The 112686-nt window shown below is 64.3% G+C and carries 109 protein-coding genes (2 of these 109 running past the window's edge); 46 read left to right on the forward strand and 63 right to left on the reverse strand.

Annotated features, from left to right (window positions below; translation table 11 throughout):
- Together GDR53_RS18715 and lexA are read right to left on the reverse strand one after the other, a co-directional pair.
- A protein-coding gene (locus GDR53_RS18715; protein WP_193335926.1) for a YybH family protein crosses the window boundary here: on the reverse strand, positions 1-213 show its 5' portion. Its footprint begins 165 nt before the window's first position; only the first 213 of its 378 coding nucleotides appear in the window; its start codon is at positions 211-213; the stop codon falls past the left edge of the window.
- Complete coding sequence (gene lexA / locus GDR53_RS18720; RefSeq protein WP_193335927.1) at positions 213-926, reverse strand: transcriptional repressor LexA; 714 nt, start codon at positions 924-926, stop codon at positions 213-215. Before lexA ends, GDR53_RS18715 begins: the two co-directional genes overlap by 1 nt.
- 250 nt (positions 927-1176) lie before the next feature.
- Between lexA and GDR53_RS18725 the strand changes: the two genes are divergently transcribed.
- Positions 1177-3300 carry an FG-GAP-like repeat-containing protein gene (locus tag GDR53_RS18725; protein WP_193335928.1) on the forward strand — a complete coding sequence of 708 codons (2124 nt, stop codon included), beginning with the start codon at positions 1177-1179 and terminating at the stop codon, positions 3298-3300.
- Positions 3301-3302: 2 nt separating this feature from the next.
- Here the strand turns inward: GDR53_RS18725 and GDR53_RS18730 are convergent, their stop codons facing one another.
- The 7 genes from GDR53_RS18730 to GDR53_RS18760 all read right to left on the reverse strand — a co-directional run bounded on the left by GDR53_RS18730 (position 3303) and on the right by GDR53_RS18760 (position 10897).
- Positions 3303-4505: a molybdopterin molybdotransferase MoeA gene (locus GDR53_RS18730; protein WP_193335929.1), complete on the reverse strand. Its 1203-nt coding sequence runs from the start codon at positions 4503-4505 to the stop codon at positions 3303-3305.
- Entirely contained in the window at positions 4502-4978 is a 477-nt protein-coding gene (gene moaC, locus GDR53_RS18735; protein ID WP_193335930.1) for a cyclic pyranopterin monophosphate synthase MoaC, read from the reverse strand. The genes GDR53_RS18730 and moaC overlap by 4 nt, the downstream gene beginning before the upstream one ends.
- Positions 4978-5790 (reverse strand): indole-3-glycerol phosphate synthase TrpC, encoded by an 813-nt coding sequence (gene trpC, locus GDR53_RS18740; protein WP_193335931.1) that lies wholly within the window; start codon positions 5788-5790, stop codon positions 4978-4980. Before trpC ends, moaC begins: the two co-directional genes overlap by 1 nt.
- Positions 5787-6809, reverse strand: coding sequence for an anthranilate phosphoribosyltransferase (gene trpD, locus GDR53_RS18745; RefSeq protein ID WP_408639772.1), 1023 nt, complete (start codon positions 6807-6809; stop codon positions 5787-5789). Before trpD ends, trpC begins: the two co-directional genes overlap by 4 nt.
- On the reverse strand, positions 6806-7405 hold the full coding sequence (locus GDR53_RS18750) for an anthranilate synthase component II (protein ID WP_193335933.1): 600 nt from the start codon (positions 7403-7405) through the stop codon (positions 6806-6808). Before GDR53_RS18750 ends, trpD begins: the two co-directional genes overlap by 4 nt.
- A gap of 81 nt (positions 7406-7486) precedes the next feature.
- On the reverse strand, positions 7487-8992 hold the full coding sequence (gene trpE / locus GDR53_RS18755; protein ID WP_193335934.1) for an anthranilate synthase component I: 1506 nt from the start codon (positions 8990-8992) through the stop codon (positions 7487-7489).
- A 39-nt stretch (positions 8993-9031) separates the two neighbouring features.
- Complete coding sequence (locus tag GDR53_RS18760) at positions 9032-10897, reverse strand: peptidylprolyl isomerase (RefSeq protein ID WP_193335935.1); 1866 nt, start codon at positions 10895-10897, stop codon at positions 9032-9034.
- Positions 10898-11019: 122 nt separating this feature from the next.
- On the opposite strand from GDR53_RS18760, the gene tpiA reads away from it, so the two are divergent.
- The 6 genes from tpiA to GDR53_RS18790 all read left to right on the forward strand — a co-directional run bounded on the left by tpiA (position 11020) and on the right by GDR53_RS18790 (position 15839).
- Positions 11020-11775 (forward strand): triose-phosphate isomerase, encoded by a 756-nt coding sequence (tpiA, locus tag GDR53_RS18765; RefSeq protein ID WP_193335936.1) that lies wholly within the window; start codon positions 11020-11022, stop codon positions 11773-11775.
- Between the two features lie 109 nt (positions 11776-11884).
- The gene (secG, locus tag GDR53_RS18770; protein ID WP_193335937.1) at positions 11885-12382 is read left to right on the forward strand and encodes a preprotein translocase subunit SecG; all 498 of its coding nucleotides are present in this window, start codon (positions 11885-11887) and stop codon (positions 12380-12382) included.
- Positions 12383-12492: 110 nt separating this feature from the next.
- Positions 12493-14121 carry a CTP synthase gene (locus GDR53_RS18775; protein ID WP_193335938.1) on the forward strand — a complete coding sequence of 543 codons (1629 nt, stop codon included), beginning with the start codon at positions 12493-12495 and terminating at the stop codon, positions 14119-14121.
- Positions 14121-14615 carry a GNAT family N-acetyltransferase gene (locus GDR53_RS18780; protein WP_210321364.1) on the forward strand — a complete coding sequence of 165 codons (495 nt, stop codon included), beginning with the start codon at positions 14121-14123 and terminating at the stop codon, positions 14613-14615. Before GDR53_RS18775 ends, GDR53_RS18780 begins: the two co-directional genes overlap by 1 nt.
- Positions 14616-14676: 61 nt before the next feature.
- Entirely contained in the window at positions 14677-14871 is a 195-nt protein-coding gene (locus GDR53_RS18785) for a DUF4169 family protein (RefSeq protein WP_193335939.1), read from the forward strand.
- Positions 14868-15839 (forward strand): NAD-dependent epimerase/dehydratase family protein, encoded by a 972-nt coding sequence (locus GDR53_RS18790; protein ID WP_193335940.1) that lies wholly within the window; start codon positions 14868-14870, stop codon positions 15837-15839. The genes GDR53_RS18785 and GDR53_RS18790 overlap by 4 nt, the downstream gene beginning before the upstream one ends.
- Here the strand turns inward: GDR53_RS18790 and GDR53_RS18795 are convergent.
- Positions 15787-16887, reverse strand: coding sequence for a serine hydrolase domain-containing protein (locus GDR53_RS18795; RefSeq protein ID WP_193335941.1), 1101 nt, complete (start codon positions 16885-16887; stop codon positions 15787-15789). The genes GDR53_RS18790 and GDR53_RS18795 overlap by 53 nt on opposite strands.
- A gap of 223 nt (positions 16888-17110) precedes the next feature.
- On the opposite strand from GDR53_RS18795, the gene eno reads away from it, so the two are divergent.
- A complete protein-coding gene (gene eno, locus GDR53_RS18800; protein WP_193335942.1) occupies positions 17111-18388 on the forward strand; it encodes a phosphopyruvate hydratase in 1278 nt (425 codons plus the stop codon).
- A 58-nt stretch (positions 18389-18446) separates the two neighbouring features.
- On the opposite strand, the gene arr is transcribed toward eno, so the two are convergent.
- Positions 18447-18860 carry an NAD(+)--rifampin ADP-ribosyltransferase gene (gene arr / locus GDR53_RS18805; RefSeq protein ID WP_193335943.1) on the reverse strand — a complete coding sequence of 138 codons (414 nt, stop codon included), beginning with the start codon at positions 18858-18860 and terminating at the stop codon, positions 18447-18449.
- A gap of 236 nt (positions 18861-19096) precedes the next feature.
- Entirely contained in the window at positions 19097-20572 is a 1476-nt protein-coding gene (locus GDR53_RS18810) for an AMP nucleosidase (RefSeq protein ID WP_193335944.1), read from the reverse strand.
- A gap of 453 nt (positions 20573-21025) precedes the next feature.
- Between GDR53_RS18810 and folD the strand changes: the two genes are divergently transcribed.
- Positions 21026-21940 (forward strand): bifunctional methylenetetrahydrofolate dehydrogenase/methenyltetrahydrofolate cyclohydrolase FolD, encoded by a 915-nt coding sequence (folD, locus tag GDR53_RS18815; RefSeq protein WP_193335945.1) that lies wholly within the window; start codon positions 21026-21028, stop codon positions 21938-21940.
- The gene (locus GDR53_RS18820; RefSeq protein WP_193335946.1) at positions 21937-22485 is read left to right on the forward strand and encodes a DUF1643 domain-containing protein; all 549 of its coding nucleotides are present in this window, start codon (positions 21937-21939) and stop codon (positions 22483-22485) included. Before folD ends, GDR53_RS18820 begins: the two co-directional genes overlap by 4 nt.
- Positions 22486-22494: 9 nt before the next feature.
- On the opposite strand, the gene GDR53_RS18825 is transcribed toward GDR53_RS18820, so the two are convergent.
- Genes GDR53_RS18825 through metH form a run of 3 tightly spaced genes read right to left on the reverse strand, consistent with a single transcriptional unit; the run spans position 22495 to position 27584 of the window.
- Positions 22495-23418: a patatin-like phospholipase family protein gene (locus GDR53_RS18825; protein WP_193335947.1), complete on the reverse strand. Its 924-nt coding sequence runs from the start codon at positions 23416-23418 to the stop codon at positions 22495-22497.
- A gap of 50 nt (positions 23419-23468) precedes the next feature.
- Positions 23469-23819, reverse strand: a complete 351-nt coding sequence (locus tag GDR53_RS18830; RefSeq protein ID WP_193335948.1) for a hypothetical protein — start codon at positions 23817-23819, stop codon at positions 23469-23471.
- 3 nt (positions 23820-23822) lie between these two features.
- Complete coding sequence (gene metH, locus GDR53_RS18835) at positions 23823-27584, reverse strand: methionine synthase (RefSeq protein ID WP_193335949.1); 3762 nt, start codon at positions 27582-27584, stop codon at positions 23823-23825.
- 239 nt (positions 27585-27823) lie between these two features.
- Here metH and GDR53_RS19895 point away from each other — a divergent pair, with 239 nt between their 5' ends.
- From GDR53_RS19895 to GDR53_RS18870, 7 genes are all read left to right on the forward strand, one after another.
- Positions 27824-28888 carry a septal ring lytic transglycosylase RlpA family protein gene (locus tag GDR53_RS19895; RefSeq protein WP_269802199.1) on the forward strand — a complete coding sequence of 355 codons (1065 nt, stop codon included), beginning with the start codon at positions 27824-27826 and terminating at the stop codon, positions 28886-28888.
- A 44-nt stretch (positions 28889-28932) separates the two neighbouring features.
- Entirely contained in the window at positions 28933-30078 is a 1146-nt protein-coding gene (locus GDR53_RS18845) for a D-alanyl-D-alanine carboxypeptidase family protein (protein WP_232846673.1), read from the forward strand.
- A gap of 123 nt (positions 30079-30201) precedes the next feature.
- Positions 30202-30888: a dTMP kinase gene (gene tmk / locus GDR53_RS18850; protein ID WP_193335951.1), complete on the forward strand. Its 687-nt coding sequence runs from the start codon at positions 30202-30204 to the stop codon at positions 30886-30888.
- A complete protein-coding gene (locus GDR53_RS18855; protein WP_193335952.1) occupies positions 30885-31913 on the forward strand; it encodes an AAA family ATPase in 1029 nt (342 codons plus the stop codon). Before tmk ends, GDR53_RS18855 begins: the two co-directional genes overlap by 4 nt.
- A complete protein-coding gene (gene metG / locus GDR53_RS18860) occupies positions 31910-33460 on the forward strand; it encodes a methionine--tRNA ligase (protein WP_193335953.1) in 1551 nt (516 codons plus the stop codon). Before GDR53_RS18855 ends, metG begins: the two co-directional genes overlap by 4 nt.
- Positions 33461-34240: a TatD family hydrolase gene (locus tag GDR53_RS18865; RefSeq protein WP_193335954.1), complete on the forward strand. Its 780-nt coding sequence runs from the start codon at positions 33461-33463 to the stop codon at positions 34238-34240.
- A 2-nt stretch (positions 34241-34242) separates the two neighbouring features.
- Positions 34243-35079, forward strand: a complete 837-nt coding sequence (locus tag GDR53_RS18870) for an MBL fold metallo-hydrolase (protein ID WP_193335955.1) — start codon at positions 34243-34245, stop codon at positions 35077-35079.
- 8 nt (positions 35080-35087) lie between these two features.
- On the opposite strand, the gene GDR53_RS18875 is transcribed toward GDR53_RS18870, so the two are convergent.
- The 6 genes from GDR53_RS18875 to fgd form a co-directional block, all read right to left on the reverse strand.
- Positions 35088-36089 (reverse strand): TIGR03842 family LLM class F420-dependent oxidoreductase, encoded by a 1002-nt coding sequence (locus tag GDR53_RS18875; RefSeq protein WP_193335956.1) that lies wholly within the window; start codon positions 36087-36089, stop codon positions 35088-35090.
- A 97-nt stretch (positions 36090-36186) separates the two neighbouring features.
- Positions 36187-36975, reverse strand: coding sequence for an ABC transporter ATP-binding protein (locus GDR53_RS18880; RefSeq protein WP_193335957.1), 789 nt, complete (start codon positions 36973-36975; stop codon positions 36187-36189).
- Entirely contained in the window at positions 36972-37988 is a 1017-nt protein-coding gene (locus GDR53_RS18885; protein WP_232846674.1) for a putative F420-0 ABC transporter permease subunit, read from the reverse strand. Before GDR53_RS18885 ends, GDR53_RS18880 begins: the two co-directional genes overlap by 4 nt.
- Positions 37988-38935 (reverse strand): putative F420-0 ABC transporter substrate-binding protein, encoded by a 948-nt coding sequence (locus tag GDR53_RS18890; protein ID WP_193335959.1) that lies wholly within the window; start codon positions 38933-38935, stop codon positions 37988-37990. Before GDR53_RS18890 ends, GDR53_RS18885 begins: the two co-directional genes overlap by 1 nt.
- A 3-nt stretch (positions 38936-38938) precedes the next feature.
- Positions 38939-39775 (reverse strand): coenzyme F420-0:L-glutamate ligase, encoded by an 837-nt coding sequence (cofE, locus tag GDR53_RS18895; RefSeq protein WP_193335960.1) that lies wholly within the window; start codon positions 39773-39775, stop codon positions 38939-38941.
- A 27-nt stretch (positions 39776-39802) separates the two neighbouring features.
- Positions 39803-40873, reverse strand: a complete 1071-nt coding sequence (gene fgd, locus GDR53_RS18900; protein ID WP_232846675.1) for a glucose-6-phosphate dehydrogenase (coenzyme-F420) — start codon at positions 40871-40873, stop codon at positions 39803-39805.
- Positions 40874-41008: 135 nt separating this feature from the next.
- Between fgd and GDR53_RS18905 the strand changes: the two genes are divergently transcribed.
- Complete coding sequence (locus GDR53_RS18905; RefSeq protein ID WP_193338171.1) at positions 41009-41758, forward strand: phosphotransferase enzyme family protein; 750 nt, start codon at positions 41009-41011, stop codon at positions 41756-41758.
- A gap of 125 nt (positions 41759-41883) precedes the next feature.
- Here GDR53_RS18905 and GDR53_RS18910 read toward each other — a convergent pair whose 3' ends face one another.
- Positions 41884-42654, reverse strand: coding sequence for a hypothetical protein (locus tag GDR53_RS18910; RefSeq protein ID WP_193335961.1), 771 nt, complete (start codon positions 42652-42654; stop codon positions 41884-41886).
- A 213-nt stretch (positions 42655-42867) separates the two neighbouring features.
- On the opposite strand from GDR53_RS18910, the gene mazG reads away from it, so the two are divergent.
- Positions 42868-43677, forward strand: coding sequence for a nucleoside triphosphate pyrophosphohydrolase (gene mazG / locus GDR53_RS18915; RefSeq protein ID WP_193335962.1), 810 nt, complete (start codon positions 42868-42870; stop codon positions 43675-43677).
- A 31-nt stretch (positions 43678-43708) separates the two neighbouring features.
- Here mazG and hflX read toward each other — a convergent pair whose 3' ends face one another.
- From hflX to GDR53_RS18935, 4 genes are all read right to left on the reverse strand, one after another.
- Positions 43709-45085: a GTPase HflX gene (gene hflX / locus GDR53_RS18920; protein ID WP_193335963.1), complete on the reverse strand. Its 1377-nt coding sequence runs from the start codon at positions 45083-45085 to the stop codon at positions 43709-43711.
- A 9-nt stretch (positions 45086-45094) separates the two neighbouring features.
- Complete coding sequence (gene hfq, locus GDR53_RS18925) at positions 45095-45346, reverse strand: RNA chaperone Hfq (protein WP_193335964.1); 252 nt, start codon at positions 45344-45346, stop codon at positions 45095-45097.
- A 177-nt stretch (positions 45347-45523) separates the two neighbouring features.
- Complete coding sequence (gene ntrX / locus GDR53_RS18930; protein ID WP_193335965.1) at positions 45524-46906, reverse strand: nitrogen assimilation response regulator NtrX; 1383 nt, start codon at positions 46904-46906, stop codon at positions 45524-45526.
- On the reverse strand, positions 46906-49239 hold the full coding sequence (locus GDR53_RS18935; protein WP_193335966.1) for a sensor histidine kinase NtrY-like: 2334 nt from the start codon (positions 49237-49239) through the stop codon (positions 46906-46908). The genes ntrX and GDR53_RS18935 overlap by 1 nt, the downstream gene beginning before the upstream one ends.
- Before the next feature lie 324 nt (positions 49240-49563).
- Between GDR53_RS18935 and GDR53_RS18940 the strand changes: the two genes are divergently transcribed.
- Positions 49564-50466 (forward strand): DMT family transporter, encoded by a 903-nt coding sequence (locus GDR53_RS18940; RefSeq protein WP_193335967.1) that lies wholly within the window; start codon positions 49564-49566, stop codon positions 50464-50466.
- A gap of 113 nt (positions 50467-50579) precedes the next feature.
- Here the strand turns inward: GDR53_RS18940 and ntrC are convergent, their stop codons facing one another.
- Genes ntrC through dusB form a run of 3 tightly spaced genes read right to left on the reverse strand, consistent with a single transcriptional unit; the run spans position 50580 to position 54156 of the window.
- Positions 50580-52025: a nitrogen regulation protein NR(I) gene (ntrC, locus tag GDR53_RS18945; protein ID WP_193335968.1), complete on the reverse strand. Its 1446-nt coding sequence runs from the start codon at positions 52023-52025 to the stop codon at positions 50580-50582.
- The gene (locus GDR53_RS18950; RefSeq protein WP_193335969.1) at positions 52022-53158 is read right to left on the reverse strand and encodes a two-component system sensor histidine kinase NtrB; all 1137 of its coding nucleotides are present in this window, start codon (positions 53156-53158) and stop codon (positions 52022-52024) included. The genes ntrC and GDR53_RS18950 overlap by 4 nt, the downstream gene beginning before the upstream one ends.
- Complete coding sequence (dusB, locus tag GDR53_RS18955; protein ID WP_210321365.1) at positions 53155-54156, reverse strand: tRNA dihydrouridine synthase DusB; 1002 nt, start codon at positions 54154-54156, stop codon at positions 53155-53157. Before dusB ends, GDR53_RS18950 begins: the two co-directional genes overlap by 4 nt.
- A 177-nt stretch (positions 54157-54333) precedes the next feature.
- Between dusB and GDR53_RS18960 the strand changes: the two genes are divergently transcribed.
- Positions 54334-55524 carry a bifunctional 2-C-methyl-D-erythritol 4-phosphate cytidylyltransferase/2-C-methyl-D-erythritol 2,4-cyclodiphosphate synthase gene (locus GDR53_RS18960; RefSeq protein WP_193335970.1) on the forward strand — a complete coding sequence of 397 codons (1191 nt, stop codon included), beginning with the start codon at positions 54334-54336 and terminating at the stop codon, positions 55522-55524.
- A complete protein-coding gene (locus tag GDR53_RS18965) occupies positions 55524-56030 on the forward strand; it encodes a CinA family protein (protein WP_193335971.1) in 507 nt (168 codons plus the stop codon). Before GDR53_RS18960 ends, GDR53_RS18965 begins: the two co-directional genes overlap by 1 nt.
- Here the strand turns inward: GDR53_RS18965 and GDR53_RS18970 are convergent.
- From GDR53_RS18970 to aspS, 14 genes are all read right to left on the reverse strand, one after another.
- Positions 56027-56464, reverse strand: a complete 438-nt coding sequence (locus tag GDR53_RS18970; RefSeq protein ID WP_193335972.1) for a type II toxin-antitoxin system RatA family toxin — start codon at positions 56462-56464, stop codon at positions 56027-56029. The two genes, GDR53_RS18965 and GDR53_RS18970, sit on opposite strands and share 4 nt — an antisense overlap.
- Positions 56464-57417, reverse strand: coding sequence for a lipoyl synthase (lipA, locus tag GDR53_RS18975; protein ID WP_193335973.1), 954 nt, complete (start codon positions 57415-57417; stop codon positions 56464-56466). The genes GDR53_RS18970 and lipA overlap by 1 nt, the downstream gene beginning before the upstream one ends.
- Before the next feature lie 87 nt (positions 57418-57504).
- Positions 57505-58545 carry a Gfo/Idh/MocA family protein gene (locus GDR53_RS18980; RefSeq protein ID WP_193335974.1) on the reverse strand — a complete coding sequence of 347 codons (1041 nt, stop codon included), beginning with the start codon at positions 58543-58545 and terminating at the stop codon, positions 57505-57507.
- A 49-nt stretch (positions 58546-58594) separates the two neighbouring features.
- Positions 58595-60034 (reverse strand): dihydrolipoyl dehydrogenase, encoded by a 1440-nt coding sequence (gene lpdA / locus GDR53_RS18985; protein ID WP_193335975.1) that lies wholly within the window; start codon positions 60032-60034, stop codon positions 58595-58597.
- A gap of 42 nt (positions 60035-60076) precedes the next feature.
- On the reverse strand, positions 60077-60724 hold the full coding sequence (locus tag GDR53_RS18990; protein WP_193335976.1) for an SGNH/GDSL hydrolase family protein: 648 nt from the start codon (positions 60722-60724) through the stop codon (positions 60077-60079).
- Positions 60725-60738: 14 nt separating this feature from the next.
- The gene (locus GDR53_RS18995; RefSeq protein WP_193335977.1) at positions 60739-62121 is read right to left on the reverse strand and encodes a pyruvate dehydrogenase complex dihydrolipoamide acetyltransferase; all 1383 of its coding nucleotides are present in this window, start codon (positions 62119-62121) and stop codon (positions 60739-60741) included.
- 11 nt (positions 62122-62132) lie between these two features.
- Positions 62133-63524, reverse strand: a complete 1392-nt coding sequence (locus tag GDR53_RS19000; protein ID WP_193335978.1) for a pyruvate dehydrogenase complex E1 component subunit beta — start codon at positions 63522-63524, stop codon at positions 62133-62135.
- 1 nt (position 63525) lies between these two features.
- A complete protein-coding gene (locus tag GDR53_RS19005) occupies positions 63526-63921 on the reverse strand; it encodes a hypothetical protein (RefSeq protein WP_193335979.1) in 396 nt (131 codons plus the stop codon).
- Positions 63922-63932: 11 nt separating this feature from the next.
- Positions 63933-64952 carry a pyruvate dehydrogenase (acetyl-transferring) E1 component subunit alpha gene (gene pdhA / locus GDR53_RS19010; protein WP_193335980.1) on the reverse strand — a complete coding sequence of 340 codons (1020 nt, stop codon included), beginning with the start codon at positions 64950-64952 and terminating at the stop codon, positions 63933-63935.
- A gap of 114 nt (positions 64953-65066) precedes the next feature.
- On the reverse strand, positions 65067-65420 hold the full coding sequence (locus GDR53_RS19015; protein WP_193335981.1) for an FtsB family cell division protein: 354 nt from the start codon (positions 65418-65420) through the stop codon (positions 65067-65069).
- A 900-nt stretch (positions 65421-66320) separates the two neighbouring features.
- Positions 66321-66611 carry a Dabb family protein gene (locus tag GDR53_RS19020; protein WP_193335982.1) on the reverse strand — a complete coding sequence of 97 codons (291 nt, stop codon included), beginning with the start codon at positions 66609-66611 and terminating at the stop codon, positions 66321-66323.
- A complete protein-coding gene (locus tag GDR53_RS19025; RefSeq protein ID WP_193335983.1) occupies positions 66608-68893 on the reverse strand; it encodes an NADP-dependent malic enzyme in 2286 nt (761 codons plus the stop codon). Before GDR53_RS19025 ends, GDR53_RS19020 begins: the two co-directional genes overlap by 4 nt.
- A 127-nt stretch (positions 68894-69020) precedes the next feature.
- Positions 69021-70622, reverse strand: a complete 1602-nt coding sequence (locus GDR53_RS19030) for an EAL domain-containing protein (RefSeq protein ID WP_193335984.1) — start codon at positions 70620-70622, stop codon at positions 69021-69023.
- A gap of 157 nt (positions 70623-70779) precedes the next feature.
- A complete protein-coding gene (gene aspS, locus GDR53_RS19035; RefSeq protein WP_193335985.1) occupies positions 70780-72576 on the reverse strand; it encodes an aspartate--tRNA ligase in 1797 nt (598 codons plus the stop codon).
- 200 nt (positions 72577-72776) lie between these two features.
- Here aspS and rnd point away from each other — a divergent pair, with 200 nt between their 5' ends.
- On the forward strand, positions 72777-73955 hold the full coding sequence (rnd, locus tag GDR53_RS19040) for a ribonuclease D (RefSeq protein ID WP_193335986.1): 1179 nt from the start codon (positions 72777-72779) through the stop codon (positions 73953-73955).
- A 25-nt stretch (positions 73956-73980) separates the two neighbouring features.
- Here the strand turns inward: rnd and GDR53_RS19045 are convergent, their stop codons facing one another.
- The 4 genes from GDR53_RS19045 to GDR53_RS19060 are packed head-to-tail and all read right to left on the reverse strand — an operon-like array spanning position 73981 to position 79525.
- Positions 73981-75516 (reverse strand): Ppx/GppA phosphatase family protein, encoded by a 1536-nt coding sequence (locus tag GDR53_RS19045; RefSeq protein WP_193335987.1) that lies wholly within the window; start codon positions 75514-75516, stop codon positions 73981-73983.
- A gap of 2 nt (positions 75517-75518) precedes the next feature.
- Positions 75519-77690, reverse strand: coding sequence for an RNA degradosome polyphosphate kinase (locus GDR53_RS19050; RefSeq protein ID WP_193335988.1), 2172 nt, complete (start codon positions 77688-77690; stop codon positions 75519-75521).
- Positions 77683-78417: a P-loop NTPase family protein gene (locus GDR53_RS19055; protein WP_193335989.1), complete on the reverse strand. Its 735-nt coding sequence runs from the start codon at positions 78415-78417 to the stop codon at positions 77683-77685. Before GDR53_RS19055 ends, GDR53_RS19050 begins: the two co-directional genes overlap by 8 nt.
- Positions 78407-79525: an AI-2E family transporter gene (locus GDR53_RS19060; RefSeq protein WP_193335990.1), complete on the reverse strand. Its 1119-nt coding sequence runs from the start codon at positions 79523-79525 to the stop codon at positions 78407-78409. Before GDR53_RS19060 ends, GDR53_RS19055 begins: the two co-directional genes overlap by 11 nt.
- Positions 79526-79659: 134 nt before the next feature.
- Between GDR53_RS19060 and purM the strand changes: the two genes are divergently transcribed.
- Positions 79660-80736, forward strand: a complete 1077-nt coding sequence (purM, locus tag GDR53_RS19065) for a phosphoribosylformylglycinamidine cyclo-ligase (RefSeq protein ID WP_193335991.1) — start codon at positions 79660-79662, stop codon at positions 80734-80736.
- A gap of 44 nt (positions 80737-80780) precedes the next feature.
- A complete protein-coding gene (gene purN / locus GDR53_RS19070; protein WP_193338173.1) occupies positions 80781-81323 on the forward strand; it encodes a phosphoribosylglycinamide formyltransferase in 543 nt (180 codons plus the stop codon).
- Here the strand turns inward: purN and GDR53_RS19075 are convergent, their stop codons facing one another.
- Both GDR53_RS19075 and GDR53_RS19080 read right to left on the reverse strand, forming a co-directional pair.
- On the reverse strand, positions 81324-81716 hold the full coding sequence (locus GDR53_RS19075) for a DUF1801 domain-containing protein (RefSeq protein WP_193335992.1): 393 nt from the start codon (positions 81714-81716) through the stop codon (positions 81324-81326).
- 10 nt (positions 81717-81726) lie between these two features.
- Positions 81727-82161 carry a DUF1801 domain-containing protein gene (locus GDR53_RS19080; RefSeq protein WP_193335993.1) on the reverse strand — a complete coding sequence of 145 codons (435 nt, stop codon included), beginning with the start codon at positions 82159-82161 and terminating at the stop codon, positions 81727-81729.
- Positions 82162-82325: 164 nt separating this feature from the next.
- Here GDR53_RS19080 and GDR53_RS19085 point away from each other — a divergent pair, with 164 nt between their 5' ends.
- Genes GDR53_RS19085 through GDR53_RS19095 form a run of 3 tightly spaced genes read left to right on the forward strand, consistent with a single transcriptional unit; the run spans position 82326 to position 83904 of the window.
- Positions 82326-83216 (forward strand): DMT family transporter, encoded by an 891-nt coding sequence (locus GDR53_RS19085; protein WP_193335994.1) that lies wholly within the window; start codon positions 82326-82328, stop codon positions 83214-83216.
- Between the two features lie 47 nt (positions 83217-83263).
- Positions 83264-83494, forward strand: a complete 231-nt coding sequence (locus GDR53_RS19090; RefSeq protein WP_193335995.1) for a hypothetical protein — start codon at positions 83264-83266, stop codon at positions 83492-83494.
- 56 nt (positions 83495-83550) lie between these two features.
- Positions 83551-83904 (forward strand): ester cyclase, encoded by a 354-nt coding sequence (locus tag GDR53_RS19095; RefSeq protein WP_232846850.1) that lies wholly within the window; start codon positions 83551-83553, stop codon positions 83902-83904.
- Positions 83905-83919: 15 nt separating this feature from the next.
- On the opposite strand, the gene gatB is transcribed toward GDR53_RS19095, so the two are convergent.
- The 3 genes from gatB to GDR53_RS19110 all read right to left on the reverse strand — a co-directional run bounded on the left by gatB (position 83920) and on the right by GDR53_RS19110 (position 86411).
- Complete coding sequence (gene gatB / locus GDR53_RS19100; protein WP_193335996.1) at positions 83920-85419, reverse strand: Asp-tRNA(Asn)/Glu-tRNA(Gln) amidotransferase subunit GatB; 1500 nt, start codon at positions 85417-85419, stop codon at positions 83920-83922.
- 156 nt (positions 85420-85575) lie between these two features.
- The gene (locus GDR53_RS19105) at positions 85576-86088 is read right to left on the reverse strand and encodes a GNAT family N-acetyltransferase (RefSeq protein ID WP_193335997.1); all 513 of its coding nucleotides are present in this window, start codon (positions 86086-86088) and stop codon (positions 85576-85578) included.
- Positions 86089-86099: 11 nt separating this feature from the next.
- Entirely contained in the window at positions 86100-86411 is a 312-nt protein-coding gene (locus GDR53_RS19110) for a chorismate mutase (RefSeq protein WP_193335998.1), read from the reverse strand.
- Between the two features lie 246 nt (positions 86412-86657).
- On the opposite strand from GDR53_RS19110, the gene GDR53_RS19115 reads away from it, so the two are divergent.
- From GDR53_RS19115 to GDR53_RS19125, 3 genes are all read left to right on the forward strand, one after another.
- Positions 86658-86915 carry a YjhX family toxin gene (locus GDR53_RS19115; RefSeq protein WP_193338174.1) on the forward strand — a complete coding sequence of 86 codons (258 nt, stop codon included), beginning with the start codon at positions 86658-86660 and terminating at the stop codon, positions 86913-86915.
- 138 nt (positions 86916-87053) lie between these two features.
- Positions 87054-87731, forward strand: coding sequence for a DUF998 domain-containing protein (locus GDR53_RS19120; protein WP_193335999.1), 678 nt, complete (start codon positions 87054-87056; stop codon positions 87729-87731).
- A gap of 31 nt (positions 87732-87762) precedes the next feature.
- The gene (locus GDR53_RS19125; RefSeq protein ID WP_193336000.1) at positions 87763-87981 is read left to right on the forward strand and encodes a hypothetical protein; all 219 of its coding nucleotides are present in this window, start codon (positions 87763-87765) and stop codon (positions 87979-87981) included.
- A gap of 3 nt (positions 87982-87984) precedes the next feature.
- On the opposite strand, the gene GDR53_RS19130 is transcribed toward GDR53_RS19125, so the two are convergent.
- The 7 genes from GDR53_RS19130 to GDR53_RS19160 form a co-directional block, all read right to left on the reverse strand.
- Positions 87985-88302, reverse strand: a complete 318-nt coding sequence (locus GDR53_RS19130) for a hypothetical protein (RefSeq protein WP_193336001.1) — start codon at positions 88300-88302, stop codon at positions 87985-87987.
- A gap of 120 nt (positions 88303-88422) precedes the next feature.
- Complete coding sequence (gatA, locus tag GDR53_RS19135) at positions 88423-89907, reverse strand: Asp-tRNA(Asn)/Glu-tRNA(Gln) amidotransferase subunit GatA (protein WP_193336002.1); 1485 nt, start codon at positions 89905-89907, stop codon at positions 88423-88425.
- Complete coding sequence (locus GDR53_RS19140) at positions 89900-90352, reverse strand: hypothetical protein (protein ID WP_193336003.1); 453 nt, start codon at positions 90350-90352, stop codon at positions 89900-89902. Before GDR53_RS19140 ends, gatA begins: the two co-directional genes overlap by 8 nt.
- Positions 90349-90852 carry a hypothetical protein gene (locus GDR53_RS19145; protein ID WP_193336004.1) on the reverse strand — a complete coding sequence of 168 codons (504 nt, stop codon included), beginning with the start codon at positions 90850-90852 and terminating at the stop codon, positions 90349-90351. The genes GDR53_RS19140 and GDR53_RS19145 overlap by 4 nt, the downstream gene beginning before the upstream one ends.
- Positions 90849-91331: a GNAT family N-acetyltransferase gene (locus tag GDR53_RS19150; RefSeq protein WP_193336005.1), complete on the reverse strand. Its 483-nt coding sequence runs from the start codon at positions 91329-91331 to the stop codon at positions 90849-90851. Before GDR53_RS19150 ends, GDR53_RS19145 begins: the two co-directional genes overlap by 4 nt.
- Positions 91332-91619 carry an Asp-tRNA(Asn)/Glu-tRNA(Gln) amidotransferase subunit GatC gene (gene gatC / locus GDR53_RS19155; RefSeq protein WP_193336006.1) on the reverse strand — a complete coding sequence of 96 codons (288 nt, stop codon included), beginning with the start codon at positions 91617-91619 and terminating at the stop codon, positions 91332-91334.
- Between the two features lie 97 nt (positions 91620-91716).
- Entirely contained in the window at positions 91717-92250 is a 534-nt protein-coding gene (locus tag GDR53_RS19160; RefSeq protein WP_193336007.1) for a hypothetical protein, read from the reverse strand.
- Between the two features lie 70 nt (positions 92251-92320).
- On the opposite strand from GDR53_RS19160, the gene ruvX reads away from it, so the two are divergent.
- From ruvX to dprA, 5 genes are all read left to right on the forward strand, one after another.
- On the forward strand, positions 92321-92791 hold the full coding sequence (ruvX, locus tag GDR53_RS19165) for a Holliday junction resolvase RuvX (protein WP_193336008.1): 471 nt from the start codon (positions 92321-92323) through the stop codon (positions 92789-92791).
- A 95-nt stretch (positions 92792-92886) separates the two neighbouring features.
- A complete protein-coding gene (locus tag GDR53_RS19170) occupies positions 92887-93876 on the forward strand; it encodes an aspartate carbamoyltransferase catalytic subunit (RefSeq protein WP_193336009.1) in 990 nt (329 codons plus the stop codon).
- Entirely contained in the window at positions 93873-95165 is a 1293-nt protein-coding gene (pyrC, locus tag GDR53_RS19175) for a dihydroorotase (RefSeq protein WP_193336010.1), read from the forward strand. Before GDR53_RS19170 ends, pyrC begins: the two co-directional genes overlap by 4 nt.
- Before the next feature lie 335 nt (positions 95166-95500).
- The gene (plsY, locus tag GDR53_RS19180) at positions 95501-96109 is read left to right on the forward strand and encodes a glycerol-3-phosphate 1-O-acyltransferase PlsY (protein ID WP_193336011.1); all 609 of its coding nucleotides are present in this window, start codon (positions 95501-95503) and stop codon (positions 96107-96109) included.
- A gap of 3 nt (positions 96110-96112) precedes the next feature.
- Positions 96113-97237 (forward strand): DNA-processing protein DprA, encoded by a 1125-nt coding sequence (dprA, locus tag GDR53_RS19185; RefSeq protein WP_193336012.1) that lies wholly within the window; start codon positions 96113-96115, stop codon positions 97235-97237.
- 120 nt (positions 97238-97357) lie between these two features.
- Here dprA and GDR53_RS19190 read toward each other — a convergent pair whose 3' ends face one another.
- Positions 97358-98389: an aldo/keto reductase gene (locus tag GDR53_RS19190; RefSeq protein WP_193336013.1), complete on the reverse strand. Its 1032-nt coding sequence runs from the start codon at positions 98387-98389 to the stop codon at positions 97358-97360.
- A 254-nt stretch (positions 98390-98643) separates the two neighbouring features.
- Here GDR53_RS19190 and topA point away from each other — a divergent pair, with 254 nt between their 5' ends.
- A complete protein-coding gene (topA, locus tag GDR53_RS19195) occupies positions 98644-101304 on the forward strand; it encodes a type I DNA topoisomerase (RefSeq protein ID WP_193336014.1) in 2661 nt (886 codons plus the stop codon).
- A gap of 137 nt (positions 101305-101441) precedes the next feature.
- Here the strand turns inward: topA and GDR53_RS19200 are convergent, their stop codons facing one another.
- The gene (locus tag GDR53_RS19200; protein ID WP_193336015.1) at positions 101442-102485 is read right to left on the reverse strand and encodes a dipeptidase; all 1044 of its coding nucleotides are present in this window, start codon (positions 102483-102485) and stop codon (positions 101442-101444) included.
- A gap of 144 nt (positions 102486-102629) precedes the next feature.
- Between GDR53_RS19200 and rnr the strand changes: the two genes are divergently transcribed.
- From rnr to rpmG, 3 genes are all read left to right on the forward strand, one after another.
- Positions 102630-104915, forward strand: coding sequence for a ribonuclease R (gene rnr, locus GDR53_RS19205; protein WP_193336016.1), 2286 nt, complete (start codon positions 102630-102632; stop codon positions 104913-104915).
- Positions 104916-104919: 4 nt separating this feature from the next.
- A complete protein-coding gene (locus GDR53_RS19210; RefSeq protein WP_193336017.1) occupies positions 104920-105315 on the forward strand; it encodes a DUF983 domain-containing protein in 396 nt (131 codons plus the stop codon).
- A gap of 96 nt (positions 105316-105411) precedes the next feature.
- Entirely contained in the window at positions 105412-105579 is a 168-nt protein-coding gene (rpmG, locus tag GDR53_RS19215) for a 50S ribosomal protein L33 (RefSeq protein WP_193336018.1), read from the forward strand.
- Positions 105580-105992: 413 nt separating this feature from the next.
- Here the strand turns inward: rpmG and GDR53_RS19220 are convergent, their stop codons facing one another.
- Together GDR53_RS19220 and GDR53_RS19225 are read right to left on the reverse strand one after the other, a co-directional pair.
- On the reverse strand, positions 105993-107363 hold the full coding sequence (locus GDR53_RS19220; protein ID WP_193336019.1) for a PleD family two-component system response regulator: 1371 nt from the start codon (positions 107361-107363) through the stop codon (positions 105993-105995).
- A gap of 88 nt (positions 107364-107451) precedes the next feature.
- On the reverse strand, positions 107452-107823 hold the full coding sequence (locus GDR53_RS19225) for a response regulator (RefSeq protein ID WP_193336020.1): 372 nt from the start codon (positions 107821-107823) through the stop codon (positions 107452-107454).
- A 99-nt stretch (positions 107824-107922) separates the two neighbouring features.
- Here GDR53_RS19225 and GDR53_RS19230 point away from each other — a divergent pair, with 99 nt between their 5' ends.
- The 6 genes from GDR53_RS19230 to GDR53_RS19255 form a co-directional block, all read left to right on the forward strand.
- Positions 107923-108204, forward strand: coding sequence for a DUF3572 family protein (locus GDR53_RS19230; RefSeq protein WP_193336021.1), 282 nt, complete (start codon positions 107923-107925; stop codon positions 108202-108204).
- Positions 108205-109527: a DNA polymerase IV gene (locus tag GDR53_RS19235; RefSeq protein ID WP_193336022.1), complete on the forward strand. Its 1323-nt coding sequence runs from the start codon at positions 108205-108207 to the stop codon at positions 109525-109527.
- Positions 109524-109982 carry a RidA family protein gene (locus GDR53_RS19240; RefSeq protein WP_193336023.1) on the forward strand — a complete coding sequence of 153 codons (459 nt, stop codon included), beginning with the start codon at positions 109524-109526 and terminating at the stop codon, positions 109980-109982. The genes GDR53_RS19235 and GDR53_RS19240 overlap by 4 nt, the downstream gene beginning before the upstream one ends.
- A gap of 62 nt (positions 109983-110044) precedes the next feature.
- Positions 110045-110797: a glycerophosphodiester phosphodiesterase family protein gene (locus GDR53_RS19245; protein WP_193336024.1), complete on the forward strand. Its 753-nt coding sequence runs from the start codon at positions 110045-110047 to the stop codon at positions 110795-110797.
- Between the two features lie 4 nt (positions 110798-110801).
- Positions 110802-111578, forward strand: coding sequence for an endo alpha-1,4 polygalactosaminidase (locus GDR53_RS19250; RefSeq protein ID WP_210321366.1), 777 nt, complete (start codon positions 110802-110804; stop codon positions 111576-111578).
- A gap of 18 nt (positions 111579-111596) precedes the next feature.
- A protein-coding gene (locus GDR53_RS19255) for a GNAT family N-acetyltransferase (RefSeq protein WP_232846676.1) crosses the window boundary here: on the forward strand, positions 111597-112686 show its 5' portion. It continues 89 nt past the right edge of the window; only the first 1090 of its 1179 coding nucleotides appear in the window; the start codon lies at positions 111597-111599; its stop codon lies beyond the right edge, outside the window.

Genomic DNA, 112686 nt, shown 5'->3' on the forward strand with positions numbered 1-112686 from the left:
CCAATGCAGATCTTCCAGCCAATAGCTTTCGTCACGCAGAACCGCCCAAACCGATTCAAAGGCCTGGGCAATCGCCGTTATGCCGGCATGCGATCCGTCGTTGAACCAGAACACCGCGTCCGGGGCAATCAACGGCAGCAAGACCTCGAACCGGTGCTCGTTGATCAGCGACCCGTAGCGTTCCATGACGCCTTCGGGGCCGATCGCTGCCATCAGTACTTGCGCAACAAGCCGACCAGGCGACCCTGGATCTTGACCCGGTCGGGCGGGAAGATGCGGGTCTCATAGGCCGGGTTGGCGGCTTCGAGCGCCACGGTATTACCCTTGCGACGCAAGCGCTTGAGGGTGGCTTCTTCATCATCCACGAGAGCCACGATGATCTCGCCGGTGCTGGCCGCGTCCTGCTTCTTAATCAAGACGGTGTCGCCATCGAAAATACCGGCATCGATCATCGAATCGCCGCGCACTTCGAGCGCGTAATGCTCGCCGCTGCCCAACATTTCGGGCGGGACCATGATGGTGTGAGAATGGTTCTGGATCGCTTCGATGGGCGTACCGGCCGCGATACGGCCCATGACCGGAATGGCGATCGGCCTGGCATAGTCCTCGGCCGCTGATATGCGCGAAGGGGGGCTGGCTACCTTGCCCAGATTGCCCTCGATCACCGAAGGCTCGAAGCGCGCCTTGCGGCCGCCCAGCGAGGGGTTCATGGAATCGGGGAGCTTGAGCACTTCGAGCGCCCGGGCCCGGTTGGGCAGGCGACGGATAAAGCCGCGCTCCTCGAGGGCGGTGATCAGGCGATGGATGCCCGATTTGGAGGCCAGATCCAGCGCATCCTTCATCTCGTCGAAGGAGGGCGGAATGCCGCTTTCCTTCATCCGTTCGTGGATGAACATCAACAGCTCGTGTTGTTTGCGCGTGAGCATGGGCCCCTCGGGATTAGAATCGGAACATAGACAGAACGACTATAGGTGTTCCGGTTGTGTTCTGCAAGTCATCCGTTCCACGCCTGTATTGCAGGGATATCCGGGCGGCAGTTGTGAGGTGTGACTGCGCATTGCTTCGCGGCAGGGCGCCGATCCAGCGGCCAGTATTGTATTAACAGAGCATTGACAGACTGTGTTCTGTTGTCGGCATATGGGAGGTGAATACGGCAAGTCTATCGCGGGGGCGAGATTGAACTTTGGCATTGTAAACTTTGGTCGGGCCGTGGTCTTTGCGCCGCCAGTCGAGACGGGCTGGCACTTCGACAATGCGGGGACCATTGCCGGAACTGGCAACGCAGCTGACATCGCCGTTGCCGACATGGACGGCGATGGCGATCTGGACGCTGTCGTCGCCACAGGTGGCGCGGTAGTACTGACCAATGACGGCACGGGCGCGTTCACTGCTGGCGCCTCCCTGTACGCCAATTCGATCAGTGTGGCGCTTGCCGATCTGGACGGCGATGGCGACATGGATGCGGTGTTCAGCAGCCCCCACAATCCCGGCACGATCTGGCTCAATGACGGCATGGGCAATCTCACCCAAGGTGCGCTGCTGATTGAGGAGGACAGCGGCTACAGCGTCGAGGTCGGCGATTTCGACGGCGATGGCGATGTCGATATCCTATCGGTGGGCGATAGTCATACGCGGCTGTTCAGCAATGATGGAACTGGTGCCTTTATTCAGGGCTGGGAGGCGCCGATTTCCGGTGCGCGCCACGCCGTCGTGGCCGACTTCGACGGGGACGGAGACCTCGATTTCGTGACGAGCCACTCGTCCAACAGCAAACTCATTTATGTCAACGACGGCTCCGGCTCATTTGTGAGCCAGATTGCCTTTGCTGACGCGGAGGACATGACAAACCTCTTTGATGCTGGGGCCGCAGGCGACGTCGATGGTGACGGGGATATCGATATCGCCACGCGCGTACGCAACGGCAGTGGCGACCGGATATTTCTAAATGATGGATCGGGCAGCTTTACCGATAGCGGGCAGCGCCTGGCGCAAGGCCCCGGCCGCCTTGAACTCGCCGACTTTGATGCAGACGGTGATCTCGACCTTATTTCAGCGGCCTGGGCGGCGTATCCCACCGTGGTCCTTGAAAATAGCGGTAACGGTGTCTTCGTGGAGGTGCAGCGTTTTGCCGGGGCGACTTTTGGCACTGGCGTTGCCAGTGGCGATTTCGACGGCGATGGCGATATCGATGTACTGGTCGGCTCGCTGGCGCAGGGCGAAAGCCATGTTCCTCCAGTGACCCTATTACGCAACGAGCCCGGCGACCCGTCCACAGTCGACCTGACGCGGCCGGTGCCGGCGTTTTCGGCGCAGGGCATGAGCCTGGTCCTGCCGGCCAGCCTGTTCGCCGCTTTGCCGGACGCGACGGTGTTCACCGCCGACATCTATGGCAATCCGCTGCCGGAATGGCTGAATTTTGATCCGGCGACACTGACGCTGTCCTTCGACGGGGGCGCGGCCGACCCCGGCACCTTGCTGCTGCAGGTGACCGTGACGGCGCAGGCGCCCGGCGGCGGCAGCATCGCGGTCGATGTGCCGCTGATCATTCTGGACGGCGTGGAGATTGCCGGCGGCGGTCCGCTTGATGACGTGCTGTCGGGCGCGTTCTTCGGCGACTTCCTCGATGGACAAGGCGGCAATGACACGCTGTCGGGCCGCAATGGCGGCGACCTCATCGAAGGTGGTGATGGCGATGACCTCATCTTCGGTGGCAATGGTGACGACGTCCTGCTGGGCGAAAATGGCAATGACACGATCCGCGGCGGCAACGGCTTCAACCTGATGGCCGGCGAGGCCGGCGACGACATGATCTATGGAGGCCGCGACCTGGACCGGCTGGCCGGCGGCGCCGGCAATGACCTGGTGGTCGGGGGGCAGGGCGACGACCTGCTGACGGGCGATGACGGCGCCGATCTGCTGCGCGGCGGGGCCGGCTATGACCTGCTTTGGGGTGATGCCGGTAACGACATTCTCAATGGCGGGGAAGGCGATGACCAGCTCGTCGGCGGCACCGGCAATGACATCATCCGCGGCGGGGCGGGCGATGATCTATGCTTTGGCGAAACGGGAGACGACGTCTTCGTCTTTGCCGCGGGTTGCGGCAATGACGTGATTATCGATTTTGCCACCGGCGAGGACCGGTTGCGCTTCGCCGCGGGCCTGACGCTGGAATCGATGGCGGATTTCGACTTCGACTTCGACATGGTTGCCGATTCCACCGTGCTGGCGCTGTCCGATGGCGGCTCGATCCTGCTCTATGGCATTTCCGGCCTGTCCGATCCGGGCGTGCTGTTCGCCTGAGGCTAGAAGGCGTCGATCACCAGGGCCTCGGCCATGGCGCCGACCGGCTGACCGGGATCGTTTTCCGGCTGGATGATCAGCAGGTCGGCATGGGCCAGCGAGGCGGTGTGGCCGCTATCGGTCTGGGCGATCGGCATGAGGACGGGCCCGGTAGCGGTGTGGACCAGCTGCGCCCGCATGAAGTGGCGGCGCGCCGTGTTGGCCGGGGTCGGCGCAGCCAGAGGCAGGCGCCATTGGGCCGGTTCGGCATGGTCCAGCCAGGCGCGCAGAGCCGGCTTGATGAAGACGATGGCGGTGACCATGGCCGAAACTGGATTACCCGGCAGGCCGAAGACCAGCGTCTTGCCGCGGGTGCCGAACATCAGCGGCTTGCCGGGGCGCATGTTGATCTTCCAGAAATCGAGCGTCACGCCCAGCTCGAGCAGGATTTCCTGGACGATGTCATGATCGCCGACGCTGGCGCCGCCGGTGGTGATCAGGATGTCGGGCTCATCGGCAAAGATAGCAACGAGCTTTGCCCGCAGCTGATCCCGGTCGTCGCGGGCAATGCCATGGTCGGTGACGGTATCGGCGTAAGGCGCCAGCAGCGGGGCCAGACCAAAACTATTGGAGGCGACGATCTGGTCGGGCCCCAGCTCTGTGCCGGGCAATTCGAGTTCGTCGCCGGTGGCCAGCAGCGCAATGCGGGGACGTTTGGCGACGGTGAGGGCAGCTGCATTGGCCGCGGCGGCGACGGCCAGCTGCATGGGCGTTAACCGCGTGCCCGACTCGACGAGGATCTGGCCGGTGGCGAAGTCATTGCCCCTAGCCCTGACGCTGCGCCCCGGCTGCGGGGTGCTGGAGAAGCGCACCAGGGGGCCATCAACAGTGGCGTCTTCCTGCATGATCACGGCATCGGCGCCGGCCGGCACCGGCGCGCCGGTGAAGATGCGCACGGTCTCGCCGGGACTGACCGCTCCGGCAAAGCCGGCGCCGGCCTGGGACATGCCGATCAGGGTGAGGGCATGGTCTGGCACGATATCGGCCGAACGGACGGCATAGCCGTCCATGGCGCTGGCATCAAAGGGCGGCTGGTCATGCGTTGCCACGATGGGCGCGAACAGCACCCGGCCGGCGGCCTCGGCCAGCGGGACGCTTTCGCCGGTCGGGGCCGGCACACGGGCCAGGATGGCGGCAATGGCGTCCTCGACCGGGAGCAGGCTCATGCGCGCACGAAGTCGCCGGAGGCGCCGCCGGATTTTTCCAGCAGGCAGAGATCGGTGATCACCATGGCGCGATCAATGGCCTTGGCCATGTCGTAGAGCGTCAGCGCGGCGGTCGAGGCGGCGACCAGCGCCTCCATTTCCACCCCGGTGGGGCCGGTGGTTTCGGCGCTGGCCAGAATCAGGATGGCGTCTTCACCGAATTCGGAAATCTCGATGGCGACCTTGGTCAGGGCGATCGGGTGGCAGAGCGGGATCAGCTCGCTGGTCTTCTTGGCGGCCATGATGCCGGCAATGCGCGCCACGGCCAGGGCGTCGCCCTTGCTCAGCCCGCCACCCATGATGGTGGCAATGGTGTGGGGCTGGCCGACCAGACGAGCCTGCGCCACGGCGCGGCGGCGCGTCGCCGGCTTGTGGCTGATATCAACGATATGGGCCTCGCCCCTGTCGTTGAGATGGGTGAGTTCGCTCGCCATCAGGCGGGGGCCCCGACGGCGCCGTGCAGCAGCGCGCGGGTGGCGGCGGCGACATCGTCCTGCCGCATCAGGCTTTCGCCGACGAGGAAGGTGCCGATGCCGGCTTCGGTATTGAGTTTGAGCAGATGGGCATGATCGAGGATGCCGCTCTCGCTGACGAGGAAGGTGCCCTTGGGCACGCCCACGGCCAGGTTGACCGAGGTGTCCAACGTCGTCTCGAAGGTGCGCAGGTTGCGGTTGTTGATGCCGATGAACGTGGCGCCCAGGGCCAGAGCGCGATCGAGCTCGAGCTGGTCATGCACTTCCACCAGCGCGTCCATCTTCCACTCCTCGGCAGCGTCGAGCAGGTAGCGGGCCACGTCGTCGCCGACGGCGGCCAGGATGATCAGGATACAGTCGGCGCCCCAGGCGCGGGCTTCGGCGACCTGGTAGGTTTCGAACAGGAAATCCTTGCGCAGCACCGGCAGACTGACGGCGGCGCGGGCCTCAATGAGGAAGCGGGGCGAACCCTGAAAGCTCGGCCGGTCGGTCAGCACCGAGAGGCAGGCGGCGCCGCCCAGCTCATAGGCGCGGGCAATGGCGGCCGGATCGAAATCGGCCCGGATCAGGCCCTTGGACGGGCTGGCCTTCTTGACCTCGGCGATGAGGGCGAATTCGTCATTGGCGCGCTTGGCCTTGAGCGCCTTGAGGAAGCCGCGGGTCGGCGTCTGGTCATGCGCCTGCGCCACCACTTCGGCCCAGGGGCGCATGGCTTTGGCGGCGGCGATTTCCTCGCGCTTATAGATTTCGATCTGCTTGAGAATGTCGCTCATTGCTGCTGTCCGTTCGATACCGCCACGAGGCGGGCGAGTGTGTCTTTGGCCTTGCCGCTGTCGATGGCGTCGCGCGCCAGGGCAATGCCGTCTTCGATGCTGCCCACCCTGTCGGCCACCAGCAGGGCCGCGCCGGCATTGAGCAGCACGGTGTCGCGATAGGCGCCCGGGGCGCCGTCAAACAGCGCCAGCATGGCGGCCGCATTGTCGGCCGGCTCGCCACCCAGCAGATCCCTGGGATCGGTCAGCGACAGGCCCACCTGTTCGGGATGCAGTTCGAAGCTGCGCAGGTCGCCATTGGCGATCTGGGCCACAAAATTGGGGCCGGAGGTCGAGAGTTCATCCAGCCCTTCGCTTGAATGCACCACCCAGGCCTTGATGGCCCGGTTGGCCAGCAGCGCCGCCGCAACGGGCTCGACCCATTGCTCGGCATAGACGCCCAGCAGGTAGCGCCGTACGCCGGCCGGGTTGGATTGCGGCCCGAGCAGGTTGAACAGCGTGCGCACGCCGAGCTCGGCGCGCGCCGGGCCGACATGGCGCATGGCGGGATGGTGGCTGGGGGCAAACATGAAGCCGATGCCAGCCTCAGCAATGGTGGTGCCGATCTGCTCGGGCGTCAGGTCGAGCTTGACGCCCAGCGCTTCGAGCACCTGCGAGGCGCCCGAACGCGAGGAGAGGGCCTTGTTGCCATGCTTGGCCACCGGCACGCCGGCGGCTGCGACGACCAGGGCGGTGCTGGTGGAGATATTGAGGCTGCCCAGCCCGTCGCCACCGGTACCGACAATGTCGATCGCGCCGTCAGGGGCGATGACCGGGACCATTTGCTCGCGCAGGATGGAGACGGCAGCGGCGATTTCGCCGACTGTCTCGCCCTTGATGCGCATGCCCATCAGAAAGGCGCCGATCTGGCTCGGTGTCGCCTCGCCGGCCATGATGATGCGCATGACGCCGCGCATTTCCTCGCCGGTCAGGTCCTTGCGGTCGGCAATCTTGTGGAGGGCTTGCTTGATATCCATCACGCGGCTCGCTTGAGGTTGAAGTCGCGGGCGAGGTTGAGGAAATTCTGCAGCAAAGCATGGCCGTTTTCGCTGGCAATGCTTTCGGGGTGGAACTGCACGCCATGGAGGGGCAGGGTCTTGTGCTGCATGCCCATGATCAGGCCGTCGTCGGTGGTGGCGGTGACTTCGAGCGTGGCGGGCAGGGTGTCCTGCTTGACGATGAGCGAGTGGTAGCGCGTGGCCTCGAAGTCGTTGTTCAGGCCGCGGAACAGGCCCTTGCCGGTGTGGTGGATCTTGGAGGTCTTGCCATGCACCAGATGGGGCGCGCGGATGACGTCGCCGCCCATGGCCTGGCCGATAGCCTGATGGCCCAGGCAGACGCCCAGGATGGGGATGTCGGCCTGGAAGCGCTCGATCAGCGCCAGGCAAATGCCGGCCTCATTGGGCGTACAGGGACCGGGCGAGAGCACGATGGCCTGCGGCGCCATGGCGGCGATTTCATCAAGAGTAATCTTGTCGTTACGCACCACAGTGATGTCGGCGCCCAGTTCGCCCAGGAAATGGACGAGATTGTAGGTAAAGCTGTCGTAGTTATCGATGACGAGGGTCTTGGTCATTGGGCCTGTCCCTGAAAGCTGGTTCTGGTGAAGCGGTTCAGAACCAGCCCCGCCATCGCGTTCCCACTGTGCCTATGCGTGTCATTGCCCGATCCTCGCCTCGCCAGCATAGCGTAGCGCTTCCTCGGCGGCGCTGAAAAGGGCACGCGCCTTGTTTTCGCATTCCATCTGCTCGAGCTCGGGCACGCTGTCGGCGACAATGCCGGCGCCGGCCTGCACATGGAGCTTGCCATCCTTGATGATGGCGGTGCGCAGCACGATGCAGGTATCCATGGTGCCGTCGGCGCCGAAATAGCCGACGCAGCCGCCATAGATGCCGCGCCGCGAGCTTTCCAGCTCGTCGATGATCTCCATGGCCCGCACTTTTGGAGCGCCCGAGACGGTGCCGGCGGGGAAGCCGGCCGAGAGGGCGTCGACAAAGTCATATTGCGGATCGAGCACGCCCACCACATTGGAGACGATGTGCATCACGTGCGAATAGTATTCGAGGAAGAACTTGTCTGTGACCTTGACCGTGCCGATCTTGGCGACACGGCCGACATCGTTGCGGCCCAGGTCGAGCAGCATCAGGTGCTCGGCCAGTTCCTTGGGGTCGCTCATCAGCTCGGCCGCCATTTCGGCGTCCTTGGTCGGCGTAGCGCCGCGCTTGCGGGTGCCGGCAATGGGGCGGATGGTGACCTCGCCATCCTGCACCCGCACCAGGATTTCCGGGCTCGATCCGGCAATGGCAAAGCCACCGAAATCGAGGAAATACATGTAGGGGCTGGGATTGGTGCGGCGCAGTGCCCGATAAAGCGCGGTCGGGGGCAGGCTGAAATCGGCCGAGAAGCGCTGGCTCAGCACGACCTGGAAGATGTCGCCGGCAGTGATGTAGTCCTTGGCCTTGGCGACCATGGCGAAGTAGGCGTCCTTGGACGTATTGCTGGTGACGGCAATGTTTTCCAGATCCGGCAGAGCCGGCGTGGTCGGCATGGCTCTGCCGAGGCGGGCAATGGCGTCGTCGATGCGGCTGCGCGCGGCCTCATAGGCTTGGCGGGCCGAGACGCCGTCACGCACATAGACTGGCGCGGTGAGATAGAGTTCGTCCTTGAGCGTGTCGAAGATGGCCAGCAGCGAGGGGCGCATCAGCACTGCCTCGGGGGTCTGCAGATGGTCCGGATTGCTGTTGGGCAGCACTTCCATATAGCGGACCATGTCATAGCCGAGATAGCCATAGACGCCGGCCGACTGGGGCGGCAGCCCGGCGGGCACCTCGATCTTGCTGTCGGCCACCAGCGCCCGCAGGGCATCGAGCGGCAGCGCCGTGACCGGCTCGAAGCCATGCTCATCAAGCTGGGCCGAGCGGTTGATGGCGGCGGCGCCGGCCTCGACCTTGAGGATCACGTCCGGCTGGGTGCCGATGATCGAATAGCGCCCGCGCACCGTGGCGTCCTGCACCGATTCGAGCAGGAAGGTGTTGCGACGGCCCTCGGCCAGCTTGAGATAGGTGCCGATCGGCGTTTCCAGATCGGCCACGATGCGCCGCCAGACGATCTGCGATTTCCCGGCCTCATAGTGGTCAGAGAAGCGCTGAAAATCGTCGTCCATCGGGATCGTGTCCAGTTAGGTCTTTGTTACGGAGCGGCTCTAGAGGCCGGTATCGAGGGTCTGCTGCAGGGCCTGCTGGTTGATGCGCAGGCCGGCATCGTCGCGGATGGCGGTGACGAATTCGCCATAGAGCCCGACGCGGGCCTCGTTTTCGAGGCTGGCCTGGGCATCGGTGGCGAGCGGCGCATCGGCGGGCAGGATATCGACCACCTGGAAGACGATATGCTCGCCCGCCTGGTTCTGTACGGCGTCATGGTGCGTCTCGTCGCCGGCGAAGGCGGCACCGGCCACGACATCGTCGATGCTGGAATCGGGCGCACCGAAGCGGGTGAACGGCGCACTGAGCTGGGGGAACACATTGTAGCTGGCCGCCACATCGGCAATCGGCGTGCCGGCGTCTAGGTTCGCCACGGCCTCGGCGCTGGCCGCCAGCAGGGCATCATTGATGCGCTGGGCAGTCAGGTCCGCGGCAACCGTGTCTCGGACTTCCTCGAGCGTCTGGTCGCGGGCCGGGGAGATGGCGGTGAGGTCGAAATAGAGGTTACCGCTGCCGGCCAGCGGGAGCGCTGCGGTCAGCTGGCCCTGTTCGGCGCGGAAGATGGCCTGGCTGATGCGGCCGCTGTCTTCGGGGGCCAGATCGGGCAGCACGCTCAGCTCGGCGCCGCTGGCGCTGACATCGGCCTCGTAGAGATCAAGACCGAAACGCTCAGCGATTTCGCTGAGCGGCCGGAAGGCGGCGCGCAGCTCTTCGACCTGGTCCTGGACCTCGGCAATTTCGTTGCGGGCTTCGGTGCGGGCCAGGCTGTCGCTGATCTGGGCGCGGGCTTCCTCGAGGCTGGGCTCGCCGCCGGCCTCGATGGCTGAAATGTGAACGGCACGTTTGCCGGCGACGCCGTCGATGATGGCGAAGTCACCATTGGCGAGGGCAAAGGCGGCGGTCGCCAGATTGGCATCATTGATGTCGCTCTGGGCCAGATTGCCTAAATCAGTCGGGGTCAGCGCGTTGTCGGTGAGTAGCGTCTCGAACGGGGTGCCGGCGGCCTTGCCGGCTTCGAAGGCGGCGACCTGGGCGTCGTTGAGCACGACCTGCTGGATGGTGCGGCGCTCCGGCTTGTTCAGGCTGGCCTTGGTGCGCTCATATTCGGCCGCAATGGCGGCGTCGTCGATGGTCTTGGTGGCGGCCAGATCGGCGGGCGACAGGCGCAGCATCTGGACGGTGCGGGTTTCGACGGTGCGGAACTCGGCCTGGTGTTCGGCCAGATAGGCGACCAGCTCGGCCTCGGTGGGTTCGGCCGGGGTCTCGATATTGGTCTCGCCCAGCACGAAATAATCGATGGTGCGCTGATCGGCGACATAGCGATTGATCAGCTCGGCGGCCGTGGCGGGCAGGGCGGTATCGGCAAAAAGGCTCAGGATCAGCTGCTCGCGGCGCGCGGCATTGCCCTGGTCCTCGAAATATTCGGCTTCGGTCAGGCCGCTCTGGCGCAGGACCTGGGTGAAGGTCGATGGATCAAAACTGCCCAGCGTGCCCTGGAAGGACGGATCGGCGCGCAGCATCTCGCTCAGCTTCTGCTCGGATACGCCCAGGCCAAAGCGGTCGGCCAGCTGATCAAGCGCGGCATCCTGGGCCAGATTCTGCAGCACCATGGAGGGAATGCCCAGATTGACGGCCTGCTCGGCGGTCGGCCGCGAGCCCAGTTGCTGGGCCACCTGGTTGATCTGACCCTGATAGGCGCGCAGGAAAGTCCGGGAGCTGATCTCCGCATCGCCGACGCGGGCCACCGTGCTGGAGCCCAAATCGGTAATGACATTGTTGATGCCGAATCCGGCTACACCAACCAGCAGGAACGCCCCCAGGATCTTGCCGGGCCAGGATTTCGCGAAAAGACGCAAACTATCGAGCATTTCAGACGTTCCGTTCAGAGACTTGAGCTTTACCGCACGTGCGGCCGGGCATTAGTAATCCATATCGACAGCCGGGGTTAGGGCAAAGCCCGTCCCGGTGCAAGAGGCAGGAGTAGCATAGAGTGACCACGACAATCTCGCCGCTGATCGCGGGCAACTGGAAAATGAACGGCACACGGTCGTCGCTCGATGAACTGGCGGCCCTGGCCAGCCTGCTCACCACCGGCGAGGCGCCGCGCGCCATTGTCGTGGTCTGCCCCCCTGCCACCATGCTGGCCGCCGTGGCCCGCCACGGCGCCACCGCCGGCATTCAGGCCGGCGGCCAGGACTGCCACGCCGAAAGCCACGGCGCGCATACCGGCGATATTTCGGCCGGCATGCTGGCCGATGCCGGGGCACAATATGTCATTGTCGGGCACTCGGAACGCCGGGCTGACCATGGCGAGACCGACGAGCTGGTGCGGGCCAAGGCCGAGGCCGCCATTGGCGCCGGGCTCAAGCCGATCATCTGCGTGGGCGAAACCGAATCCCAGCGCGACAGCGGGGCGGCGGAGACTGTCGTTTCCGCGCAACTGGCCGCCTCGATCCCTGATGCTGCCGAACAGCACGAGGTCATCGTCGCCTATGAGCCGATCTGGGCCATCGGTACCGGCCGTACCCCGACCGTGCAGGAAATCACCGCGATGCATGCCAGCATCCGCGCCCAGCTGGTCGCGCGCTTCGCCGACAGGGGCCCGAGCATCCGCATCCTTTATGGCGGCTCGCTCAAACCACAGAATGCGCGCGAGATTCTTGAGGTGGAAAACGTCAATGGCGGGCTGGTTGGCGGCGCCAGCCTCTTGGCAAGGGACTTCTACACCATTATCTCGGCGGTATAGCCAAGCGGATGACCAAAGGCAGGACGGAAATTCCGCCCGGCCTCTGGCATTTGCGGAGCGGGGCGTGTATGACGCGCCATCTTTTGACAGACCAATAGACTGAGACACGATGGCGAACGTCCTGATTGTGGCCTATCTGCTGATCGTCCTCGCGCTGATTGCGGTGATCCTGCTGCAGCGCTCCGAGGGCGGCGCGCTGGGCATTGGTGGTGGCGGCGGCGGTGGCGGCCTGATGACGGCCCGCGGCTCGGCAAACCTGCTGACCCGTACCACGGCCATCCTGGCGACCCTGTTCTTTGCCACGGCCATTGGCCTGACGGTGCTAAGCGAACTCGATCGCGGCACCTCGAGCATTCTTGATCGTGCCGTGACGACGGATGGTGAAGCGGCGCCGACCAGCGTGCTCGATGCGCTCAACTCGCTGCAGGGCGATACGCCAAGCGATCTGCCGGTGCCGGTCCAGGCGCCTGCCAGCGACTCCGCGCCGGCTGCCGACGCCGCTCCGGCTACGACGGATGCGCCAGCCGCCGAGGCTGCGCCCGCCAATGACAATCTGCCGGTGCCCGATGCACCCGCGGCAACGCCGGCCGCTCCGGCGAGCAACTAAGCGCCGCAAGGCACGACGATGGAGGGGGATGGCAACATCCCCTTCTTCTTTTGTGTAGAGCCTCAAGCGGGCTCTGCGAATCGATGCTGAAATGATTAAGGTGAGCGCCCATGGCTCGGTACGTATTCATCACCGGAGGCGTGGTCTCCTCATTGGGTAAAGGTCTTGCATCGGCAGCGCTCGGCGCTGTCCTGCAGGCGCGCGGCTACAAGGTCCGCCTGCGCAAGCTCGACCCCTATCTCAATGTCGATCCGGGGACGATGTCACCCACCCAGCACGGCGAGGTCTTCGTCACCGACGACGGGGCCGAGACCGATCTCGACCTGGGTCACTATGAGCGCTTTACCGGCCGCGCCGCCAACAAGCGCGACAACATCACCACCGGCCGCATCTATTCCGATATCCTGGCCAAGGAGCGCAAGGGCGAGTATCTGGGCGCCACCGTCCAGGTCATTCCCCACGTCACCGACGCCATCAAGAACTTCGTGCGCGAAGGCAATGACGACTTCGATTTCGTGCTGGTCGAGATCGGCGGCACCGTCGGCGATATCGAGGGCCTGCCGTTCTTCGAGGCCATCCGCCAGCTGGGCAATGACCTGCCGCGCGGGGATACCTGCTACCTGCACCTGACGCTGATGCCCTATATTTCCTCGGCCGGCGAACTCAAGACCAAGCCGACCCAGCATTCGGTCAAGGAGCTGCGCTCCATCGGCATCGCGCCGGACGTGCTGCTGGTGCGCTGCGACCGGCCGATTCCGGAAGGCGAGAAGAAGAAGCTCAGCCTGTTCTGCAATGTGCGCGAAAGCGCCGTCATCCAGGGCCTCGACGTCAGCTCGATCTATGACGTGCCGCTGGCCTATCACCATGAGGGCCTCGACCGCGAAGTGCTCGCCACGTTCGGCATTACCGATGCGCCGGCGCCCGATCTGGCGGCCTGGCAGGAAGTGTCCAACCGGCTGCACAGCCCCGAGGGCGAGGTCAATATCGCCATTGTCGGCAAATATACCGGCCTCAAGGACGCCTATAAATCGCTCAGCGAAGCGCTGACCCATGGCGGCATCGCCAACAAGGTCAAGGTCAACCTGCAGTGGATCGATTCGGAGGTGTTCGAGCGCGACGATCCGGCGCCCTATCTCGAGCATGTGCACGGCATCCTGGTGCCCGGCGGCTTCGGCGAGCGCGGCTCTGCCGGCAAGATCGAGGCGGCCCGCTTTGCCCGCGTCAAGGACGTGCCCTATTTCGGCATCTGCTTTGGCATGCAGATGGCCTGCGTCGAGGCGGCCCGCAACACGGCGGGCATCAAGAACGCCTCCTCGACAGAATTCGGCCCGACCAAGGAACCGATCGTTGGCATGATGACCGAGTGGGTCAAGGACAACGATACCGAAAAGCGGGCCAATGACGGCGATCTGGGCGGCACGATGCGCCTGGGCGCCTATCCGGCCCAGCTCACCCGCGGCAGCCGCGTGGCCGACATCTATGGCACCACCCGCATCTCCGAGCGCCATCGTCACCGCTATGAGGTGAACATGGATTACCGCAAGCTGCTGGAAAAGAACGGCCTGCTGTTCTCGGGCGTCTCGCCCGATGGCAAGCTGCCCGAGATCGTTGAGCGCACCGATCACCCCTGGTTCATCGGCGTGCAGTTCCATCCCGAGCTCAAGTCCAAGCCTTTCGAGCCGCATCCGCTGTTTGCCAGCTTCATCGCGGCGGCCATGGATCAGAGCCGGCTGGTCTGATGCAGCTGCGCACGGCGCGCCTGCTGCTGCGCCGCCCGACACTGGATGATCTCGAGGCGTTCTTCGGGATCATGTCGCACCCGTCAGCCATGCGTTACTGGTCGACGCTGCCGCATGCCGAACTCGACGTTACTCGCGTGTGGCTGGAGCGGATGGTGGCGCGCGAGGCGACTGGCGGCGAGCACTTTGCCATTGAGCTGGATGGCGTGGTGATCGGCGAGGTCGGGGCAGGGCGCCTGCCCGAATTCGGCTTCATCCTGCATCCGGACCACTGGGGCCATGGCTTTGCCACCGAGGCCTCGCGCACCGCGATCGATCATATTTTCGCGGCGACCGATGCGGCCGAGCTCAAGGCCGATGTCGATCCGCGCAATGCCGGCTCGCTGAGAACCTTGCGCAAGCTGGGTTTTGTCGAGACCGGAGGGGCGGAACGCACCTTCCTGCTCGGCGACGAATGGTGCGACAGCATCTACCTGGCCCTGAAGCGGCCGTGATCGACTTGGCCGGCTGATGCCCGCCATGTTAGCCATGGGGCAGAAACCGCCGGAGCCCGCCATGGCCGAGATCATCAACCTGCGCAAAGTCCGCAAGCAGAAGGCCCGCTCGGCCAAGGACGCCCAGGCCGAGCAGAACCGCATCAGCTTTGGCCGCACCAAGGCGGAAAAGCAGCTGTCGGCCGCCGAAAAGGCACTGGCCGACAAACGCATCGACGGCCATCGTCGCGACGACAAGGACCAGGAAACCCCATGAGCAGAATCGTCGTCATCGGCGCCACCGGCCATATCGGCACCTATCTCGTGCCCCGGCTGGTCATGGCCGGACATGAGGTTGTCGCGGTCAGCCGCGGCAAGGCGCAGCCCTATCAGCAGAGCCCGGTCTGGAACCACGTGCAGAGGCTGACGCTGGATCGCGAGGCCGAGGAGGCCGCGGGCACCTTTGGCAGCGCCATTGCCGCGCTCGGGGCCGATATCGTGGTCGACTGCATCTGCTTTACCCAGGCCAGCAACAAGCAGCTGATCGAGGCGCTGGCCGGCAGGGTCAGCCACTTCATCCATATCGGCACGATCTGGACCCATGGCACATCGGCTGTGGTGCCGACGCTGGAATCGGCCGCCAAATACCCCTTTGGCGACTATGGCGTGCAAAAGGCTGATATCGAGGCTGACCTTTTGGCACGCGCCAGGGGCGAGAACTTTCCGGTCACCATCCTGCATCCGGGCCATATCGTCGGTCCGGGCTGGGCGCCGCTCAACCCGGCCGGGCATTTCAATCCGGCGGTGTTCAGCGTCATTGCCCGAAATGAAACCCTGCTGCTGCCCAATTTCGGCATGGAAACCGTGCACCACGTCCATGCCGACGACATCGCCCAGCTGGTCATGCGCGCCATAGACAACCGACAGGCGGCGCTTGGAGAGGCATTCCATGCGGTGTCGGACGCGGCGCTGACGCTGCGCGGCTATGCGGAGGCGATGTATCGCTGGTTCGGGCATCAGCCCAACCTGGCCTTTGCCGACTATGCCGACTGGGCCAAGGCGCAGGTGCCTGAAGAGGCGCAGGCGACCTGGGAACATGTCGCGCGCTCGCCCAACTGCTCTATCGAGAAGGGTCGGCGCCTGCTGGGCTATGCGCCGCGGTACAGCTCGCTGGAGGCGGTTCAGGAATCGGTCAGCTGGCTGGTGGCACAGGGTCAGGTGGAAGCGCCGCGTCCGCGGGGCTAGGCGCGTCGTTCTGGCCGGCTGGTGGCGCGGCCGGCCGATCTGCCGGCGGGGCATCTGCATCCCGCACCGCGGTGATGATCTCGGCCAGCAGGTCATTGAGGTCGTCGCGATAGCCATTGCCGGCGGAGGGTGAATTCTCGTCGGAGGTCATCACCACGCTGAGATCGAGTTCGGGCACGATGTAGAGCATCTGCCCGCCATAGCCCCAGGCATAGTGCACGTCCTGGCCGCCGATCTGGCTGAGAAACCAGCCATAGCCATAGCCGTCGCCGGTATGGCGCGAGCTGGTGCGGCGGGTCCAGGACTGGTCGATCCAGTCCTGCGACAGGATGCGGCTGCCATCGGGGGCGAGGCCACCGCTGCGGAATACCTCGCCAAAGGCGAGCAGCGCGCGCGGGCTCATCGCCATCTGGTTGCCACCGAGATAGATGCCCTGCGGGTCGCGCTCCCAGCCGCCAATGCCGAAATCGTCCACGCTGGCGAACCACTCCCGGGCATTGGCCAGGGTCGAGGCGCCGGTGGCCTTGGTCAGTATGGCCGAGAGCAGATGCGTCGAGCCGGTGGAATAGAGCATGGGGCCGCCCGGGTCGGCGGTAAAAGGCTGCTCCAGTGCCGTGCGCACCCAGTTGCGGCTAGCCACCCAGCGCCCGTAATTGGGGCCTGAGGTGGGCTGCAGGCCGGCCTGCATCGACAGCAGGTTGCCGATCGTGACCTCAGCCAGGCGCGGATCGGGATCGGCCGGCAGGTCATCGGGCAAGAGGTCCACCACCTTCTGGTCCACCCCCTCCAGCAGGCCGCGTTCGATGGCGATGCCGACCAGCGCCGATACCACGGTCTTGGAGGCCGATTTGATATTGGTCGGATCGGTCAGCTTGTGGCCGTCATAGCCGCGCTCGGCGAGGACGTCGCCAGCGCGCGCCACGATCACCGTTTCCAGCGCGGCCAGCCTGGCAGCGTCGTCAAGTATGGTGGCAAGAGCCGCTTCCTGGGCGAGGCTGGGGACCGGAAAGGCGAGGAGGGCGGCGAGCAGGAGCGGGCGAATGATCATGCCCGATGCCTCGGCAAAACTTGCGGCTAAATCAAGGGCATGGAAGGCGATTTCAACCACAAGCGCGTGAGGAACGCCGATGGAGACTTGTGGCGACAGTACGCCCGCCGCCGCCGGGTCGCGCCGAAAGTCGCATTTTTTGCTGGTGCCCTCTTTTCCTTGTCATGCCCTGCGTCTAACAGAGAGCCAGCAATCGCGAGAACCGATATCGGAAGGGCTTTCCATGTCTTCAATCATCCATGTCACCGGCCGCCAGATCTATGACAGCCGCGGCAATCCCACGGTCGAAGTTGATGTGGTGCTCGACGACGGCAGTTTCGGCCGCGCGGCGGTGCCATCGGGCGCCTCGACCGGCGCGCATGAAGCTGTCGAACTGCGCGATGGCGGCAAGAAGTACAATGGCAAGGGCGTGACCCAGGCCGTCGAGAACGTCAATTCGGTGATCTTCGACGAGATCCAGGGCATGGACGCGCTCGACCAGCTCGGCGTCGACCAGGCGATGATCGAGCTCGACGGCACCCCCAACAAGAGCCGTCTCGGCGCCAATGCCATCCTGGGCGTGTCGCTGGCCGTGGCCAAGGCCGCTGCCGAGTCGAGCGAACTGCCGTTCTACCGCTATATCGGCGGCCCCAATGCGCATGTGCTGCCCGTGCCGATGATGAACATCATCAATGGCGGCGAGCATGCCGACAACCCGATCGACATGCAGGAGTTCATGATCCTGCCGGCCGGCGCGGAAAACCTGGCCGATGCCGTCCGCATCGGTTCGGAAATCTTCCATACGCTCAAGAAGAACCTGTCGGCCGAAGGCCACAATACCAATGTCGGTGACGAAGGTGGCTTCGCGCCCAATCTGGGCTCGGCCGACGACGCCCTGGGCTTCATCATGCGCTCGATCGAAAAGGCCGGCTACAAGCCCGGCGAGGACGTGTTCCTCGGCCTCGACTGCGCCGCCACCGAATACTTCAAGAACGGCAAATACGAGATGGTCGGCGAGGGCAAGTCGCTGTCCTCGGACGAAAACGTCGCCTTCCTCGCCGATCTGGCTGCCCGCTACCCGATCATCACCATCGAAGACGGCATGGGCGAAGACGACTGGGAGGGCTGGAAGGCGCTGACCGAGGCCATTGGCGACAAGGTGCAGCTGGTAGGCGACGATCTGTTCGTCACCAATACGGCGCGCCTGGTCTCGGGCATCAAGATGGGTGTCGCCAACTCCATCCTGGTCAAGGTCAACCAGATCGGCTCGCTCAGCGAGACCCTCAATGCCGTCGATACCGCGCACCGCGCCGGCTATACCTCGGTGATGTCGCATCGCTCGGGCGAAACCGAAGATTCCACCATTGCCGACCTGGCCGTGGCGCTCAACTGCGGGCAGATCAAGACCGGCTCGCTGTCGCGTTCGGATCGCCTGGCCAAGTACAACCAGCTGATCCGCATCGAAGAGCAGCTGGGTTCGTCGGCCAAGTATGCCGGCTATTCGGTGGTCAAGGGCCGCTAAGCGGTTCATCAGAAATGCGAAAGCCCGGCAGTGATGCCGGGCTTTTTTGTTTGCCTATTCAGTCGATGGCGTGGATGCCTTCGCGGCGCATCCGTTCCACGCTGTCCTTCATCTTCTGGAGCAGGTCGGGCGGATGTCCTTCCCAGCGCTCCACCTCGCCCACGACCTCGAGCGGCATCTGGCTGCGATAGGACTGTGTCGGATTGCCCGCGAATTTGGTGTCAGTGAGATTGGGATCGTCTACGAATTGTCCCGTCGGCCGCACGACATAGATGCGCTCCGGGCCATCACCCTGCGCCAGTTCTGCCCCCCATATCGCAGCTTCCAGCGTAGCGCTGAAATAGATCCATGACGACGGCTTGCCAGTTCCGAAGTTGGACCTGAACCCAGGCACCATGAGCTCACCGACCTTCAGGTCGGCCCGGGTGCCATGATAGAAGACTGCATTTTCAGGTTGTTCAGACGCGTACATGAACGGCTCCCATGACTTTGGAGCCGTTCTTTTACATCCTTGGCCAGGGCTTGAAGCAAGCCCCAAGCCGCCCATATCTAAGTCATGGCGATCGGGAAAACGCTTTATGGCGCACGGCGCGTCAGCGAACCGAACCTGGCATCCGGTGGTCAAGCGCCGATAGTTATCGGTTGATTGAACGAAAAAGCCCGGTGGTTACACCGGGCTTTTTGTTTTCTGAACCGAAATGGCGAGCCTTACTGAAACGCCGTCTCGGCAAAGCTGCGCAGCTTGCGCGAGTGCAGGCGCTCAGGGGGCTGGTCGCGCAGGATTTCCATGGCGCGCAGGCCGATCAGCAGGTGCCGGTTGATCTGGGTGCGGTAGAAGTCCGAGGCCATGCCCGGCAGCTTGAGTTCGCCATGCAGCGGCTTGTCGGAGACGCAGAGCAAGGTGCCGTAAGGAACGCGGAAGCGGAAGCCATTGGCGGCAATGGTCGCGCTTTCCATGTCGAGCGCGACGGCGCGCGACTGGCTCAGCCGCTGGGTGATCTCGGTCTGGTCGCGCAGCTCCCAGTTGCGATTGTCGAAGGTGGCGACCGTGCCGGTGCGCATGATCTTCTTGGTTTCGAGGCCCTCGGTCTGGGTGATTTCGTGCACGGCCTGCTCCAGCGCCACCTGCACCTCGGCCAGAGCCGGGATCGGCACCGAAAGCGGCAGATCGGCGTCGAGCACGTGATCCTCGCGCACATAGGCGTGGGCCAGCACGTAGTCGCCCAGCTCCTGGGAATTGCGCAGGCCGGCGCAGTGGCCCAGCATGATCCAGGCATGCGGGCGCAGCACGGCGATGTGGTCGGTAATGGTCTTGGCGTTGGACGGGCCGACGCCGATATTGACCATGGTGATGCCCCGGCCATTGGCACCGGTCAGGTGATAGGCCGGCATCTGCGGCGCCCGGGCCGGCGAAGTACCCGCCACCTTGCCACCGGCCAGCGCATTGTCGGTCACGACATTGCCCGGCTCGATGAAGCTTTCGTAATGGGCATGGCCATCGGCCAAGTACTGCTTGGCGACGCGGCAGAACTCGTCGATGTAGAAGGCGTAATTGGTGAAGATCACGAAATTCTGGAAATGCGCCGCATCCGTGCCGGTATAGTGGCTGAGGCGGAACAGCGAATAGTCGACGCGCGGCGCGGTGAAGGCCGCCAGCGGGTAGGGGCCACCGCGCGGCGGCACGAAGGTGCCGTTGGCGATCTCGTCATCAGTATTGCCCAGGTCGGGCGCATCGAAGACGTCGCGCAGCGGGATGTTGAGGGCGTTGAGCGCCTCGCCATCGATGCGCTCATTGGCGGGGACCGCGAAGTGCAGCGGGATCGGGGTATCGGATTCGCCGATGTCGATGGTGCCGCCATGGTTCTTGAGGATGACGGTGAACTGCTCGATAAAGTAAGTGCGGAACAGGTCGGGCGCGGTCACCGTGGTGCGATAGATGCCCGGGGTGTGCAGGAAACCGTAGGGCAGGGTGCTTTCGCTGCGGCTGTAGCTGGTGGAGCGCACTTCAATCTGCGGATAGCAGGCGCGCACCTGGCCGGCCGGGACAATGCCCTTGGTCAGCGCCGCCAGATGACCGCGGATGAAGCCGGTATTTCGGTGATAGATTTCGGCCAGATAGGCCCATGCCTTCTCGGGATCGGTGAAGGATTGCGTCTCGGCGCGCGGCGGGCTGATCGGGGTCATTTTCTTGTTCTTTCATGTCGCGGATTCCGGATTGAACCCGCCCTCGGCTGAATCACGTTGCATATCCGGCAACGTCTAGCCCTTCCTGATGACAGCTTCTGTGCGGCGCTTCAACTGCGGGCCGATTTTGCCGGCTTTTCACATCGGAGTGATGGGCACTTTTATCGCCGCAATTGCCCACCATCTTCCTAGCCAGTTCACTGGCGACGCAAACGACCCCATGCAACCGGTGAGCGAGGAACGTCGTGCTGGCCGCTTGTCCCCCAAGCCCTCAACAGTGCGGTAGGCCGATGGTCCCGAGGGCTGCCAGGACAGAGATGTTCTGGTGGCCCTTTTTCTTTGAGCCGCCGTGAGTTTGCTTTTGCTCCAACGGGGCAGGCTGGGCTATGGGAGGCCATCAATCGCGGTCCTGCCCGCAGCGCAGGTCCGCCAGCAATCCGCCCGGAGCCTGCCATGACCGTTACGACAACCGCCCGCATCATCGATGGCAAGGGTTTTGCCGAAGGCCTGCGCGGTCGCATTGCCGACCATGTGGCGCGGCTCAAGGCCGAGCATGGCATTACGCCGGGCCTGGCCGTGGTCATTGTCGGCCATGATCCGGGCAGCCAGGTTTATGTGGCGCAAAAGGCCAAGCAGACCGTCGCGATGGGCATGCATTCGGAAAAGTACGAGCTGCCGGAAACCGTCAGCGAGGCCGAGGTGCTGGCCCTGGTGCAAAAGCTCAATGCCGATCCGGCCATTCACGGCATTCTGGTGCAGCTGCCGGTGCCCGACCATATCGATTCCAGGAAGATCATCGAGACCATCGACCCGGCCAAGGATGTCGACTGCTTCACCCCGGCCAGCGTCGGCAAACTGGTGATCGGCCTGCCGGGCCCGGTCTCCTGCACGCCGCTGGGCTGCCTGATGCTGCTGCGCGACACGCTGGGGGACCTTTCGGGCCTGCATGCCGTGGTCGTCGGGCGCTCCAACCTCGTCGGCAAGCCGATGGCCCAGCTGCTGCTGCGCGAGAACTGCACTGTCACCATGGCGCATTCGCGCACCAAGGACCTGCCCGCCATGGTGCGTCAGGCCGATATCGTCATCGCCGCGGTCGGCCGGCCGGAAATGATCAAGGGCGACTGGATCAAGCCGGGCGCCACGGTCATCGATGTGGGCATCAATCGCATCGACGCGCCCGAGCGGGGCGAGGGCAAGACGCGGCTGCTGGGCGATGTCGACTTCGCCTCGGCCAGCCTGGTTGCCGGCGCGATTACCCCGGTGCCGGGTGGCGTCGGGCCGATGACCATTGCGTGCCTTTTGGCCAATACCGTCACCACGGCGAGCCTGATCAACGGCCTCGTGCCGCCGAGCGACCTGACGGCATGAGCGTTGACGCCCATGACCCCGGCGGCAAGGTGCGCCTGGCCCTGATGCCGGGCGTCAATGGTGACGCGACCTTCAGCGCGGATGGTCGCTATCGCCAGCTGATGCGGCGCTGGATGGGCGAGGCCTTTCCGACCCGCTATATCCTGTTCATCGGCATGAATCCGAGCACGGCCGATGGGACGGTCAACGATCCGACCTGCGCCCGCGAATGGACCTTTGCCTGCCGGGAAGGGTTCTCGGCCATGGTCAAGGCCAATGTCGGCGACTATCGCGCCACCGATCCGAAAATGCTGCTGGCGCCGGGCGTCGAGGCGGTGTCACCGGCCAATCTGCCAGCGATCCGGGCGGCCGCTGCGGGAGCCGGGATGGTGGTACTGTGCCATGGCAAGCTCAACAAGGCGCTGGCGCCGGCCGGGCGGGAGCTGGTCATGGCGCTGCGGGACGACGGCGTGGCGCTGTGGTGCTTTGGCACGAATGGGGATGGCTCACCCAAGCATCCACTCTATCTGCGCGGTGATACGCCATTGCAGACCTTTGCGGGCTGAGGCCGGCGTTCAGCCTGGCCTGATGCCCCGCAGGCGGGCTTCGATCACCGGCAGGGCCTGTTCGGCGGCGGCGCGGCCGGCGGCGATGGCCTCGGCGGCGCGGTGAAAATCCAGCAGGCCGAGGCCGCTGACGGCAGGCAGGATCATGGCATGGGGCGGCTCGCCGGCCAGGCGCGAGCGGGTGATGTGGTTCTGCATGATGTCGACCGAATTGGCCAGCACGTCGAAATAGCCCGGCGTCTGGCTGGCGCCAAAGAAGCTGAGCGAAGACATCTGCGCCTGGACCGATGCCGGGATCGAGCGGATCAGGTCGAAGAGGCTTTCCGGCCGGGGTGGCGCGGCGGGGGCGGGCTCGACAGGGCTGACCAGCGGCCGCCCGGACAGCTCATCGTTGAGATTGATGGCGATGGTGAAGTCCGCGCCCATGGCGCGGCAGAGCGAAACCGGTACCGGATTGACCAGACCGCCATCGGCGAGCCAGCGCCCGTCAATGCTGGTGGGGCTGAACAGGCCCGGCATGCCGATCGAGGCCCGGACTGCCGCTGCCAGCGGGCCGGACCGCAGCCAGATCTCGCGGCCGCTGGTAATGTCGGTGGCGACGGCGGCGAAGGGCAAAGGCAAGTCGGCCATGGTGGCGGGCAGGCCCAGGCCATTCAGCCAGTTGACGATATTGGTGCCATCGACGAGGCCCCCGGCCAGCACATTGACGTCGACCATCGCCGCCACGGCACGCCAGTCGGCCCCCATGGCCCAGTCGCGCAGCGCCTCGAGCCGGCCGCTGGCATGGACGGCGCCCACCAGCGCCCCCATGGAGGTGCCGCAGATGATGTCGGGCTTGATGCCGGCCTCGGTCAGCACGTCGATGACGCCGATATGGGACCAGCCACGCGCGGCGCCGCTGCCCAGGGCCAGGGCAATCGATGTCTTGGCCATGCTCAGTCTCCCGCTGATAACCGTAACCTGCTGGCTAGGCGGGGAGAAGTTTACGCCGCATCGGCCAGATAGAACAGCCGTGCCACGCTGTGGTCGCGCAGCGCCTGGGCCGGCAGCTTGCCGGTCAGGGCTGCGACGACCACCGATGGATCGGGCAGGGCACTGGCATCGACGATCACCCGGGTGAAGGCCGGGCGCATGCCGCGCTTGACCTCTTCGAGCAGGTCATAGAGCAAGGCCCGCACATCGGTGCGGGTCGCGCAGGCGAGGCAATGCTGGCCATCGGGGTGACCGTGGCCGCTATTAGCCGGCAGCCGCAGCAGCACGGTGCCGGCGTCGAGGGCCAGCAGTTGTCCCGGCTCGGTCACCAAAACGACGGGGATGGGTTCCACCTTGGCCATGGCTCACTCCGCCGCCGCGATAGCCGGACCCGGAATGTAGTTCAGGATCGGGCCGAGCCAGCGTTCCACCTCGGTCACGCTCATGCCCTTGCGCGCCGCATAATCGAGCACCTGATCGCGTTCCACCTTGGCCACGCCGAAATAATAGGCCTCCGGATGGGCATAGTAGAAGCCAGACACCGACGAGCCCGGCCACATGGCATAGCTCTCGGTCAGCGTGACGCCGGCATTCTTCTCCGCATCGAGCAGGCGGAACAGGGTGGTTTTTTCGGTGTGATCGGGCTGGGCCGGATAGCCCGGCGCCGGGCGGATGCCGCGATAGGTTTCGAGCGACAGCTCGGCCGGGGTTTGCGTCTCGTCGGCTCCATAGCCCCAGAATTCACGACGCACCCGGGCATGCATCATCTCGGCCAGGGCCTCGGCAAAGCGGTCGGCCAGCGCCTTGACCAGGATGGACGAGTAGTCGTCATTCTGCTTTTCGAAGCGTTCGGCAATGGCCACTTCCTCCAGTCCGGCGGTGACCACAAAGGCGCCGAGATAATCCGGCTTGCCGCTGTCGATCGGCGCGACGAAATCGCTCAGGGCCATGTTGGGTTTGCCGTCGCGCTTGCTGAGCTGCTGGCGCAGGGTGAAGAGCGTCGCCAGTTCCTCGGCGCGGCCCTCATCGGTATAAAGCTTGATATCGTCGCCTGTCGCATTGGCCGGCCAGAAGCCGACCACGGCACGTGGCTTGAACCAGGTTTCGTCGATGATCAGCTTGAGCATGGCTTGGGCATCGGCCCAGAGCTGGCGCGCCGCCTCGCCCTGGCGCTCATCCTCGAGGATGGCCGGATAGCGGCCCTTGAGCTCCCAGGTCTGGAAGAACGGGGTCCAGTCAATGTACTCGGCCAAAGCCGCCAGGTCGAAATCCTCGAACACTTTGGTGCCGGTAAAGCTCGGCTTGGGGGGCGCATAGGCGCTCCAGTCCGGCTTGAAGGCATTGGCACGCGCCGTGGTCAGCGGCAGACGCTTCTTGTCTTCTTCGGCCCGCAGATGGGCATTGGCCGCCTTGGCATATTCGGCCTTGATGTCGGCGATGAAACTGACCTTGGTATCGGCGGACAGCAGATTGCCCACCACGCCGACGGCGCGGCTGGCGTCGTTGACATAGACGGTCTGGCCGCGTTCGTAGCGCGGGTGGATCTTGACGGCCGTATGCACGCGGCTGGTGGTCGCGCCGCCGATCAGCAGGGGTATGTCGAAGCCCTCGCGCTCCATTTCGGCAGCCACATGCACCATCTCGTCGAGCGATGGCGTGATCAGGCCGGAGAGGCCGATGATATCGACATTCTGTTCCCGAGCGGTCTGCAGGATCTTGGCCGTCGGCACCATGACGCCCAGGTCGATGATCTCGTAATTATTGCAGCTCAGCACCACGCCGACGATGTTCTTGCCGATATCGTGCACGTCGCCCTTGACCGTCGCCATCAGCACCTTGCCGGCGCTCTTGCGGCCGGTAGCATTGCCGTCGGCATTCTTCTCGGCTTCCATATAGGGCAGCAGCAAGGCCACGGCCTGCTTCATCACCCGGGCTGATTTGACCACCTGGGGCAGGAACATCTTGCCCGAGCCGAACAGGTCGCCGACAATGCTCATGCCGGCCATCAGCGGGCCCTCGATGACATGCAGCGGCCGGGCGGCCTTGAGGCGGGCCTCTTCGGTATCGGCGTCGATATATTCGGTAATGCCGTTGACCAGCGCATGGGCGATGCGGTCCTCGACGGACTTCTCGCGCCAACTCAGGTCCTTGGCGGCGGCTTCCTTGCCGCCCTTGCCGCGATAGCGCTCGGCCAGTTCGAGCAGGCGATCGGTGCCGTCGTCGCGCCGGTTGAGGATCACGTCCTCGCAGGCGTCGCGCAGCTCGGGATCGATGCTCTCATAGACCGCCAGCTGACCGGCATTGACGATGCCCATGTCCATGCCGTTCTGGATGGCATAGTACAAAAACACCGCATGCATGGCCTCGCGCACCGGCTCATTGCCGCGGAACGAGAAGCTGAGATTGGATATGCCGCCCGAAATATGCACATGGGGCAGGGTCTCGGTGATGATCCTGGTCGCCTCGATGAAGGCTACCCCGTAACCATTATGTTCCTCGATGCCGGTGGCGACGGCGAAGACATTGGGATCGAAAACAATGTCTTCGGGCGGAAAGCCGACTTCCTCGGTGAGGAGCTTATAGGCGCGGCTGCAGATTTCCACCTTGCGCTCGAGCGTGTCGGCCTGGCCCTGCTCGTCAAAGGCCATGACCACCACGGCGGCGCCATAGGCGCGCACCAGGCGGGCATATTTGAGGAAGGACTCCTCGCCTTCCTTCATCGAGATGGAATTGACCAGCGCCTTGCCCTGCACGCATTTGAGGCCTGCCTCGATCACGTCCCACTTGGACGAGTCGATCATCAGCGGCACCTTGGCGATATCGGGCTCGGCGGCGAGGAGGTTGAGATAGTCGATCATCACCTGCTGGCTGTCGATCAGGCCCTCATCCATGTTGATATCGATGATCTGGGCGCCATTGGCCACCTGGTCGCGCGCCACGTCGAGCGCGGCATGGTAATCGCCGGCGGTGATCAGCTTGCGGAAGCGGGCCGAGCCGGTGACATTGGTGCGCTCTCCGATATTGACGAAGGGGATTTCCGCGGTCAGGGTGAAGGCCTCGAGCCCGGCAAGGCGCAGCTTGCGCTCGATCTCGGGCACGATGCGGGGCTGGTATTTGCTGACCGTCTCGGCGATGGCGCGGATATGGTCGGGCGTTGAGCCACAGCAGCCGCCCACGATGTTGAGCAGGCCGTCGCTGGCGAACTGCTCGAGCTGGCTGGCCATCTGCTCGGGCGTCTCGTCATAGCCGCCGAACTCGTTGGGCAGGCCGGCATTGGGATAGGCGCAGATCAGCGTATCGGCGACCGATGACAGCTCGGCAATGTGCTCGCGCATCAGGTCGGCGCCCAGCGCGCAGTTGAGCCCGATGGTGAAGGGATTGCCGTGGCGCAGCGAATACCAGAAGGCCGTCGGCGTCTGGCCGGAGAGGGTGCGGCCGCTGAGATCGGTAATGGTGCCCGAAATCATGATCGGTACGTCGATGCCGCGCTCTTCGAACAGGCGCTGGGCGGCAAAGATGCCGGCCTTGGTGTTGAGCGTGTCGGTGATGGTCTCGAACAGCAGCAGGTCGGCGCCGGCATCGACCAGGCCGCGAATAGCCTCGCCATAGGCGATGACCAGAGCGTCAAAGGTGATGGCGCGGTGACCGGGGCTGTTGACGTCCGTCGACATGGACGAGGTCTTGTTGGTCGGCCCCAGCGCCCCGGCGACGAAGCGCCGGCGACCGTCCTCGGCCTGGGCGAGCAAGGCGGCGCGGCGCGCCACGACCACGCCCTGGAAATTGATGTCATAGACCGCGTCTTCGCAGCCATAGTCGGCCTGGGCCACCGAGGTGGCCGAAAAGGTATTGGTCTCGGCAATGTCGGCGCCGGCCATGTAATATTCGAAATGGATGTCCTCGACGGCCTTGGGCTCGGTCAGCACCAGCAGGTCATTGTTGCCCTGCAGCGGCAGCGTCCAGTCCTTGAAACGCTCACCGCGGAAATTCTCCTCGGTGAACTTGAGCCGCTGCAGCATGGTGCCCATGGCGCCGTCCAGGATCAGGATACGCTCCTGCGCGGCCTCGGCCAGCGCGGCGCGCACTTCGGTCCAGTCAGGGATAGCGGGCAGCTGCTCGGAAAGGCTCATTGCCGTTCACCTCGGTTCGTCGGTCATCACAATTGACATAAAGATATCTTTATATCCGCTTCGGCGCAAGCTTTGCCGGGCGCGGGATGCTGCACTGACAAATGGCGTGCATTCGATCCAAATGCCACGGGCGGCGATAACAATCTGTTCGCCTTAACCTCCCCTAAACCAGAAATCTGTTCTTAGCGGGCGTCGGCCGGCCAAAGCGTTACAATGGGCAGTCGCAGTTAGGTAAGCGTATGAGTATGAGTATCGTGACGACACCCTGGCGCCGTGCCCTCAATTTCGTCGCCCTGGCGGCCCTGATCGCGCCGATGATCGCTGCCTGCGGCGGCGGCGGCCTGGGTGCCACGGTCAAGCGGTCGGCGTTCAGTTCCAAGGAATATGGCGTCACCTCATCGCCGCGCGTTACCAGCAATCCCAATCCGCCCAAGGGCGGTGGCCGCTATCAGGTCGGCAAGCCCTATACCGTGCGCGGCAATGTCTACGTGCCCAAGGAAGATCCCAATTATGTCGCCAGCGGCGACGCCTCCTGGTACGGCTCGGATTTCCATGGCCGCCGCACGGCCAACGGCGAGATCTTCTCGGCCAATGCCATCACCGGCGCGCATCCGACGCTGCCGCTGCCCAGCTATGTGCGCGTGACCAATCAGGCCAATGGCCGCTCGGTGGTCGTCCGCGTCAATGACCGCGGTCCCTATATGCCCGGCCGCATCATGGACCTGTCGCATCGCGCCGCCGAAATGCTGGGCTATGTGAACAATGGCCATACCCAGATCCAGGCTGAATATGTCGGACCGGCGCCTCTCGAAGGCGACGATACCCGCATGCTGCTGGCCAGCTATTCCGGTCCCGCCGATTTCGGTGGCACGGGCAACAGCAATACCCGCTATGCCTCCAATGACGGCACCAACAGCATGGTCGACATGGCCGGCAATTTCTTTGGCAGCCTGTTCTCCTATGCCGACACGACACCCGAAGAGCAGGACCTGGCCATTGGCAGCGCCCATGCGGCGGTGACGGCCATGGCCACCCGCTCGAGCGCGCTGGACACCTGGGTGCAGTCGATGGATGCCGACGCCCGCTCGATCAAGCTGGGCCTGGGCGTGTTCTCGAACCAGGACAATGCCATTGCCCTGGCCGAGGAGTTTGCCCTGCTCGGCGCCGTCGACGAGGAACCGGTGACCGTCAACGGCAAGGCGGCCACCCGCCTGACCCTGACGCAGCTCAAGCCGGGCGTGTCGCGGGTCGATGCGCTTGATCTGGCCCGCCAACTTGGCCTGAACGACATAATTCTCTATTAGTCATGTTTGCCGGCTGTCGTGTCGGCAAACGGGGAGAACAGCGCGTGAAACGGCTCGGCACTATTCTGGCATTCCTCGTGGCGCTGACGTTTCCGGCCTGGGCGCAGGCCGAGTTCGATACCCAGGCCAAATTCGCCATTCTGATGGATCAGGAGACTGGCACGGTCATCTTCCAGAAGGATGCCGACCTGCCCATGGAACCGGCCAGCATGGCCAAGCTGATGACCATTGCCGTGGTCTTCAACGAGATCCGCACCGGCCGGGTCAGCTTTGCCGACGAGTTCTTCGTCTCCGAACATGCCTGGCGCACCGGCGGCGCGGCCTCGGGCGGCTCGACCATGTTCGCCGACCTCAACTCCAAGATCTCGGTCGAAAACCTCATCCGCTCGGTGATCATCCAGTCGGGCAATGACGCTGCCATCATCCTGGCCGAGGGCATTGCTGGCTCGGAAGGCAGCTTTGCCGCGATGATGAATGAGCTGGGGGAGGAGATCGGGCTGACCGATTCCCACTTCACCAATCCGACCGGCCTGCCGGACCCGGACATGCATGTGACCGCGCGCGATCTGGCCGATCTGGCGCGCTATCTGATCGGCGAGTTTCCGCAATATTACCACTACTTCTCCGAGCCCGAGATGGAGTGGAACGGCATCAAGCAGCCGAACCGCAATTCGCTGATCGAAATGGGCATCGGCGTCGACGGGCTCAAGACCGGTCACACCGAGGCGGCCGGCTATGGCTCGGTGATCTCGACCGAGGAGGGCGGGCGGCGCCTGATCGCCGTGGTGCATGGCCTCACCTCCATGTCGCAGCGTGCCGAAGAGGGCCGCAAGCTGATCACCTGGGGCGCCCGCGCCTTCGAACGCGTGGCGGCCTATGCCGACAATGCCGTTGTCGCCTATGCCGATGTCTATGGTGGCGAGAGCGGCAATGTCGGGCTGATCGGTAACGGCGAGATTGCGCTTTACCTGCCGCGCGGCTCGCGCAAATGCCTCAGCGCCGAGGTGCACTATACCGGGCCGCTGCTGCCACCAGTGGTGGAGGGGGAACAGGTCGCCGAATTGCAGGTCTTCTGCGATGATCGTCTGGTACAGGTGGCGCCGCTCTATGCTGCCGAAAGCGTCGAAAAGGGCGGTATCGTCCGGCAGGCCACGGACGCGCTGCGGCAACTGGCCCTTGGCTGGCTCTAGGGCGTCTCACCGTTTCACCGAAACGATGAAGACACCTTGGTTCTTTGAATTGTCGCGTTCTCGCAGCGCATCAGTGGCGACACTCTTGCTGAAAACGCTCCAGGACTCGGATACAACGCTCCCATGCTCGATGCGTCCAAAACCACCCGCGCCCGCTTCATCACCTTCGAAGGTGGCGAAGGTGTCGGCAAATCCACCCAGGTCAAGCGCCTGCTGCAGAACCTGCAGCGGCACGACATTGCGGCCGTGCGCACGCGCGAGCCGGGCGGCACGCCCAAGGCCGAGGCGATCCGCTCCTTCATCCTGCAGGGGCGCTCGGAAAGCTGGGGGGCAGGGGCCGAGGCGGTGCTGTTCGCCGCCGCGCGGCTCGATCACGTCAACCAGCTGATCGCCCCCAACCTGGCCAACGGCACCTGGGTGCTGTCCGACCGCTTCCATGATTCCACCCGCGCCTATCAGGGGCTGACTGGCGGCGTCGATGGCAAGCTGATCGACGCGCTCGAGAGCCTGGCGCTGGACGGCCATGCGCCGGACCTGACCATCATGCTCGACATGGATCCGGTGGCCGCCTTCAAGCGCGTGGCCGACCGGGCTGTCGAGGATGGCCTGGCCGTCACGGGCGACCGCTTCGAAAAGGAAGAGCTCGACTGGCATATCCGCCTGCGGGACGGGTTCCTGGCCATTGCCCGGGACAATCCGGATCGCTGCGTCGTCATTTCAGCCGCCCAGGACGAGGATGCGCTGGAAAAGGCGATCTGGACCGTGGTCAGCCAACGCTTTCCCGAACTGCTGGCAGGATCGCAGGCGTGATCGACCCCAATGCACTTGACGGCGTGATGACGCCCGAGCGGCGCCAGCGCGCTTTGGGTCACGCCGCCGCCCGTGCTGCCATTGCCAGCCAGATTGCCGACCGCCGCCTGCCCGGCGCCATCCTGCTGCATGGGCCGATGGGCATCGGCAAGGCCACCTTTGCCTTTGAACTGGCCGCCGCCATGCTGACCGCCACGGGTGACGAGGATGGGCACCGGGTCGAGGAGCAGGTCGCGGCGCTGTCGCATCCCAATATAGCCCTGCTGCGTCGCCGGCCCAAGGACGCCAAGGGCTATTACACCGTCATCCGCGTCGAGGATGTGCGCCAGCTGCGCGACAGCCTGCACCATACGCGCGGCCGGGCAGGGCACCGCGTCGCCATCATCGACAGCATTGACGACTGCAATCCGGCCGCCGCCAATGCCCTGCTCAAGACGCTCGAAGAGCCGCCGGCCGACACCACCTTCCTGCTGGTCTCGCACCGGCCGGGACAATTGCTGCCCACCATCAAGTCGCGCTGCCACAACCTGGCCCTGCGGCCGATTGCGGGTGAGCATGTCCGCGCCATCCTGCTCGAGCACGATGCGGGGCTGGCCCCGGCCGAGCTCGACCGCGCCATTGCCCTGTCCGGTGGCCGACCGCGCCGCGCTTTTGAGACGCTGGCGCTGGAGGCGGATTCGGCCCTTGGCGCGCTGCAGAGCTGGCTCGCCGATCCCGGCCATCATCCCGCTGGGGTCTCGCTGAAGCTGGCGGAAGTGCTCGGGGCGGACAGCCAGAGTCCGGAACTGTCCTTTGCCCGCGAAATGCTCGATGACTGGATGGCCGATGAGGCGCGCAGTGCCGCCATGCAGCCGGGCGCGCGGATGCGTCTTGCCTCCGCCAACGAGCTATGGGACAAGGCGCACAGCCTTTTTGCCGATGCAGACGCTATCAATCTGGACATGAAACAGACCCTCGTCGCCATCTTCGACGCGATCAGGAAGCACGTATCGACAACCATCCCCGTTTCCGCCGAGACCCTATGACCGACAAGCCCTTTTACGTCACGACCGCGATTTCCTATCCCAATGGCGTTCCCCATATCGGCCACGCCTATGAGATGATTGCGACGGACGCGATCGCCCGCTTCAAGCGGCTCGAAGGGCGCGAGGTGTATTTCCTCACCGGCACCGACGAGCATGGCATCAAGATGGTGCAGACGGCCGCCGCGCAGGGCGTGACGCCGCGCGAACTGGCCGACCGGAATGCTGCTGCCTTCAAGGCGCTGGCGGGCGCGCTCAACGTCTCCAATGACGATTTCATCCGCACCACCGAAGAGCGCCATTTCGAGTCCAGCCAGGCGATCTGGAAGAAGATGGCCGCCAACCATAATGGCGATATCTTCCAGTCGACCTACAAGGGCTGGTATTCGGTGCGCGACGAGGCCTATTTCGACGAGGAAGAGCTCAGCGAAAAGGACGGCAAGCGCTTTGCCCCGTCCGGCGCCGAGGTCGAATGGGTGGAGGAACCGACTTATTTCTTCCGCCTCTCGGCCTATCAGGACAAGCTGCTGGCGCTCTACGAGGCCAATCCCGATTTCATCGCCCCTCGGGAACGCCGCAACGAGGTCATTTCCTTCGTCAAGGGCGGCCTCAAGGACCTGTCGATCTCGCGCACCACCTTTGACTGGGGCATTCCGGTGCCGGATGCGCCGGGCCACGTGATGTATGTCTGGGTCGATGCGCTGACCAATTACATTTCGGGCCTGGGCTTTCCCGACGAGACGGCCGAGCTGTTCCGCAAATTCTGGCCAGCGGACCTGCATGTCATCGGCAAGGACATCATCCGTTTCCACACCGTCTACTGGCCCGCCTTCCTGATGAGCGCCGGCATTGAGGTGCCGCATCGCGTCTTCGCGCATGGTTTTCTCACCGTCGACGGCCAGAAGATGAGCAAGTCGCTGGGCAATGTCATCGACCCGTTTGCGCTGATCGAGGAATTCGGCGCCGATGCGCTGCGCTATTTCCTGCTGCGCGAAGTCTCCTTCGGCAATGACGGCGACTATAGCCGCGACAAGCTGGTCAACCGCGTCAATGCCGACCTTGCCAATAATCTGGGCAACCTGGCGCAGCGTTCGCTGTCGATGATCAACAAGAACTGCGACGCCAAGGTACCGGTCCTGGGCGCGCTGACCGAGGCCGATGAGGCGATCATCGCCGAAGTGGGCGCGGCCATCGACGCGGCGCAGCAGGCCATGGACGAGCAGATGGTGCATGACGCCAGCGGCGCCATTGTCGCGGCGCTGAGCTCGGCCAACAACTACTTTGCCGGCCAGGAGCCCTGGGCGCTCAAGAAGACCGATCCGGAACGTATGGCCACGGTGCTCTATGTGACGGCCGATACGGTGCGCCGCCTGACCATTCCCATGCTGGCCTTCGTGCCCGCCTCGGCGGCGCGTCTGCTTGACCAGCTGGTGGTGCCAGAGGGCGAGCGCCTGCTGGCCGATGCCAAGATAGCCAATCGCCTGGTATCCGGCACCGAATTGCCGGTGCCGCAGGGCGTGTTTGCCCGTATCGAGCGCAAGGCGGAATAGATGCTGATCGACAGCCATTGCCACCTCGATTTCGAGGCCCTGGCCAATGACATCGACGGGGTGATGGCCCGCGCCGCTGCCGCCGGGGTGACCGGCATGGTGACGATATCCACACATGTGGAAAAGTTTTCCACATACACGGCGCTGGCCGAGCGCTTCGACAATGTGTGGTGTTCGGTGGGCACGCATCCGCACCATGCGGACGAAGAGCTGCATATCACCACGGATGAACTTGTCCGGCTAAGTGCCCATCCCCGTTGCGTTGCCATCGGCGAGGCGGGCCTGGATTATTTCTATGACAATGCGCCGCGCGAGGCTCAGGCGACCGGGTTGCGCCGCCATATCGCGGCCGCGCGGATCACCGGTCTTCCACTGGTTATCCACAGCCGCAAGTGTGATGACGACATGGCGGCGATCCTGACCGAGGAAACCGGGCAGGGGGCTTTCCCCTTCCTGCTGCACTGCTTTACCGCGACGCCCGAGCTGGCGCGGACGGCGCTCGATCTGGGCGGCTATATCTCGTTTTCCGGCATCATTACCTTCAAGAATGCCGAGGAGATCCGCGAGGTCGCGCGCTTTGTGCCGGCCGACCGTTACCTGGTCGAGACCGACGCGCCTTATCTGGCGCCGATCCCGCATCGCGGGCAGTCCAATGAGCCCAGCTTTGTGCGTCATACGGCCGAGAAGGTCGCCGAGGTGCGCGGCATCAGCCTCGAACAGCTCGGCGCCGAAACCACGGGTAATTTTGCGCGCCTCTTCGCCAAGACCGGGCTGGCCTGACCATGCCGGCGGCGCAAAAGATCATCGCCACCATTCTGGGCTGCGGCTCGTCAGGCGGGGTGCCGCGCATCGGCAATGACTGGGGCATTTGCGATCCCGGCGAGCCGCGCAATCGCCGCCGCCGCTGCGCGCTGCTGATCGAGGGCTGGCGCGAGGGCAGCGACCAGCCGACCCGGGTGCTGATCGATACTGGCGTCGACCTGCGCGAGCAGTTGCTCGACGCCCAAGTCGATCGTGTCGATGCTGTGCTGTACACCCACGAACATGCCGACCATACGCATGGCATTGACGACCTGCGCGTGCTGGCGCTGCACAATCGCAGGCGCGTGGACGTCTATTTTGGCGTGGCAACGGAAACCCGGCTGCGCGAGGCTTTCGGCTATTGCTTCGAGAGCCCGCCGGGCAGCGACTATCCGCCCATCCTCAATGGCCACAGGATTGCCGCCGGCGATACCCTCGATATTGTCGGGCCGGGCGGCTCGCTGCTGATTTCGGTGTTCGAGCAGGAACACGGCAACATTACCTCGCTGGGCTTTCGCCTGGGCGGGTTCGCCTATAGCTGCGACCTGTCGGGTTTTCCGCCAGCGTCGCATGCCGCCATTTCGGGGCTAGACCTCTGGGTCATCGATGCCCTGCGGATCACTCCGCATCCGAGCCATCTCAGCCTTGCCGAAACGCTGGACTGGATCGAGCGCTTTGCGCCCCGCCAGGCGGTGCTCACCGACATGCATGTCGACCTGGACTATGCCCGGGTGGAGGCGACAACGCCGGCGCATGTGACGCCGGCGTTCGATGGCATGCGGATCGATGTGCTGACCGGGACGATCCTCAACAGGTAGCGGCAGGCTTACCGGAAGGCCGGGATCACGTGGCGGCCATAGCCGGCAATGATCTCTTCCTCGTCGCCACTGTCGAGATAGATGTTGAACTGGGTCACGCCGGCCGCCTTGAGCGCGTGCATCTTCGCGATGTGCTCCTCCGGCTCGCCCAGCACGCAGAAATTTTCCACCACATCGGGCGTGATGAAATCGAGGAACGGGTTATCCGCCTGGCCGTGTTTGGAATAGTCGTAACCGCGGCGTTTCTCGATATAGCTGGTCAGGCTTGCCGGCACCTTGTCGCTGTCGGCGCCGTATTTCTCGACGATATCGGCGACGTGATTGCCCACCATGGCGGGGAACCACTTGGTGGCCTCGATGGCGCGGGCCTTGTCGCCAAAATAGGCCGGCGCCGCCGCCATGACGCGGAAATTGGACATGTCCTTGCCGGAAGCCTTGCCGGCGTCGAGGCACTGGTCGGTGAACCATTTGCAGAGGCCCGGATCGGCCAGCTGCAGCACCACACCATCGGCATGTTCGCCGGCGGTCTTGAGGGCCAGCGGGCCATAGGCGGCAATCCAGCTGGGCATGTCATGCCCGACGGCCCAAGGAAATTTCACCGGGGCGGGGATCTCGCCATAGGAAACTTCCTCGCCGCGCACCATGGCCTGGGTCTTGGCGATGAAGTCGGCGACGCGGGCCAGGGTCGCCGGCTTCTTGCCCATGACGCGCATCGAGCTGTCGCCGCGGCCGACGGCCAGATCGAAGCGCCCGCCGCTCTGCTTGGACAGGGAGCCGAAGATGGAGGCAGCTACCGACCAGTCGCGGACGTCGGGATTGGTCACCAGCGGGCCGAAGCGCATGTGCTCGGTGTGCTCCATGCACATGGCAATGGCAGCATAGCAATCGCGCCAGAGAATGTGGGAATCATAGAACCAGCAATAGGTGAAGCCGGCATATTCTGCGGCGCGCACCAGATAGCGCGCGCGTTCGGGTTCGATGAAACCCTTGAAGGTAATGCCGAATTCCATGGAGCCCTCCGCCTGTCACTCGGTCATAAATTTGACCAGTCGATCAAAATTCTGGTTCCGCGCCGCGCCATTGTCAATTGCCTTTCGGCACCGCGCCTCATTCGGACGGCATGTCATAGGCAATCATCGGCCGGCCCGTGCCGGGATGACGCAGCAGACTGGCCTGCACACCATAGACATCATGCAGCAGAGAAGGGGTCAGCACGGCCTCCGGCGCGCCTTGCGCCACCACGCGGCCATGCTGCAGCACCACCAGTTCATCGCAGAAGGCGGCCGCCAGGTTGAGGTCATGCAGCGCCAGCAGCACTGTCGCCCCGGCGCGGGCCCGCTGTCGCAGCAGGGTCAGTATGCTGAGTTGCGCCTGCACATCGAGATGATTGGTCGGTTCATCCAGGATCAGCAGTTGCGGCTGCTGCGCCAGGGCACGGGCCACCTGCAGCCGCTGCTGTTCGCCACCGGAGAGCGTGTGATAGTGCCGCTCGGCAAAGCTGGCCATGCCCACGGCCGCCAGCGCTGCCCCAACGGCCAGATCATCGGCGGGGGAGGGGGATGCCTGCCAGATCGACTGGAAGGGGATACGACCCAAGGCGACGACCTCGCGGGCGGTCAACTGCACCTCTGCCGCGCCGCTCTGTTCGACAAAGGCGGTCAGCTGGGCCCGGACCCGTCGGTTCATCCTCGGCAGATCGGCCCCAGCAAAGGTGATGCGGCCACTTTGCAATGGCAGCAGGCCCAAAGCGGCCCGCATCAGGGTGGACTTGCCGGCGCCATTGGGGCCGATCAGTCCGGTCAGCCGGCCAGCATCGGCCCGGCAGGTGACGGCGTCCAGCAGCACCGCCGGCCCGGCGCGCACAGTGACCGCGTCGACGTCCAGCCCCACGCTCATGTCGCCCGCCGATAGCGCAGCAGGACCAGCAGAAAGATCGGCGCGCCCAGCAGCGCCGTGATGATGCCCACCGGCAGTTCGCGCGGCGCGAACAGGCTGCGCGCCGCGGTATCGGTCCAGATCATGAAGCTGGCGCCCAGCAGCATGGCCACTGGCAGCAGCAGCCGGTGGCGCGAACCGGTGCCCAGCCGCACCACATGGGGAATGATCAGGCCGACAAAGCCGATCGCCCCGCCGACGGCGACCAGCGCGCCGGTCAGCAGCGCCGTAGCGCCCAACAGCACCCAGCGTAGCCGCACGACGTCGATGCCCAGCGTCGCCGCCGCATTGTCGCCAAAGGCAAAGGCGTCGAGAGCCCGCCCGGCCAGCAGCATGGGCAGGCCGAGCAGCACCACCGTGGTGATGACGACGCCGGCATCGCCCCAGGTGGTGCCGCTCAGCGAGCCCATCAACCAGCTCAGGATTTCCCGGTAGGAATCGCCGGTGGCCGACCAGAAGATCAGGAAGGATGTTGCCGCCGCCGCCAGGGCCGACACGGCAATGCCCGCTAGGATGGCGCGCGACGGCGTGGCGCCGCCCAGCAGCCGCGTCATCAGCAGGGTCAGCGCCATGGCCGCACCGGCGCCCAAGAACGCTCCCACCGGCATCAGCAGGGCCGCGCCGGCCAGCAGGAAGGTCACGGCGCCGAAGGAGGCGCCAGACGAGAGGCCCAGCAGATAGGGATCAGCCAGCGGATTGCGGGTCAGCGCCTGCATGATGGCGCCACAGAGCGCCAGGCCTGCGCCTATGCCGGCGGCGACCAGGACGCGCGGCAGGCGCAGCTCCCAGACAATGGCATCGCGCAGCCGGGTGACGCCGGATTCCAGCGGCAGACCCAGATGCCGGGCAATGGTCTGCCAGACTTCATGCGGGGCAATGTCGGCTGGGCCGAAGGTCACGGCCAGCACAATGCTCGCCAGCAGCAGCGCCCACAGGCCAGCGCCAAGCGCGATCTGTGGGCGCGGCAGCCGCATCATTTATCGAAGGTCAGCGCCGCCAGTTGCGCCGCCATGTCCGCCGTGGCGCCGACATTGCGCACGCCGGCTTCGGAGGCGGGGAACGGCACGACCAGATAGCGCTCATGCTGCACTGCATCGAGCTGACTGGTGATCGGGTTTTCCGCCAGCAGGGTCTTTTTCTGTGCTGCCGAATTCCAGGCAGCATCGACCAGCACGATCACGTCCGGATTGGCGTCGACAATGGCTTCCCAGCTGGCCGAGATCCAGCCGTCATCGACGTCGCCCATGATATTGTCCAGGCCGAGCGCCGTCATCATCATGGCCGGGGCATTGCTGGCGGCGCCGACATAGGGCGCCTTGGTGCCCGAAGAATACCAGACCGCCGTGAGGCCGCGGCTGTCGGGTACTATGGCGTCCAGTTCTGCCTGCTGTTCGGCGATCAGTGCCTCGGCTGCCGGGGCGACGTCAAAGATCGTGCCCATTTCGACAATGTCGGCGAAGAGACCGTCAAAGCTCAGTTTCACCGGCTTGATGGACCGGCAGGCTGCCGGCGAGACATAGCTGGCAATGCCGAGTTCGGTGAGGCTGGGCCGCTCGCCGACGCCATCGGCGGCGAAATTACTCTCCCAGCCGCCATAGACGAAGTCCGGCTCGGCCTCGAGCACCACTTCCTGCGATGGCAGCTTTTCGGCCAGGACCGGAAGTGCCGCGCCCGCCGTGGCCCAGGGCTCGGGCACCGGGCCGTCCTGGAAGCCGACGCCGACAATGCGGTCGCCCAAGCCCAAAGCCAGCAGCATTTCGGTGGCGGTCGATTTGATCGTGACGACCCGTTCGGGCGCTGCGGCCAGCGTTACGGCGACGCCGCAATTATCGAGGGTGAGCGGATAGCTGGTCTGGGCCCAGGCCGGGGCCACCGACAGGGCCAGGCCGGCAAGGGCGACAAGATGGAAAGAGACACGCATGGATCAATCCTGCTGTTGTTTGACGCGTTTGGGTAAAATGTGGTCGCCGTCGCGCAGCTCGGCCAGCGCGGCGTCATAGCCAAGGCGATAGGCCTCGGCCGAGCCGAAGCGGAACATGTCTTCGTCGACCGAGCGCACCAGCGAGCGGGCGCCGGGCGTGGGCTTGTCGGTGACGAGGCGCGCCAGGCCGCGCACCACGGCCACCGGGATGCCGCTGACCTTGCCCTTGACCAGGTCGGCAGCCCCGGCCAGTTCATCGGCCAGTACGGTGATGGTCACCTGCAGCGGCCTGCCATTGGCGTCGACGCCGCCGCGCATGTCGTCGGTGACGACGACGCCGGCCGCGCCGATCGCGACATCGGTCTGGCCGACGCGCCAGGGCCGCCCCAGCGTATCGGTGATGATGATACCCAGGCGCAGGCCAAGCCGCGCCTGCAGGCCATCACACAGCGCCTGCGCCGAGGCATCGGGATCGACCGGCAGCCGCAGCGCCACGCCTTCAGGCACATTGGAGGTATCGATGCCGGCAGCCGCCATGATCAGGCCGTGCCGGGTCTCGACGATCTGCGTCACGCCACCCGGATGCACCCGCTCGGCCACGACACGCACGGTTTCCTGGGCAATCATCTGCTCGCGCTGGCTGGCGGGAAACTGCTGACCTTCGGCCTTGGAGACGATCTTGCTGGTGACGACGAGAATGTCGCCATTCCGCAGCGCCGCTTCGGGGTCATCGACAGCCTGTGCCGTAACCGCGTCGATGATCAGCGCCACCAGATCGTCGCCGGCGGCGACTTCGGGCAGTCCCGGAATACCCCACACACTATATCGCGGTACATGCATGGCTTACGTCCGTATCAGGGGAGGGGGCTAGTGCCCGGTCGGCGCCAGGGCCCGCAGGCGCGGCAGGATTTCCTGGGCATAAAGCGCGAGGAAGCGGCTCTGGTCATCGCCCGGGGCGTGGAACACCAGGTGGTCAAAGCCATAATCCATGTAAGTCTTGATCGCGGCGACATGCTCCTCGGGATCGCTTGAGACGATCCAGCGCTTGGCGATGCGCTCGATCGGCAGCTGCGCCGCCAGCCGTTCCATTTCGGCCGGATCCTCGATGGAGTGCTTTTCCTCGGCGCTCAACGACAAAGCGGCCCAGCCGCGGGTATTGTTCAGCGCGGCTTCCGGGTCGGTATCGAACGAGACTTTCACCTCGATCATGCGCTCGAACGGCTTGTCCTTGAGCGCGGATTCTTCGCGGCCGAGCGCCACATTGGGCAGCAATTGGTCGACATAAAGCTCGGCGCCTTTGCCCGACGTGCAGATGAAGCCATCGCCGGCGCGGCCGGCATATTTGGCGTTGAGCGGTCCGCCGGCGGCCAGATAGATCGGCACCATGTCGTCGGGCTTGTCATAGATGGTGGCGTTCTGCGTCTTGTAGAATTCGCCGTCAAAGCTGACGCGATCCTCGCTCCAGAGCTGACGGATGAGCGCCACGGCCTCGCGCAGCCGCGCCGAGCGTTCCTTGAGTTCGGGCCAGACCATGCCGGTGGATGGCACTTCGTTGAGCGATTCCCCGGTGCCGACACCCAGGATAACGCGACCGGGAAACATCGATCCCAGCGTACCAAAGGCATGCGCCACCACCGATGGATGCAGGCGGAAAGTCGGTGTCAGCACGGACGTGCCCAGCACGACGCGGTCGGTCTTGGCCAGCACAGCGGCCATCCAGGCCGGCGCGAAGGGCGCATGGCCGTCGGTATGCTTCCAAGGCTGGAAATGATCGCTGACAAAGACCGAGTCGAAACCGGCCTGCTCGGCCTCGATGGCAAATTTGAGCAGATTATTGGGTGAAAACTGTTCGGCCGAAGCCTTGTAGCCAAAGCGCACGTCTTCCTCCAAAGTCAGTGACAGGCTGGTCAGTGCGGTGAGTTTTGACCAAACGGTCAAATCTGTCCATCGGAATCGTATCGACGTCGCAAAGTGCCTGAAAGTCGATGTGGCGTCAGGCTTTGTCGGGCTTGAGAGCGACGGCACTGTCCGGTTCCGGCATGGAGTTCAGCCAGCGTGGTCAAGGATGTCGCCATGGGATGGGAAGCGTTGCAGCACTGGGGGCATGACGCGGTGCGTGTGGCCCGACTCACGGGTGGCGTGGCCAATGACGTCTGGACTGTGCGCGTAAATGGCCAGCTGGCTGTGGGTCGGCTTGGCAGCCGCGATGCTGCCGATCTGGCTTGGGAGGTGGCGCTGCTGCAGCATCTGGACCGCGCTGGTCTAAGCGTGCCCGTGCCGATCCCGACTCGGGATGGACATCTGTTCGTGGATGGTCTGGTGGTGATGAGCTTTGTCGAAGGTGGACCGCCAGAGACGGCAAGTGACTGGGGCCGGGTAGCCGAAACGCTGCGCCAATTGCACGCGTTGACCCAAGGCTGGCCGCAACGACCGGGCTGGCGCTCATCGATTGATCTCCTCGAGACCGATACCGGGACAAGGATCGATCTGGGCGCGATGCCGACAGACGGCGTGGCACGATGCCGAGCCGCCTGGTCACGGCTGGCCGGTCATCCGACCAGCGTCGTGCATGGCGATCCCAACCCGCGCAATATCCTGATGACCAGGAACCGGGTCGCGTTGATCGACTGGGATGAGGCGCATGTCGATATTTCCGACCTGGACCTGGTGCTGCCGCAAAATGCGGCGGGCCTGGAGGAAGACGCGCATGACCGCGCGGCCCAGGCCTCGGCTGCATGGGAGGCTGCCGTGTGCTGGAAAGACGACTATGCCGTGCAGCGGCTCGCTGAAGTTCGTGCTGTCGGCGCTGATGGCGACCTGTGACAAGGCGGAGCAGCCAAAACCCAGCTTTTCCGCCTGTTTCACATGTCCGATAGTTCCATAATATATATTATGCGAAATACGGATGTGGTGATAATGGCGCTGGGGAACGCCCGTTTCCGCCTGCATCAGGCCGAGATGTCGGCCGCTGCCCCCACTGCACTGTGAGACGTGAACTGGGCGATCAGCCGCATGATCAGAGAATGCGACAGGTTGGCCGTGCTCACCTTCTCTGCCTGCGCCTCTGCCGTTTGCGGTTCGCCCGCATCCGGTGCTGTACCGTCGTCGGCATCCGCATTTTTGGCGATCGCCGCCATCCGGTCGCGCATGGCGGCAAATTCGGTCTTCTGCGCATCGGTGAGCTCAACGGCTTTGAGGCCTGACATGTCGATACGCTGGGCGATAGCGATGTCGTCCATGGTCAGCGCGTTGCGATCGGCACCGGCCCGGATCATCACCGCGGTGTTGGGCGGCGCGCCACTATCGAGCGTTTTGGCCAGGTTCAGCACGCGGTCAGCTTCGACCTCATCACCGCTCAGCACGCCATTGCCATCGGCATCGACGCGGGTGAAATAGGCCTGCTTGAGCGTGTCGGACTTCTCCTTGCGCTGCTCGGCGCTGAGATTGCGCAGGTCGCGTACATCCTGCAGGCTCAGCAGCTGTCCAATAGTGTTGTCCGATACCAGCTTGTTGGGCCATTCCGTGGTCGATAGCGCGCCGTCGGCATCGGTGTCATTGGCCGCCAGAATGGCGCCGATCTTGGCTCCCTGTCCGACACTGTCCAGCAGCGCCGACAGTTCGGCGCCGGAAACCGCGCTGTCCTTGTCCTTGTCCACCAGTGCAAACAGCCGGTTCAGCAGCCCTGCCCCGGCGCCACTGCTCGATCCCACATTTGTCATGCCCATCGCTCCCATGGCCAGCACTGCGCGTCACCATGCAAGAGCCGGGCCAAATCGAAACGGCGGAAAATCGGGCATTTATCCATGCAGGTGAGACGGTTAGCGCCGCCCATCGGCAGGTCTTGCCGCCTGTGGCCGGCAAGATTGTCTTCATCGCCGTCGCAAACCGGCTAGATTGGCGGGCGACGAATCCCTTTGTGCGAAAGTCAGTCCATGCAGCCCTCCCGCGAGATTTCCCGCCTCATCGAGATCATGGCCGCCTTGCGCAATCCCGATGGCGGCTGCCCCTGGGATCTGGAGCAGGACTTTGCCTCCATCCGCCACTATACGATCGAGGAGGCCTATGAGGTTGCCGACGCCATCGAGCGCAATGATATGGGCGACCTGCGCGAGGAACTGGGCGATCTGCTGCTGCAGCCGATTTACCACGCGCAGATGGCCAGCGAGGCCGGCCATTTCGACATTGGCGACGTGATCTTCGGCATTACCCAGAAGCTGATCCGCCGGCATCCGCATGTCTTTGGCGAAGATGCGGCCCAGAATGCAGAGATGGCCAAGGGCCGTTGGGAGGCCATCAAGGTCGAGGAACGCGCCGCCAAGGCCGCCCGCAAGGGTGACACCACCCCGTCCCTGCTCGACGATGTGCCCCAAGTGCTGCCGGCGCTGGCCCGGGCAGAAAAGCTGACCAAGCGCGCCGCCAAGGTCGGCTTCGACTGGCCCGATCTTGCCTCGGTAGCAGCCAAAGTGGAGGAAGAACTGGCCGAGGTGGCCGAGGCCCATGCCAGCGGCGACAAGGCCGCCGTGCATGAGGAAATCGGCGATCTGCTGTTTGCCGTGGCCAATCTGGCGCGCAAGGCCGGTGTCGATGCCGAAGGCGCGTTGCGCGACGCCAACCTCAAGTTTACCCGCCGCTTCCACCATGTCGAGGCGCGTTGCCGCGAAGACGGCATTGCGGCGGCCGAGGCTGGCCTCGACCGGCTGGATGGCTACTGGAACGAGATCCGTGCTGCCGACAAGGCCTGACCGCCGTTAGCATCAACGGCCAAGCGCCCGCTCAGGCGTCGGAGCTGTCGATGCGGCCGTTGAAGCGTTCGAGGAAGGCTGTCTTGTGGCGCGGTTCGACCCGCACCTCAAAACCAGTGCCCTGCTCGGTCGGTTCGTCGCGCGAGATTACCTCGGTATGGGAATGCAGCCAGCCGATGTCACCGCCGGCCGAATGCGGCACATGCACATGATAGGTGCGGCTTTTCTCGCCCAGGGCCGTCTCCATGGCCAGCAGCAGCTCGTCCATGCCCTGCCCGGTCACTGCCGAAACCGGCACGACCTTGGCGACCTTGCCGGCCGGGGTAATGCCGGCCAGCGCGTCTTCGAGCGCCAGCGGCCCCTGCCCCAGCAGATCGATCTTGTTCCAGACCTCGATGATCGGCGTGGTCTCGGGTGAGACGCCAAGATCGGCCAGCACGCCGATCACGTCATGCGCCTGGGCAAGATGGTCGGGATTGGCGACGTCGCGGGCATGCAGGATCACGTCAGCGTCGAGCACCTCTTCGAGCGTGGCGCGGAACGCCGCCACCAGGTCGGTGGGCAGGTCGGCGACGAAGCCCACCGTGTCGCTGAGCATGATCTCGCGGCCATGCGGCAAAGCCAGCTTGCGCACCGTGGTGTCGAGCGTGGCAAACAGCAGGTCCTTGGCGAACACTTCGGCATGCGTCAAGGCATTGAAAATGCTCGATTTACCGGCATTGGTATAGCCAACCAGCGCCACGATCGGCGTGCCGCTGCGCTGCGCCCGCTGCTGCACACGGGTCTTCTTGACCTTGTCCAGCCGGTCTTCGAGCAGCACGATGCGGTCCATGATCTGGCGCCGATCGCTTTCGATCTGGGTTTCGCCGGGGCCGCCCATGAAGCCGCTGCCGCCACTGCCGCGCTGGCGTTCAAGGTGGGTCCAGGACCGGACGAGGCGGCCCTTCTGATAGTTGAGGTGGGCCAGCTCGACCTGCAGCACGCCTTCGCGGGTGGCGGCGCGGTCGCCGAAGATTTCAAGGATCAACCCAGTGCGGTCCAGCACCTTGGCGCCGGTCTCTGTTTCGAGGTTGCGCTGCTGGATGGCGGTCAGCTGGCAGTCGATCAGTAGCAGGTCGATCTTGTCTTCCTTGACCCGTGCCTTGAGCGTCTCGGTGTGGCCGCCGCCGATAAAGGTGGCCGGCTTGATCTCGCGCACCTTGATCACTTCGGAAAAGATCACGTCCAGCGCGATGGCGGCGGCAAGGCCTTCGAATTCGGCCTGCCGTGCATCGATGGCATGGCGCGACTGCTGGCCGCGCGTGTCCGGCACCACGATGCCAACCCGGAATGGCTGGTCGCGCTGATCAATAAACGCCTGCGGGCCGCCCTTGTGGACGGCCCCGTCGTCGTCGTCGAATTCGTTCATGAAAACTCGTTAGTCGCTGTCTTGGTTCTGCTCGGGATCGAACAGCTGGATGGGGGCCCCAGGCATGATCGTCGAGATCGCATGCTTGTAGACCAGCTGCGACTGCGCATCGCGGCGCAGCAGCAGGCAGAAATTGTCAAACCAGGTAATCACACCCTGCAGCTTGACGCCATTCACGAGAAAGATCGTGACGGGTACCTTCTGCTTGCGAACGTGATTGAGGAAGGAGTCCTGGAGGTTTTGTTGCTTTTCGTTCGCCATTTAGGCCTCTTTTTCGCGGCATTGGCTGTCGCTGTTGTCGTGGCGCCGGCGCGCCCGTGGACTGCCGCTCAATCCACTCCGGCATGCATTCACCCCGGATTAACGACTATTGCACAGAACCATTTTCCTGCCTACCCGCGCCGACTGCATGGTAGATCGGTGATATAGTCCTTTCTTCTAGAGCCCAAGCGACTTTATCTTGCGATGCAGGGCGCTGCGCTCCATGCCAACAAATTCGGCGGTCTTGGAGATATTGCCGCCGAACCGCTCGATCTGGGCCAGCAGATATTGCCGCTCGAACACCTCGCGGGCGTCGCGCAGCGGCAGGCTCATCAGATGGGCCGAGGCATCGGTGTCGCCGACTGTTGGCAGCACTTCGCCGATATCGGAGGGTAGCATGGCGGCGGTAATGACGCCGTCCTCGGGCTGCTGGTCCTTCATCAGGATCAGCAGGCGCTCGATGGAGTTGCGCAATTGCCGCGCATTGCCGGGCCATTCCTGGGCCTGCAGCACCGCCATGGCATCCGAACCGACGGCCAGCCGCTGCAGATTGTGCATGCGGGCCACCTGCTCGATGAAGACCTGCACCAAAGGCGGCACGTCCTCGCGCCGCTCCTTGAGCGGGCTCAGGGGCAGCGGCACGATGGACAGGCGATGAAACAGGTCCGAGCGGAATTCGCCGCTCTCGACCTGTGCCGCCACGTTCTGCGAGCTCGAGGCGATAATGCGCACGTCGATGGGCACGGCCTGGGTGCCGCCGACGCGGTTGAAGCGGTTTTCCACCAGGGTGCGCAGCAGCACGGCCTGGGTCGCCGCCGGCAGCGTCGTCACCTCCGACAGGTAAAGCGTGCCGCCATGGGCCTTTTCCAGGGCGCCGACCTCGACCTTGAGGATGCCGGTCTTTTCCCTGATCTCGCGGCCGAACAGCACCACCGAGACCTCCTCGGGGGCATAGAGCGAGGCATTGATCTCGACAAAGGGCGAATCGGCGCGCGGGCTGCGCTGGTGGATCATGCGGGCCACCAGTCCCTTGCCGGCGCCCGAGGGTCCGGAAATGAAGATGCGCGAATTGGTCGGCGCCGATTTCTCGATGATGCCCCGGACGATCTGCAGCGCGCCCGAGGTGCCGACCATGTCGACATTCTTGCTGGACGAGCGCTCGCGCAGTTCGGCCACTTCATTGCGCAGCCGGGTGGCTTCCATGGCGCGCTGGGTGATGTGCAGCAGCCGGTCGATCTTGAACGGCTTTTCGATATAGTCATAGGCGCCGCGCCGGATTGCCGAGACGGCGGTCTCGACATTGCCATGGCCGGAAATCATCACTACGGGCATGTCCGGATGTTGGCTCTGCAGCACGTCGAGCAGTTGCAGGCCATCGAGGCGCGAGCCCTGCATCCAGATGTCGAGAAAGACCAGGCTCGGCCGGCGCCGGGCGATTTCATTGAGACCACTATCGGCGTCATGCGCCTGGCGGGCCTCAAAGCCCTCATCCTCCAGGATGCCGGCGATCAGGTCGCGGATGTCGTCTTCGTCGTCGATGATGAGAATATCAAGGGCCATTACTTGTGAACCGCCGCTGCAACGAGCGGCTCCTCCTGTTGGGCGATTTGGACGGCCGGTTCGGCCGCCGCCTCCGCCACTGACGTATTGTTGGGAGCCTGCAAAGGCAGTGTGAAGGTGACGCAGGCGCCGATGCGCCCGGTGGCGTCCGGCTCGGCATCGATCAGTTCGACGATGCCGCCATGCTGTTCGATGATCCTGGCCACGATGGCCAGCCCCAGTCCGGTGCCCTTCTCGCGTGTGGTCATATAGGGCTCGAGCAGGCGCTGGCGGTTTTCCTTGGGCCAGCCCTTGCCGTTGTCCGATACCGAAATGCGCGCATGGTTGCCCTCGATATGGCCTTCAACGGTGATGGCGGGCTGCAGTTCTTCGCTGCGGTCCACTGCCTCGAAAGCCTCGACGGCGTTCTTGATCAGATTGGTCAGGGTCTGGGAGATCAGCCGGTTGTCGCACCAGGCGAGGATCGGCTCCTCGGGCAGGATGGTGGTGATGGTGATCTCGGGCAGGCGCACGCTTTCCAGGAACACGGCCTGGCGCACCGTGTCTGAGAGGTCGGACATTTCCGGCGCCGCCTCGGGCATGCGGGCAAAGGCGGAGAATTCGTCGACCATGCGGCCGATATCGCCCACCTGACGCACGATGGTATTGATGCACTTGTCGAAAATCTCGCGATCGTCCTCGAGCCGGCTGCCATAGCGGCGGCGCAGGCGTTCGGCCGAGAGCTGGATCGGCGTCAGCGGGTTCTTGATCTCATGGGCGATGCGGCGCGCCACATCGGCCCAGGCGCTGGTGCGCTGCGCCGATTCGAGGTCCGTAATGTCGTCAAAGGTCAGCACATAGCCCTTGGACTCGGTGATCGAGCCCTCGCGCGTCAGCTGCACCTGATAGGTCCGTCGATCGGTTTCGTTGCCCAGATGGATCTGGTCGCGCACCTGGCCGCGCCGGGCCGAGCGGGCGCGTTCGAGAATCGGCGCCAGCTGCGGCATGGCTACCTCGATGCGCTCGCCCATCAGCCCGATTTCGTCGCGCTCGAGCATCTCGCAGGCGCGCGCATTGACCAGCGTCACCGTGCCGAAGGGATCAAGCCCGATAATGCCGGCCGACACGCCTTCCACCACGGCTTCGGTGAACTGGCGGCGCTTCTCGTTCATCTCATTGGCGGTGAGCAGGGCTTCGCGCTGATGTTTAAGTTGCTGGGTCATCCGGTTGAAGCCATTGGACAAGTCGCGCAGATCGCCACGGCCCTCCTGTACCGGGACCCGCACGTCCAGATCGCCGCCACGCACGCGGGTGGAGGCAATCATGAGGTTTCTGATCGGGTCGACGAAGCGGTTGGCCAAGGCGATGCCGATCCACAAGGCCGCCAGCAGCAGCACCACGGCCAAGCCGACATACATGATGGTGAAGGTGATCTGGAAGACCAGGCGATTGGAGGCATATTGGCGGTATTCGGTGATGTTCTCGTCGGTCAGCCGCATATATTCGAGCACTTCAGCTTCCACCGGGCGCGCCACGAAGAGAAAAGTGTCGTCATAGCCGCGCAGCTTGATCACCGAACCGACCAGATTGACGCGCCCCGGCGCAATGGCGGCCGGGACGCCCTCCACCAGCCCGGTGGTGATGCCCTCAGGCAGCGCGGGATAGGCCCCCTGCACGGCGATCTGCGCCCGCATCAGCGTTTCGCCATCGGCCTTGACCAGCGAGGTGAAGGGCAGCGAGCGCGTTACCGCCAGGGCGGTGAGGATGCCCTGGAAACGGGAAGGGTCGGTATCGTAGGTGCTGCGGGCCTGCTCCAACTCGGTGGCGGTCCAGATGATGTCGTCGCGCAGCACCTGGGCGTGCTCGAGCATGTAGGAGCGGGCGACGAGGCGCGAACTCTCCACCATGGCCCTGGTGCGTTCGCTGAACCACTGGTCCAGCCCCTGGTTGAGGGCGATGGTGGCCACCACGGCGACGATGGCGGCGGGAATGGCCGCCACCAAAGCAAACATGGTCACCATGCGGATCTGCATGCCGGCGCCGGCCTGCTTGCGCATGCGGGCCTGGAACAGCAGCATGGCCTCGGTCAGCACCAGGGCGATCATCAGCAGGACCAGCAGGCCGGTGACGATCCAGATCACGGTCCACATTGTGGTCGAGGGTTCGATATTGGTGGTGCCCGACAGGATCAGGAAGGAGATCGAGGACATCAGCACCGAGGCGATGACTACGACAAAGCCGAGCACGCGCAGGGGGGTATTGTTGTGCATGCTGAACAGGGGCGTACGCGCAGGCTTGCCCGCATCGCCCGGCTCGCGCATCGGCTCGTCTTCGATCGCTGTTACTTCACTCATCAATGCCGCAAGGCACTCCATTTCCGCCGCAGGCGGGGAGCCTGCCGCAATTCGGCGGACCCTTCAAGACAAATGTTGCCAAAATGTGACAGTCCGGCTCGGCGGCCGCGCCGCGAAAACGCGCCGGTGGCGCGTTTTCAGAGCCGGACGTCCTGAGAGCTGCGCTCGAAGGGTTACCAGCGCCCGGGCTTAAACCACTCTGAGTGCTGGAGTTCAAGCTCAGGGGCAGAAGAAGCAGGATTCACCGGGTCGCGGCCCCGTCCCCCTCGACAATATCCCCACCAACAGGCACATCTTGTACGTCCGTCAGCACAGAGTCCTCCGGTGTCCGCCCCCGCCCCTGCCCGCGTCGAAGCTGCCAGCCTGGCCGGCATGGGTTTGGGTGTCGCCGCCTATTCGCTGTTTGCCCTGCATGACGCCATGGTCAAGGCGGTGGTCTTCACCCTGCCCGCGCCGCAGATTCTGTTTTTCCGCAGCATGGTGATCATCACCATCTGCCTGGCCATCGGCCGCCGCCAGGTCGTGGTCGATCTCTGGCGCTCGAAGAACCGCATGCTGATCCTGGGGCGCGGCCTCATGACCATGTCGGCCTGGGTGATGTATTACAGCGCCGGGCGCCACCTGCAGCTGGCCGAAATGACGACGCTCTATTATCTCGCGCCGGTGCTGACCACGGTGCTGGCGGTGATCTTCCTGCGCGAGCAACTGACGCTGGCGCGGGTCGGGGGCGCGGCGATCGGCTTTTTCGGCATTATCGTGGCCGCCAATCCAAGCGGCTTTGCCATCGGCTGGCCCGTGCTGATGGTGCTGGCCGCGGCGCTGTGCTGGGCAGTGGCCATGATCCTGATGCGCACCATATCGCGCAGCGACCGCACCCTGGTGCAGGTGCTGGCGCAGAACGGCATCCATTTCGTGCTGATGGGGGCAATCTCGCTGCCGTTCTGGCAGGCCATGGGGCCGCGCGAGATCGCCCTCTGCATCGCGGCGGGCCTCGTGGGCGGCATGGGCCAGTTCACCCTGGTCGAAGCGGCCCGTGCCGTGCCGGCCAGCGTGCTGGGCACGGTGGAATATGGCGCGCTGATGTGGAGCTTCGTCTTCGGCTATCTGTTCTGGGGCGAAATGCCGGCACCCACGGTCTATGTGGGCGCCTTCTTCGTGGTGGCCGCCGGGTTGATGCTGGCGCTGAGCGAGCGCCGCCACCGGCGGGAAATCATCGACGCGCCCTAGAGCGTTTTCAGCAAAAGTGGCTCCACTTTTGCGGTTCGAAAACGCGACAAACCAAAGAGCTAGAGCGATTGAGACGTTTCTTAGAAACGGTGAAATGCTCTAGCGGGCGGACCTCAGCTGCGCCGGCTGTGCTTGACGATCTCGATGCTGTGCGTGCGGATCTTCTTGCGCAGGGTATTGCGGTTGAGGCCGAGCAGGTCTGCCGCCTTGATCTGGTTGCCGCCACAGGCATTGAGCGCCATGGCGATCAGGGGCGCTTCGACCTTGTCGATCACCCGCTGGTAGAGGCCCGGTGGCGGCAGGTTGGGCTCATATTCGCGCAATACCTGCCCGACATGGGTTTCAACCGCCATGGACACGTCCACCGGCCCGGTGGAGCCGGTCGAGGACGGCCGCTCGACAATGTTGAGCTCGTTCTGCACGATCTCGGCCGAGATGCTCTCATCGGCATAGAGCGCTGACAGGCGCCGCACCAGGTTTTCCAGCTCACGCACATTGCCCGGCCAGGAATAGGCCTGCATCAGCTTGATGGCTTCGGGCGAGATCGACTTGATCGCCTCGCCTTCGCGCTGCGCCACCTTGAGGAAATGCTGCGCAAGGTCGCCGACATCGTCGATGCGCTCGCGCAGTGGCGGCAGCCGGATCGGCACCACGTTGAGGCGATAGTAGAGATCCTCGCGGAACAGGCCCTGGCGGATCATCTGGCTGAGATCGCGATGGGTAGCGGCGACGATGCGCACATTGGTCTTGATAGAGGATCGACCGCCGACCATGGTATATTCGCCCTCCTGCAGCACGCGCAGCAGGCGGGTCTGGGCATCCATCGGCATGTCGCCGATCTCGTCGAGAAACAGCGTGCCACCCTCGGCCTGCTCGAAGCGGCCGGACGAGCGGGTATTGGCGCCGGTAAAGGCCCCTTTTTCATGCCCGAACAGTTCGGCCTCGATCAGGTCGCGCGGGATGGCGGCCATGTTAATGGCGACGAAAGGCCCGTTGCGGCGCTTGCCGAAGTCATGCAGGGCCCGGGCCACCAGTTCCTTGCCGGTGCCGCTCTCGCCGGTGATCATCACCGTGAGGTCGGTCTGCATCAGCCGCGCCAAAGCCCGGTAGATGTCCTGCATGGCGGTCGAGCGGCCGACCAGCGGCATGGTCTCGCCGGGCTCCTCGGCCTGGCGGTCGGCATTAGTGGGCTTTTTGGCGTCGGCCAGGGCGCGCGCCACCACCGAGAGCACCTCGGTAATGTCGAAGGGCTTGGGCAGGTATTCATAGGCGCCCACTTCAGACGCGCGGATGGCGGTCATGAAGGTATTCTGCGCTGACATCACGATCATGGGCAGCTCGGGACGGAGCTTCTTGATCTTGGGCATGACCTCGAAGGCATTGCCGTCGGGCATGGCCACGTCGGTGATCAGGATATCGCCCTCGCCCCGGCTGACCCAATTCCACATGGTGGAGATATTGCCGGTGGGGCGCACCTCATAGCCGGCGCGGGTCAGGGCCTGGTTGAGCACCATGCGGATAGCCGCATCATCATCGGCGAGCAGGACAACATGGCTCATTGTGCCATTCCCTCTTCTTCTGGAATTTGAAAGACCCCGCTCGCAACGGGAAGGAGTATGCGGAACTTGGTGCGGCCCGGCCGGCTGTCGCAATCGATGACGCCGCCATGGTCGCCGACGATCTTGGCCACCAAAGCCAGGCCCAGGCCCGAGCCGTTCTGCTTGGTGGTGACGAAGGGATCAAACAGGAAAGGCAGGATGTCGGGCGGCACGCCCGGACCATTGTCCTCGATGGTGATTTCGAGCGGCAGCGAAATGCGTTCGGAGACGCCCATCACGGCGATGCGGATGCCCGGCCGGAAGGCGGTCGAGAACTTGATCTCGGGGTTCTGCGTGCGGTCCAGTGATTCCGAGGCGTTCTTGACCAGGTTGAGGAAGACCTGGATCAGCTGGTCGCGGTTGCCATAGACCGGCGGCAGCGACGGATCATATTCTTCGGCAAAGGCGATGCCGCGGGCGACGCCATTGCGCGCCAGCAGCTTCACCCGGTCGAGGATGACGTGGATATTGATGGGTTCGCGCTCCATCGGGCGCTCGTCGCCGAACACCTCCACCCGGTCGATCAGGTGGACGATGCGATCGGTTTCTTCGCGGATCAGCCGGGCCAGCGGCACCTCGTCGCTGGTGACGGTCTGTTCCAGCAGTTGCGCCGCGCCACGAATGCCCGAAAGCGGGTTCTTGATTTCGTGCGCCAGCATGGAGGCCAGGCCCGTGACCGAGCGCGCCGCGCCGCGCGACACCATCTGCCGATCGATCTTGTCGGCCATGGTGCGCTCCTGGATCAGCAGCGCAATACGGCCATCGCTGTCCGAGAGTGGGCTGGCGAAGACATCGGCCACGCGCTCGTCGCCAAAGCGGGAGGAGCCGACCCGGACGCGATATTCGGTCATCGGCGCGCGCCGCAAAGCCACGGTTTCCACCAGGCTGATGATGGGGGAGCCAAAGGCGATCAGGTCATCGAGCTTCTGGCGCACCAGCACGCTCAGCGAGGCGCCGAAAAACGCCTCGGCTGCATAGTTCACGAAGACGATCTGGCGGTCTTCGCCACAGACGATGATCGGCTGCGGCAGCGCCTGCAGCACGGCCGACGAGGCCACTTCCGACACGCCGCGCTTGGCCTGTTCCACACTCATGCTGCCGCTTTCCGGTCATCGGCAAAGATCGAGCGGATCATGCTCAGCACCTCGGCCGGGGTTTCACTGTTGAGGAGCGCCGTGCGTACCGGCTTGTCGAGCGCGATGCCGGCAGCCTCGGCATACCAGCCCAGATGCTTGCGGGCGGCGCGCAGGCCAACGGCAATGCCATATTCGCCCAGCATGTCTTCGTAATGCTCTGTGATCAGCGCCACCAGGGCCGCGCCCTGCGGCGCTGGCGCGGCCACCTGCCCCGCCAGGCCCGCGCCGATCTGGCCGACCCGCCAGGGCTGGCCCTGGGCCCCGCGTCCGAGCATGACGGCGGCGGCGCCCGACAGCAGCAGCGCCTCGCGCGCCGCCGCCAGGTCGGTGATGTCGCCATTGACCACGACGGGCACGTCGACGGCGTCGACCACGGCCCGCACCAGCTCCCAGCGGGCGCTGCCCTTGTAGATTTGCTGGCGCGTGCGGCCGTGCACGGAAATCATCTGCACGCCGGCATCGACCGCCCGACGCGCCATGTCGGCGGCATTGAGACTGTCATCGTCCCAGCCCAGCCGCATCTTGACCGTCACCGGCAGCGGCGTCGCCGCGACCACGGCATCGACCAGCCGCATGGCCTGGTCGGGCACGCGCATCAGCGCCGAACCGGCAAAACCATTGGTCACCCGCTTGGACGGGCAACCGAAATTGATATCGATGATGTCGGCGCCGGCGTCATGCGCCAGCTTGGCGCCACGGGTCATCCACTCGGCCTCGCAGCCGGCCAGCTGCACCATGTGTGGCAGGCGCGCGGGCTTGCCCAGGCGGCGGGTCATTTCCTTGTTGCCGGTCGCCAGGGCGTTGCTGGCGATCATCTCGGACACCACCATGCCGGCGCCGTGCCGTTCGGCCTGCTTGCGGAAGGCCAGGTCGGTAATGCCGGCCATCGGGGCGAGAAAGGCACTGTTGTGCGCCAGATGGCTTCCGATGCTTAACTTGCAGGCACCTTCAGACACAAAACTGCCCCAGAAATGGTCAACGACAAAAATATGCCCGCACAATAGTCAAAAGCGCTTCGTGCGCAATCCCCTTTATAGGCATAGTGCGCGTTCGGCAGCCCTGCACTTGCCGCATAAGTAAGCCAGCGCTAGACCAGCTTTATGTGACTGTTTCTTGTCCGAGTACGCCGCTCCATGAATGAAAAATCCATTGCCGTGATCATCGTGGCGGCCGGCAAGGGAGAGCGCGCCAACCCGGACACGACGGCAGATCCCAAGCAATATCGCCCGATCGGCGGCGTGCCGGTGCTCAGCCGCACCATTGGCGCCTTCCTGTCCCATCCCCAGGTCACTTCCGTGCTGACCGTCATTCACGCCGACCATGCCGAACGCTTTGCCGCGCTTGGTCTGTCCGATGCGCGGCTGCTGCCGCCCGTCACCGGCGGCAGCGACCGGCAGGCTTCGGTGCTGGCGGGGCTGCAGGCCCTGGCGCCGCAGCGACCCGACCTGGTGCTGATCCAGGACGCGGCACGGCCCTTTGCTTCGCCAGAGGTGATCGACAATGTCATTGCCGCGCTTGAACAGCATGATGGCGCCCTGCCCGTGGCAGCGGTCACCGATACGATCAAGCGCTCGCTCGATGGCCAGCGGGTCGCGACGACCGAGGATCGCAGCCAGCTGTTTGCCGCGCAGACGCCGCAGGGCTTTCGCTTCGGCCAGGTGTTCTCGGCCCATATGCGCGCCTCAACCATCCGCCGGCAGTTCACCGACGATGCCGAGATCGCCGAATGGGCGGGGCTGCGCGTCGCCATGGTTGGCGGGCACCGCGACAATATCAAGATCACCCATCCCGAGGATTTCGCCCGGGCCGAACGCCTGCTGGCTGGAGACGTGACCATGGAAACCCGCATCGGCACCGGCTTTGATGTCCATTCCTTCGAGCCGGGCGACCATGTCTGGCTGGGCGGCGTGCGCATTCCCTATAAATTCAAGCTCAATGGCCATTCCGATTCCGACGTCGCCCTGCATGCGCTGACCGACGCGCTCTATGGCGCCATCGGCGCCGGCGATATCGGCGTGCATTTCCCGCCCAGCGACATGCAGTGGAAAGGCGCCGCCTCTCCCCTCTTTCTCAAGCATGCCGGCGATCTGGTCGCCCAGGCCGGTGGCCGCATCGTCAATCTGGACGTGACAATCGTCTGCGAAGGACCCAAGATTGCCCCGCACGTGCCGGCAATGCGGGGGATCATTGCGCAGACACTGGGCATTGCGCCTGCCCGCATCGCGGTCAAGGCGACGACAAGTGAGAAGCTCGGCTTTACCGGGCGCGAGGAGGGTATTGTGGCCATGGCGAGTGCAAGCATCGAAGTGCCGAGGGTCGATTGATGGCCCCTAAACCGACGACTACAGACCAAACCGATCCCGCCCAGCAGGTGATCACCCTGCTCAGCGCGGCCGGCAAGACCATCGTCACCGCCGAAAGCTGCACCGGCGGCCTGATCGCCGCGGCGCTGACCGACATTCCCGGCTCATCAAGCGCGTTTTTCGGCGGCTATGTCACCTATGCCAATGAGGCCAAGTCGCGCATGATCCATGTGCAGGCGCGCCTGATCCGCGACTATGGTGCGGTCAGCAACCAGGTGGCCCGGGCCATGGCCGACGGCGCCCGCAACACCGCCCATGCCGATTACGCCGTGGCGGTAACCGGCATTGCCGGCCCTGACGGCGGAACGGACAAGAAGCCCGTCGGGCTGGTCTATGTGGCGGTCTCGACCGAACTGGCTACCGTGGTCATCGAGCATCAGTTCGGCGATCTGGGCCGGGCGGAGATCCGCCAGGCCAGCGTCAAGGCGGCACTTGATCTGGTGCTGCAGGTGCTGGCCAGCGCCTAGCCAAACCTGCGGTCGGCCTCGTCGCTGAAGGCTTGCATGATCTCTTCCTGCTTGGCGGCAAAGGCCGGCTCGGCAATGGCGGCAACGAAGGGATTGGAGATCTTGAAGTCGATCTCGAAGCGGACCCGCGTGCCCATGCCCTCGGGCTCGAAGCGCCAGAGGCTGTCTAGATAGGCAAAGGGGCCGTCCACGGCCTTGGCCGCGATGGTCAGCGCCGCTGCGTCGGCGGTCACCCGGCTGGTATAGGCCTGGGTGATCGGGCCGAAGCTCAGCGTCATCCTGGCCAGCTGCGTCCTGCCATCGGCGGCCGGATCGGGCCGGACCTCCATGGCCCGGCAATTGGCGATAAAGCGCGGATAATCCTCGAGATCGGCGACGATCTCGAACATGCGCTGCGGCAGATGCGGCACGTGCCGCTCAAAGAAACGTTTCATCAGTGACCGAGCTTTGCCATCCGGGCCGCCTTGAGAGCAGCGAAATCCTCGCCGGCATGGTGCGACGAGCGCGTCAGCGGGCTCGACGACACCAGCGAGAAGCCCTTGGCCGTGGCGACGGTGGCATAGGACTTGAATTCGTCTGGCGTGACGAAGCTGATCAGGGGCGTGTGCTTCTTGGTCGGCTGCAGATACTGGCCGATGGTGAGGAAGTCGACGTCGGCGGTGCGCAGGTCGTCCATCAGCGCCAGCACTTCGTTGCGCTCCTCGCCCAGGCCCACCATGATGCCCGACTTGGTGAACATGGTGGGGTCGAGTTCCTTGACCCGCTGCAGCAGCCGGATCGAATGGAAGTAACGGGCGCCGGGGCGCACCTTGAGATATTTCGACGGCACGGTTTCGAGGTTGTGATTGAACACGTCCGGCTTGGCGGCCACGACGATCTCCAGGGCCCCCTCCTTGCGCAGGAAGTCGGGCGTCAGGATTTCGATCGTGGTGCGCGGGTTGCGCGCCCTTATGGCCAGGATCACGTCGGCAAAGTGCTGCGCCCCACCATCGGCCAGGTCGTCGCGGTCGACCGAGGTGATCACCACATGCTGCAGGCCGAGCTTTTGCACGGCCAAAGCGACATTTTCGGGCTCGCGCGGATCGAGCGGCCCGGGCATGCCGGTGCGCACATTGCAGAAGGCGCAGGCGCGGGTGCAGATCTCGCCCATGATCATCATGGTGGCGTGCTTCTTGCTCCAGCATTCCCCGATATTGGGGCAGCCGGCTTCCTCGCAGACCGTCACCAGGCCGTGCTCGCGCACGATGGCCTGGGTTTCCTTGTAGACCGGCGAGCCCGGCGCGCGGACGCGGATCCAGTCGGGCTTGCGCAGCACGACGCTGTCGGGCCGGTTGGCCTTTTCAGGGTGCCGCGGCTTGAGCGCGGAATTGTCTATGAGCGTAACCACTTTAGGTCCTGACTGGGCAGTGTGCCCGTTATATCGCTCCCGAGGGACGCCAGTTCAACCCGGTCTTTTTGCTTAAGGCGCCGTCGTCTATTGCATGATCTCGGCGATTTCGACCCAGTCGCCGCCGCGCGAGGCCGAGAGAATGGTCGCCTGCACCAGCGCCAGCGAATGCAGGTTATCCGCGCCCGAGCTGAAGCGGGCCGGAACCGTGCCGGTCTCGATCACCTTGGCGATGGCGCCCAGCGTGCCCCGGCGGTCGGCCAGCTCGATCGGCGCGAGATCGGTCGGCACCAGCGCCTGGTCGCGCTCGCGCAGCGCCAGCCGGTCCGGCCCGGCCACGCCCATGAAATGGTCGCGCGAGCTCCAGATGATCTCGCCTTCCGAGCAGTCCATGGTCCATTCGCCGGCCCAGGGCGTGACCGGCCCGCTGCTCATCCAGGAGCCGCGATAGGAGACGATGGTGCCCTTTTCGAATTCCAGCGTCGCCACCCCGATGGGGTGGAAGTTGAACGGGCTGCCCACCGGATTCCAGGTGCGGCAGGAGACGCGCTTGGGCTCGTCGCCCAGCACCATGCGCATCAGGTCGAAATGGTGGATCGACATATCCGCCAGCAGCGGATCGGGCATGTCCCAATAGCGATAGCCCTGGCTGGGCGCATGGCGACGAAAATCGATCGACACCAGGTTGACCGGGCCGAACTTGCCGGCCCCGACCAGTTCGGCGGCGGCGATCGGCGCCGGCTGGAAGCGATAGTTCTGGCTGACCATCAGCACCCTGCCCCGTTCCCGCGCCAGAGCCACCAGTTCCTTGGCCTGAGCAATGGTCGAGGCAAAGGGTTTTTCGACGATGACATTGAGCCCCAGCTCAAGGCACTGCTTGACCACCGGGTAATGCGCCTCGGTGCGCAGGGTGCAGATTGCCAGGTCCGGCTCGACGGCCTGCAGCGCCGCGTCCAGGCTCAAAAAGCACTTGGACTCGGCAATGCCGAGCTCGGCCTGCACCCGTGCCAGCGCCTCGGGATTGGAATCCACATAGCCCACCATCTCAACAGTGGGAACATTGGGGATAACTTCCTTGGTCCAGCTGAATCCCCAGTGTCCCAGCCCAACCTGAATAGCTTTGACCATGTGGATAACTCCTTGAAAACCTGTGGAAGCAGTGTGGATAAACCGGCGATTACATGTTCAGCGCGCGGCCATAGGCGTCCAGCACGCTTTCCTTCATCGTCTCGCTGAGCGTGGGATGCGGGAAAATGGTGTGCATCAGCTCTTCCTCGGTGGTTTCGAGGTTCATGGCGATGACAAAGCCCTGGATCAGCTCGGTGACTTCCGCGCCCACCATGTGTGCGCCGAGCAGTTCGCCGGTCTTGGCATCGAAAATGGTCTTGACCAGCCCGTCGGGCTCGCCAAGGGCGATGGCCTTGCCATTGCCGATGAAGGGGAAGCGGCCGACCTTGATCTCGCGGCCGGTCTCCTTGGCCTTGGCCTCGGTCAGGCCGACGCTGGCCACCTGCGGCTCGCAATAGGTGCAGCCTGGCACCAAAAGCTTGTTGAGCCCATGCACCTTCATGCCGGCAATCTTTTCGACCGTGATCACCGCCTCATGCTCGGCCTTGTGCGCCAGCATGGGTGGGCCGGCGACGTCGCCAATAGCCCAGATGCCGGCGACATTGGTCGCGCCATAACCATCGATGACAATGGCGCCGCGCTCGGTTTTGACGCCGACATTTTCGAGGCCGATGCCCTCGATATTGCACATCACCCCGACAGCCGAGATCAGCTTGTCACCGGCGATCTGCTGCTTGCTGCCATCCTTGAGCACGACATGGGCCACGACGCCGGCGCCTGACTTGTCGACCTTTTCCACCTTGGTGTCGGTGAGGATCTTGATGCCGCGCTTTTCGAGGCGCTTGCGCGCCAAGGCGGAAATCTCGGCATCTTCCACCGGCATGATCTGCGGCAGCAGCTCGATCACGGTCACTTCCGCGCCCATGGAGCTGTAGAAGGAGGCGAACTCGACGCCGATGGCGCCCGAGCCCATGACGACCAGGCTCTTGGGCATTTCGGCGGGCTTCATCGCCTCGAAATAGGTCCAGATCTTGTCGCCATCCGGCTCGATGCCGGGCAGCACGCGTGGCCGCGCGCCGGTAGCGATGATGATGTTCTTGGCCTTGTAGGTGCCCTCGCCCAGCGCATTCTTGGGGGGCGGCACCTGCGGCTGCACGATGGCCTTCTTGGTCGGCGCGACAGTGACTTCACCGGGCTTGGTGATGACGGCCTCGCCCCAAATGATGTCGACCTTGTTCTTCTTCATCAGGAACTGCACGCCGTTGTTCATCTGCGCCGCTATGGCGCGTGAACGTTTGACCACGCCGTCGATGTCGAAGCCGAACTTTTCCGCCGTCAGGCCATAGTCCTTGGCATGGGTCATGTGGCCATAGACTTCGGCCGAACGCAGCAGCGCCTTGGTCGGGATGCAGCCCCAGTTCGAGCAAATGCCAGCCATGTGCTCGCGCTCGATAATGCCCACTTTCATGCCCAGCTGCGCGCCACGAATGGCGGCAATATAGCCGCCGGGACCGGCGCCGATAACGAGAAGATCGTATTGGTCAGCCATTTGGGCCTCCAGAAAAGTCGCGGGAATGATTGGTTGGCTGGGTCAAAGGCCCAGCATGGATGTGACGACGGGTACCAGGGCAACCCCGATGGCCCGCGTGTTCTTGGCGTCGAGGTGCACGCCGTCTTCCGGATCGGCCTGGGCCACGGTGGAGGCGTCAAAGAAGCCGGTATCCCACTCTTCGGCGCGACGGGCATAGTGGGCGGCAAACTGGCTCGATTGCTCAAGGCCATGGGCCAGGCCGCCAAAGTGACCCATCATGTCGGCATTTTCGCTCTGGCAGAGCAGCGGCGGGGCGATCAGCAGGATTTTCGGCGCCGTTTCGTCCTTGCCGGCATAGTGGCCGCGGATGATCTGCACCAGGCGGCGCATGCCGAATGAGGCTTCCAGCGCCGAGCCGCAGATGGCCGGCTTGATGTCATTGGTGCCCAGCATGATGATGACGAGGTCGAGCGGGCTGTGGCTTTCGAGCAGCGTGGGCAGGATGCGGGCGCCATTGCGGTCGGCATTGGCGTACCAGTCGTCCGACACCGTGGTGCGCCCGCCCAGCCCCTCGGCAATCACCCGGACCTTGCCGGCCAGCCCGGCTTCGAGCACGCTCGGCCAGCGGTCCGCATAGGCATGGCGCGCACCGCCGGTCGGATTGGCCCCAAAGGTCAGACTGTCGCCATAGGCCAGAATGGTTTTCATGGAGCCAGGCCCTCCTAGGCCAGCATCATCACGGGATTTTCGATCAGCCCCTTGAACACGCCGAGCACTTCGGCGCCCAGGGCACCGTCGACGGCACGGTGATCGCAGCTCAGCGTCACGGTCATGAACTGACCGATCTTGATCTCGCCCTTGTCGGCAAAGACGCGTTCTTCACCCACGCCCACGGCCAGGATCGTGCCATGCGGCGGGTTGATGACGGCCGAAAAGCTGGTAATGCCGAACATGCCCAGATTGGAGACCGAGGAGGCCCCGCCCTGATATTCATGCGGGGCGAGCTTCTTGGACTTGGCGCGCGTCGCCAGATCCTTCACCGTCTCGGAAATCTCGCGCAGGGTCAGCGTGTCGCAGCCCTTGACCACCGGGGTGAAGAGGCCACCCGGTACCGCCACGGCGACCGCCACGTCACTGCGCTTGTGATACAAAATGCTGTCGCCGGCCCAGGTGGCATTGGCCAGCGGCACGCGCTGCAGGGCCACGGCCCAGGCCTTCATGACGAAATCATTGACCGAAAGCTTGTAGCCCGGCTTGCCGTCCTTGCCCTTGGGCGCGGCGGCATTGATCTGCTCGCGCGCCGCCATCAGGGCGTCGATGCGGCAGTCCAGGTTGAGATAGAAGTGCGGCACCGTCTGCTTGGATTCGGTGAGGCGTGCGGCCACGACCTTGCGCATGCCGTCGTTCGGCACGAGCTCGTATGTGCCTTCTTCATAGAGCGCCAGGACCTGGGCCTTGGTCATGCCGGTGGCGGCAGCGCCACCCGATGCCGGAGCACTGGCGGTGGCCGTTGCAGCGGCCTTGAGCGGGGTTGCGCCCGACTTGGCAGCGACCACGTCGGACTTGACGACGCGGCCCTTGGGACCAGTGCCCGAAATGGCGGCAACATCAATGCCGGCATCCTTGGCCATGCGGCGGGCCAGCGGCGATGCGAAGACCTTGCCACCAGCGGCCTTTGGCGCAGGCGCCGCATCAGCCGGCTTGGCCGGTGCCGGGTCGGCCTTGGCCGTGGGCGCCGTCTGCGTTGCTGCGTTGGCTTCCTTGATGGCGCCGGCATCAGCCTTGGCTGGCTCGGCCGCATTTGGCGCTTCGGCCTTGGGGGCCGCTTCTGCCTTTGGCGCAGCCATGTCGCCGGCGCTTTCGCCGTCCTGCAGCAGGACCGCAATCACCGCGTTGACCTTCACATTGTCGGTGCCTTCGGGCACCACGATCTTGCCGATCTTGCCCTCGTCGACGGCCTCGACTTCCATCGTGGCCTTGTCGGTTTCGATCTCGGCGATCACGTCGCCGGAGGAGACGGTGTCGCCCTCCTTGACGTGCCACTTGGCAAGCTTGCCCTCTTCCATCGTCGGAGAGAGCGCCGGCATGGTGATATCAATTGGCATCCCGGTTCTCCTTACGAGCGATAGGTCACAGCATTGACCGCCGCAATCACGTCATCGACATGCGGCAAAGCCAGCTTTTCGAGGTTTGCCGCATAGGGCATGGGCACGTCCTTGCCGGTCACGCGCATGACCGGCGCATCGAGATAGTCGAAGGCCTGTTCCATGACGCGGGCCGAGAGCTCGGCACCGATGCCGCCCTGCGGCCAGCCTTCTTCCACCGTGACGAGGCGACCGGTCTTCTTGACCGATTCGATGACGGTATCGCTGTCGAGTGGCCGCAATGTGCGCAGGTCGATCAGTTCGACATCGACGCCCGCCGCCACCAGCTTTTCGGTGGCCTGGGTGGCGTAGCGCATGCCCATGGAGAACGAGACGATCGTCACGTCGGCGCCCTTGCGGGCGATGCGGGCCTTGCCGATGGGCAGCAGGAAATCGTCCATCTTGGGGACGAGGCCGGTCGAGCCGTAGAGGATTTCGTTCTCGAGGAAGATGACCGGGTTGGGCGAGCGGATGGCGGCCTTGAGCAGGCCCTTGGCATCGGCCGCGCTATAGGGCGCGATCACCGTCAGGCCGGGAATGTGGCTGTACCAGGCCGAATAGTCCTGGCTGTGCTGGGCGCCGACGCGCGAGGCCACGCCATTGGGGCCGCGGAACACCATGGGCGCCGTCACCTGGCCGCCCGACATATAGAGCTGCTTGGCCGCCGAGTTGATGATCTGGTCGATCGCCTGCATGGCAAAGTTCCAGGTCATGAATTCCACGATCGGCTTGAGGCCGGCAAAGGCGGCGCCGACCGCCAGGCCGGCAAAGCCGTGCTCGGTGATCGGGGTATCGATGATGCGCTCGGGCCCGAATTCCTGCAGCAGGTTCTGGGTGATCTTGTAGGCGCCTTGATATTCAGCGACTTCCTCGCCGATGACGAAGACGTCTTTGTCGCGGCGCAGCTCTTCGGCCATGGCCTCGTTGAGCGCCTGGCGCACGGTCATCTCGACCATTTCGACGCCGGCGGGCAGGTCGGGATCGTCCTGCGCCATGAATTTGGGGGCTTCGGCAGCAGGCGCCTTGGCCTCAGCTGGTACGGTTGCAGCAGCAGGCGCCTCGGCGACGGGCGCTGCGCTCGTGGTCTGCTCGGCTACCTTGGGCGCGGTCTCGCCGGCGGTTTCGCCCTCCGCCAGCACCATGGCGATCGGCGTGTTGACCTTGACGCCCTCGGAGCCCTCGGCCACCAGCAGTTCGGTGACCAAGCCCTCGTCGACCGACTCGACTTCCATGGTCGCCTTGTCGGTCTCGATCTCGGCGAGCACATCACCGGACTTGACGGTATCGCCGACCTTGACGAGCCACTTGGAGAGTTTCCCCTCTTCCATGGTCGGCGACAAAGCGGGCATCAGGATTTGAGGCATATCAGCTCTCCACAAGAGGGGCGCCGGGCATAGCCACACGGCGAAGATGGGCATTGAAGGCAAGGCCGGCTGGCGCGCCGGCCGGATTGACGAGCAGCCCGGAGGTCACCGGTGCCGGTGGCATGGCGGCCTGGTTGACCGCCCAGCCGCTGAGAATGACGCCCAGCACGATGAAGACGAGAAAGGCGATGGCCGCCCGCTGGTAGATCTGGACATGCTGTGCCGCCGCCGGACCGGCCTTGGCCGCGAGCCGGTGGAATTTCCACCAGCCCAGCAGCATGAAGGGGCCCAGCTCTTCGCGGGCCGGCGCCAGTCGCACCATCCTGACGGCCTGCATCACCGCCACGACCAGTGACAGCAGGGCAAAACCGGCAATGACCCCAAGCAACATGCTCATTGTTGAGCCTCTCAGGCGCTGATGGTGATGTCAGTCCACAGCTCGGCGGGATCGGGCTCGGGCGCATTGGTGGCAAAGTCCGCCGCCTCGGTGACGATGGCGCGGATCTCGTTCTCGATGGCCTTGAGCTGCTCCTCGGTCTGGGCGCCGGATTCCAGCAGCCGTGCCTTGACCTGTTCGATCGGGTCGCGTTCCTGGCGGTACTTGGTCACTTCATCCTTGCTGCGATACTTGGCAGGGTCGGACATGGAGTGACCGCGATAGCGGTAGGTCAGCATTTCGAGGATGTAAGGCCCCTTGCCCGACCGGGCATGCTCGATGGCGCGCTGGGCGGCATCATGGACCATGCGCACATCCATGCCGTCGACCTGTTCGCCGGGAATGTCGAACGAAGCGCCGCGCATCGAAAAATCAGTGGTCGCCGAGGCACGTTCGGTCGAGGTGCCCATGGCGTATTTGTTGTTTTCGATGATGAACACAACCGGCAGCTTCCACAGCTTGGCCATGTTGAAGCTCTCATAGACCTGGCCCTGATTGGCCGCGCCATCGCCGAAATAGGCCAGGGATACCGAGCCATCGCCGCGATATTTGGAGGCAAAGGCCAGGCCATTGCCCAGCGATACCTGGGCGCCGACAATGCCGTTGCCGCCGTAGAAACGATGCTCATTGGAGAACATGTGCATCGAGCCGCCCTTGCCGCGCGACAGGCCGGATTCGCGCCCGGTCAACTCGGCCATGACACCCTTGGGGTCAAGGCCCATGACGAGCATGTGGCCATGGTCGCGATAGCCGGTAATCTGGGCATCCTTGCCCTTTTCGCTGGCCATGGTGACGCCGGTGACCACGGCCTCCTGGCCGATATAGAGGTGGCAGAAGCCGCCGATCAGGCCCATGCCATACATCTGGCCGGCCTTTTCCTCGAAACGCCGGATCAGCAGCATTTCACGATAGGCCTCGAGCTCCTGCTCGGGGGTGAATTCGGGGATATTGGATTGCGTCTTGGCCTGGGTGGCCACAGCTTTACGCGCCATAGAGAACGCTCCGCATCGGATTGGATTTGCCGCTTCGGCCGGTTTGGCCACAGTCCGTAACATAACCCGAGCGGATGGCGAAAAGCAATGCTCATTCAAACGAGCCAATCAGCGTTAAAGCGTTGAATCCGCTTCAATAATCGCTGTTAACTCGTCTGTGGTTAATTCCTGGAATTTACTGGAAATAGGTTCACCGGTCGTCTTGTCGACCATGACGATGATGTCGTCGGCATTGGCCATGTTCAGCAAGGCCCGGGCCCGTTCGGTGACGATGTCGGGGTCGAGGCGCCGCGGATCCATCAGCGTCGCCCGATGCTGGTAGTCATCGATCTCGGCCTGCAGCGCCGCCGACTTGGCCTTGAGCTGGTCAATGTCGAGCAGGATCTGCGTGCGGTTCTCCATGCCGAACTGGCCACCAATCGCCGAGAATCCCAGATAGAACTGGAAGCCAAGCAGCGCGACGGTCAATGCGAGGGGGCGCCAGATGGCAGGGCGTTTGAGACGGGTAGTGGGCATATGAGGGCAAACCGGAACTTGACCATTCCATTGTGCCCGAAAGGACTTAACGCGGGGTTGCGATACGCTGCCGGCAGCGCCTCAGCGAGGACGCCCCCTAGCGGACCTCACCCTTCCAACAGCGAATACAAGCCGATACCCAAGGCAATCAAACTGGCCCAAGTGGCTGCTGCCAGAATGATTATAGTCAATAGCCGGTGTCTGCGAAGCCAGTCCGTCGCCGGCTTGGGATAGCCCCAAGCCTCAATGCGCTTCAATAGATTTTCCAGAAGTGGATTCCTTGCGGTTCTATTTTGGCTTTTGTTCACTAGGGGCGTGTTTGCCGCTCAAGTCAAACCGGAATGGCCTCATCAATTGGGATAGGCCGGCAGAGGGGCACGGTTGCTGGCTCTGGCCAGAGTGGTCCCTTCTGGTAGTCGATATCCATGGGACGCTCAATCTCGGTGAGCCCGGGGCATGTTCACAAAAACGGCATGCCATCACGGCTTTTCAGAGCGTCGCCCCGGCCATGTTCGGTGGGGCCCGGTTCGCTGAGCTGCGCTTCTGGCGCCTAAGCGGCAGCCACAGAATCATCCCCACCCAGGAGAAGCCACAGCTGCGTGGCGACAAAATGTAGTCCCATACCGATGACGACAACGCCGACCCAGCTCAACAGTGCCAGAATGGAAATTACCAGGAGACGGCGGTTGCGCAGCCAATCAATCGCGGCAGCGGGATAACCGCATGCCTCGAGTCTTCTATAAATTGCTTCCAACCAGAATCCTCCATTCCTTAATATAGGCTGGGGAGGAATTTGAAAGGAAGCCGCGCCTATGAATTGTTACCTATATGGTTACGCCCCATGTGTTTAGGTCAGAACGCCTCGTAATCAAGCTCCATGAAGCGGGTGACTTCCGGCACCCAGCGCTCAGCGACAAAACCGGCATGGAGCGGATGGTCATTGTAGGCGGCATAGGCGGCAGCATCGGCAAAGCGCATCGAAAAGCCGAAGGCGAAGTCGGTCTTGGGACTGACCTGGCGGCGCTGCTCGAAGTCCTGCACGCCCGGAATGTCGGCCAGCACCAGGGCAGCGCGCAGAAAGTCCCCCTCCTCCGGCGATCCCGGCGCGTGCTTGAGCGTGAAGACCACGCTGTGGATGATCATGCCTCCGTCCCCATCGCCTCGGTTGCCGCAATGGCGGCCATGTTGACAATGCCGCGGCTGGTGGTGGAGGGCGCCAGGATATGGGCCGGTGAGCTGGTGCCCATCAGAATGGGGCCAACGGAAAGCGCGTTGTTCATTTCCTTGAGCAGCGTCATGGACAGGTTCGCCGCGTCCAGATTGGGGAACAGCAGCAGGTTGGCCTCTCCGCCCAGCACCGAGTCGGGCACATAGCGCTCTCGCAGTTCCTGGTTAAGGGCCAGGTCGCCCTGCATTTCGCCCTCGACGATCATCTCGGGCGCGATCAGCTTGAGCTTCTGGTAGACCTCGCGCATCTTGTAGGCGCTGTCGCCGTCACGCGAGCCGAAGTTTGAATAACTCAGCAGCGCGACCTTGGCCTCGATATTGAAGCGCTTGAGATGGTTGCGCGCCTGCAGCGCGATGCCGACGATCTCGTCGGGCGAGGGATCGATATTGACATAGGTATCGGCCAGGAAGAAGGCGCCGCGCGGCATCAGCAGCAGCGACAGCGCCGACACATCGGCCACGCCGTCCTGCAGCCCGATCACCGAGCGGATGTCGCGCACATGGCGGATGAACCGCCCCTGCAGCCCGCAGATCAGCGCATCGGCCTCGCCGCGGCGCACGGCCAGCGCGCCGATGACCGTGGTATTGGTGCGCACCACCTGCCGCGCCGTATCGGGGGTCACGCCGTCGCGCCCGACCAGGGAATGGAACAGGCTGACATAGTCGCGATAGCGCGGATCATCCTCGGGGTTGATCACCTCGAAGTCGATGCCGGGGCGCAGGCTGAGGCCGAAGCGCTCGATGCGCGCCTCGATGACCGAGGGACGGCCAATCAGGATGGGCCGGGCAATGCGCTCCTCGAGCAGCACCTGGGTGGCGCGCAGCACGCGCTCGTCCTCGCCATCGGCAAAGGCGATGCGCTTGTTCTGACCCTGGCTGCGGTCGATGATCGGCTTCATGACGAGGCCTGAGCGGAAGACGAAGCGGTTGAGCCCGTCCATGTAGGCCGGCCAGTCGGTGATCGGGTTCTTGGCCACGCCCGATTCCATGGCCGCCCGGGCCACGGCCGGCGCGATGCGCAGGATCAGCCGCTGGTCGAACGGGTTGGGAATGATGTGGTCGGGCCCAAACACGGCTGGCGCACCGGAGGGCGAGACCTCCAGGCCGGGTTCATGGGCCAGCTTGGCAATGGCCCGCACCGCCGCCAGCTTCATTTCCTCATTGATCGTCGTGGCGCCGACATCGAGCGCACCACGGAAGATGAAGGGGAAGCACAGGACATTGTTGACCTGGTTGGGGAAGTCCGAGCGGCCCGTGCACACCATGGCGTCCGGCCGCGTGGCCTTGGCCAGTTCGGGCAGGATTTCCGGGTTGGGATTGGCCAGCGCCAGCACCAGTGGCTTGGGCGCCATCTTGGCCAGCATTTCGGGCTTGAGCGCGCCGGCGGCCGACAGGCCGAGGAAAATGTCGGCGCCCTTGATGACTTCGGCTAGCGTGGTGGCGTCGCTGACGCGGCGGAACTGGCCGCGCCACTTGTCATTGATGTCATTGCGCTTGTGGGTAACCAGGCCATCCTTGTCGGCGACCCAGATGTTTTCATATTTGGCGCCCAGCGCCACCAGCACGTTGAGGCAGGCAATGGCCGCAGCCCCTGCCCCGGAGGCGCAGATCTTGACGTCCTCGATCTTCTTGCCCTTGAGCTCGAGCCCGTTGAGCACGGCAGCGCCGACAATGATGGCGGTGCCATGCTGGTCGTCATGGAACACAGGAATGGGCATGCGTTCGCGCAGCGTTTCCTCGATCTCGAAACAGTCGGGGGCGCGGATGTCTTCGAGGTTGATGCCACCAAAGGTCGGCCAGAGCGGCGCCACGGCATCGATGAATTTCTGCGGGTCGGTTTCGTCGATTTCGAGATCGAATACGTCGATGCCGGCGAACTTCTTGAACAGGACGGCCTTGCCCTCCATCACCGGCTTGGAGGCCAGCGCGCCGATATTGCCCAGGCCGAGCACGGCCGTGCCATTGGAGATCACCCCGACAAGGTTCTGGCGCGAGGTATAGCGCGACACCGTCTCGGGATTGGCGGCGATTTCTTCGCAGGGTGCAGCGACGCCAGGCGAATAGGCCAGCGCCAGATCGCGCTGGTTGCCCAGCGGCTTGGTCGCCTGGATCTCGAGTTTGCCGGGCTTGGGGAACTCGTGGAAATGCAGCGCGGCGTCGCGCAGGGCCTTCCGCTGTTCATTGACGTCAGTGGACACCTGGTTCTCCTCTGCAGCACGCGCTCGCCAAGAGCCAATGCACCGGTATGGGTCCGCGTTCGTGCCACCAAATGCCAGCGTTGAAAAGGGGCTAATGCCCTCGCGTCATACAACTAAGGTCGCACGGCTAGGCAGCGCTGGCGACAACCGCAGCAATCGTGGTCGGCTCGGCCTGATTGGCGTGCAGGGCCAGGGCCAGCTCCTTGAAGGCACTATGCTTGAGCGCGGGGGCAAAGATGAAGCCCTGCGCCTGTACGACGCCCCGCGCCCGCAGATAAAGCGCCTGAGTCTCGGTCTCGACGCCCTCGGCAACGATCTCGCAATCGAGATCCTTGGCCATGGCGATCAGCCCGTCCAGCACCGGCACCTGGGTGGTGCCCGGCTTGATCATGTCGACGAAAATCCGGTCGATCTTGATGATGTCGATGCCCAGAGTGCCCAGATAGGCCAGGTTGGAATGGCCGGTGCCGGCGTCGTCCATGGCCAGGCGACAGCCCAGCGCATGCAGGCCGGCGATCACGCTATTGGCCACGGCCGAATTGCCCATCGGGTGCCGCTCGGTGATTTCAAACACCAGCTGGCGGAAATTGACCGGCGAGCCGCCAAAGATGGCCTGCACGTCCTCGACGATGCTGTCGTCGCGGAAATGCCCCTCGAACAGGTTGATGGCCACCTTCATCTCGGGCATCAGCAGGCACAGGTCGCTGAGGTCGAACTTGACCTGCTGCATCAGCGACAGTGTCATCGGGATGGCCAGGCCGGTCACCTCGGCATAGTCGATGAAGGCGCCGGGCGGCACGAGCTCGCCATTCTTCTTTTCCCAGCGGCACAGCACCTCGCAGCCCACCAGTTCGCCGGTGCGCAGGTTGATGATGGGCTGGTAATAAGGCTTGATCTCGCCGCGCGCGATGCCGCGCTCCAGATCGAAGGCCGGCACGCGGGAGCGCCGCACATAGTTCAACGCCAGCACCAGGAAGGCCGCGCTCATGAGGCACGCCACGATGGTGAAGCTGACATCTAGGTCGGCATAGCCCGAGCGCGCCACGGCGAAGGGCATGGCATATTCGACCTTGAGCGGCAGTTCGCCGGCAAAGGCCTGGCCATAGACGAATTCGGTCGACTCGGCGCGCCGGTCGAAGCTGGCGGCGTCGCCAATGGTCATGATCGAGGTGCCGTCGGTGAGCGAGACGCGCAGCATGGAGCCGGCGGCAATGCCTTCGGCCAGCGTGCCCTTGGTCTGGCCGAGGATCGGCACGAAGGCCGACACCCGCCGCAGGTCGCCAAAGGCCTGGGTAATCTTGAGCGCCGGCATGTCCATGTCGCCGAACTGCACCAGGGTGATGGTTTCGATATGGCCGGGCACCGGCAGTTCGCGCGACAGCGGCGAATAGGTGACGTTGCGGCCGAACGCGTCGCAATATTGAACGCCGTCGGCATTCTCGACCAGCACCTGCTTGAGGTTGAGGCTCGACTCGATGGCCACCTGCACATTGGCAACGAAAGTGGGCGTGCACAGCGAGGGACTGTCGGCCAAGATACGCCGCAAGTCGGCTATGGCATCATTGGAGCCGATGGAGATCTGCGAGGTAATGGTTCTGACGTATTGCTGAGAAATGTCTTGTTCACGGACCCGGATATAGGCGTCGAGCAGATAATCCACCGCCACGATGGGGACGAACGCCAGAATGGCGCCCAGCAACATCAGGATATTGGAGTATCGGGTCTTCAATGGACGAATCCGAAACGGCGAACGACACCATCATCGGTAGCAACCAGCCTTTAACGGATCATTAACGCTGGTTAACATTGATCAACCATCCTCCTCAGGCCCATAAAAAAACGGCCCCTGTTGCCAGGGGCCGCTGCGGATCGCCGTCGATGACGGGCTACTTCTTATCCTGCACGTTCAGCCGGATGCTCAGCTCGCGCAGTTGCGCGGCCGAAGCCTGGCTGGGCGCGCCCATCAGCAGGTCTTCGGCCTGCTGGTTCATCGGGAAGGCGGTGATCTCGCGCAGGTTCTGCACGCCGCACAGCAGCATCACCACGCGATCAACGCCAAAGGCGGCGCCGCCATGGGGCGGCGCGCCATACTGGAAGGCGCGATAGAGGCCGCCGAACTGCTCCTCGACCTCGTCGCGGCTCTTGCCGGTCAGTTCGAAGGCCTTGACCATGGTTTCGGGCAGCTGGTTGCGGATCGAGCCCGAGGCGATCTCATAGCCGTTGCAGACCGCGTCATACTGGTAGGCCTTGATGGTCAGCGGGTCCTGGCTGTTGAGCGCCTCGATCCCCCCCTGGGGCATGGAGAAGGGGTTATGGGCGAAGTCCACCCGCTTGTTCTCCTCGTCCCACTCGTAGAACGGGAAGTCGACGATCCAGCACAGCGCGAACTGCTCGGTATCGATGACATCGAGATCGGTGCCGACCTTGGTGCGGGCGTCACCGGCAAACTTGTAGAACTTGCCGGGGCGGCCGCAGACGAAGAATACGGCGTCGCCGTCCTCGAGCCCGAGCTCGGCCTTGAGAGCGGCGGTGCGCTCTTCGCCGATATTCTTGGCGATCGGGCCAGAGCCCTGCCCTTCCTTAAAGAAGATATAGCCCAGGCCCGGCTGGCCCTCGCCCTGCGCCCAGGCATTCATGCGATCGCAGAAGGCCCGGCCAATCGGCTCGGCGCCGGCCTTGTTCCTGGCGGGAATGGCCCAGACCTCAACCTTGTCGTCGGCCTCGATCTGGTTGGCAAAGACCTTGAAGCCGGAGCCGGCAAAGTGCGCGGTCACGGCCGACATCTCGATGGGATTGCGCAGGTCGGGCTTGTCCGAGCCGTATTTGCGGATCGCCGTGTCATAGGGAATGCGCGGCCAGTCCTTGGTGACGCGCTTGCCCTCGGCGAATTCCTCGAAGATGGCTGTCATGATCGGCGTCATGGTGTTCCAGACGTCTTCCTGGGTGACAAAGCTCATTTCGAGGTCGAGCTGATAGAATTCGCCCGGCAGGCGATCGGCGCGCGGGTCCTCGTCGCGGAAACAGGGCGCGATCTGGAAATAGCGGTCAAAGCCGGCCACCATCAGCAGCTGCTTGTACTGCTGGGGCGCCTGCGGCAGGGCAAAGAACTTGCCGGGATGGATGCGGCTGGGCACGAGGAAATCGCGCGCGCCTTCCGGCGAGGACGCGGTCAGGATGGGGGTGGAATATTCGCCAAAGCCGGCCTCGCCCATGCGGTTGCGCATAGAGGTGATGACCTTGGTGCGCTTGACGATATTGGCGTGCAGCTTTTCGCGCCGCAGGTCGATGAAGCGGTACTTGAGACGGACATCCTCGGGATAGTCCTGCTCGCCAAACACGGGCAGCGGCAGTTCCTTGGCGGCCGAGAGCACCTCGATCTCGCGGATGAACACTTCGATCGTGCCGGTCGGCAGGTTGGGGTTGATCACCGAGGCGTCGCGCAGCTTGACCTCGCCATCGATGCGGATGACCCATTCCGAACGGACCTGTTCGGCGGCCGCAAAGGCCGGCGAATCGGGGTCGACCACGGCCTGCGTCAGGCCATAATGGTCGCGCAGATCGATGAAGAGCAGCCCGCCATGGTCGCGGATACGGTGGGCCCAGCCGCTGAGGCGGACAGTTTTACCAGCATCAGCGGCGGTCAGGGCCCCGCAGGTGTGCGAGCGGTAGCGATGTAGCGTCATGATTGAAAAGCTCTGCAAAAGGCCGGAATCTTGGGGCGGAAAAGCGCATGGGCGCCCCCAATTGTCAAGGTGAGCACCCGTCCCTGACCGCAATGCCACCGCAGATGGCTAAGGCCTCGCCTGCCTCAACAAATCCGGTCTGGAGTGGGCCTGCCGCACCTGCTAGTAACAATCTTGACGATTTTGAGACGGGCGCTCGCATGGACCTGATAGTTTCCACAGACGTTCTCGCTGCTTTTTGCGAGCGCGCTGCAAAGTTCGATTTTGTGACGGTCGATACCGAGTTCCTCCGGGAAACCACCTACTGGCCCAAACTCTGCCTGGTCCAGGTCGCCACCGATGACGAGGCAGTGCTGATCGATCCGCTGGTGCCCGGCTTCGACCTCAGCCCGTTCTATGACCTGCTGGCCAATGCCGCCGTCACCAAGGTGTTCCATGCCGCCCGGCAGGATATCGAGATCTTCGTCAAGGCCACCGGCCAGGTACCCGAGAATATCTATGACACCCAGGTCGCGGCCAGCGTCTGCGGCTTTGGCGACAGCGTATCCTATGACAATCTGGTGCGCGCCATCACCAATGTCGAGCTCGACAAGTCCAGCCGCTTTACCGACTGGTCGGCGCGGCCGCTGTCGGAAAAGCAGCGCCTCTACGCCGTGGCCGACGTGACGCATCTGCGCGACATCTATCGCGAACTGGCCAAGCAGGTCACCGCGACGCGCCGGGGCGACTGGGTCGAGGATGAAATGGCCATCCTGCGCAGCGTCGATACCTATGTGACCCAGCCCGACCAGGCCTGGGAACGGCTCAAGATGAAGATCAGCCGGCCGCGCGACCTGGCGGCGCTCAAGCTCCTGGCAGCCTGGCGCGAACAGCGCGCCCAGGATAGCGATCAGCCGCGCAGCCGCGTGCTCAAAGACGACGTGCTGTCCGAACTGGCGACGCAGCGCCCGCTGACCGCCGATGCCTTCGAGCGCCTGCGCGCCGTGCCGCGCGGCTTTGGCCGCAGCTCAGCCGCCGCCGAGATCATGGCCCTGCTCAAGGATGTCGAGGCCATGGGAAAGGCCGAACTGCCGGTCATGCCCGAGCGCTATCGCGGCCCATCGCCCAAGGGCGCCGTCGGCGACCTGGTGCGGGTCTTGCTCAAATCGGTGGCCGAGCAGCATGGCGTTGCCGCCCGCATCATTGCCACCTCGGATGAGATCGACGCCCTGGTGCTCGATGACCAGGCCGAAGTGCCGGCCCTCAAGGGCTGGCGACGCAAGCTGTTCGGCGACAAGGCCCTGGCCATCAAGCATGGCCGCATTGGCCTCGTCGCCACGCGCAAGGGCATTGTCGAATTTGCCATCAAGGATCACGAGGACACCGCCGCGGCCGAATAGCGGCGCCACTCTTGCTGAAAACGCTCTAGAGCACGCGCACCGTGGCGGTCTTGTAGCCGACAATGCCGGCAAAGGTCTCGAGCCGGTTCTGCAGGTGCTCGCCGTCGAGAAAGGCCAGATCGCTGGGCAGCACTAGCGACAGGCCGTCTTCCACCAGCTCGAAATGGATGCGCGGCAGCACGCCCGGCATGGCCGCCGTCATCGGATAGGCGACGCGGAACAGCGCCCCGATCACCCGCGCGCGCTGCGTCAACGCGGCATTGCCCAGCGATACCAGCGAGGCCGCCGCCTTGCTCTTGGGGCCGTCATAGCGAATGGCGATGACCTGGGCCAGGAAGGCCCGCCCTGGATGGTCGACGCCGCTGAGCGAGCCATAGGCAACGGCGTCGATGCTCTGGGAGCCGCGATAGTCCGGATGGGTGCGCCAGCCGATATCGGAGAGCAGGCAGACCACGGTGCGCAGCCGCGCCTCTTCGGCGCTTTCCTCGACGCCGGCAACGGCGAGGAACTGGCCGGTAAAGGCGATCAGGTCATTGGCATGGGCCGGCGAGCGCGAGCGCAGCACCGAGAGTTCCTCGGCGCCCTGGATCAGCGGGTCGATGGCCTGTTCGCGCGGATCGAGCATGCCGTAGAGAAAGCCCTCGCGCACGCCCAGGGCGGAAAACACCACTTCCTTGAAGCGACCGGCCTTGAGCACCTCGCCCAGCACCGCGGCGCCATAGGGCACCAGCTCGCGCCGGGAGGAGCTGACATGGTCAGCCCCGTCATAGCCCTTGGGGGCATCGGCCGCGACGATGTCGGCGCAAAAGGCGATCATCTCGTCGGCCGGCACCACATAATGCTGCACCATGTGCAGCGGATATTTGGTGACGATCTGGTGAAGCTTGGCCAAAGCGCGCCAGGTGCCACCAATGGCGGCAAAGGCGCTGCCCTTGTCAGTGCTGGCCAGAATGGACTCGGCCAGGCGCGCGCCGACGATCTCGGCCGCCTTGATGGGCGAGCCATTGCTGTCATCCTGCAGCCGGATCACCCCCAGCTCGAAGGACTGCCCGTCCGTATCGGTGCCATTGGAGATGCTGGAGAGTTCGAGGCTGCCGCCGCCCAAATCGCCCACCAGGCCGTTAAAGCCCAGAATGCCGGCAACGGCACCGAGTGCGGCGTAATGGGCCTCCTGCTCGCCGCTGAGCACCTGCACGCTGCTTTGCATCAGGCTTTCGACGGCGCCGACGAATTCGTCGCGATTGGCGGCGTCGCGCACGGCCGAGGTGGCGAGGATGAATACCTTGCCCACCCGCATCATCCGGCTGACCAAAGCAAAGCGTTTGATGGCGTTGAGCGCCTGAGCCATGTTGGCCTCGGCGAGGCGGCCGGTCTGGCCGACCCCGCGCCCCAGGGCGCAGGCGGATTTCTCGTTGTAGAGGGGGGTCAGCGCGCGGGCATGCCGCTCATAGACCACCAGACGGACCGAGTTGGAGCCGATATCGAGCACGGCTACGGGCTTGGCGCCCTTGATACGGCCCTGGGCCGTCGGATCGGCGTCAACGCCCCAGAACTTGTTCAAGCCTAGTCCTCGTCTGCCTCGACCGGGCCGGCGCTGCCGCGTCCCGACAGCGATGGATTGGTCATGAAGTAGTCATGCGCATTGAACGGCTCGTCGCCGTCGGCGACCCGCATACGATGTGAACTGCCATCCGGCAAGACTTCCCAGCTCTGCTGGTTGTCACGCAGATAGGCAACCAGAATCCGGTCGAGGATCTGCTTATGCACGGTGTTGTTGAGAATGGGCACCATGACTTCGACCCGGCCATCGAGGTTCCGGCCCATCAGGTCGGCCGAGGAAATATAGACCTTGGCGCGGCCGTTGGGCATGGCCTGGCCATTGCCGAAGCAATAGATGCGGCTGTGCTCGAGGAAGCGCCCGACCACCGACTTGACCCGGATATTGTCCGAGAAACCGGGGATGCCCGGGCGCAGGCAGCAGATGCCGCGCACGATAAGGTCGACCTTCACGCCGGCCTGGCTGGCGTCATAGAGCGCATCGATGATCGGCGGATCAACCAGCGAGTTCATCTTGAGCAGAATGCTGGCGGGCTGGCCATTGCGGGCAAACTCGATCTCGGCGTCGATATCGTCGAGCAGCCGCTGGCGCAGGTTGACCGGCGAGACGGCGATGGATTCAAGCTCGGTCGGGCGGGCATAGCCGGTGATGAAATTGAACACCCGCGCCACGTCGCGCGTGATTGCGGGATCGATGGTGAAGTAGCTCAGGTCGGTATAGATCTTGGCGGTAATCGGGTGGTAATTGCCGGTGCCGATATGGCAGTAGCTGACCAGCTTGCCCTTTTCGCGCCGCACCACCTGGCTGAGCTTGGCATGGGTCTTGAGCTCGATGAAGCCGAACACCACCTGTGCGCCGGCCCGCTCCAGATCGCGCGCCCAGCGGATATTGGCCTCTTCGTCAAAGCGCGCCTTGAGTTCGACCAGGCACGTCACCGACTTGCCCGCTTCGGCCGCCAGCACCAGCGCCTTGATGATCGGGCTGTCCGCCGAGGTGCGATAAAGCGTCTGCTTGATGGCGACCACGTCGGGGTCGCGGGCCGCCTGCATCAGGAACTGCGCCACCACGTCGAAGCTCTCGAAGGGGTGGTGCACCAGGATGTCCTTGGCGCGGATGGCAGCAAAGCTGTCGCCATTATAGTCGCGAATCCGCTCGGGGAAGCGCGCGTGATAGGGGGGAAACTTGAGGTCCGGGCGATCGACGTCGCAGACCTTGCTGGCATCGGCCAGACCGAGGAAGCCGTGCACCTCGAACACGTCGCCTTCCTTGACGCCCATCTGTTCGCCGATCTGGCGCTTGAGGGCGCGCGGCATCGAGCTTTCGATCTCGAGCCGGATCACCTGGCCACGGCGGCGCTGGCGCAGGGCGCTCTCGAACTCCACCACGAGGTCTGCGGCCTCGTCGTCGATTTCGATTTCGCTGTCGCGGATGACCCGGAAGGCGCCCGAACCGGCCACCGAATGGCCGGGAAACATCTTGTGAAAGAAGATCTTGACCAGCGTGTCGATGGTGACGACCTCGCTGCGACCTTCCGAGACCAGAGCCGTAGGCAGGTTGATGAAGCGATCGAGATTGCCCGGAATGCGCACCAGCGCGGTCAGCGGCAAGTCACTGTCGGGGCGCTTGAGCTCGAAGGCGAGCGCCAGGCCCAGATTGGGAATGAAGGGAAACGGGTGGGCCGGATCGACGGCGATCGGCGTCAGCACCGGGAAGATTTCCTCGCGGAACAGCTTTTCGAGATACCCGACCTGGTCGGCGGTCAGGTCGTCCTGCTCGTGAATCACCACGTTCTGGGCGAACAGTTCCTCGCGCAGGTCCTGCCAGTGATCCTGCTGCTCGAGCTGCAGGTGCTGGGCCAGCGTGGCGATTTCCTCGAGCTGCTCGGCCGGCGTCAGGCCGTCGGCGCTCTGCTTGGAGAGGCCGGCGCGCAGCTGCCCCTTGAGGCCGGCCACGCGGACCATGAAGAATTCATCGAGATTGTTGGCCGAAATCGAGACGAAGCGCAGCCGCTCCAGCAGCGGATGGTGCACATTGCCGGCCTCTTCGAGCACGCGCATGTTGAACTGCAACCAGCTGACCTCGCGATTGACAAAGCGGGCCGGGCTGGTGCGCAGCGCCTGGGTGTCCGGGACGGCGGCATCGGCGTCGGCGTCAGAAAACTCGCTCATGTCATTCATCGGCTAGACCATCCCCATCCTGTTCATCGCGCGCGTCACCCCGGTCGATGCGTCGGCGGTCGAGTGCATCGGCAGCAATGGTGCGGGTAATGGCACTACCCTTGGCCAAAGCCAGTCTATCGATCAGATCGGCAAGAAGCACGACCTCTTGCGCAGAACGCTCCATGCGGGCCACCAGATAGGCGATGATGCGCGGATCGACCTTGATCTGCCGGTCGCCGAACAACTTCACGAACATCTGTGACAATTGAATGTCGTCGGTCAGCTCGAGGGAAAAGGCCGTGGCCCGGCGCGCCCGCGAGCGCACATCATCGGTCAATAGCGGCCAGTTCGCAATGTCCTCACGCGCCGTCAGCAGGATCGGCCGCTGCTCGCGCAGCGACTGGTTGAGCAGGTGGAACAGCCCGGCCTCGTCATAGCCGAGCCGGTCGACATCCTCAACGATCAGGGGCAGCCGGCCGCCCTGTGTCGCCAGTGCCGCCAGATCATCGACACCGGCGAGGCGGGCGCCGCTGCGATCGGCAAAGATGCGCGCCAAGTGCGACTTGCCGGATTTGGCCGGCCCGACCAGCAGGGTGACCGGTTCGGACCAGTGCGGAAAGGCCATGATGCGGCCATGGGCCAGGGCATTGCCCTCGCCGACGAGGAAATCGGCTTCGCCCTGCGCCGGCGTGTGGTCGAGCTCGAGCGCCAGCTGTCGTGTTGTTCCCAGGTCCTCAGGGGGCACGGAGTACGTCATTGCCCGCATCAGGCTGGGTCGTATCTACCGCCTCGCCGCCATAACCCTGATAGAGGCTGCTGCCCTTGTACTTGCTCACCCCATAACGCACCAGCACGCCGACAATGGCGGCCAGCGGCACGGCCAGCAACAGGCCAACAAAGCCGAACAAGGCGCCGAAGGCCAGCAGCGCGAACATCAACCAGACCGGGTTGATGTTGATGCTGGAGCCGACCAGCTTGGGGTAAAGGATATTGCCCTCGATGAACTGCCAGCCCAGAAATATGCCGGCAACCGCCACGACCATCCAGTAATTGGGCCAGAACTGTACCAGAGCGATGCCGATCGAGAGCGAGAAGCCGAAGGCGAAGCCCATGAAGGGCACAAAGCTCAGCAGCCCGCTGATCAGTCCGACCGCCAGGCCGAAATTGAGGCCGACCAGGCTGAGCGCCGTGGCGTAGAATACCGCGTCGATCAGCAGCACGCCGCCCTGCCCGCGGATCACCCCGGCCATGGACTTGTCGATATCGCCCAGAATGCCGTTGATCTCGGTCTTGTGGTCGCGCGGCAGCAGGCCCTGCAGGCCGCGCACCATGCCTTCCCAGTCGAGCAGCAGATAGAAGGCCACCACCGGCGTCAGCACGGTCAGGCCGATCACGGCCGCGCCGGTATAGCCGATATTGACCAGTTCGGCCGGCAATGTGGCGATGAAACCGAGCACCTGGCGCGTCAGATCATTGATCGAGGTCTGGAACTGCGCCGCCCGCTCGGGGCCCAGCCATTCATAGAAGGATGGTGACCATTCGGTCACTAGGGACTGCAGATCCGACACCAGGCGCGGCAGGCGCTGGATCAGCTCGATTAGCTGCTGGCCGACCATGGGTACGAAGAGGAAGAACATGCCGACGAAGATGGTAATCACGCTCAGCAGCACCACGGCGGTGGCCCAGCCGCGGCTGAAGTGCCAGCGCTGCAGCTGGTTGACCAGCGGGTTGAGCAGATAGGCCAAAGCCGCGCCGATCACGAAGGGCAGCAGCACGCCGCGAAATAGCCACAGCATCAGGACCAGGACGACCAGGAACGCGATCCAGATCAGCACTTGATTTCGCAGCGTCATGGTGGCGGGCGGCCCTTGCATGGATGAAGTGGAGAAGCTATCAGGCCGTCTAGCTTCCGGCCCTGGAATTGGCAACTGCCTTGCTCTCCCGGTGACGGCTTTACCCACGCTTTCCCCATCGAGGTCTGAGGCCCATGTCTGACACGCAAAACCTGACATCAAACGGCCTGTCATACAAGCAGGCTGGCGTCGACATCGATGCGGGCAATGCCCTGGTGGAAGCGATCAAGCCGGCGGTCAAGTCCACGCGCCGGCCCGGCGCCGATGGCGAGATCGGCGGCTTTGGCGGCCTGTTCGACCTCAAAGCGGCCGGTTTTGTCGATCCGGTCCTCGTGGCGGCCAATGACGGTGTCGGTACCAAGCTCAAGATCGCCATCGATACAGGCAATCACAGCACCATCGGGCAGGACCTGGTGGCCATGTGCGTCAATGACATCATCGTGCAGGGCGCCGAGCCGCTGTTCTTCCTCGACTATTTTGCCACCGGCAAGCTCGATGTCGAACAAGGCACCGCCATCGTCACCGGTATTGCTGAGGGCTGCCGGATTGCCGGCTGTGCCCTGCTGGGTGGCGAAACCGCCGAAATGCCGGGCATGTATCACGGCAAGGACTATGACCTGGCCGGCTTTGCCGTCGGCGCTGCCGAGCGCGGCACCCTCCTGCCCCGCCCCGATATCGCCGCCGGCGACACGCTGGTGGCCATCGCCTCCTCGGGCGTGCATTCCAATGGCTATTCGCTAGTCCGCAAGATCGTCGACCTCTCCGGCCTCGACTGGTCGGCCGATGCGCCCTTCGCGCCCGGCACCACGCTGTCGGAAGCGCTGCTGACCCCAACCCGGATCTATGTGAAGCCGCTGCTGGCCGCGCTCAAGGCGGGCCTGGCCATCAAGGCTTTGGCCCATATTACCGGCGGCGGCTTCATCGACAATATCCCGCGCGTGCTGCCGGAGCATCTGGCTGCCCATGTCGATCTGGATGCCGTCACGGTGCCCAAGGTGTTTGGCTGGCTGAGCAAGGTCGGCGGCGTCGAGCAGGCCGAAATGCTGCGCACCTTCAACTGCGGCGTCGGCATGCTGGTAGCGGTCGCTCCCGCCGATGCGCAAGCCCTGGTCGATCACCTCAATGCGGCCGGCGAAATCGCCGCCATTGTCGGCAGCCTCACCGAGCGCAGCGGCGAGCCCGTCACCTTTGCTGGCAAGCTGGCGCTGTGAACCGCAAGCGCGTCGCCATCCTGATTTCGGGCCGCGGCTCGAACATGTCGGCATTGATCGCGGCCGCCAAGGCGCCCGATTATCCCGCCGAGATCGTCGGCGTGCTGTCTAACCGCGCCGCGGCGCCGGGCCTCGAGATCGCCGCCAGCCAGGGCATTGCCACGGCCTCGCTGGCGCAGAGCAAGTTCCTTAGCCGCGACATGTTCGAAGATGTCATGACGCAGATGCTGGAAAGCTGGGCGGTCGACATTGTCTGCCTCGCCGGATTCATGCGCATCCTGGGCGATGACTTCGTCGACCACTGGGCAGGCCGGATGATCAATATCCACCCATCCCTGCTGCCGCTCTACAAGGGCCTGCACCCGCACCAGCAGGCGCTCGATGCCGGCGCGACCGAGCATGGCTGCTCGGTGCATTTCGTCACCCATGGCATGGACGAAGGCCCGGTGATCGCCCGGGCAAAGGTGCCGATCCTGCAAGGCGACACTGCCGAGACCCTTGCCGCCCGCACCCTGGTGGCCGAACACCAGCTCTACCCTCAGGCCCTGCGTCTGCTGGCTTTGGGTCAGGTTGTCGGGCCGCTCTGATCAGCCGCTTTTTTTGACGTTCTTCTTGAGCTTGGTCTGGTTGTGCACGATCGCCGTCCGCACCAGGGCCGTCAGTTCGGCGCCCCGCACCGGATCGCCCTCGAGATAGTCGATGATCCGCCGCGCATTGCCTTCGAAGCCGGCATTGAACAGCTGGTCCGGATCGGCCAGCTGCGCGCCATGGGCAAAGGTCAGCTTGACCTTGGCCTTGTGCGCATCGCCGACCGCGATCATGCCATCGCGCGACCAGACCGGGCTGCCCATCCATTTCCATTCCTCGACAATGGCTGGATCGGCCGCAAGAATCGCTGCGCGCACGGCCGCGAGGGTCGCGCCGCGCCAGTCGGTCGTCTCGGCAATCAGCTGGTCGATGCGGTCGGATGCGTCGGTCATGGCTAGCTTCCTAGGTTTTGGGCGCCAGATAGCCGGGCAGCAGTGCCGCCTGCCGCACCCAGTCGGCAAAGCGGGCTTCGTCGAAGATGCCATCCATGCCGATATGCAGGTAGCGGGTGTCGGGATCCTTCGAGCCGACCGGGGGCACCGGCGTCAGCGCCGCGCCCCGGAAAAAGGCAATCTTGATATAGCTTGTGAGGCAGTGATAGCTCAAAAACCAGCCCTGCCCCGGCACGCCATAAAAGGGCGAATTCCATTTTACTGCCTTGGCAACATCGGGCAGGGTTGCCACGATCAGCGCATCCAGCCGTTCGCCGACTGCGCGCTTCCAGCCCGGCATGGCCGCGATATAGGCCTGCACCGGCGCGTCGCCATCGCCCTTGGCGATCTGCGGATTGCCGCCCGCCAGCAGAACCGGTCCCGTCGCCGCTGTCTTGCCTGCCATGGGTGTCTCCCCGCCCAAAAGCCTGTTGCCGACAGACAAATCTAGCCCGGCAGCGGCGGCGGCGTCCAGTCGAGCCATCACCAATATTGATCCGGCTCATTGTCAAAATCGGTTCGACCTTTGTTCCCTAGAGGCATAGTTTCCGCACCTCAAGGGAGTCTCTTATGGTTCGTCGCGACTGGTTCTGGATTATTCTGCTCGGCGCCATCTGGGGCTGCTCGTTCATCTTCAACGCCGTGCTGATCCGCGAGATCGGCCCGCTCTGGGTCACCTCCTTCCGCGTCGGCATTGGCGCGCTGGGCTGCTGGGCCGTGCTGGTGGCGCTGCGCAAACCGGTGCCGCGCGATCCCGTGCTCTGGTTCAAGCTGGGCGCGCTGGGCGTGCTGGCCTATGCCATTCCCTTTGCGCTGTTTCCCCTGGCCCAGGCGAATCTCGCCAGCGGCGTCGCCGCCATCATCAATGCACTGACCCCGCTGATGACCGTCATCGTCAGCCATTTCTGGCTCGGCGGCGAAAAGGCCAGTCGCATCAAGGTCGCCGGCGTCGCCGTCGGTTTTGTCGGCGCCTTCATCCTCGCCTGGCCGGCTTTGTCGAGCGGCGGCGATTCCCATCTCTGGGCCATCGGCGCCTGCCTGCTGGCGACGCTCTGCTATGCGCTCTCGCTCAACATTACCCGCAGCTTCAAGGCCATCGAGCCGACGGCTTTGGCCGCCATCGCCCTGACCGGCGCCGCCGTGGTGTCCATTCCCATCGCTCTGCTGACCGAGGGCGTGCCCGTCATGGTGCGGCCCGAGACGTGGATGGCGGCGCTGGCCATTGGCCTCGTCTCGACCGCCTTCACCTTCCAGATCATGTACCGCATCCTGCCGCGGGTCGGCCCGACCAATTTTGCCACCACCACCTTCATCGCGCCCATCTCGGCGGTGTTCCTGGGCGTGACAATCCTGCGCGAAACCGTGCTGCCGATCCAGATCCTGGGCATGCTGGTGATCTTTGCCGGCCTGCTGCTGATCGATGGCCGTATAGGCAAGCTCTGGCGCCGCGCTGCCGCCTAGCGGAACAACGTCCGGCCTGGGGCGTTCCTGTTGCCAAGGAGCGTCCCATGTCCATGTCTATTACCGAACCAGAACCCGGTCCCGCCCCCGATATCAATCCGGTGGCCCCGCCCGAGATCATTCCGCAGCCTGAGCCCGCGCCGCCCCAGCCGGTCGATCCCGTGCCGCCGGGCCCCTCCGAGCTGCCCGACGTGCCGCCGCCGGTGGAAGACCCTACCCCGGGCCAGCCGGCCCCCATACCCGGCCCCGGCGGTGATCAGCCGCCCACATGGAGCTAGGCCGGACAGACGCGCCGATGTCACGCGCCTTGCTGAATGGCACCTATCGCGCCTAGCTGGCTTGCCTCAACAGGCAGGACTGGGCGCGGTTGGGGAGCTTCGTGGCGGAGGAGGCGCGCCACAATGGCCGGCCCTTCGGTCTGGCCGGTTACCGGGCCATGCTGGAGCAGGATTTCCGCGCCATTCCCGACCTGCAGTTCGCCATTGATCTGCTGGTGATCGAGCCGCCGCATATTGCTGCCCGGCTGGCCTTTACCTGCACGCCGGTGGGCGATTTCCTCGGCCTGCCCGTCAATGGCCGCACCGTCTCGTTCACCGAAAACGTGTTCTACGGCTTCAAGGCCGGCAAAATCGCCGAGGTCTTCTCCATCGTCGACCGGCAGGCGATCGCGGCTCAACTACAGGGTTGAGCCGCGGCGCGCGGCCTATTCGATGCCGAGCTTTTTCTTCATCAGATCGTTCAGCGCCTGCGGATTGGCCTTGCCGCCCGAGGCCTTCATGGCCTGGCCGACGAACCAGCCGATCATGGTCGGCTTGGCCAGCACTTTGGCCACCTGGTCAGGATTGGCGGCGATGATCTCGTCGACAATGGCCTCGATGGCGCCCATATCGGTCACCTGCGCCATGCCGCGCCGCTCGACGATCTCGGCCGGCTCGCCCTCGGGCTCCTCGGCAATAATCACCTGCAGCAGGTCCTTGGCGCCCTTGGACGAAATCGTCCCGGCAGCGACGAGATCGACAATCCCGGCGATCTGGCCGGGCTGCAGATGGGTCTCCCAGATGGCCAGGCCCTGGCTATTGGCAAAGGCGGCAACGTCGGCATTGAGCATATTGGCCACGGCCTTGCCGTCGCGCTTGACCCCGCCAAAGCCTACCACGGCCTCGAAATAGTCGGCCGTCTCGCGGTCCAGCGTTAGCACCATGGCGTCATAGGGCGTCACGCCGAAATCGGCGATGAAGCGGGCCTTCTTCTCGTCGGGCAATTCGGGCAGGCCCGCGAACAGTTCGGCGACGAACGCGTCGTCGAATTCGAGCGGCAGCAGGTCGGGATCGGGGAAGTAGCGATAGTCATGCGCCTCTTCCTTTGAGCGCATCGAGCGCGTCTCGCCGGCCTTGGGGTCGTAGAGGCGGGTTTCCTGGTCGATGGAGCCGCCATCTTCGAGGATGTCGATCTGGCGCCGGGCCTCATATTCGATGGCCTGGCCGGCAAAGCGGATCGAGTTCACATTCTTGATCTCGCAGCGCGTGCCGAATTCCCCGCCCGGGCGACGCACCGAGACGTTGACGTCGGCGCGCATCGAGCCCTGCTCCATATTGCCGTCGCAGGTGCCCAGATAGCGCAGGATGCTCCGGAGCTTGGCCAGGTATTCCTTGGCTTCCTCGGACGAGCGCAGGTCGGGCTTGCTGACGATTTCCATCAGCGCCACGCCGCTTCGGTTGAGGTCGACAAAGCTCATGTTCGGATGCTGGTCATGGATGGACTTGCCGGCATCCTGCTCCAGGTGCAGCCGCTCGATGCCGATCTCGATCTGGCCGTCCGGCATGTCGAGATAGACCAGGCCCTCGCCCACGATGGGGTCCTTGAACTGGCTGATCTGATAGCCCTGCGGCAGATCGGGATAGAAGTAGTTCTTGCGGTCAAACACGCTGCGCTTGTTGATGGCGGCCTTGAGGCCCAGCCCGGTGCGCACGGCCTGGCGTACGCATTCGGCATTGATGGTGGGCAACATGCCGGGCATGGCCGCATCGACAAAGGACACATTGGCATTGGGCGGATTGCCGAAGGCCGTCGACGAGCCCGAGAACAGCTTGCTCTCGCTGGTCACCTGCGCATGAACTTCCATGCCAATGACCACTTCCCAGTCGCCGGTGGAACCGGCGATGAAGCTCTTCGGATTGGGCGTGCGCGTATCGATAAGGGTCACTGGAGCATCCTGAAAGGCAAGGCGAAACACTGCCAAACGCATAGAGCCTGGGGCCCGCGGATGCAATTGCTTTGCTTGAAGTTACGGGAAACCACAGAGTGGATTCCTCCCCCTTCAGGGGGAGGTCAGGTGGGGTGTCCGAAGGCCACTAGACCCTCAGTCCTCGTGCCCCACATCGCCGGCAAACGGCATCAGCCGCTTTTCCAGATGTACGCTCATGAAGGGTTGTGCCGCGTCGCGGCCATCGGGGCGGAGGGCCAGGATGCGATAGCCCTGCTTCTCGTAGAAGCGCACCGCCGGCACGTTGTCCGCCGGCGTTTCCAGATGCACCCGTTCGGCGCCCGCCAGTTCGAGCATGGATTCCATGCGCCGCAGCAGCATTGAGCCCAGCCCGTTGCGCTGCAGTTCGGGCATGACGAAGAGATAGGGGATATAGGCGCGCCGCGCCGCCCGCGAGCACCAGCCCACCACGATGCCATCGACCTCGGCCACGATGATGCGGTTGAGCGTCTCGGCCACCACCTGGGTCAGCCGGTAGCGCTCGGCCTCGCGCAGGCCGGGTCGCGGGGTCAGCAGCGGATAGATGCCCTGCTCCCAGGCACTATAGGCAATCACGGCCAGTCGCCGTGCATCGGCATTCTCAGCCTTGCGAATGGTGATGCATGGCATGTTGACCTCCGCTATTCGCGGCGCCGCGCCGCGATAATGCCCTTCTCGTAATTGATGTTCCAGTCGATCAGGGTCCGCCACACAAGTTCGGCCTGATCTTCGTCAAGATCAAGAGCCAAACTGCGGTCGCGAATCTTGTTGATCACGGCCTCGATGCGGACCGGGTCGCGCGCCTCGTGCGGATCGGTCTTGATTTGCGCCATGCGCGTCACATAGCGGTGCCGCTGGGCGAAGAGCGCCAGCAGCTCGGCGTCGAGCCGATCGATCTCGGCGCGGACATCGTCCTTGGTCTGGCAGTCGGCGGGGGTCTTGATGGCGGTCACTTCAGCTTCCAGTCAGCAGGTCATGTTGCAGGTTTGCACCGGGTGGCGCGCGATTTCAACCGCCCGGCTTGCCCAAATGTGCGTGGCCGCGCTATCAATTGCCCATGTTGAGCCAGCCGGAAACCGCCTGACGCCTCGTCCAGCTGCGACGAGGCATGAATGAACCATCGGCCGCCCTGCGTCTGCGGGCTGCCGGTCTCGTTTGTTCGCGGGCTGCTGCCCGCCGCTCAGGCTTTCGACATTTCCATGGATATTTCACGCGACGAACAGCGCGTGCTGCACGCCCTCGCCCAGGGCGGCCGCATCGCGCTCATCCGCAACCCGGAAGGCAAGGTCATCGACCTAGAATTCTTCAACCGCGACGGCTGGCTCACGCCGGGCTGCACCCTGCTGCTGTTCCGCAAGCTCAAGGCGAAGAAGGCCATCAAATCGGCCAATGGCCAACCCTATCGCATCACGCGCCGCGGGCTGGAACTGGTGCGCAGCGAGTATGACAACCGGTAACCGGTAGCTGACGCATAAAGCCGCCCCGCCATGCTTCCAACGTTCGAGGAGCATGGCGGGGCGGTGGCGCGGCCCCGCTCGTGATTTGACAAAGTCCTGCCCGCCCCGCCCAGTCATGTTCGTGGGGGGACAAATCCAGTGACCAATCAGATTCGCCTGGGCGCCATTTTCTGGGTGCTGACTGCCGAGTTCTTTCTCGCCCAGTTCCTCGCCCAGGCAGCCTGGCCGGGCTATTCGATGACCGTGGAGGACATCAGCCTGCTGGGGGTCACCAGCTGCGGCGCCTATCTCAATCCGGCGCCGGGCGGCATCATGCCGGTCTGCTCGCCCCTCAGCCTCGTCTTCAATATCGGCATGGCGCTCAATGGGTTGCTGGTGGTGCTGGGCGTCTGGTTCACCCGCGATCTCTGGCCACAGACCCGGCTCAAGCTGGTGGCACTGTGGCTGCTGGCTTTGGGTGGCGACGGCACCATGCTGGCCGGGATTTTTCCGCTTGATACCAATCCTGGCCTGCACCTGATCGGCGCCGTGCTGGCGCTGGGCCTCTCCTGCTTCGGCTTTATCGCCCTGGCCCGCGTGGTCTGGTACAGCCATCGCGGCTTTGCCCTCTATAGCCTTGCCACCGGTGTCCTGGCCCTCGCCGGCTTCGTGCTCTATGCGGCGGAAATCTATCTGGGCGGGCGCGGCACCGTCGAGCGCCTGGCGGCCTGGCCGCAGACGCTGTGGTATATGGTGACCGGCGCGCTGATCCTGCGCGGCCATTTTGCGGCGCTGGTGAAAAGTGACACGGCAACGGCAACAAGTGCCGCGCGCTGACGTTGGTCTCGGCTTGGCAGAGGAGTGCCCGATGACAGACAGCGAAATCGACCGGACCTTGCCCGCTCCTGCGGTGCAGCAGCACCCGGCCCGGGCCCGCTTCCGGCTGGTCTGGGGCAAAGCCAGTATCGAGGCCGATGCCCACATCACCCCGGCGGGCCTTCTGGCCATCGGCGGCATGGTGGGGGTCATCCTGCTCGCGGTTGCCCCGATCGTGCGGGCCGCCGGCGAGGCGCGGGCGCGTCGCTGACGTCTAGTGCTTGGTGATGCCGCTCAGGGCCGCGGCGATATGTTCCCACTCGCTGGCCACGCTGGCCGTCGCGCGCTTCTTGCCAGCGCGCTTGTACCAGTAGTCCGCATTGCCCATATCGGCCTCGATCCAGTGCATCAGCGCATGCACCCAGTCGAAGGCCTGCACGCCCTCCATGGCCTGGACGATATTGTGCGCCTGCTCCCATTCGGGGCCGACGCGCATTTCGCCCTTCTTGAGCCACCACAGCGCCTGCAGCGGCATGCTCATGTCCTTGGGCGGCTCGGACCAGTCCTGGGTGGTAAAGATGTCAGTGGCCATGGAAGATACTCTAGTCGGCCCGGACGCCGCCCGCGGCGACGTCACAACCAGTTTCAATTTGTGCATAGGCGCCAAATAATGCGGAACGGCGCTGCAATCAAGTAGCGCCGCCCGTTGCGGTTACCACCACGGCTTGGGCGAGAAGTCCATATCGGCGCTGCGCTCGATCACCCGGGCCGCCGCGAACAGCGTCTCTTCGTCGAACGGCTTGCCGATCAGCTGCAATCCCAGCGGCAGGTTCTGCCCGTCCTTGCCGGCCGGCACGGCGATGCCCGGCAGGCCCGCCATGTTGACCGTGACCGTAAAAACGTCCTGCAGGTACATAGCCACCGGATCGGCGGCCAACGCCTCGTCGCCAATGCCGAAGGCAGCCGAGGGCGTGGCCGGGGTCAGGATGGCGTCCACGCCGGCATGGAAGGCGTCCTCGAAATCCTTCTTGATCAGCGTGCGCACCTGCTGCGCCTTGACGTAATAGGCGTCAAAGTAACCTGCAGACAGCACGTATGTGCCGATCATGATGCGGCGCTTGACCTCGCGGCCGAACCCGGCGGCGCGGGTCAGCTCATACATGTCGGTAATGTCCTTGCCGGTGACGCGCAGCCCGTACTTGACGCCGTCATAGCGCGCCAGATTGGACGAGGCCTCGGCCGGGGCGACGATGTAGTAGGCCGGCAGCGCATATTTGGTGTGCGGCAGGGAGATATCGCGCACCGTGGCGCCTTCGGCCTTGAGCCATTCCAGGCCCTGGGCCCAGAGTTTTTCGATCTCGGCCGGCATGCCGTCCTGGCGATATTCGCGCGGTACGCCGATGGTCAGACCCTTGACCCCGCGTTCGACCGCGGCGGCAAAGTCGGGCACGGCCACATCGACGCTGGTGGAATCCTTGACGTCAAAGCCCGACATCGAGGTCAGCATCAGGGCGGCGTCTTCCACCGTGCGGGCGATCGGCCCTGCCTGGTCCAGCGAGGAGGCAAAGGCCACAGTGCCCCAGCGCGAGCAGCGTCCATAGGTCGGCTTGATGCCCACCGTGCCCGTCAGTGCCGCTGGCTGGCGGATCGAGCCGCCGGTATCGGTGGCCGTCGCCGCGGCGCAGAGCCAGGCCGAAACCGCAGCCGCCGAACCGCCCGACGAGCCGCCCGGCACCAGCTGAGCATTGCTGCCCTCGGCGCGGAACGGGCTGATTACCGGGCCGTAATAGCTGGTCTCATTGGACGAGCCCATGGCGAATTCGTCCATGTTGAGCTTGCCCAGCATGACTGCGCCGTCGCGCCACAGATTGGCCGTGACGGTGGATTCGTATTCGGGCTTGAAGCCGTCGAGGATATGGCTGGCCGCCTGGGTATGCACGCCCTTGGTGGCGAACAGATCCTTGATGCCCAGCGGAATGCCTTCGAGTGTGCCGCCCTGCCCCTTGGCCAGCTTGTCGTCGCTGGCCTTGGCCATGGTCAAAGCCTGCTCTGATGTCACCGCCACATAGGCGTTCAGAATCGGATTGGCCTTGTCGATGGCGCCCAGATAGGCGCCGGTCAATTCACTCGAGGTGAAGCTCTTGTCGGCAAGGCCCTTGCGGGCGGCGGCCAGGCTCAGTTTGGTCAGGTCAGTCAACGGGGATCTCGCTCAGATTATCGCAGCGGTGATAGAGGGTCGTCCCCACGGGATTGTCCGAGGGTGGCGCGTCGCTGCTGGCCAAAGCCAGCGTCGTGTCGGCGCCGGAGACGACAAGGATGGAATCTGGGCCATTGGGGGCAATGGCCAGGATGTCGGGGTAGAGCGTGCCGGGAAATTCGCAGACGGCATCGACGAACAGCAGCGGCGTATTGGGGCGGCTCTCGATATCATAGAAGTTGCAGTGGAATTCCATGGACTGGATGCCGCCGGTAAAGCTCAGGCTGAGAAAGTCCTGGTCCAGCCAGGCATCGACCCCCTGCTGTTCCAGCGCTTGGCAGGCCGATGGCTCGGTCACATAGAGCTTGCTCTGGTCGATGACCATGTCTTCCTGCGCCAAGACGGGCGTCGCCATTATCGCAATGACCAGCGCCAGGCGCCTCATGGAATGAAGTCCTCAGCCGTCAGCGTCTCGCACAGCGTATAGATGCCGTCATAGCCGTCAGCGGCGGCGAGATCCTCGCCACCCAGATCGGCGCGCATGGAGATGATTTCCACCGTCGGGGGAATCGGCTGATCGGTATCGCCATAGTGCAGGTTGATGTTCTGGCTGACATTGGTGATGACCAGATTGTCGAGGTAATCCTCATAGGGCGCGTAGCAGCGGGCGCTGGCCAGGATTTCGGTGTCAGCCGGATCCCAGTGCATGGCCGAGGGCATGGTGCGCACGTCCACCAGGTCGCAGCTCATCTCGCCGCCCACAAAGATCGCGCGGCGTGGTGATACCGCCGCGGCCTGCAGCTCGAACAGCACCAGGTTCATATCTGTTTCGCCGGCCCGCGCGCACACCGCCGGGTCAGACACATAGAGGGCGTCATAGGCGTCGGCCGCCATGGCGGAACCGATCGAAGCCAGCATTATCACTGTCGCCAGACCAAATTTCATGCGGGCTGCTCCACGCGCAGCGGCATTTCGAAAAATGCCGACCATTGGCTGTCAGGATAGTCCAGAAACGGCCCGCGCGCCACAAAGCCACTGCGCTGGTAAAGCCGGTGCGCTTCGGGCATCTCGGCGCTGCCGCCGGTTTCCAGCATCAGCATGGGCAGGTTTTTGTCACGGGCCAGTGCCACGATAGCGTCCAGCAGGGCCGAGCCCACGCGCTGCCCGCGCACGTCGGGCAGGGTGAACATGCGCTTGACCTCGCCCAACTCGGCCGAGTAACGCTTGAGCGCTCCCATGCCCACGGCGCGGCCGGTGTCATCGCGCGCCACGAACACCGTGGTGTCGTCGCCGGCCATCTGCTCGACGGTCATCTTGAACTGGAATTCAAGCGGCGACAGCGGCAGCAGATGCGCATTGAGCTGCTCGACCAGACCGCGCACGTCGTCCTGCAGCGCCGTCTCGATGGCGATGCTGACGCTCATTTATTCGATCACCTTGGGGACCATGAAGAAATTGTCCTCGCTCAGCGGCGCATTGGCGACGATCTCGGCGGGATAGTCACCGTCGCTGACCACGTCGTCGCGCAGCCTAAGCGTCATGGGCATGACCGAGGTCATCGGCACCACGCCGGTAACGTCGACTTCGCTCAGCTGCTCGATGAAACCCAGAATCGCATTGAGCTCTTCCTGGTAGCCGGCAACCTCGTGCTCCTCGATGCGGATGCGCGCCAGGCTCCCGATGCGCTTAACGGTCTTGGCGTCGACGGACATGGGTAACTCCACAAAGATCGGCTGAACGGATGGTTATTGGTGGCCTCATTAGCAATTGCGGCCCGGAAAAGACAATAAAAAGCTCTGATGCGCCCGATCAGATTTCCAGCGCCAGCCCGGCCTCGAGCGCCACGAGACTGCTGCCGTCCAGCCCCTCGCGCAGGATGGCGATGGCCATATCGACCGCAGCCTCGTCCCCGGCCAGTGCCAGCAGCCGCGGCGCGCGCTGCGCCAGCACCGCCAGGCCGATCGCCGCCAGCCCGGCGCCATCGCCGAACAGCACCACCACGGCCCCGTCGGCCCAGCGCCCCAGTGCCGGCACGGCGCCGCGCACCAGCAGCAGCGGCGCCTCGCCCATGGCATCCACCAGCACGGCATCGGCTCCCGCCGACCAGCAGTTGACCACCGGGGCATCACTGTCGTCGTCGAGGGGCCGCGCCGGCTTTTGCGGCTTCCAGCTCGCCGTCTCGACAGCCGGCAGCCCGGCGCCAAAATCAGCGACAACGCTGTCGGCGCCGGCGACCAGCTCGGCCGCATCGATTCCCGCCGGTGCGCCGGCCGGGTCGAGCACCACGATCATCCCGCCAATATAGATGCGCAGCGTCGTGCCGCCGAACCAGGTCAGTTTCATGCCAAGCTTTCCAGTCGCCAAATCCTGCCGCAGCCTATAGGACGGCTCCATTGTGGCAAGCGAGCACGGCATGACTGAAGAAACGCAAGACTTCGCCAATCCGCTGGCCGGCATTCCCGCGACCGGCCGCATCATGGGGCTCGACCTGGGCACCAAGACCATTGGCGTGGCGATTTCCGACGGCATGCGCTATTCGGCCACCCCGCTCGAAACCATCAAGCGCACCAAATTCACCGCCGACGCCATTCGCCTCGACGAACTGATCGCGCAGAACGCCATTGTCGCCGTCATCCTGGGGCTGCCGCTCAACATGGATGGCTCGGAAGGCCCGCGCGTGCAGTCGACCCGCGCCTTTGCGCGCAGCCTCGCGCAGCGCATCACCCTGCCCATCGCCTTCTGGGACGAGCGCCTTTCCACCAGCGCCGTCACCCGCATGATGATCCAGGCCGACATGCGCCGCGACCGCCGCGCCGAGGTCGTCGACAAGCTGGCCGCCAGCTATATCCTGCAGGGCGCGCTGGACCGGCTGCGCCACGCCTGACCTGCAGCCGCAACTGCGGCGTGGAAAATTCAACAAGCTGTTGAACGGCGGCCCCCCCTCCGCTACACCGCTGCAAACTTAGGGAATGGGAGCGCATGGCCCAAGCTCGCGCCAGCACAGCCTCGACGTCGTCCGCCGGCTCCTCCGGCGATTATCCCCCGTTCAATCAGCGCCATCTGCTCTCGATCGCCGATCTGCAGCAACACGAGATCGTGGATCTGCTCGACCGCGCCGAAGCCATGGTGCCGGTCAGCCGGCAGGAGCGCAAAAGCCACCCCACCCTTAGCGGCAAGACGCAGATCAACCTGTTCTTCGAGCCCTCCACCCGCACCCAGGGCTCGTTCGAGATCGCCGGCAAGCGCCTGGGCGCCCTGGTGATGAACATGTCGGTCAAGACCAGTTCGGTCAGCAAGGGCGAAACCCTGATCGACACCGCCGCGACGCTCAATGCCATGCGCCCCGACGTCATCGTGGTGCGCCATTCGGCGGCTGGCGCCGTGGAGCTGCTGAGCCAGAAGGTCGGCTGCGCCGTCATCAATGCCGGCGATGGCGCGCATGAGCACCCGACCCAGGCCTTGCTAGACGCCCTCACCATCCGCCGCCACAAGGGCCGCATTTCCGGGCTGACCGTCGCCATCTGCGGCGACATCGCCAATTCCCGCGTGGTCCGCTCCAATCTGCTGCTGCTGGGCGCCCTCAATGTGCGCACCCGGGTCATCGCCCCGCGCAACCTGCTGCCGGCGGGCATCGAAAACCTCGCCACCGAGGTCTTCACCGACATGCGCGAGGGCCTGAGGGGCGCCGATGTGGTGATGACGCTGCGCCTGCAGCATGAGCGCGCCCAGGGCCGCATGATCCCCTCGGTGCGCGAATATTACCGCTTCTACGGCCTCGACGCGGAAAAGCTGGCCTTTGCCAAGCCGGACGCCATTGTCATGCATCCCGGGCCGATGAACCGCGGCGTCGAGATCGATCCGGCCATTGCCGATGGCGTGCAGTCGGTGATCAACGAGCAGGTGGAAATGGGCGTTGCCGTGCGCATGGCCGTGCTCGATGCCCTGCTGCCGACGAGGAACGAGGCATGACCGCCCCCCTGCTGATTGAAAATGCCCGCATCCTTGATCCGGCCTCCGGCACCGATGCCGTCGGCGCTGTGCTGGTCGAGAATGGCCTCATCGCCGAGATCGCCATCGGCAGGCCCATTGGCGTGCCCGACGGCGCCGAAGTGATCAATGCGCATGGCCTGATGCTGTCACCGGGCCTGATCGACATGCGCGTCTTTACCGGCGAGCCGGGCAAGGAATATCGCGAAACCCTGGCCTCGGCCGGCGAGGCTGCTGCTGCCGGCGGCGTCACCAGCTTTGTCATGATGCCCGATACCACCCCGGTGGTGGATGATGGCGCGCTGGTGGATTTCCTCATCCGCCGCGCCAAGGCCACTTCCAAGGTCAATGTGCTGCCCGCTGGCGCCATTACCAAGGGCCTCAACGGCACCGAGATGACCGAGTATGGCCTGCTGCAGGAGGCCGGCGCCGTCTGCCTCACCGATGGCCGCCACTCCATCCAGTGCACCTCCATGCTGCGCACGGCTATGAGCTATGCCGCCAATTTCGGCCTGACCTTCGTGCACCATGTCAGCGATACCGATCTCACCGGCCCCGGCGTGATGAATGAAGGCCTGTTCGCCACCATTCTGGGCCTCAAGGGCATTCCGCGCGAAGCAGAGACCATTCCGCTGGCGCGCGACCTGCAGCTGGCCGCCCTGACCGGCGTCAAATACCACGCCGCCCAGATCTCCTGCGCCGCCTCGGTGGAGCTGGTCGCCGCCGCCAAGAAGCGTAACAAGTCAGTTACGGCAGGGGTTTCCATCAATAACCTCGCGCTTAACGAGAACGACATCGGCCGCTACCGCACCTTCTTCAAGCTGTCGACGCCCTTGCGCTCGGAAGACGATCGCCAGGCCATCATCGAGGGCCTGCGCAGCGGCGCCGTGGACACCATCCATTCCGATCACGATCCGCAGGATACCGAGGTCAAGCGCCAGCCCTTTGCCGAAGCCTCGGACGGTGCCATCGGCCTTGAAACCCTGCTCGCCGCCGCGTTGCGCCTGGTCCATTCTGGCGATGTCGAAATCCTCACGGTCCTGCGCGCCATGACCAGCCGCCCCGCCGAAATTCTCGGCCTGTCCTCCGGCCGCATTGCCGTGGGTGCGCCGGCCGACCTGATCCTGGTCGATCTCGACTATCCCTGGCAGGTCGACGAAACCGCGCTGCGCTCCCGCTCCCGCAACACCAGCTTTGAGGGCGCCCGCCTTGCGGGCAAGGTCATGCGGACGATCGTCGGCGGCGAGACGGTGTATTTGCACGAAGACTGAGGCTCGATCTCATCCTCTCCCGTTCACGGGAGAGGGGGACCACGCATAGCGTGGTGGAGAGGGGAGCCCACGCGCAGATCCATGGCCCGTTCACGCTCTCGGGCATCATCATCGGGGGCGCGGCACCCCCCTACACCGCCTGACGGCGGGCCTTTCGAGCTTAGCTCTCAAGGCCTCCTCACCTAAAATCGCTCCACCGGAGCGATTTTGCCTTCGGCCGGCTCGAAGCCCCTCCCCCGCAAGCGGTGGAGGATAGACGGCGGCACCCACTCCCCTCTTGCGGTGCAACCGGCCGCCGGGGTATTTCTCATCCACGCCAAAAGGATATCGCCCCCATGCCCTTCGACATTCTCCCGCTGCTCTACGCCGCCGTCCTGGGCTATCTGTGCGGCTCGGTCCCCTTCGGCCTGCTGCTGACCCGGGCTGCCGGGCTGGGCGATATCCGCGCCATCGGCTCGGGCAATATCGGCGCCACCAATGTGCTGCGCACCGGCAATCGCTGGCTGGCTGCCGCGACCCTCGTGCTCGACGCCGCCAAGGCCGCCATGCCGGTGCTGCTGGCGCGCGGGCTCTGGGGCGAGGAAGCCGCCATGCTGGCGGGCCTGGGCGCCTTTGTCGGCCATTGCTTTCCGGTCTGGCTCGGCTTCAAGGGCGGCAAGGGCGTCGCCGTCTTTATCGGCTCGCTGCTGGCGCTGAGCTGGCCGGTCGGGCTGATCTTCTGCGCGGTCTGGCTGTTCATTGCCTTTGCCCGCAAGTTCTCCTCGCTGGCCGCCCTTACCGCCGGCGCCACGGCGCCGATCTTTGCCTATGTCGTGGTCGATGAACGCCTCGCCGCAACGGCCGCTCTCATGGCGCTGCTGCTGTTCTTCCAGCACCGCGAAAACATTGTCCGCCTGATCGCCGGCACCGAACCGACGATCGGCGGCGGCAAGAAAACCATCTGATCGATGGCGCCTGACCCGGGTGCCACAATACTGACCCCGGCGCAGCGTCTGTCCTGGCTGCGCCTGATCCGCACCGACAATGTCGGTCCGGCCACGTTCAACCAGCTTTTGAGTCGCTTCGGCTCGGCCGAGGCCGCGCTCGAGGCCCTGCCCGACCTGACGCGCCGCGCTGGCAAGCCCGTCCGCATCACCACAAAGGCCGAAGCCGAGGACGAAATGGCCGGCCTTGCCCGCTATGGCGCCCGCCTCGTCGCCCGCAGCGATGCCGATTACCCGCCGCTGCTGCGCTTCATCGCCGGCGCCCCGCCGCTGCTGACCCTGGCCGGCGGCGCGGCGCTTGACTGGCAGCGCACAGTGGCCATTGTCGGCGCGCGCAATGCCTCGTCGGCCGGCATCAAGATGACGCGCCTGCTGGCCACCGATCTGGGGGCTGCCGGCTATACCGTGGTCTCGGGTCTCGCCCGCGGCATCGACGCCGCCGCCCACGCCGCCAGTCTGACCACCGGCACCATTGCCGTGCTGGCCGGTGGCTTCGACAAGATCTATCCCGAGCAGAATATTGGCCTGGCACATGATATTCTCGACGCTGGCGGGGCCTTACTCACCGAAATGCCGCTGGGCTGGGAACCCCGCGCCCGCGACTTTCCGCGCCGCAACCGTTTGGTTTCGGGACTTTCCCTGGGTGTCGTGGTAGTGGAAGCCGCGCAGCGCAGTGGCTCGCTGATTACCGCCCGGCTGGCGCTGGAGCAGGACCGCGACGTCTTTGCCGTCCCCGGCTCGCCGCTCGATCCGCGGGCAGAGGGTGGTAACCTGCTGATCCAGCAAGGCGCCAGGCTGGTCATCAGTGCCGCCGACATCATCGACACCCTGGGCAGCGCCGACCCGGCCCGCACCAGCCTTTTTGAAGGCGATTGGCAGCCCGACCTCGCCGCCGAAGCGGCGCCGCCCAGCGACAGCGACAAGTCCCGGCTCCTGTCGGCGCTCAGCGCCACGCCGATGGATGTCGACGAACTGATCCGACAATCGGGCCTTTCCGCCAGCGCCATGCAGATGCTGCTGCTTGAACTGGATCTCGCCGGCCAGATCGAGTGGTCGAGCGGGCAGCTGGTGGCGCTGAAATATCTGTAGCGATTCCAGCCCCCACCCAGCCTCCCCCTGGAGGGGGAGGACCAGCGCGGTGTCTACGGCACGATCGTGCCAAAAACCGGATGTGATCCCTCCCCCTCAGGGGGAGGTTAGGTGGGGGTCCTACCGCCCGCCTTCGATCTTGCGGTTGCGCTGGCCGATGCCGCCGGGGCCATAGGGATAGTCGCTCATGTCCGGCTTGCTGACATCGGTCAGCGTGGCGATCTCCTCGGCGCTCAGCACCAAGTCGGCGGCGCCCAGATTATCCTTGAGTTGCGCCGTCGTCCGTGCGCCCAGGATCACCGAGGTCACCGCCGGCTGCGCCGCCACCCAGGCCAGGGCTACCTGCGCCATACTGGCGCCGCGCGCCTTGGCCAGGTCTTCCACGGCGCCGATGACGTCCCAGGTGATCGACTTGGCATTGCGCTTGTCGAAGGCCTCCATGCCGCGCTTGGGGTCTTCGCCCAGGCGCGTCGCCCCGGTTGGCATCTGGTCGCGCTTGTATTTGCCGCTCAGCCAGCCGCCACCCAGAGGCGACCAGGGGAGCAGGCCGATCTCGGCATCGAGCGCCGCCGGCATGATCTCGTGCTCGATGTCGCGGACCAAGAGGTTATATTGTGGCTGCAGCGTCACCGGCGGGGCAAAGCCCTTGGCCTTGGCCGTCCAGACCGCCTTGGTCAGCTGCCAGCCGAGGAAGTTGGAAAAGCCGTAATAGGCAATCTTGCCATTACCGATCGCGTCATCGAGAAAGCGCAGCGTCTCCTCGATCGGCGTCAGCGCGTCCCAGGCATGCATCTGGTAGAGGTCGATATGCTCGACGCCCAGGCGTTTGAGCGACGCGTCCAGGGCCTCGCGCAGGTTCTTGGCCGAGAGGCCGAGATGGTTGGGCCCCTGCCCCATGGGAAAGCGGCCCTTGGTGGTGATCACCAGGTCGCGCAGCACTCCGGGCTTGCGCTTGAGCCAGCGGCCGACGATCTCCTCGGACACGCCGGCGCTATAGACATTGGCGGTGTCGATGAAATTGCCGCCGGCCGCGACATAATCATCCATCAGCTGGAATGACGTGGCCTCGTCCGATTCCGCGCCGAAGGTCATCGTCCCCAGGGCGTAGGCCGAAACGACGGTGCCGCTATTACCGAGCTTGCGATACTGCATTATTCAATCTCCTCATGATCGACCCGATGGGCTACCGACTTCCGCGCAGGAGCGCAGGCACAAGTCAGCCGCAATATGATTGGGTCCGGCGCAGAACAGCGCACGTGCCGAGTCTGCACCGGCCCCATCTTGTATGCAAGATTTCTCTCCCCTTTGGGGAGGGCAGGTCCGGTCACAATGTGCCCGTTGACACTTTGTTCCGGCTTCACCATGTTGCGCGCTCTTCCATAAAAGCGGTTGCGGACAGGTATTCCATGAAGGTCGTTGTCGTTGAAAGTCCGGCTAAAGCCAAGACAATCAACAAATATCTGGGCTCGGACTACCATGTCCTGGCCAGTTTCGGCCATGTCCGCGATTTGCCCGCCAAGGATGGCTCGGTCCGTCCCGACGAAGATTTTGCCATGTCCTGGGAGGTCGATACGGCCTCCAAGAAGCGCATTGCCGACATTGCCGCAGCCCTCAAGGGCGCCGATGAACTGATCCTGGCGACTGACCCTGACCGCGAAGGCGAGGCCATTTCCTGGCACGTGCTGGATGTGCTCCGGCAGAAAAAAGTCATCAAGAAGGACATGATCGTCCGCCGCGTGCTGTTCAACGCCATCACCAAGGACGCGATCCTGGCGGCCATGCAGGTGCCGCGCGAGATCGACATGCCGCTCGTCGATGCCTATCTGGCCCGCCGCGCGCTCGATTACCTCGTCGGCTTCACCCTTTCGCCCATCCTGTGGCGCAAGCTGCCCGGCTCGCGCTCGGCCGGTCGCGTCCAGTCGGTGGCCTTGCGCCTGGTCTCGGATCGCGAGAGCGAGATCGAAAAGTTCAAGCCCGACGAATATTGGTCAGTCGAGGCCAAGCTGGCCCAGGCCGGCAAAAGCTTCCTCGCCCGCCTGCTGTCGGTGGATGGCAAGAAAACCGACAAGCTGGCGATCAAGGATGGCGAAAACGCCGCCGAGCTCAAAAAGCTCATCGAAGCCGGCCAGTTTAATGTCTCGGCCGTCGACAAGAAGCCGACCAAGCGCAATCCCTATGCGCCCTTCACCACCTCGAGCCTGCAGCAGGACGCATCCTCGCGCCTGGGCCTGTCGCCCAATCGCACCATGCAGATCGCCCAGCGGCTCTACGAAGACGGCCTCATCACCTATATGCGTACCGACGCCGTGCAGATGGCGCCCGAAGGCATTGCCATGGCCCGTTCGGTGATCGGCAAGTATTTCGGCGAGGAGTACCTCCCCGACAAGCCGCGCATCTACCAGACCAAGGCCAAGAATGCCCAGGAGGCGCACGAGGCCATCCGTCCCACCGATATGTTCAAGCGCCCTGAAAGCCTCTCTCTGGATGCCGACCAAGCCAAGCTCTACGGCCTGATCTGGCGTCGGACCCTGGCCAGCCAGATGCGCTCGGCCGAGATCGACCGGACCACAGTGGACATTGCCGTCAATGTCCCCGGCCGCCATGTCGAGCTGCGCGCCGTCGGCTCGGTCGTGACGTTCTCTGGCTTCCTCAAGCTCTATGGCGTCGAGGTCAAGTCCGATGAGCCCGATGACGAGGACGAGGAAAGCCGCGAATTGCCGCCCATTGCTGTCGGCGACAAGCCGGCGCTCCAGGCCGTCGACATCGAGCAGCACTTCACCCAGCCGCCCAGTCGCTACACCGAAGCCAGCCTGATCAAGAAGATGGAAGAGCTCGGCATCGGCCGGCCCTCCACCTATGCCGCGACCCTGACCACGCTCAAGGACCGAGACTATGTCCGCCTTGAGGGCAAGGCGCTGCATCCCGAAGATCGCGGCCGCATCGTCACGGCCTTCCTCGAAAACTTCTTCAGCCGCTATGTCGAATATGGCTTCACCGCCGGTCTCGAAGAGCAGCTCGACGAGATCTCGGCCGGCACGCTCGACTACAAGCAGGTGCTGCGCGATTTCTGGAAGGATTTCTTCGCCGCCACCACCGAGATCAAGGATCTGCGCGTCTCCGAAGTCCTCGACGTACTCAATGACGCCCTGGCCAGCCGCATCTTCCCGGAAAAGGAAGATGGGTCCGACCCGCGCCGCTGCCCCACCTGCGGCACCGGTCAGCTGTCGCTCAAGCTGGGCAAGTTCGGCGCCTTTATCGGTTGCTCGAACTATCCCGAATGCAAGCACACCATGCAGCTCTCGGACGCCGCCACCGGCCAGTCCTCCGAGGCGGCGCCGGGTGATGGCGTGCTCGGCACCGATCCGGAATCGGGCGACGAGGTCTTCCTCAAGACCGGCCGCTTCGGCCCCTATGTCCAGCTCGGCGATGCCGGCGGCAAGGAGGCCAAGCGCAGCTCGATTCCCAAGGGCTGGGACGCCGCCACGATCAATCTGGAAGGTGCGCTCAAGCTGCTGTCGCTGCCGCGCGATGTCGGCCTGCATCCCGAAACCGGCCTGCCGATCACCGCGGGCCTGGGTCGCTATGGCCCCTTCATCCTCAGCGATGGCAAATATGCCAATCTGCCGGACGTCGAAGAGGTCTTTACCGTCGGCCTCAACCGCGCCGTCGATCTCTTGGCCGAAAAGGCCAAGGGCGGCTTCAAGCGTGCCGGCAGCGTCGCCGCCATCGCCACTTTCGAGCATGACAATGGCCCGATCACCGTGCGCGCCGGCAAATACGGCCCCTATGTCAACCAGGGCAAGATAAACGCCACCATCCCCAAGGATGTGCAGCCAGAGACGGTGACGGTGGAACAGGCCCTGGGCTGGATCGCTGCACGCGCCGAGGTCACCGGCGCCAAGATCAAGAAGGCGCCGGCGAAGAAGGCCGCGGCGAAAAAGCCGGCGGCCAAGAAGCCTGCTGCCGCCAAGGCGACAGCGACCAAGGCGACCGCTGCCAAGAAACCGGCAGCGAAAAAGCCTGCCGCCAAGAAGAATGTGGTCGCCGACGAAGACGTGCCGTTCTAGCAAGCACCCCCACCCAGCCTCCCCCTGAAGGGGGAGGAGTCGTGCTGTGGGTAGGCCGTAATGTTGCCCCATCCCCGATCGGTCCCTCCCCCTTCAGGGGGAGGTTAGGTGGGGGCCAGGGACTAGGTGGGGAAGTCCTACCCGATCGTGCGCTCGATCATCTTGAGCCAGTTGCCATAGGCGATCTTGCCGACCAGTTCCTCGCCATAACCCTTGTCGAGCAGTGCCTGCAGCAGTTTGGGCACGCCGGTGACGTCGCCGATCTCGGCCGGCAGCATGGCCCCGTCGAAATCGCTTCCCAAAGCCACGCCATCCTCGCCCAGCGCCGCGACCAGCGCATCCACATGGCGCACCACCACTTCCATCGGCGTATCCTTGAGCCACTGCCCGTCCGGCCGCAGGAAGCCGGCGGCATAGTTGACCCCGACGATCCCGCCGCTCTCGGCGATGGCCGCCAGCTGCCAGTCCACCAGGTTGCGCGAATTGGCGCAGATGGCATGCACATTGGAATGGGTCGCCACCAGCGGCCTGTCGCTGAGCGCCGAGACGTCGCGGAAGCCGGCAGCGTTGAGATGGCTGAGGTCGATCATGATGCCGCGGCTATTGCATTCTTTGACCAGCGCCTTGCCGGCGTCACTGAGCCCCGGGCCGATTTCGGCATCGGAGGGAAAGCGGAACGGCACGCCGCTGGCATAGGCATTGGCCCGGCTCCAGACGAGGCCAATAGATCGCAGCCCGGCGGCATAGAGCACCTCCAGCGCGTCGAAGCGAGTATCGATGGCCTCGGCCCCCTCGATATGCAGCACCGCCGCCAGCGTGCCGCCGGCGACCGCCGCGCGGATCTCCGCCGCGCTGCGGCAGATAGCCATGCCGCCGGCCCGCTCGATCTGCAGCGCAATCGCCGTCATCGCCAGCGTCGAGGCCTGGGCGTCGGCCAGCCCCAGTTCGGGTGGCAGTTCGCCCTTGGCATTGCCGGCACCGGCCACGACCGAACCCAGATTGCCCTTGAGCGGCGGCGGAAACATCGCAAAGAACCCGCCCGCCATGCCCGCGGCCTTGGCCCGCGGCAGGTCGATATCGGCCGCTGGCATGCCCTCGATGAACAGCCTTTCCTTGTCCCCCTCGGCCTCCAGCAGCTTGAGCAGGGTATCGTTGTGGCCGTCGAAGAAGGGAATGGTCATGGCAAGGAATCGCTTTCTGTTGGCCTGATACCAGCACGAAGCACGCGCGGTTGCGACCGGCTTTGGCCCTCGGATCGCCATCCTGGCAAAGTGAAGCCGTCTGTATTTGGCAAACTGGCCGGCATCACCTACATGTCTTGCAACATGACAGTCAAAAAACCCACAAAACCAAAAAACCTCTCCGGCCCCCGCCGCCCAACGGCGCCGCGCGCCGATGCCCTGCCCAGTCGCGAGCAATTGCTGGCGGCCCTGGCCGAGCAGACCGACATCAAGGGCAAGCGCGATCTGGCCAAGGTGTTCGGCATTCGCGGCGATATGCGCCGCCCGTTCAAGGCCATGCTGGCCGAGCTCGAGGGCGAGGGTGTCATCACCCGCACCCGCAAGGCGCTGCGCCGCACCGCCGCCCTGCCCCATGTCACCGTGCTCGACATCCCCGCCGATGCCGATCCCGAAGACATGCATGCCTTTCCCGCCCAGTGGAATGACGAGGAAGGCGAAAAGCCCCGTGTCACCGTGCTGAGCGGCCGCGATGCCCGCGTCGCTCCGGCGCCGGGCGATCGCATCCTGGCGCGCATCGATGCCGGCGATGCCGAGATTCCGGTCTATACCGCCAAGGCGATGAAGATCCTCGACAAGCCGCGCCGCGGCCAGATCGGCATTGTCCGCATGGACGATGACGGCGCCCGCCTCATCCCGGTCGATCGCAAGCAGAAAGAAATGCGGATCCCGCTGGGCGACCTGTTGACGGCCGGCGATGGCGACCTCGTCGAAGTCGAGGTCAAACTTTCCGGCCGGTTGATGATCCCCCGCGCCAAGGTGGTGGCCGTCATCGGCAACCCCATGTCCGAGGGCGCGGTCAGTCTGATCGCCATCCACAACCTCGAAATCCCCTATCGCTTCCCCGCCTCGGTGATCCGCGAGGCCGACGAGGCCAGCGAGATCGGTCTCAAGGGTCGCGAGGACTGGCGCGACGTGCCGCTGATCACCATCGATCCGGCCGATGCCAAGGATCATGACGACGCCGTCTATGCCCGGCCCGATACCGACCCCGCCAACAAGGGTGGCCATATTGTCATCGTCGCCATTGCTGACGTTGCCGCCTATGTCCGCCCCGGCACGGCGCTCGATCGCGAAGCCTATACCCGCGGCAATTCGGTCTATTTCCCTGATCGCGTCGTGCCCATGCTGCCCGAGCGCATTTCCAACGAGCTGTGCTCGCTGAAAGAAGGCGTGCCGCGCGCCGCCTTGGCCGTGCGCATGATCATCGGCGCCGATGGCAAGAAGCGCAGCCACAGCTTCCATCGCATCCTGATGCGCTCTGCCGCCAAACTCTCTTACCAGCAGGCCCAGGCGGCCATTGACGGCAAGGCGGACGAGCAGACCGGCCCGCTGCTCGACCCCATCCTGCGCCCGCTCTACGCCGCCTATGATGCCATGGCGCATGCGCGCGACCATCGTGGCCCGCTGGCGCTCGATCTGCCCGAGCGCAAGATCCTGCTCGACGACAAGGGCATGGTGCGCGACATCCACATTCCCGACCGGCTCGAAGCCCATCGCCTCATCGAGGAAATGATGATCGCCGCCAATGTGGCGGCCGCGGAAACGCTCGAGCAGAAGAAATCTGCCCTGCTCTATCGGGTGCATGACGAGCCGAGCTCGGAAAAGCTGCAGGCTTTGCGCGATTTCCTGGGCTCGCTGGATATTGCCATCAAGAAATCCGACAGCGTCCGCGCCAGCGATTTCAACGGCATCCTGGCGCAGTCGCGCAAGGCGGGCAATGTCGAGCAGGTCAGCGAGATGGTGCTGCGCAGCCAGGCCCAGGCCGAGTACAATGCCGACAATTACGGCCATTTCGGTCTCAATCTCGACCGCTATGCCCATTTCACCTCGCCCATCCGCCGCTATGCCGATCTGATCGTGCATCGCGCGCTGATCAAGGCGCTCGGCCTGGGCGATGATGGCCTCAGCGAAACCGAGCTGCTGCACCTGCCCGGCATCGCCCAGCACATTTCGGCCACCGAGCGCCGGGCCATGCGGGCCGAGCGCGAAACCGCCGACCGCCTGCTGGCCCAATTCCTCGCGACAAAGATCGGCGCCCGTTTCGAGGGCCGCATATCCGGCGTCACCCGCTCGGGCCTCTTCGTGCGCCTGCTCGAGACCGGGGCCGATGGTTTCATCCCGGCGTCGAGCCTGGGCCAGGACTTCTATCGCTATGTCGAGGAGCGCCAATCGATGATCGGCGATCGTGGCGGCGAGAAGTTCACCCTGGGCGATCGCGTCACCGTCCGGCTGCTGGAAGCCGCGCCGGTGGCCGGGGCGCTGCGCTTCGAGCTGCTGTCGGAGGGGGAGCGCGTCAATCCGTCATCTGTTCGACGGGGCAACAAGCGCCCACCTAAGTCATTCGGGCCCAAGGGCCGCAAGAAGAGGTGATGTGATGGCAGGCAAGGCAAAGGCAATCGACCAGCGCGATGTTGGGCAGGCAATGTGGCGCGGCACGCTGTGCAAGTGCCCGCATTGCGGCCAGGGCAAGATGTTCCGCGCCTATCTCAAGGTGGCAGAGCATTGCGACAGCTGCGGCGAGCAGCTTGACCTGCACCGCGCCGATGACTTCCCGCCCTATATCGCCATCACTATTGTCGGGCACATCCTGATCCTGGCCATGCTGCACATGGAGATGGTCTGGCACGTAAACCCGCTGGTCTATCTCTACACCATGGTGCCGCTGGCGGTTATCCTGCCCATGGCCATGCTGCCCTCCATCAAGGGCGCCATTGTCGGCCTGCAGTGGGCCAATGGCATGTATGGCTTCGGCACCGGCCAGCGTGACTGAAAGCTGCCTTGACAATCTGCGGTAAATCCGTAGGTTGCGGCCAAATTCCGGCGCCGGGGAATCCGCGGCGCCATTTGCTTTGTGAAGGACTACAACATGGCCAAAGCTGCTTCCGTCAAGATCAAGCTCGTGTCGACAGCTGATACTGGCTTTTTCTACGTGACCAAAAAGAACGCCCGCACCCAGACCGAGAAGCTCTCGTACAACAAGTACGATCCCGTAGTGCGCAAGCATGTCGAGTTCAAGGAAGCCAAGATCAAGTAATCTGGCGCCTGTTCGACGACCCAAAAAAGCCCCGCATCATCGATGCGGGGCTTTTTGCTGTCGGTCGTTTGTCACCAAAGCGCCAAAGCGTGACGCTCAAGGTGAGCAGTCTGCTGACCAGATGGGGGCAAAGGTGACGACGCATCGAATGAGGAGTGGCTGGTCCGGAGCGGCATGTCGAAGAGGCCACTCTGTCCGCGTCCGGACCAACCGCCCTACGGGGCTCAGGAGTTGCGGCGGACCTGAGACGAGCCGTAGGGAACCATCGGCTGCAACTCGTCTGGAGCGCCGGCCGGTGTTGAGGGCAACCTACCCTGCGGCCGCAAAAAGACAAGGCAAACCGGGCCTTTGCGGCTGGCAACCTTTTGTTAATTATAACAAATAACCCTAATGGCGACAATTGCACTGATATGTCAGGCGGCGTCGAACACCACCCGATTGCGGCCTTCGCGCTTGGCACGATAGAGCGCCACGTCGGCCCGCTTGATCAGCGACTCGGGCGTGTCGGTCAGGCTTTCGTTCAGCGTGACGCCGGCCGAAACGGTCACCGACAGCGGTCGCGGTGAGCCAACGTCAAAGCCGCGATCAGAGATGGACTGCCGCACCCGTTCAGCCACGGCCTCGGCCTGGCGGAAATCGGTATCGGGCATCAGCACGACGAATTCCTCGCCGCCGAATCGGCAAGCCAGATCAATGCCTCGGATGTTTCGCTTCAAGCGGGCTGCGAACTCGCGGATGACCGCGTCGCCGATATCGTGCCCATGGCCGTCATTGACCGCCTTGAAGTGATCGATGTCGAGAATCATCAGCGCCATGTCCCGCTTGAGCGCCTGCGCCTTGCCCAGCATGACCCCGAGATGCCGGTCGAAATAGCGCCGGTTGTAAAGGCCCGTCATGTCATCGGTCACGGCCAGGGCCATGGTATTGTTGACACTTTGGCGCAGTTCCATGGCGTAGCGATGCCGCCGGATCTGGGTCCGGACGCGGGCTGCCAGCTCATGGCGTTCGACGGGGCGGGAGATGAAGTCATTCACCCCCAGGTCGAGCGCCCGCACCACCTTGGGCTTGTCGGCTTCCTCGGCCATCAGGATGATGGGCAGGTTGCGGGTATGCTCGAGCGTGCGCATCTGTGAGCAGACCCGCAGCGGGTCGAACTCGTTGAGCGCCATCGAGACCAAAGCCAATTCATATTGTTTGCCAGTGACCTGGAACACCGCGTCGGCCGGGGTGAGCAAGATATCCACGTCATGTTCGGGCGTGATATAACTCTTGATGCGCTCGGCATGGCGCGCATCGGTGTCGATGATCAGCACCGAGCCGCCGGCCGTGTTGATCGTGTCCATGGCCCGGATCGCGTCTTCGATGGCGATCTGCTGGCCGGTCATGGCCCGGGCCCGCAATTCGTCGGTCAGCGACTTGAGGCGCACCAGGCTTTTGACCCGCGCCAGCAGCTGCACGTCGTCCACCGGCTTGGTGAGAAAATCGTCCGCGCCCACTTCGAGGCCGCGTACGCGGTCCGAGGTCTGGTCCAGGGCGGTGACCATCAGCACGGGGATGTGCTGGGTGCGGGGATTGCTCTTGAGCCGCTGGCAGACTTCAAAGCCGTCCATGTCGGGCATCATCACGTCGAGCAGGACGATGTCGATGTCCTGGCTCTCGCAGATGGCCAGGGCCTGCGGACCCGACGACGCTGTCACTACAGCATAATATTCGGCACTGAGCCGCGCCTCGAGCAGGCGGACATTGGTGGGAATATCGTCAACGATCAGCACGCGTGCGGTCACTATCGGCCCCGAAATAGCAGTTCGCCTGCCGGGGATATCCGGCATCAGGCGGGCCGATCAGGCAGCAGGCAGCAGCGCGCTGCAACGATCAGGCAGGGCCAATGTAGCGGGCAATAGTTTCCAGAAAGTGAGGTACCGAGATGGGCTTGCTGATGTAGCCCTCGCAGCCTCCCTGCAGGATACGTTCCTCGTCGCCCTTCATGGCAAAGGCCGTGACGGCGATAACCGGGATGTGCGCCATCTCGTCATCATCCTTGAGCCATTTGGTCACCACGAGCCCGGAAACCTCGGGCAGCTGGATATCCATCAGGATCAGGTCAGGGTGGTGCGCACGTGCCAGATCGAGCGCCTCCATCCCGTTGCGGGTCTGGATGACGGCATAGCCGCGCGATTCGAGCAGGTCGTTGAAGAGCTTCATATTGAGCTCATTGTCTTCAACGATCATCACTGTCTTGGGCATTGATCCATCCTCGCGCCGCTAAGGCGCTGGCAGCACTTCGCTTTGCTGCCCATTTCAGCTAGCATCAAAACGCTTACAAATCATCAAAAGAGCCCAGCCGTGCCCCGTCCCGATCCCGCAACCGCAGCCCTGGCCAGCTATGCCGACATGTGCCTGGGCTATCTCGCGGAGAACCCCGAGGAATTGCTGGCCTTCATGCAGCATGCCGGCCTTGATCCGGCCGCCCTGCGGGGCGCCGTCGGCACGCCTGCTCTGCAGCGCGGCCTTGTCGACTATGTTGCCTCAAATGAACCGATTCTGCTCGCGCTCTGTGCGAATGCGAACATAGCGCCCGAGGCCTTCATGCGGGTGTTCCACACGATCAACCGGACGGAGTATTGATTGGCGCATGACTGGCTGTGCCGGGATTGCCTGCAATACGGGACGGCAGCCGCCATTCCGGAGCGCTGTCCCGCCTGCGGGTCGCCGCGCCTGCGCAGCCATGCGGAACTGTTCGCCCTTACCACGGCCCATGTCGATTGCGACGCCTTCTATGCCTCAGTCGAGAAGCGCGATGACCCGAGCCTGCGCGACAAGCCGGTGATCATCGGCGGCGGCGTGCGCGGCGTGGTCTCGACCTGCTGCTATATTGCCCGCCAATCCGGCGTCCGCTCGGCCATGCCCATGTTCAAGGCGCGAGACCTCTGCCCCGATGCGGTGATCATCAAGCCCAACATGGCCAAATATGTCGAGGTCAGCCGGCAGATCCGCGCCAAGATGGATGCGCTCACCCCGCTGGTCGAACCCATCTCGATCGATGAGGCCTTTCTCGATCTCGCCGGCACGCAGATCCTGCACAAGGCGCCGCCCGCCGTGGTGCTGGCCCGCTTCGCCCGTGCCGTCGAGAGCGAGATCGGCGTCTCGATCTCGGTCGGGCTCAGCCACAACAAGTTCCTGGCCAAGGTCGCCTCCGATCTCGACAAGCCGCGCGGCTTTGCCGTCATCGGCGCGGCGGAAACTGTGGAATTTCTGGCGCCCCGGCCGATCAGCCTGATCTATGGCGTGGGCAAGGTGCTGGCGGAAACGCTGCGCAAGGATGGCCTGCTCACCATCGGTCAGCTGCAGAACGAATCGCCGGACCGGCTGATGCGCCGCTATGGCGAGACCGGCGCCCGCCTGGCCCGGCTGGCCCGCGGCGAGGATAGCCGCAAGATCACCACGCAGGGCGAGATGAAGACCGTCTCGTCGGAAACCACCTTCAACAGCGACATTGCCAGCCTCGAGGAGCTCTCCACCGAACTGCTCAAGGTCACCGAACGGCTGTCCGAACGGCTCAAGGCCAAGAATATTGTGGGTGACACAGTGACACTGAAGCTGAAATCGGCCGGTTTCCGCTTGCGCACCCGCGCCCGGCACTTGATGATCCCGACCCAATTGGCCAATGTCATTTATGAAACCGGCCTGTCGCTGCTGGGCCCCGAGGCCGATGGCACCGCATTCCGGCTGATTGGAATCGGCGTTTCCGGTATCGACACCGCCAGCGGCAGTGATCCGGCAGACCTGCTGGAACCGGCCGTGGCCCGCAAGGCCGCGGCGGAACGCGCCATGGATCGCGTGCGTACCCGCTTCGGCCGGGAAGCGGTGATCCGCGGCAAGCTCTACAAACACCCGCCGGCGCCGCCGGCCGGGCCCGACGACGACCAAAGCGAAGGCAAGACCAGATGACCAGCCCGATCGAAAAACTCCGCGAGTTTGGCTACGAACTCCCCGCCCCCAAGGCGCCTGTCGCCAGCTATGTGCCAGTCAATCGCAGCGGCAACCTGCTCTATGTCTCGGGCCAAATCTCGTCCAATGATCAGGGCGTGGTCACGGGCCTTTTGGGCGACAACATGAACGTCGTGCAGGGCGGCAATGCTGCCGAACTGGCCGCGCTCAACGTGCTGTCGCATATCGTGCACACGGCCGGCGTGCCGCTCGAGGAGATCAAGCGCATCGTCAAGATCACCGTGCTAGTCGCCTCCACACCCGACTTCACCGAACAGCATCTGGTCGCCAATGGCTGCTCGAACATGCTGGTGGCGATTCTGGGCGACAAGGGCAAGCATGCACGCGCCGCCTTCGGCGTGGCCTCCCTGCCCTTCGGCGCCGCCGTCGAGATCGAAGCCATCGTCGAGATCTGACCGTTACATCGCCGTCACAGTCCGGTGTCACTGGAGACGCTCACGCCACGACGAGATCCAGCATGACCGACCCACTGTTCCCCCGCCCGATCGCGCATCGCGGCCTGCATGACCAGGCCGCGGGCGTCATTGAAAACAGCGCCGCCGCCTTCGAGGCCGCGATTGCCGGCAATTTCGCCATCGAATGCGACGTCCAGCTGACCGCCGACGGCGTCCCGGTGGTGTTCCATGACGACAGCATGGAGCGGCTGATCGGCCTGCCTGGGGCTGTTGCCGATGCCGACAGCGCCCAGGTCACCACGACCGCCCTGCTTGGCAGCAGTGCCGGCGAATGCCCGCAGACCTTTGCCGCCTTCCTTGCCCAGATCGCCGGCCGCACCCTGCTGCAGATCGAACTCAAGCAGCAGCGCGATCCCGCTGGCACCCAGACCCTCGCCCGCACGGTGGCAGAAGGCCTGGCCACCTATGCCGGCCCGGTTACCGTCGAGTCGTTTGATCCGACCCTGCTGACGGCCATCCGCGCGCATGGCTTTACCGGCCCGCGCGGCATCATCACCTATGGCTATGACAAGCCGGAATGGAACGGCAAGCTCACCGCGGCCCAGCGCTTTGCCCTGCGCCATCTGCTGCACTGGCCGCAGACGCAGTTCGATTTCATTTCCTGCCACGACGAAGCGCTGGAACTGCCCGCGATCAGGTTCTGGCGCGCGCTCGGTAAGCCGGTGACCGCTTGGACCATCCGCACGCAGAGCCAGGCCGATACCGCCCGACCGCATGCCGACCAGATCGTCTTCGAGGGTTTTGATCCTGCGTAATCTGTTGGCCGCTCTCGCCCTTGTTCTGCTTGCCAGTCCGGCCCTCGCACAGCCGGTCAGGCTGCCGCCTGCAGGCGGACAGTATGATTCCCAGCTCGGTGGCGCCTATCCGCCGCCGCCGGGCACGCTGATCGTCAGCCGCGACCGCGCCGACCCGATAGCGTCGGGGCTCTATAACATCTGTTACGTCAACGCCTTCCAGACGCAGCCGCAGGAAACCGACTGGTGGCTGGCCCAGCATGCCGACCTGCTGCTGCGCCGCGATGGCGAGCTGGTCGAGGACCCCAACTGGCCCGGTGAGATCCTGCTCGATACCAGCACAGCAGAAAGGCGCGCCGGTCTGGTGGCCATTGTTGGCGACTGGATCGCGCAATGCGCCCGGGATGGGTATGACGCCATCGAGGCAGACAATCTGGACACCTATTCCCGCTCCGCCGGCGCGATCAGCATGGCTGACAACCTTGCCTATGTCGCGGCTCTGGTCGAGACCGCGCATGGCCTTGGCCTGGCGTTCGGGCAGAAGAATGCCGGTGAACTGGCCGGTCGCGGCAAGGCTGCCGGTCTCGATTTTGCCATCGTCGAATCGTGCCAGGTCTATGACGAATGCGCGGGCTATACCGAGGTGTTCGGCGCCCATGTGCTGGAGATTGAGTACACGGATACCCCGAAAAAGCACTTCACGGCGGCCTGTGCGGCGCGCGGCGCCCACATCTCCGTGATCCGACGCGACAGGAACCTTACAATTCCCGGCGAACCGGCCTATTTCTATCAAACCTGTTGAAGCCCGCCGGGATATGCCTTGGCCGACCAGTCCACATTTCGCGCCACCATTCATCCCAGCACGGCCAGCATTCCAGCTGACGTCTGGAACGCGCTTGCCCCCTCGACTGCCGGTCGAGTCGATAACCCATTCCTCGATCACGCCTTTTTCCTGGCGCTCGAAGAATCCGGCTGCGCTACGGCGCGCACCGGCTGGCAGCCACAGCACATCCTGCTCAGCGACGCCCAGGACCGGCCCGTTGGCCTGATGCCGCTGTTTCTCAAATCCCATTCCATGGGCGAATATGTCTTCGACCATGGCTGGGCCGACGCCCTGGAGCGCGCCGGCGGCAGCTATTATCCCAAGCTGCAATGCTCGGTGCCCTTCACCCCGGCCACAGCGCCCAAACTGCTGGTGCCCTCGGGCGATCCCCTGGTCCGCTCGGCCCTGCTGTCCACGGCGCGCCAGTTGGCGAGCCAGCGCGATGCCTCGTCGGTGCACGCCACCTTCGTGCCGGAGGCCGAGGCCAACGAGATAGAGACCGAAGGCTGGCTCAAGCGGGTCGATACCCAGTTCCACTGGCACAATGACGGCTATGCCAGTTTCGACGACTTCCTCGAGACCCTGTCTTCACGCAAGCGCAAGATGATCCGGCGCGAGCGGCGCGATGCGCTCAGCGATGGGCTGACGGTCAAGTGGCTGTCAGGCGCCGACCTCAAAGAGCATCACTGGGATGCCTTTTACGATTTCTACGAGGATACCGGCGCCCGCAAATGGGGGCGGCCCTATCTCAACCGGGAATTCTTCTCGCGGCTGAACCAGAACATGGCCGATGCGATTGTGCTGATGCTGGCCTATGACGGCGACACGCCCATTGCCGGGGCCATCAACTTTGTTGGCCAGGACCGCATTTTCGGCCGCAACTGGGGCTGTACCCGCGACGTGCCATTCCTGCATTTCGAGCTCTGCTACTATCAGGCCATCGACTATGCCATCGAGCACAAGCTGGCCGTGGTGGAGGCCGGCGCGCAGGGCGAGCACAAGCTGGCGCGCGGCTATGCCCCCTCGACGACCTATTCGGTGCACTGGCTGGCCCATCCCGGCCTGCGGGCCGCGGTAGCCGACTATC

This window comes from Devosia beringensis (genome assembly GCF_014926585.1).
Lineage (GTDB): Bacteria > Pseudomonadota > Alphaproteobacteria > Rhizobiales > Devosiaceae > Devosia > Devosia beringensis.

Bases quoted from the DNA above. Each gene is read 5' to 3' on its own strand.
- lexA (WP_193335927.1), bottom strand. From the start codon at position 926: ATGCTCACGCGCAAACAACACGAGCTGTTGATGTTCATCCACGAACGG.
- GDR53_RS18730 (WP_193335929.1), bottom strand. From the start codon at position 4,505: ATGAGCCTGCTCCCGGTCGAGGACGCCATTGCCGCCATCCTGGCCCGT.
- moaC (WP_193335930.1), bottom strand. From the start codon at position 4,978: ATGGCGAGCGAACTCACCCATCTCAACGACAGGGGCGAGGCCCATATC.
- trpC (WP_193335931.1), bottom strand. From the start codon at position 5,790: ATGAGCGACATTCTCAAGCAGATCGAAATCTATAAGCGCGAGGAAATC.
- GDR53_RS18750 (WP_193335933.1), bottom strand. From the start codon at position 7,405: ATGACCAAGACCCTCGTCATCGATAACTACGACAGCTTTACCTACAAT.
- trpE (WP_193335934.1), bottom strand. From the start codon at position 8,992: ATGGACGACGATTTTCAGCGCTTCTCTGACCACTATGAGGCCGGGAAA.
- GDR53_RS18760 (WP_193335935.1), bottom strand. From the start codon at position 10,897: ATGCTCGATAGTTTGCGTCTTTTCGCGAAATCCTGGCCCGGCAAGATC.
- secG (WP_193335937.1), top strand. From the start codon at position 11,885: ATGGCGAACGTCCTGATTGTGGCCTATCTGCTGATCGTCCTCGCGCTG.
- GDR53_RS18775 (WP_193335938.1), top strand. From the start codon at position 12,493: ATGGCTCGGTACGTATTCATCACCGGAGGCGTGGTCTCCTCATTGGGT.
- GDR53_RS18780 (WP_210321364.1), top strand. From the start codon at position 14,121: ATGCAGCTGCGCACGGCGCGCCTGCTGCTGCGCCGCCCGACACTGGAT.
- GDR53_RS18785 (WP_193335939.1), top strand. From the start codon at position 14,677: ATGGCCGAGATCATCAACCTGCGCAAAGTCCGCAAGCAGAAGGCCCGC.
- GDR53_RS18790 (WP_193335940.1), top strand. From the start codon at position 14,868: ATGAGCAGAATCGTCGTCATCGGCGCCACCGGCCATATCGGCACCTAT.
- GDR53_RS18795 (WP_193335941.1), bottom strand. From the start codon at position 16,887: ATGATCATTCGCCCGCTCCTGCTCGCCGCCCTCCTCGCCTTTCCGGTC.
- eno (WP_193335942.1), top strand. From the start codon at position 17,111: ATGTCTTCAATCATCCATGTCACCGGCCGCCAGATCTATGACAGCCGC.
- arr (WP_193335943.1), bottom strand. From the start codon at position 18,860: ATGTACGCGTCTGAACAACCTGAAAATGCAGTCTTCTATCATGGCACC.
- GDR53_RS18810 (WP_193335944.1), bottom strand. From the start codon at position 20,572: ATGACCCCGATCAGCCCGCCGCGCGCCGAGACGCAATCCTTCACCGAT.
- folD (WP_193335945.1), top strand. From the start codon at position 21,026: ATGACCGTTACGACAACCGCCCGCATCATCGATGGCAAGGGTTTTGCC.
- GDR53_RS18820 (WP_193335946.1), top strand. From the start codon at position 21,937: ATGAGCGTTGACGCCCATGACCCCGGCGGCAAGGTGCGCCTGGCCCTG.
- GDR53_RS18825 (WP_193335947.1), bottom strand. From the start codon at position 23,418: ATGGCCAAGACATCGATTGCCCTGGCCCTGGGCAGCGGCGCCGCGCGT.
- GDR53_RS18830 (WP_193335948.1), bottom strand. From the start codon at position 23,819: ATGGCCAAGGTGGAACCCATCCCCGTCGTTTTGGTGACCGAGCCGGGA.
- metH (WP_193335949.1), bottom strand. From the start codon at position 27,584: ATGAGCCTTTCCGAGCAGCTGCCCGCTATCCCTGACTGGACCGAAGTG.
- GDR53_RS19895 (WP_269802199.1), top strand. From the start codon at position 27,824: ATGAGTATGAGTATCGTGACGACACCCTGGCGCCGTGCCCTCAATTTC.
- tmk (WP_193335951.1), top strand. From the start codon at position 30,202: ATGCTCGATGCGTCCAAAACCACCCGCGCCCGCTTCATCACCTTCGAA.
- metG (WP_193335953.1), top strand. From the start codon at position 31,910: ATGACCGACAAGCCCTTTTACGTCACGACCGCGATTTCCTATCCCAAT.
- GDR53_RS18865 (WP_193335954.1), top strand. From the start codon at position 33,461: ATGCTGATCGACAGCCATTGCCACCTCGATTTCGAGGCCCTGGCCAAT.
- GDR53_RS18870 (WP_193335955.1), top strand. From the start codon at position 34,243: ATGCCGGCGGCGCAAAAGATCATCGCCACCATTCTGGGCTGCGGCTCG.
- GDR53_RS18875 (WP_193335956.1), bottom strand. From the start codon at position 36,089: ATGGAATTCGGCATTACCTTCAAGGGTTTCATCGAACCCGAACGCGCG.
- GDR53_RS18880 (WP_193335957.1), bottom strand. From the start codon at position 36,975: ATGAGCGTGGGGCTGGACGTCGACGCGGTCACTGTGCGCGCCGGGCCG.
- GDR53_RS18885 (WP_232846674.1), bottom strand. From the start codon at position 37,988: ATGCGGCTGCCGCGCCCACAGATCGCGCTTGGCGCTGGCCTGTGGGCG.
- GDR53_RS18890 (WP_193335959.1), bottom strand. From the start codon at position 38,935: ATGCGTGTCTCTTTCCATCTTGTCGCCCTTGCCGGCCTGGCCCTGTCG.
- cofE (WP_193335960.1), bottom strand. From the start codon at position 39,775: ATGCATGTACCGCGATATAGTGTGTGGGGTATTCCGGGACTGCCCGAA.
- GDR53_RS18905 (WP_193338171.1), top strand. From the start codon at position 41,009: ATGGGATGGGAAGCGTTGCAGCACTGGGGGCATGACGCGGTGCGTGTG.
- GDR53_RS18910 (WP_193335961.1), bottom strand. From the start codon at position 42,654: ATGACAAATGTGGGATCGAGCAGTGGCGCCGGGGCAGGGCTGCTGAAC.
- mazG (WP_193335962.1), top strand. From the start codon at position 42,868: ATGCAGCCCTCCCGCGAGATTTCCCGCCTCATCGAGATCATGGCCGCC.
- hflX (WP_193335963.1), bottom strand. From the start codon at position 45,085: ATGAACGAATTCGACGACGACGACGGGGCCGTCCACAAGGGCGGCCCG.
- hfq (WP_193335964.1), bottom strand. From the start codon at position 45,346: ATGGCGAACGAAAAGCAACAAAACCTCCAGGACTCCTTCCTCAATCAC.
- ntrX (WP_193335965.1), bottom strand. From the start codon at position 46,906: ATGGCCCTTGATATTCTCATCATCGACGACGAAGACGACATCCGCGAC.
- GDR53_RS18935 (WP_193335966.1), bottom strand. From the start codon at position 49,239: ATGAGTGAAGTAACAGCGATCGAAGACGAGCCGATGCGCGAGCCGGGC.
- ntrC (WP_193335968.1), bottom strand. From the start codon at position 52,025: ATGAGCCATGTTGTCCTGCTCGCCGATGATGATGCGGCTATCCGCATG.
- GDR53_RS18950 (WP_193335969.1), bottom strand. From the start codon at position 53,158: ATGAGTGTGGAACAGGCCAAGCGCGGCGTGTCGGAAGTGGCCTCGTCG.
- GDR53_RS18960 (WP_193335970.1), top strand. From the start codon at position 54,334: ATGAATGAAAAATCCATTGCCGTGATCATCGTGGCGGCCGGCAAGGGA.
- GDR53_RS18965 (WP_193335971.1), top strand. From the start codon at position 55,524: ATGGCCCCTAAACCGACGACTACAGACCAAACCGATCCCGCCCAGCAG.
- GDR53_RS18970 (WP_193335972.1), bottom strand. From the start codon at position 56,464: ATGAAACGTTTCTTTGAGCGGCACGTGCCGCATCTGCCGCAGCGCATG.
- GDR53_RS18980 (WP_193335974.1), bottom strand. From the start codon at position 58,545: ATGGTCAAAGCTATTCAGGTTGGGCTGGGACACTGGGGATTCAGCTGG.
- lpdA (WP_193335975.1), bottom strand. From the start codon at position 60,034: ATGGCTGACCAATACGATCTTCTCGTTATCGGCGCCGGTCCCGGCGGC.
- GDR53_RS18990 (WP_193335976.1), bottom strand. From the start codon at position 60,724: ATGAAAACCATTCTGGCCTATGGCGACAGTCTGACCTTTGGGGCCAAT.
- GDR53_RS18995 (WP_193335977.1), bottom strand. From the start codon at position 62,121: ATGCCAATTGATATCACCATGCCGGCGCTCTCTCCGACGATGGAAGAG.
- GDR53_RS19000 (WP_193335978.1), bottom strand. From the start codon at position 63,524: ATGCCTCAAATCCTGATGCCCGCTTTGTCGCCGACCATGGAAGAGGGG.
- GDR53_RS19005 (WP_193335979.1), bottom strand. From the start codon at position 63,921: ATGAGCATGTTGCTTGGGGTCATTGCCGGTTTTGCCCTGCTGTCACTG.
- pdhA (WP_193335980.1), bottom strand. From the start codon at position 64,952: ATGGCGCGTAAAGCTGTGGCCACCCAGGCCAAGACGCAATCCAATATC.
- GDR53_RS19020 (WP_193335982.1), bottom strand. From the start codon at position 66,611: ATGATCATCCACAGCGTGGTCTTCACGCTCAAGCACGCGCCGGGATCG.
- aspS (WP_193335985.1), bottom strand. From the start codon at position 72,576: ATGACGCTACATCGCTACCGCTCGCACACCTGCGGGGCCCTGACCGCC.
- rnd (WP_193335986.1), top strand. From the start codon at position 72,777: ATGGACCTGATAGTTTCCACAGACGTTCTCGCTGCTTTTTGCGAGCGC.
- GDR53_RS19050 (WP_193335988.1), bottom strand. From the start codon at position 77,690: ATGAATGACATGAGCGAGTTTTCTGACGCCGACGCCGATGCCGCCGTC.
- GDR53_RS19060 (WP_193335990.1), bottom strand. From the start codon at position 79,525: ATGACGCTGCGAAATCAAGTGCTGATCTGGATCGCGTTCCTGGTCGTC.
- purM (WP_193335991.1), top strand. From the start codon at position 79,660: ATGTCTGACACGCAAAACCTGACATCAAACGGCCTGTCATACAAGCAG.
- purN (WP_193338173.1), top strand. From the start codon at position 80,781: ATGTCGGCATTGATCGCGGCCGCCAAGGCGCCCGATTATCCCGCCGAG.
- GDR53_RS19075 (WP_193335992.1), bottom strand. From the start codon at position 81,716: ATGACCGACGCATCCGACCGCATCGACCAGCTGATTGCCGAGACGACC.
- GDR53_RS19080 (WP_193335993.1), bottom strand. From the start codon at position 82,161: ATGGCAGGCAAGACAGCGGCGACGGGACCGGTTCTGCTGGCGGGCGGC.
- GDR53_RS19085 (WP_193335994.1), top strand. From the start codon at position 82,326: ATGGTTCGTCGCGACTGGTTCTGGATTATTCTGCTCGGCGCCATCTGG.
- GDR53_RS19090 (WP_193335995.1), top strand. From the start codon at position 83,264: ATGTCCATGTCTATTACCGAACCAGAACCCGGTCCCGCCCCCGATATC.
- GDR53_RS19105 (WP_193335997.1), bottom strand. From the start codon at position 86,088: ATGCCATGCATCACCATTCGCAAGGCTGAGAATGCCGATGCACGGCGA.
- GDR53_RS19115 (WP_193338174.1), top strand. From the start codon at position 86,658: ATGGATATTTCACGCGACGAACAGCGCGTGCTGCACGCCCTCGCCCAG.
- GDR53_RS19125 (WP_193336000.1), top strand. From the start codon at position 87,763: ATGACAGACAGCGAAATCGACCGGACCTTGCCCGCTCCTGCGGTGCAG.
- GDR53_RS19130 (WP_193336001.1), bottom strand. From the start codon at position 88,302: ATGGCCACTGACATCTTTACCACCCAGGACTGGTCCGAGCCGCCCAAG.
- GDR53_RS19140 (WP_193336003.1), bottom strand. From the start codon at position 90,352: ATGAGGCGCCTGGCGCTGGTCATTGCGATAATGGCGACGCCCGTCTTG.
- GDR53_RS19145 (WP_193336004.1), bottom strand. From the start codon at position 90,852: ATGAAATTTGGTCTGGCGACAGTGATAATGCTGGCTTCGATCGGTTCC.
- GDR53_RS19150 (WP_193336005.1), bottom strand. From the start codon at position 91,331: ATGAGCGTCAGCATCGCCATCGAGACGGCGCTGCAGGACGACGTGCGC.
- gatC (WP_193336006.1), bottom strand. From the start codon at position 91,619: ATGTCCGTCGACGCCAAGACCGTTAAGCGCATCGGGAGCCTGGCGCGC.
- GDR53_RS19160 (WP_193336007.1), bottom strand. From the start codon at position 92,250: ATGAAACTGACCTGGTTCGGCGGCACGACGCTGCGCATCTATATTGGC.
- ruvX (WP_193336008.1), top strand. From the start codon at position 92,321: ATGACTGAAGAAACGCAAGACTTCGCCAATCCGCTGGCCGGCATTCCC.
- GDR53_RS19170 (WP_193336009.1), top strand. From the start codon at position 92,887: ATGGCCCAAGCTCGCGCCAGCACAGCCTCGACGTCGTCCGCCGGCTCC.
- pyrC (WP_193336010.1), top strand. From the start codon at position 93,873: ATGACCGCCCCCCTGCTGATTGAAAATGCCCGCATCCTTGATCCGGCC.
- plsY (WP_193336011.1), top strand. From the start codon at position 95,501: ATGCCCTTCGACATTCTCCCGCTGCTCTACGCCGCCGTCCTGGGCTAT.
- dprA (WP_193336012.1), top strand. From the start codon at position 96,113: ATGGCGCCTGACCCGGGTGCCACAATACTGACCCCGGCGCAGCGTCTG.
- GDR53_RS19190 (WP_193336013.1), bottom strand. From the start codon at position 98,389: ATGCAGTATCGCAAGCTCGGTAATAGCGGCACCGTCGTTTCGGCCTAC.
- topA (WP_193336014.1), top strand. From the start codon at position 98,644: ATGAAGGTCGTTGTCGTTGAAAGTCCGGCTAAAGCCAAGACAATCAAC.
- GDR53_RS19200 (WP_193336015.1), bottom strand. From the start codon at position 102,485: ATGACCATTCCCTTCTTCGACGGCCACAACGATACCCTGCTCAAGCTG.
- rnr (WP_193336016.1), top strand. From the start codon at position 102,630: ATGACAGTCAAAAAACCCACAAAACCAAAAAACCTCTCCGGCCCCCGC.
- GDR53_RS19210 (WP_193336017.1), top strand. From the start codon at position 104,920: ATGGCAGGCAAGGCAAAGGCAATCGACCAGCGCGATGTTGGGCAGGCA.
- rpmG (WP_193336018.1), top strand. From the start codon at position 105,412: ATGGCCAAAGCTGCTTCCGTCAAGATCAAGCTCGTGTCGACAGCTGAT.
- GDR53_RS19225 (WP_193336020.1), bottom strand. From the start codon at position 107,823: ATGCCCAAGACAGTGATGATCGTTGAAGACAATGAGCTCAATATGAAG.
- GDR53_RS19240 (WP_193336023.1), top strand. From the start codon at position 109,524: ATGACCAGCCCGATCGAAAAACTCCGCGAGTTTGGCTACGAACTCCCC.
- GDR53_RS19245 (WP_193336024.1), top strand. From the start codon at position 110,045: ATGACCGACCCACTGTTCCCCCGCCCGATCGCGCATCGCGGCCTGCAT.